At 42.1% G+C, this 115,343-nt stretch carries 103 protein-coding genes, 3 pseudogenes and 1 riboswitch (2 of these 107 cut by a window edge); of the genes and pseudogenes, 29 read left to right on the forward strand and 77 right to left on the reverse strand.

What is annotated here, in order from left to right:
* Positions 1 to 542, reverse strand: partial view of a response regulator transcription factor gene (locus MK409_RS04890; RefSeq protein WP_268705520.1) — the 5' portion only. 136 nt of this gene lie to the left of the window's left edge; the window shows 542 of its 678 coding nt (coding positions 1-542); its start codon is at positions 540 to 542; its stop codon lies off the left edge, out of view.
* A 320-nt stretch (positions 543 to 862) separates the two neighbouring features.
* On the opposite strand from MK409_RS04890, the gene MK409_RS04895 reads away from it, so the two are divergent.
* The 3 genes from MK409_RS04895 (at position 863) to MK409_RS04905 (ending at position 3,482) form a co-directional block, all read left to right on the forward strand.
* Positions 863 to 1,432, forward strand: a complete 570-nt coding sequence (locus tag MK409_RS04895) for a TetR/AcrR family transcriptional regulator (protein WP_268705626.1) — start codon at positions 863 to 865, stop codon at positions 1,430 to 1,432.
* A gap of 85 nt (positions 1,433 to 1,517) precedes the next feature.
* Complete coding sequence (locus MK409_RS04900; RefSeq protein ID WP_268705521.1) at positions 1,518 to 2,294, forward strand: ferredoxin reductase; 777 nt, start codon at positions 1,518 to 1,520, stop codon at positions 2,292 to 2,294.
* Positions 2,295 to 2,405: 111 nt separating this feature from the next.
* Positions 2,406 to 3,482 carry a DUF2974 domain-containing protein gene (locus tag MK409_RS04905; RefSeq protein ID WP_001273844.1) on the forward strand — a complete coding sequence of 359 codons (1,077 nt, stop codon included), beginning with the start codon at positions 2,406 to 2,408 and terminating at the stop codon, positions 3,480 to 3,482.
* An 81-nt stretch (positions 3,483 to 3,563) separates the two neighbouring features.
* Here the strand turns inward: MK409_RS04905 and MK409_RS04910 are convergent, their stop codons facing one another.
* Positions 3,564 to 10,121 (reverse strand): YSIRK-type signal peptide-containing protein, encoded by a 6,558-nt coding sequence (locus tag MK409_RS04910; protein ID WP_268705522.1) that lies wholly within the window; start codon positions 10,119 to 10,121, stop codon positions 3,564 to 3,566.
* Positions 10,122 to 10,676: 555 nt separating this feature from the next.
* On the opposite strand from MK409_RS04910, the gene MK409_RS04915 reads away from it, so the two are divergent.
* Together MK409_RS04915 and MK409_RS04920 are read left to right on the forward strand one after the other, a co-directional pair.
* Complete coding sequence (locus MK409_RS04915; protein WP_004239874.1) at positions 10,677 to 11,870, forward strand: ferric reductase-like transmembrane domain-containing protein; 1,194 nt, start codon at positions 10,677 to 10,679, stop codon at positions 11,868 to 11,870.
* A gap of 101 nt (positions 11,871 to 11,971) precedes the next feature.
* Entirely contained in the window at positions 11,972 to 12,601 is a 630-nt protein-coding gene (locus MK409_RS04920; protein ID WP_000690834.1) for an MBL fold metallo-hydrolase, read from the forward strand.
* A gap of 104 nt (positions 12,602 to 12,705) precedes the next feature.
* Here the strand turns inward: MK409_RS04920 and MK409_RS04925 are convergent, their stop codons facing one another.
* Complete coding sequence (locus MK409_RS04925; RefSeq protein ID WP_025172625.1) at positions 12,706 to 13,470, reverse strand: hypothetical protein; 765 nt, start codon at positions 13,468 to 13,470, stop codon at positions 12,706 to 12,708.
* A gap of 88 nt (positions 13,471 to 13,558) precedes the next feature.
* Positions 13,559 to 15,451, reverse strand: coding sequence for a M13 family metallopeptidase (locus MK409_RS04930; protein ID WP_268705523.1), 1,893 nt, complete (start codon positions 15,449 to 15,451; stop codon positions 13,559 to 13,561).
* Between the two features lie 179 nt (positions 15,452 to 15,630).
* On the opposite strand from MK409_RS04930, the gene MK409_RS04935 reads away from it, so the two are divergent.
* The 6 genes from MK409_RS04935 (at position 15,631) to MK409_RS04960 (ending at position 20,021) form a co-directional block, all read left to right on the forward strand.
* Positions 15,631 to 16,353, forward strand: a complete 723-nt coding sequence (locus MK409_RS04935) for a metal ABC transporter ATP-binding protein (protein ID WP_000619158.1) — start codon at positions 15,631 to 15,633, stop codon at positions 16,351 to 16,353.
* Positions 16,350 to 17,198: a metal ABC transporter permease gene (locus MK409_RS04940; protein WP_000634601.1), complete on the forward strand. Its 849-nt coding sequence runs from the start codon at positions 16,350 to 16,352 to the stop codon at positions 17,196 to 17,198. The genes MK409_RS04935 and MK409_RS04940 overlap by 4 nt, the downstream gene beginning before the upstream one ends.
* 25 nt (positions 17,199 to 17,223) lie before the next feature.
* Positions 17,224 to 18,156 (forward strand): metal ABC transporter substrate-binding protein, encoded by a 933-nt coding sequence (locus MK409_RS04945; RefSeq protein ID WP_000733064.1) that lies wholly within the window; start codon positions 17,224 to 17,226, stop codon positions 18,154 to 18,156.
* A gap of 115 nt (positions 18,157 to 18,271) precedes the next feature.
* Positions 18,272 to 18,766 carry a thiol peroxidase gene (tpx, locus tag MK409_RS04950; RefSeq protein ID WP_070837982.1) on the forward strand — a complete coding sequence of 165 codons (495 nt, stop codon included), beginning with the start codon at positions 18,272 to 18,274 and terminating at the stop codon, positions 18,764 to 18,766.
* 83 nt (positions 18,767 to 18,849) lie between these two features.
* The gene (locus MK409_RS04955; RefSeq protein ID WP_049538620.1) at positions 18,850 to 19,500 is read left to right on the forward strand and encodes a metal-dependent transcriptional regulator; all 651 of its coding nucleotides are present in this window, start codon (positions 18,850 to 18,852) and stop codon (positions 19,498 to 19,500) included.
* 107 nt (positions 19,501 to 19,607) lie between these two features.
* A complete protein-coding gene (locus MK409_RS04960; protein ID WP_268705524.1) occupies positions 19,608 to 20,021 on the forward strand; it encodes a hypothetical protein in 414 nt (137 codons plus the stop codon).
* Between the two features lie 30 nt (positions 20,022 to 20,051).
* Here the strand turns inward: MK409_RS04960 and dtd are convergent, their stop codons facing one another.
* The 22 genes and pseudogenes from dtd to MK409_RS05070 form a co-directional block, all read right to left on the reverse strand.
* A complete protein-coding gene (dtd, locus tag MK409_RS04965; RefSeq protein ID WP_268705525.1) occupies positions 20,052 to 20,495 on the reverse strand; it encodes a D-aminoacyl-tRNA deacylase in 444 nt (147 codons plus the stop codon).
* Positions 20,496 to 20,513: 18 nt separating this feature from the next.
* Complete coding sequence (locus tag MK409_RS04970) at positions 20,514 to 22,730, reverse strand: RelA/SpoT family protein (protein WP_268705526.1); 2,217 nt, start codon at positions 22,728 to 22,730, stop codon at positions 20,514 to 20,516.
* A gap of 148 nt (positions 22,731 to 22,878) precedes the next feature.
* Positions 22,879 to 24,009 carry an ABC transporter ATP-binding protein gene (locus MK409_RS04975; protein WP_049538615.1) on the reverse strand — a complete coding sequence of 377 codons (1,131 nt, stop codon included), beginning with the start codon at positions 24,007 to 24,009 and terminating at the stop codon, positions 22,879 to 22,881.
* A gap of 114 nt (positions 24,010 to 24,123) precedes the next feature.
* Complete coding sequence (locus tag MK409_RS04980) at positions 24,124 to 24,993, reverse strand: PucR family transcriptional regulator (RefSeq protein WP_268705527.1); 870 nt, start codon at positions 24,991 to 24,993, stop codon at positions 24,124 to 24,126.
* A 2-nt stretch (positions 24,994 to 24,995) separates the two neighbouring features.
* Positions 24,996 to 25,382: a Mini-ribonuclease 3 gene (locus MK409_RS04985; protein WP_268705528.1), complete on the reverse strand. Its 387-nt coding sequence runs from the start codon at positions 25,380 to 25,382 to the stop codon at positions 24,996 to 24,998.
* Positions 25,375 to 26,718 (reverse strand): cysteine--tRNA ligase, encoded by a 1,344-nt coding sequence (gene cysS / locus MK409_RS04990; protein ID WP_268705529.1) that lies wholly within the window; start codon positions 26,716 to 26,718, stop codon positions 25,375 to 25,377. The genes MK409_RS04985 and cysS overlap by 8 nt, the downstream gene beginning before the upstream one ends.
* Positions 26,719 to 26,735: 17 nt before the next feature.
* Positions 26,736 to 27,257, reverse strand: coding sequence for a dihydrofolate reductase family protein (locus MK409_RS04995; RefSeq protein WP_000301983.1), 522 nt, complete (start codon positions 27,255 to 27,257; stop codon positions 26,736 to 26,738).
* 22 nt (positions 27,258 to 27,279) lie between these two features.
* A complete protein-coding gene (locus MK409_RS05000; RefSeq protein ID WP_000613640.1) occupies positions 27,280 to 28,146 on the reverse strand; it encodes a GNAT family N-acetyltransferase in 867 nt (288 codons plus the stop codon).
* Positions 28,147 to 28,157: 11 nt separating this feature from the next.
* Positions 28,158 to 28,775, reverse strand: coding sequence for a serine O-acetyltransferase (gene cysE, locus MK409_RS05005; RefSeq protein WP_000539989.1), 618 nt, complete (start codon positions 28,773 to 28,775; stop codon positions 28,158 to 28,160).
* Positions 28,776 to 28,789: 14 nt separating this feature from the next.
* Positions 28,790 to 31,003, reverse strand: coding sequence for a polyribonucleotide nucleotidyltransferase (pnp, locus tag MK409_RS05010; RefSeq protein WP_268705530.1), 2,214 nt, complete (start codon positions 31,001 to 31,003; stop codon positions 28,790 to 28,792).
* A 789-nt stretch (positions 31,004 to 31,792) separates the two neighbouring features.
* On the reverse strand, positions 31,793 to 32,659 hold the full coding sequence (gene metF, locus MK409_RS05015) for a methylenetetrahydrofolate reductase [NAD(P)H] (RefSeq protein ID WP_000089957.1): 867 nt from the start codon (positions 32,657 to 32,659) through the stop codon (positions 31,793 to 31,795).
* 92 nt (positions 32,660 to 32,751) lie between these two features.
* Complete coding sequence (gene metE, locus MK409_RS05020) at positions 32,752 to 35,001, reverse strand: 5-methyltetrahydropteroyltriglutamate--homocysteine S-methyltransferase (protein WP_268705531.1); 2,250 nt, start codon at positions 34,999 to 35,001, stop codon at positions 32,752 to 32,754.
* A 351-nt stretch (positions 35,002 to 35,352) separates the two neighbouring features.
* On the reverse strand, positions 35,353 to 35,646 hold the full coding sequence (locus tag MK409_RS05025) for a helix-turn-helix domain-containing protein (protein ID WP_268705532.1): 294 nt from the start codon (positions 35,644 to 35,646) through the stop codon (positions 35,353 to 35,355).
* Between the two features lie 188 nt (positions 35,647 to 35,834).
* Positions 35,835 to 36,200, reverse strand: coding sequence for a TIGR02328 family protein (locus MK409_RS05030; protein ID WP_268705533.1), 366 nt, complete (start codon positions 36,198 to 36,200; stop codon positions 35,835 to 35,837).
* A complete protein-coding gene (locus MK409_RS05035; protein ID WP_268705534.1) occupies positions 36,184 to 36,588 on the reverse strand; it encodes a YbgA family protein in 405 nt (134 codons plus the stop codon). Before MK409_RS05035 ends, MK409_RS05030 begins: the two co-directional genes overlap by 17 nt.
* 124 nt (positions 36,589 to 36,712) lie before the next feature.
* The gene (locus tag MK409_RS05040; RefSeq protein WP_268705535.1) at positions 36,713 to 39,757 is read right to left on the reverse strand and encodes a type I restriction endonuclease subunit R; all 3,045 of its coding nucleotides are present in this window, start codon (positions 39,755 to 39,757) and stop codon (positions 36,713 to 36,715) included.
* 56 nt (positions 39,758 to 39,813) lie between these two features.
* On the reverse strand, positions 39,814 to 40,326 hold the full coding sequence (locus tag MK409_RS05045; protein ID WP_268705536.1) for a restriction endonuclease subunit S: 513 nt from the start codon (positions 40,324 to 40,326) through the stop codon (positions 39,814 to 39,816).
* Positions 40,327 to 40,391: 65 nt separating this feature from the next.
* Complete coding sequence (locus MK409_RS05050) at positions 40,392 to 41,573, reverse strand: restriction endonuclease subunit S (protein WP_268705537.1); 1,182 nt, start codon at positions 41,571 to 41,573, stop codon at positions 40,392 to 40,394.
* Positions 41,574 to 41,584: 11 nt separating this feature from the next.
* Positions 41,585 to 42,460, reverse strand: a complete 876-nt coding sequence (locus MK409_RS05055; RefSeq protein ID WP_268705538.1) for an Abi family protein — start codon at positions 42,458 to 42,460, stop codon at positions 41,585 to 41,587.
* Positions 42,461 to 42,595: 135 nt separating this feature from the next.
* Positions 42,596 to 42,892 (reverse strand): annotated as a pseudogene (locus MK409_RS05060) (cell filamentation protein Fic); the annotation flags it as partial.
* Positions 42,882 to 44,453 (reverse strand): type I restriction-modification system subunit M, encoded by a 1,572-nt coding sequence (locus tag MK409_RS05065; RefSeq protein ID WP_268705539.1) that lies wholly within the window; start codon positions 44,451 to 44,453, stop codon positions 42,882 to 42,884. The pseudogene MK409_RS05060 and the gene MK409_RS05065, both read right to left, overlap by 11 nt.
* A gap of 107 nt (positions 44,454 to 44,560) precedes the next feature.
* A complete protein-coding gene (locus tag MK409_RS05070; protein WP_268705540.1) occupies positions 44,561 to 45,937 on the reverse strand; it encodes a reverse transcriptase domain-containing protein in 1,377 nt (458 codons plus the stop codon).
* A gap of 822 nt (positions 45,938 to 46,759) precedes the next feature.
* On the opposite strand from MK409_RS05070, the gene MK409_RS05075 reads away from it, so the two are divergent.
* Positions 46,760 to 47,377, forward strand: a complete 618-nt coding sequence (locus MK409_RS05075) for a TVP38/TMEM64 family protein (RefSeq protein WP_000076177.1) — start codon at positions 46,760 to 46,762, stop codon at positions 47,375 to 47,377.
* 44 nt (positions 47,378 to 47,421) lie between these two features.
* Here the strand turns inward: MK409_RS05075 and scrK are convergent, their stop codons facing one another.
* Both scrK and MK409_RS05085 read right to left on the reverse strand, forming a co-directional pair.
* Entirely contained in the window at positions 47,422 to 48,309 is an 888-nt protein-coding gene (gene scrK / locus MK409_RS05080) for a fructokinase ScrK (protein ID WP_084877741.1), read from the reverse strand.
* 141 nt (positions 48,310 to 48,450) lie between these two features.
* A complete protein-coding gene (locus MK409_RS05085; RefSeq protein ID WP_084877739.1) occupies positions 48,451 to 50,346 on the reverse strand; it encodes a sucrose-specific PTS transporter subunit IIBC in 1,896 nt (631 codons plus the stop codon).
* A 378-nt stretch (positions 50,347 to 50,724) separates the two neighbouring features.
* On the opposite strand from MK409_RS05085, the gene MK409_RS05090 reads away from it, so the two are divergent.
* On the forward strand, positions 50,725 to 52,179 hold the full coding sequence (locus MK409_RS05090) for a sucrose-6-phosphate hydrolase (protein WP_084877738.1): 1,455 nt from the start codon (positions 50,725 to 50,727) through the stop codon (positions 52,177 to 52,179).
* The gene (locus tag MK409_RS05095) at positions 52,160 to 53,125 is read left to right on the forward strand and encodes a LacI family DNA-binding transcriptional regulator (protein WP_268705541.1); all 966 of its coding nucleotides are present in this window, start codon (positions 52,160 to 52,162) and stop codon (positions 53,123 to 53,125) included. Before MK409_RS05090 ends, MK409_RS05095 begins: the two co-directional genes overlap by 20 nt.
* A gap of 35 nt (positions 53,126 to 53,160) precedes the next feature.
* Here the strand turns inward: MK409_RS05095 and MK409_RS05100 are convergent, their stop codons facing one another.
* The 22 genes from MK409_RS05100 to MK409_RS05205 form a co-directional block, all read right to left on the reverse strand.
* Positions 53,161 to 54,435: a hydroxymethylglutaryl-CoA reductase, degradative gene (locus MK409_RS05100; RefSeq protein WP_096408135.1), complete on the reverse strand. Its 1,275-nt coding sequence runs from the start codon at positions 54,433 to 54,435 to the stop codon at positions 53,161 to 53,163.
* Entirely contained in the window at positions 54,435 to 55,607 is a 1,173-nt protein-coding gene (locus tag MK409_RS05105) for a hydroxymethylglutaryl-CoA synthase (protein ID WP_268705627.1), read from the reverse strand. Before MK409_RS05105 ends, MK409_RS05100 begins: the two co-directional genes overlap by 1 nt.
* A gap of 118 nt (positions 55,608 to 55,725) precedes the next feature.
* A complete protein-coding gene (locus MK409_RS05110; protein WP_000176906.1) occupies positions 55,726 to 56,181 on the reverse strand; it encodes a threonine/serine exporter family protein in 456 nt (151 codons plus the stop codon).
* A gap of 1 nt (position 56,182) precedes the next feature.
* Positions 56,183 to 56,941 (reverse strand): threonine/serine exporter family protein, encoded by a 759-nt coding sequence (locus tag MK409_RS05115; RefSeq protein WP_070696594.1) that lies wholly within the window; start codon positions 56,939 to 56,941, stop codon positions 56,183 to 56,185.
* 87 nt (positions 56,942 to 57,028) lie between these two features.
* Positions 57,029 to 58,930 carry a Stk1 family PASTA domain-containing Ser/Thr kinase gene (gene pknB / locus MK409_RS05120; RefSeq protein ID WP_268705542.1) on the reverse strand — a complete coding sequence of 634 codons (1,902 nt, stop codon included), beginning with the start codon at positions 58,928 to 58,930 and terminating at the stop codon, positions 57,029 to 57,031.
* Entirely contained in the window at positions 58,927 to 59,667 is a 741-nt protein-coding gene (locus MK409_RS05125; protein ID WP_000401534.1) for a Stp1/IreP family PP2C-type Ser/Thr phosphatase, read from the reverse strand. Before MK409_RS05125 ends, pknB begins: the two co-directional genes overlap by 4 nt.
* 15 nt (positions 59,668 to 59,682) lie before the next feature.
* The gene (gene rsmB / locus MK409_RS05130; RefSeq protein WP_268705543.1) at positions 59,683 to 60,996 is read right to left on the reverse strand and encodes a 16S rRNA (cytosine(967)-C(5))-methyltransferase RsmB; all 1,314 of its coding nucleotides are present in this window, start codon (positions 60,994 to 60,996) and stop codon (positions 59,683 to 59,685) included.
* Positions 60,989 to 61,924, reverse strand: coding sequence for a methionyl-tRNA formyltransferase (fmt, locus tag MK409_RS05135; RefSeq protein WP_096408147.1), 936 nt, complete (start codon positions 61,922 to 61,924; stop codon positions 60,989 to 60,991). The genes rsmB and fmt overlap by 8 nt, the downstream gene beginning before the upstream one ends.
* 12 nt (positions 61,925 to 61,936) lie before the next feature.
* The gene (locus MK409_RS05140) at positions 61,937 to 64,333 is read right to left on the reverse strand and encodes a primosomal protein N' (protein ID WP_268705544.1); all 2,397 of its coding nucleotides are present in this window, start codon (positions 64,331 to 64,333) and stop codon (positions 61,937 to 61,939) included.
* A gap of 65 nt (positions 64,334 to 64,398) precedes the next feature.
* On the reverse strand, positions 64,399 to 64,713 hold the full coding sequence (gene rpoZ, locus MK409_RS05145) for a DNA-directed RNA polymerase subunit omega (RefSeq protein ID WP_002874282.1): 315 nt from the start codon (positions 64,711 to 64,713) through the stop codon (positions 64,399 to 64,401).
* 24 nt (positions 64,714 to 64,737) lie between these two features.
* The gene (gene gmk, locus MK409_RS05150) at positions 64,738 to 65,364 is read right to left on the reverse strand and encodes a guanylate kinase (RefSeq protein WP_000775041.1); all 627 of its coding nucleotides are present in this window, start codon (positions 65,362 to 65,364) and stop codon (positions 64,738 to 64,740) included.
* Positions 65,365 to 65,498: 134 nt separating this feature from the next.
* On the reverse strand, positions 65,499 to 67,112 hold the full coding sequence (locus MK409_RS05155) for a ribonuclease Y (protein ID WP_033606008.1): 1,614 nt from the start codon (positions 67,110 to 67,112) through the stop codon (positions 65,499 to 65,501).
* A gap of 203 nt (positions 67,113 to 67,315) precedes the next feature.
* On the reverse strand, positions 67,316 to 68,413 hold the full coding sequence (locus MK409_RS05160; protein WP_268705545.1) for a nucleotidyltransferase: 1,098 nt from the start codon (positions 68,411 to 68,413) through the stop codon (positions 67,316 to 67,318).
* Between the two features lie 9 nt (positions 68,414 to 68,422).
* The gene (locus tag MK409_RS05165; RefSeq protein WP_268705546.1) at positions 68,423 to 69,163 is read right to left on the reverse strand and encodes a class I SAM-dependent DNA methyltransferase; all 741 of its coding nucleotides are present in this window, start codon (positions 69,161 to 69,163) and stop codon (positions 68,423 to 68,425) included.
* A 205-nt stretch (positions 69,164 to 69,368) separates the two neighbouring features.
* The gene (gene rsfS, locus MK409_RS05170) at positions 69,369 to 69,722 is read right to left on the reverse strand and encodes a ribosome silencing factor (protein ID WP_001003009.1); all 354 of its coding nucleotides are present in this window, start codon (positions 69,720 to 69,722) and stop codon (positions 69,369 to 69,371) included.
* Positions 69,723 to 70,316, reverse strand: coding sequence for a bis(5'-nucleosyl)-tetraphosphatase (symmetrical) YqeK (gene yqeK, locus MK409_RS05175; RefSeq protein ID WP_268705547.1), 594 nt, complete (start codon positions 70,314 to 70,316; stop codon positions 69,723 to 69,725).
* Positions 70,316 to 70,945, reverse strand: a complete 630-nt coding sequence (locus MK409_RS05180; protein ID WP_000963696.1) for a nicotinate-nucleotide adenylyltransferase — start codon at positions 70,943 to 70,945, stop codon at positions 70,316 to 70,318. Before MK409_RS05180 ends, yqeK begins: the two co-directional genes overlap by 1 nt.
* Positions 70,946 to 70,996: 51 nt before the next feature.
* The gene (gene yhbY, locus MK409_RS05185; RefSeq protein ID WP_000060169.1) at positions 70,997 to 71,308 is read right to left on the reverse strand and encodes a ribosome assembly RNA-binding protein YhbY; all 312 of its coding nucleotides are present in this window, start codon (positions 71,306 to 71,308) and stop codon (positions 70,997 to 70,999) included.
* Positions 71,309 to 71,522: 214 nt separating this feature from the next.
* Positions 71,523 to 72,629, reverse strand: coding sequence for a ribosome biogenesis GTPase YqeH (gene yqeH / locus MK409_RS05190; protein ID WP_268705548.1), 1,107 nt, complete (start codon positions 72,627 to 72,629; stop codon positions 71,523 to 71,525).
* 2 nt (positions 72,630 to 72,631) lie between these two features.
* Positions 72,632 to 73,159 (reverse strand): YqeG family HAD IIIA-type phosphatase, encoded by a 528-nt coding sequence (locus MK409_RS05195; RefSeq protein ID WP_268705549.1) that lies wholly within the window; start codon positions 73,157 to 73,159, stop codon positions 72,632 to 72,634.
* A gap of 14 nt (positions 73,160 to 73,173) precedes the next feature.
* Positions 73,174 to 74,082 carry a magnesium transporter CorA family protein gene (locus MK409_RS05200; protein ID WP_049477879.1) on the reverse strand — a complete coding sequence of 303 codons (909 nt, stop codon included), beginning with the start codon at positions 74,080 to 74,082 and terminating at the stop codon, positions 73,174 to 73,176.
* Positions 74,083 to 74,139: 57 nt separating this feature from the next.
* Positions 74,140 to 74,700, reverse strand: coding sequence for a mechanosensitive ion channel family protein (locus MK409_RS05205; protein ID WP_268705550.1), 561 nt, complete (start codon positions 74,698 to 74,700; stop codon positions 74,140 to 74,142).
* A 179-nt stretch (positions 74,701 to 74,879) separates the two neighbouring features.
* On the opposite strand from MK409_RS05205, the gene MK409_RS05210 reads away from it, so the two are divergent.
* Positions 74,880 to 75,833 carry an aromatic acid exporter family protein gene (locus tag MK409_RS05210; protein WP_268705551.1) on the forward strand — a complete coding sequence of 318 codons (954 nt, stop codon included), beginning with the start codon at positions 74,880 to 74,882 and terminating at the stop codon, positions 75,831 to 75,833.
* 380 nt (positions 75,834 to 76,213) lie between these two features.
* Here the strand turns inward: MK409_RS05210 and MK409_RS05215 are convergent, their stop codons facing one another.
* Together MK409_RS05215 and MK409_RS05220 are read right to left on the reverse strand one after the other, a co-directional pair.
* Entirely contained in the window at positions 76,214 to 77,758 is a 1,545-nt protein-coding gene (locus tag MK409_RS05215) for a peptide chain release factor 3 (RefSeq protein ID WP_268705552.1), read from the reverse strand.
* Between the two features lie 144 nt (positions 77,759 to 77,902).
* On the reverse strand, positions 77,903 to 78,595 hold the full coding sequence (locus MK409_RS05220) for a TIGR02206 family membrane protein (RefSeq protein WP_268705553.1): 693 nt from the start codon (positions 78,593 to 78,595) through the stop codon (positions 77,903 to 77,905).
* Between the two features lie 165 nt (positions 78,596 to 78,760).
* On the opposite strand from MK409_RS05220, the gene gatC reads away from it, so the two are divergent.
* From gatC to nusB, 8 genes are all read left to right on the forward strand, one after another.
* Positions 78,761 to 79,063: an Asp-tRNA(Asn)/Glu-tRNA(Gln) amidotransferase subunit GatC gene (gene gatC / locus MK409_RS05225; protein ID WP_000705419.1), complete on the forward strand. Its 303-nt coding sequence runs from the start codon at positions 78,761 to 78,763 to the stop codon at positions 79,061 to 79,063.
* The gene (gene gatA / locus MK409_RS05230; RefSeq protein WP_268705554.1) at positions 79,063 to 80,529 is read left to right on the forward strand and encodes an Asp-tRNA(Asn)/Glu-tRNA(Gln) amidotransferase subunit GatA; all 1,467 of its coding nucleotides are present in this window, start codon (positions 79,063 to 79,065) and stop codon (positions 80,527 to 80,529) included. Before gatC ends, gatA begins: the two co-directional genes overlap by 1 nt.
* A complete protein-coding gene (gatB, locus tag MK409_RS05235) occupies positions 80,529 to 81,974 on the forward strand; it encodes an Asp-tRNA(Asn)/Glu-tRNA(Gln) amidotransferase subunit GatB (RefSeq protein ID WP_268705555.1) in 1,446 nt (481 codons plus the stop codon). The genes gatA and gatB overlap by 1 nt, the downstream gene beginning before the upstream one ends.
* A 73-nt stretch (positions 81,975 to 82,047) precedes the next feature.
* Positions 82,048 to 83,004 (forward strand): zinc-ribbon domain-containing transport protein, encoded by a 957-nt coding sequence (locus MK409_RS05240; RefSeq protein ID WP_268705556.1) that lies wholly within the window; start codon positions 82,048 to 82,050, stop codon positions 83,002 to 83,004.
* 8 nt (positions 83,005 to 83,012) lie between these two features.
* Complete coding sequence (locus MK409_RS05245; protein ID WP_268705557.1) at positions 83,013 to 84,140, forward strand: SPFH domain-containing protein; 1,128 nt, start codon at positions 83,013 to 83,015, stop codon at positions 84,138 to 84,140.
* 81 nt (positions 84,141 to 84,221) lie between these two features.
* Positions 84,222 to 84,782, forward strand: a complete 561-nt coding sequence (efp, locus tag MK409_RS05250; RefSeq protein ID WP_000568640.1) for an elongation factor P — start codon at positions 84,222 to 84,224, stop codon at positions 84,780 to 84,782.
* Positions 84,783 to 84,803: 21 nt separating this feature from the next.
* Positions 84,804 to 85,193 (forward strand): Asp23/Gls24 family envelope stress response protein, encoded by a 390-nt coding sequence (locus tag MK409_RS05255; RefSeq protein ID WP_000510587.1) that lies wholly within the window; start codon positions 84,804 to 84,806, stop codon positions 85,191 to 85,193.
* Positions 85,186 to 85,608 (forward strand): transcription antitermination factor NusB, encoded by a 423-nt coding sequence (nusB, locus tag MK409_RS05260; protein ID WP_000203659.1) that lies wholly within the window; start codon positions 85,186 to 85,188, stop codon positions 85,606 to 85,608. The genes MK409_RS05255 and nusB overlap by 8 nt, the downstream gene beginning before the upstream one ends.
* Before the next feature lie 49 nt (positions 85,609 to 85,657).
* Here nusB and MK409_RS05265 read toward each other — a convergent pair whose 3' ends face one another.
* The 17 genes and pseudogenes from MK409_RS05265 to MK409_RS05345 all read right to left on the reverse strand — a co-directional run bounded on the left by MK409_RS05265 (position 85,658) and on the right by MK409_RS05345 (position 99,218).
* On the reverse strand, positions 85,658 to 86,383 hold the full coding sequence (locus tag MK409_RS05265; RefSeq protein ID WP_268705558.1) for a CPBP family intramembrane glutamic endopeptidase: 726 nt from the start codon (positions 86,381 to 86,383) through the stop codon (positions 85,658 to 85,660).
* A 196-nt stretch (positions 86,384 to 86,579) separates the two neighbouring features.
* On the reverse strand, positions 86,580 to 87,302 hold the full coding sequence (locus tag MK409_RS05270) for a CPBP family intramembrane glutamic endopeptidase (protein ID WP_268705559.1): 723 nt from the start codon (positions 87,300 to 87,302) through the stop codon (positions 86,580 to 86,582).
* Between the two features lie 17 nt (positions 87,303 to 87,319).
* Positions 87,320 to 87,504, reverse strand: a pseudogene (gene briC, locus MK409_RS05275) (biofilm-regulating peptide BriC).
* Positions 87,505 to 87,698: 194 nt separating this feature from the next.
* A pseudogene (locus MK409_RS05280) lies at positions 87,699 to 88,425 on the reverse strand (lysostaphin resistance A-like protein).
* Between the two features lie 230 nt (positions 88,426 to 88,655).
* Entirely contained in the window at positions 88,656 to 89,423 is a 768-nt protein-coding gene (locus tag MK409_RS05285) for an acetyl-CoA carboxylase carboxyl transferase subunit alpha (protein WP_268705560.1), read from the reverse strand.
* Entirely contained in the window at positions 89,420 to 90,286 is an 867-nt protein-coding gene (accD, locus tag MK409_RS05290) for an acetyl-CoA carboxylase, carboxyltransferase subunit beta (RefSeq protein ID WP_096408198.1), read from the reverse strand. The genes MK409_RS05285 and accD overlap by 4 nt, the downstream gene beginning before the upstream one ends.
* A gap of 35 nt (positions 90,287 to 90,321) precedes the next feature.
* The gene (gene accC / locus MK409_RS05295; protein WP_268705561.1) at positions 90,322 to 91,689 is read right to left on the reverse strand and encodes an acetyl-CoA carboxylase biotin carboxylase subunit; all 1,368 of its coding nucleotides are present in this window, start codon (positions 91,687 to 91,689) and stop codon (positions 90,322 to 90,324) included.
* An 11-nt stretch (positions 91,690 to 91,700) separates the two neighbouring features.
* Positions 91,701 to 92,123: a 3-hydroxyacyl-ACP dehydratase FabZ gene (gene fabZ / locus MK409_RS05300; RefSeq protein WP_000565515.1), complete on the reverse strand. Its 423-nt coding sequence runs from the start codon at positions 92,121 to 92,123 to the stop codon at positions 91,701 to 91,703.
* Positions 92,120 to 92,608, reverse strand: coding sequence for an acetyl-CoA carboxylase biotin carboxyl carrier protein (gene accB, locus MK409_RS05305; RefSeq protein ID WP_268705562.1), 489 nt, complete (start codon positions 92,606 to 92,608; stop codon positions 92,120 to 92,122). The genes fabZ and accB overlap by 4 nt, the downstream gene beginning before the upstream one ends.
* A gap of 2 nt (positions 92,609 to 92,610) precedes the next feature.
* Positions 92,611 to 93,846, reverse strand: a complete 1,236-nt coding sequence (gene fabF / locus MK409_RS05310; RefSeq protein WP_268705563.1) for a beta-ketoacyl-ACP synthase II — start codon at positions 93,844 to 93,846, stop codon at positions 92,611 to 92,613.
* A 25-nt stretch (positions 93,847 to 93,871) separates the two neighbouring features.
* A complete protein-coding gene (gene fabG, locus MK409_RS05315) occupies positions 93,872 to 94,603 on the reverse strand; it encodes a 3-oxoacyl-[acyl-carrier-protein] reductase (protein ID WP_268705564.1) in 732 nt (243 codons plus the stop codon).
* 43 nt (positions 94,604 to 94,646) lie between these two features.
* Positions 94,647 to 95,567 (reverse strand): ACP S-malonyltransferase, encoded by a 921-nt coding sequence (gene fabD / locus MK409_RS05320; RefSeq protein ID WP_268705565.1) that lies wholly within the window; start codon positions 95,565 to 95,567, stop codon positions 94,647 to 94,649.
* A complete protein-coding gene (gene fabK, locus MK409_RS05325) occupies positions 95,560 to 96,534 on the reverse strand; it encodes an enoyl-[acyl-carrier-protein] reductase FabK (protein WP_061408195.1) in 975 nt (324 codons plus the stop codon). Before fabK ends, fabD begins: the two co-directional genes overlap by 8 nt.
* Positions 96,535 to 96,653: 119 nt before the next feature.
* Positions 96,654 to 96,878: an acyl carrier protein gene (locus tag MK409_RS05330; protein ID WP_000257839.1), complete on the reverse strand. Its 225-nt coding sequence runs from the start codon at positions 96,876 to 96,878 to the stop codon at positions 96,654 to 96,656.
* A 56-nt stretch (positions 96,879 to 96,934) separates the two neighbouring features.
* A complete protein-coding gene (locus tag MK409_RS05335) occupies positions 96,935 to 97,909 on the reverse strand; it encodes a beta-ketoacyl-ACP synthase III (protein ID WP_096408216.1) in 975 nt (324 codons plus the stop codon).
* On the reverse strand, positions 97,909 to 98,343 hold the full coding sequence (locus MK409_RS05340) for a MarR family winged helix-turn-helix transcriptional regulator (protein WP_096408218.1): 435 nt from the start codon (positions 98,341 to 98,343) through the stop codon (positions 97,909 to 97,911). The genes MK409_RS05335 and MK409_RS05340 overlap by 1 nt, the downstream gene beginning before the upstream one ends.
* Before the next feature lie 89 nt (positions 98,344 to 98,432).
* Positions 98,433 to 99,218, reverse strand: a complete 786-nt coding sequence (locus tag MK409_RS05345) for an enoyl-CoA hydratase (protein WP_268705566.1) — start codon at positions 99,216 to 99,218, stop codon at positions 98,433 to 98,435.
* Between the two features lie 276 nt (positions 99,219 to 99,494).
* On the opposite strand from MK409_RS05345, the gene MK409_RS05350 reads away from it, so the two are divergent.
* From MK409_RS05350 to serS, 3 genes are all read left to right on the forward strand, one after another.
* Complete coding sequence (locus MK409_RS05350; protein WP_268705567.1) at positions 99,495 to 100,859, forward strand: aspartate kinase; 1,365 nt, start codon at positions 99,495 to 99,497, stop codon at positions 100,857 to 100,859.
* A 2-nt stretch (positions 100,860 to 100,861) separates the two neighbouring features.
* A complete protein-coding gene (locus MK409_RS05355) occupies positions 100,862 to 101,233 on the forward strand; it encodes a DUF956 family protein (RefSeq protein ID WP_000079374.1) in 372 nt (123 codons plus the stop codon).
* A 214-nt stretch (positions 101,234 to 101,447) separates the two neighbouring features.
* Entirely contained in the window at positions 101,448 to 102,722 is a 1,275-nt protein-coding gene (gene serS / locus MK409_RS05360) for a serine--tRNA ligase (protein ID WP_268705568.1), read from the forward strand.
* Between the two features lie 25 nt (positions 102,723 to 102,747).
* On the opposite strand, the gene MK409_RS05365 is transcribed toward serS, so the two are convergent.
* From MK409_RS05365 to zapA, 6 genes are all read right to left on the reverse strand, one after another.
* Positions 102,748 to 103,647, reverse strand: a complete 900-nt coding sequence (locus tag MK409_RS05365) for a TDT family transporter (RefSeq protein WP_268705569.1) — start codon at positions 103,645 to 103,647, stop codon at positions 102,748 to 102,750.
* A 110-nt stretch (positions 103,648 to 103,757) separates the two neighbouring features.
* Positions 103,758 to 104,306, reverse strand: coding sequence for a carboxymuconolactone decarboxylase family protein (locus tag MK409_RS05370; RefSeq protein WP_268705570.1), 549 nt, complete (start codon positions 104,304 to 104,306; stop codon positions 103,758 to 103,760).
* A 131-nt stretch (positions 104,307 to 104,437) separates the two neighbouring features.
* Positions 104,438 to 105,760: an alanine/glycine:cation symporter family protein gene (locus tag MK409_RS05375; RefSeq protein WP_268705571.1), complete on the reverse strand. Its 1,323-nt coding sequence runs from the start codon at positions 105,758 to 105,760 to the stop codon at positions 104,438 to 104,440.
* Between the two features lie 89 nt (positions 105,761 to 105,849).
* Positions 105,850 to 105,938, reverse strand: a riboswitch (glycine riboswitch).
* A gap of 168 nt (positions 105,939 to 106,106) precedes the next feature.
* Positions 106,107 to 108,443 (reverse strand): endonuclease MutS2, encoded by a 2,337-nt coding sequence (locus tag MK409_RS05380; protein ID WP_268705572.1) that lies wholly within the window; start codon positions 108,441 to 108,443, stop codon positions 106,107 to 106,109.
* Between the two features lie 100 nt (positions 108,444 to 108,543).
* Positions 108,544 to 109,092, reverse strand: coding sequence for a CvpA family protein (locus MK409_RS05385; protein WP_000623535.1), 549 nt, complete (start codon positions 109,090 to 109,092; stop codon positions 108,544 to 108,546).
* Complete coding sequence (gene zapA / locus MK409_RS05390; protein WP_000002028.1) at positions 109,089 to 109,391, reverse strand: cell division protein ZapA; 303 nt, start codon at positions 109,389 to 109,391, stop codon at positions 109,089 to 109,091. The genes MK409_RS05385 and zapA overlap by 4 nt, the downstream gene beginning before the upstream one ends.
* An 86-nt stretch (positions 109,392 to 109,477) precedes the next feature.
* Between zapA and rnhC the strand changes: the two genes are divergently transcribed.
* The 3 genes from rnhC to MK409_RS05405 all read left to right on the forward strand — a co-directional run bounded on the left by rnhC (position 109,478) and on the right by MK409_RS05405 (position 113,474).
* Positions 109,478 to 110,359: a ribonuclease HIII gene (gene rnhC, locus MK409_RS05395; RefSeq protein WP_268705573.1), complete on the forward strand. Its 882-nt coding sequence runs from the start codon at positions 109,478 to 109,480 to the stop codon at positions 110,357 to 110,359.
* Positions 110,360 to 110,362: 3 nt separating this feature from the next.
* Complete coding sequence (lepB, locus tag MK409_RS05400; protein ID WP_001083993.1) at positions 110,363 to 110,977, forward strand: signal peptidase I; 615 nt, start codon at positions 110,363 to 110,365, stop codon at positions 110,975 to 110,977.
* Positions 110,978 to 111,104: 127 nt separating this feature from the next.
* Positions 111,105 to 113,474: an ATP-dependent RecD-like DNA helicase gene (locus MK409_RS05405; protein ID WP_268705574.1), complete on the forward strand. Its 2,370-nt coding sequence runs from the start codon at positions 111,105 to 111,107 to the stop codon at positions 113,472 to 113,474.
* 47 nt (positions 113,475 to 113,521) lie between these two features.
* Here the strand turns inward: MK409_RS05405 and tig are convergent, their stop codons facing one another.
* Both tig and MK409_RS05415 read right to left on the reverse strand, forming a co-directional pair.
* Complete coding sequence (gene tig, locus MK409_RS05410) at positions 113,522 to 114,805, reverse strand: trigger factor (protein WP_268705575.1); 1,284 nt, start codon at positions 114,803 to 114,805, stop codon at positions 113,522 to 113,524.
* Between the two features lie 92 nt (positions 114,806 to 114,897).
* Positions 114,898 to 115,343, reverse strand: the 3' portion of a protein-coding gene (locus MK409_RS05415) for a DNA alkylation repair protein (protein ID WP_268705576.1). The gene runs 211 nt beyond the window's last position; 446 of the gene's 657 nt are visible here — the last part of the coding sequence; the start codon falls outside the window, past its right edge — the gene reads right to left on this strand; it ends in the stop codon at positions 114,898 to 114,900.

Below are 115,343 nucleotides of genomic sequence, written 5' to 3' on the forward strand. Positions count from 1 at the left end.
CAGAGTTCCCGCATCAGGTCATCACGGGCTACGATATTACCCGCATGTTCAAACAAAACACGCAAAATTTGAAATTCATTCTTGGTTAAGCTCAGGACTTTCCTCTGATAGTGCAGGTCCATAGACTTGGTATTGAGGATCACACCCGCATACTCCAGCAGACTTTCATCTCGCCCAAATTCATAGGAACGGCGCAACAAGCCCTGAACCTTGGCAAGTAGCACCTGCTGGTCAAAAGGCTTGGTCACAAAATCGTCTGCTCCCATGTTGATAGCCATGACAATATCCATAGCCTGGTCTCTTGAAGACAGAAACATAATAGGAACTTTGGAAATCTTGCGAATCTCCTGGCACCAGTGATAGCCATTAAAAAGAGGCAAGCCGATATCCATGAGAACCAGATGAGGCTCAGACTGAACAAATAAGCTCAGCACTTCCATAAAGTCTTCTACCAAAACGACTTGAAATCCCCACTCAGAGAGCAGTTTTCCCAATTGTTGTCGAATAACTTGGTCATCTTCTACTAGTAAAATCTTGTGCATGCGCTCCTCCTTTGCTCTTGTTCAAACTATCAAAAACCTTAATAAAAAATCTATGAATTAGTAACTCAATTATTTGGCTATTTATCTTTCAAATCCAGATTCGGAAACGAAAGCTAAATAGAGAATAATCCCATTGATATCATACCTTATTTTTAACTATAGTTCCAGCCTTATCCTATATTTTCTTTTTTGTGCTCATTTAGTTAGCGTTTCTTTAACTTATTTAATAGATTTAGCCTTCTTATTGACAAGCTGGCAATGATTTGTTAGAATATGAATGAACAAATCAATCTATTCATTCATAAAGCAAAGGAGTTTAAATCATATTGGACAAAAAACAAGCTCTAAAAACAGCGGCTTATGACGTTTTTTCGAAAAAAGGTTACAAGGCGACAGGAATTTCAGAAATTGCTAGACAAGCTGATATGGCAGTAGGCTCTTTTTATAACTATTACGAGAGTAAAGAAGCCATTTTTCTAGACATCTATATAGTTGAAAACAACCGTGTTCGCCAAGCTATGATTGAAGAACTGGATTGGGAAATTGATATGATTGATCTTATTAGTCAACTCTTTGCTCAGTCCAGAGCACTCGTTTCTTCCAATAAAATCCTTGCAGAATGGTACAATCCTGCCATAGCCGATGAGTTGCATAGCTACTATTCCTCAGAAGAAGGCAAAGTCACAAATCCATTTCATCAGTTTCTAGTAAAAACTTTTACAAATCGTATGCAGGATGAAGGGTACTCGCCAGAAAAGATTCAAGATATTTTACAGGTTTATAATCTGTTTTACTATATGGATATGCATATCACGGAAAAAGATTTTCCAGACATTGGCAAAACTGTCGAAATACTTGCAACCAACTTCATTAAAGGAGTTCTAAAATAAAGAATGGATTTCTTTATTTTTTGAAAAGATATGAATGAATTATTTTTTAGTTCATTCATAAAATTAAGAACAGGAGTCATAAAAAATGAAAAGAGGTAAAAAAATGTTTATTATCATTCTATCAACACTTGGAGCGCTATGTATTATAACTTGGGGTACCATCGCTTATCTTGGACGAAGCCAGGCATTATCGATAAAATCCATCGAAAACCCCAGCGGAGATCTATATTTAATTCATATCACAAAACCGAGTCATCAAATCTGGAAAGCTGGGGCTTATGCTAAGTTTACACTCCCTGATACCTCGTCTACTGCTAAAAAATATGAAGCTAAGGGAGAGCAAACCAGTCGATGGCTAACCATTGCCTCCACACCTGATGAAGATGAAATTCTCATTTTGACTCATAATAGTGGTAGCAACTTTAAGAACACCTTGACACATTTACCAGCTGGCAGTGAGATTGAGATGAGTTGGCTGGATTCCTCTTTGACTGTTAAAGATACGAATAAGCCACTAGTTTTCTTTGCATCTGATGTTGGTATTTCTGCTCTACGCCCCCTTATCAAAGAATGGTCTGGTAAATGTCCGATTATTCTCAACCATTTTGACAAAGGAGTTACTATTTTCGATAATGAGATGAAGGAACTGGCTCAAAAAACATCGAATTTTACTTATAAAACTAGCGATGAACTTTCTCAAAGTCAAGCATTTTTAAAACATGCTATTGATGAATACGGCAATCAAGCCAGCTATCTCATCACAGGTCAGCCTGATGATGTAAATGAGATGAAGAAGTTTTTAAAGGAAAATGGGATTGATAGCAAAAACATACAAGTAAGCTCGTTTAGAGGTTTGAAATAGGAGCAATCTATCTTCTATGTATTTCAATTAAACCCTACTAGGTCATTCGAACAAGCCTACTAGCCAATTCTATGTAAATGTGGTAGGATAAACATAGAGAAAGGAGCTTTTATGGCCAATATTTTTGACTACTTGAATGATGTAGCATACGATTCCTTTTATGACCTCCCCGTGAATGAGTTAGATGTTCTTGCCTTGACCGAATTAACCTACCTTGCTTTTGATGGTGTAGTCACCCAAAAAAACCAGCGCCTCATAGATCTTGCACCCCAAATTCCTAGAGACACGACGATGTTGACCAATAAGAACCGCCTCCAGTTGTTGGATCAACTCTCTCAACACAAACGGTTTAAAAATTGCAAGCTATCAAATTTTATCAATGATATTGATCCTGAATTGCAAAAACAGTTTGCGGCTATGACTTATCGTATCAGTCTCGATACTTTTTTGCTTGTTTTTCGTGGAACGGATGATAGTATCATCGGTTGGAAAGAAGATTTCCATATGACCTATATGAAAGAAATCCCAGCTCAAAAACACGCCCTCCAGTATTTACAGGATTTTTTTGCTCAACATCCTAACCAAAAAGTTGTCATAGCAGGACACTCAAAAGGGGGCAATCTAGCTGTCTATGCTGCTAGTCAACTCGATCCACTTTTACAAAAAAACATTGTCGCTGTCTATACTTTTGATGCGCCTGGACTTCACAAGGAACTAACCGAAACAGCTGGCTATCAAAACATGATGGAAAGAACGAAAGTGTTTGTCCCACAAGGTTCTATCATCGGAATGATGCTAGAAATCCCTGATAAGAAAATCGTTGTTCGAAGCACTGCCTTGGGTGGTCTTGCCCAGCATGACACCTTTAGTTGGCAGGTTGAAGACAAACACTTTGTCCAACTAGACGAGACCAATAGTGACAGCCAGCAAGTCGATACAACCTTTAAGGAATGGGTTGAGACGGTCCCTGATACGGAACTGCAGCTCTACTTTGACCTCTTTTTTGGAATCATTCTCGATGCAGGCATCTCTTCTATCAACGACCTCTCTTCCTTCAAGGTCATTGAACACGTTCACCATCTCTTTGTCCAAGCTCAATCCCTCACTCCCGAAGAAAGAGAAACCATGGGGCGCCTAACCCAACTCTTGATTGACACTCGATACCAAGCTTGGAAAAATCGAGAATAGACAAAAACCAACTAATCATTAGATTAGTTGGTTTTTTGTTTAAGAAACTAAAGGAAACTACTTAGAATCTAGAGTATAGAATTAGTCTTCTTTTTTCTTACGAGACACAAGTCCAAATCCGCTCATCAAACCTAGTACTCCTAGAGCCGCCAAAGCTGCATGATCTTCCGTACCAGTATTAGGTAATTCTTTGGTTGCTTTAGTAGTTGGAGATTGCTCAGTCGGTTTTTGTTGAGGGGCAGTAACAACTTTTTCGTAGACATGTTCTGTGTCACCGTTTGGAAGTTTCTTGGTCTCTACGAAGCGGTAACCTGGAATATCCTTCTTAGGTTGTTCACCATCTTCGCTTGGATAACCTGGAATTTCATTGCCTTCCTTATCCTTATGACTTGTCTTCACTTTTTCGTAGACATGTTCTGTGTCGCCGTTTGGAAGTTTCTTAGTCTCTACGAAGCGGTAACCTGGAATATCCTTCTTAGGTTGTTCACCGTCTTCGGTTGAATAGCCTGGAATTTCATTGCCTTCCTTATCCTTATGACTTGTCTTCACTTTTTCGTAGACATGTTCTGTGTCGCCGTTTGGAAGCTTCTTAGTCTCTACGAAGCGGTAACCTGGAATATCCTTCTTAGGTTGTTCTCCATCTTCGGTTGGATAACCTGGAATTTCATTGCCTTCCTTATCCTTATGACTAGTCTTAACCTTCTCATAAACGTGTTCTGTATCGCCGTTTGGAAGTTTCTTAGTCTCTACGAAGCGGTAACCTGGAATATCCTTCTTAGGTTGTTCACCATCTTCGCTTGGATAACCTGGAATTTCATTCCCTTCCTTATCCTTATGACTAGTCTTAACCTTCTCATAAACGTGTTCTGTGTCCCCGTTTGGAAGTTTCTTAGTCTCTACGAAGCGGTAGCCTGGAATATCTTTCTTCGGTTGTTCACCGTCTTCGCTTGGATATCCTGGAATTTCATTCCCTTCCTTATCCTTATGACTAGTCTTAACCTTCTCATAAACGTGTTCTGTGTCGCCGTTTGGAAGTTTCTTGGTCTCTACGAAGCGGTAACCTGGAATGTCTTTCTTAGGTTGTTCACCGTCTTCGCTTGGATATCCTGGAATTTCATTCCCTTCCTTATCCTTATGACTAGTCTTAACCTTCTCATAAACGTGCTCTGTATCGCCGTTTGGAAGTTTCTTAGTCTCTACGAAACGGTAACCTGGAATATCTTTCTTAGGTTGTTCACCGTCTTCGGTTGGATATCCTGGAATTTCATTCCCTTCCTTATCCTTATGACTCGTCTTAACCTTCTCATAAACGTGCTCTGTGTCGCCGTTTGGAAGTTTCTTAGTCTCTACGAAGCGGTAACCTGGAATATCTTTCTTAGGTTGTTCACCGTCTTCGCTTGGATAACCTGGAATTTCATTGCCTTCCTTATCCTTATGACTAGTCTTAACCTTCTCATAAACGTGTTCTGTGTCGCCGTTTGGAAGCTTCTTAGTCTCTACGAAGCGGTAACCTGGGATATCCTTCTTAGGTTGTTCTCCATCTTCGCTTGGATAACCTGGAATTTCATTCCCTTCCTTATCCTTATGACTAGTCTTAACCTTCTCATAAACGTGTTCTGTGTCGCCGTTTGGAAGCTTCTTAGTCTCTACGAAGCGGTAACCTGGAATATCTTTCTTAGGTTGTTCACCGTCTTCGCTTGGATATCCTGGAATTTCATTCCCTTCCTTATCCTTGTGACTGGTCTTAACCTTCTCATAAACGTGCTCTGTGTCACCGTTTGGAAGTTTCTTGGTCTCTACGAAGCGGTAACCTGGGATATCTTTCTTAGGTTGTTCACCGTCTTCGCTTGGATAACCTGGAATTTCATTGCCTTCCTTATCCTTATGACTGGTCTTAACCTTCTCATAAACGTGCTCTGTGTCACCGTTTGGAAGTTTCTTGGTCTCTACGAAGCGGTAACCTGGGATATCTTTCTTAGGTTGTTCTCCATCTTCGCTTGGATAACCTGGAATTTCATTGCCTTCCTTATCCTTGTGACTGGTCTTAACCTTCTCATAAACGTGCTCTGTGTCACCGTTTGGAAGTTTCTTAGTCTCTACGAAGCGGTAACCTGGAATGTCTTTCTTCGGTTGTTCACCGTCTTCGGTTGGATATCCTGGAATTTCATTGCCTTCCTTATCCTTATGACTGGTCTTAACCTTCTCATAAACGTGCTCTGTGTCACCGTTTGGAAGTTTCTTAGTCTCTACGAAGCGGTAACCTGGAATATCTTTCTTCGGTTGTTCACCGTCTTCGGTTGGGTGGCCTGGAATTTCGTTCCCTTCCTTATCCTTGTGACTGGTCTTCACTTTTTCGTAGACATGTTCTGTGTCGCCGTTTGGAAGTTTCTTAGTCTCTACGAAGCGGTAACCTGGAATATCTTTCTTAGGTTGTTCGCCGTCTTCGGTTGGGTGGCCTGGAATTTCATTCCCTTCCTTATCCTTATGACTAGTCTTAACCTTCTCATAAACGTGTTCTGTGTCGCCGTTTGGAAGTTTCTTAGTCTCTACGAAGCGGTAACCTGGAATATCTTTCTTAGGTTGTTCACCGTCTTCGGTTGGATAACCTGGAATTTCATTCCCTTCCTTATCCTTGTGACTAGTCTTCACTTTTTCGTAGACATGTTCTGTGTCACCGTTTGGAAGTTTCTTAGTCTCTACGAAGCGGTAACCTGGAATATCTTTCTTAGGTTGTTCACCGTCTTCGGTTGGAATTAATGTATTCCCCTCAGTATCTACAAATGAAGTAATTGGACGTACAGTTGGTGTGTATTTTGCAGTTATTTCTGTTCCGTTCTTATCAACTCGTTTGACTGTAACTCCTGAAGCCTTCCCAACAAAGTCTTTTTCTGGTGTGAAAGTTACCACACCATTTTCATCAATGGTATAAGTTCCTTCTCCCGGAACAACTTTCTTAGTTGTGCCATCATCAAAGGTTGGTTTAACATTTTCATCAATTTCAACAGTCTTCTCCACACCGTTTACTTCAACTTTACCACCAGTAAAAGTTGGTGTACCGTTTTGTGTTTGTCCTTTAGGTCCTTCAGACTCATCATCTGTAGAAGTTGGTTTAACAGGTATTACAGTTGGAGTATACGTTGCTGTAGCAGTTGCTGTAATATCCGTATAATTAGCATCTTTTCCTAATTTTGCAGTAAGTGAAACTGTGACAGGTGTAGCTGTACCGGTAAATGTCTTCAATGGAACAAAAGTTACTTCACCTGTTTCATTATTAATTGAGTAGGTACCCTGACCATCAATTGTTAGAGTATCAACAAATCCACCTGTTTTTGGATCTACTAACTTAGCAGGCGAAGAAGCACTTGGTTTTACTGGTGATCCATCTCCAACAGATGTAAAGGTTGGAGTTTCTTTTTGAGTAGCACCTTGAATATCAGTCGAAGTCACATTATGTCCTTCAATCGTATCAGTTACTGTAATATGGTAGGTTGTTGTAGCGGTTGATGAATCAACTCCATGATCAACTCCCGACTCAGTTCCACTGATTGTTGCTTCAGTAGTATAATTTCCATTACTATCAATAACATCAATCTTAACAGTATATACTCCTACTTCATTTAAGCTATATCCACTAGCAATATTATAGTTATTTGCATCTTGTTTGGTATCAAATACTTTTTGAACTCCTGAAGGCGATGTTACTGTGATTCTAGTGATATAGGTAGTTTTTCCATATTTAGTATCTTCAGAGTCTGAGATGCTTACTGCAGCTTTTGCTTCATTACGAAGGTCAACAGCTGTACCTTTTGTTGAAGTATAATCTTGTGAAGTTGCTGTTGGTTTTGTATTTACTACAGTTGCCACATCAGTATTTGTTGCAATCGTCCCTCTAATAATACCACCAAATCCTGACTTAGTATGAACTTCCCAAGAGTCATTTTCAAGCTTAGTAGCAGTCACTTCAGTTCCATCAGATGACGCCCAGGTATTTGAATGTTTATCGTAAGTGACAGTTACTGACATTCCATCTCCTACCTGATTAGTATTCTTAGAAACATAAATCGTTTCTGGACGAGTTGGCGTTTCTACACTTGTCACTTTCCCAGTGCTATCAAGCTGTCGAATGTACTCATAGATATAAAATTTCATACCACCGTCTTGCTGAGCTTCTGTGTACACTTGACGTTTAGTCCATCTTGTCGTACCATCACCATTCAGTGTTTTACTTTCAGCATAGTCGCCAGGTAACTCCCAGTGTCCGGTAGCCTTATTAAAAGTAGCAGTATGTTTTTGCCCATCTGTTCCATTTAATTCAACTTGTTCACGTAAGAAAGTTCCCTTAACATTTTCAGCAGATGCTTCTACTCTAATATTGTCCACACCAACTTTGGCAGTCGCCTCTGATGTCACAGGAATATTAAAGACTGTATCGGAATCTACAATACCTAATTCTTGATTTTCAGAAACAGCTGTGTTGGTTGAACCACTGTCTACGAGCCATTTGCCATTAACTGCTTTTAGATTGGTTACAGTACCATCCGGCATTGTTACCTTAGCACTTGATGCACCTTTAGAAATTTTAACTGGTACAACTGTTGAGTAAGTTTCAACGTTTTGAACCTCAATCTTTGGTTTCACGACTAATGTTACAGTAGCATGCGCTTCTTGTCCAGATTGGTTCCAAACATTATTATTAGCCAACTTATCATAATCTTTTGCAAATACGGAGACTGTGTAAATTCCTGCTTCAGTTAATTTTCCAGAAATGATTCCTTTCCCCATATTCGTTTGATCAGCAGCTTGCTCTTCAGAAGTACTATTAGCAACACTATATTTAGTTCCTGGAATTAATACTTTAGAATCATCTAATTGTTCACTAATAGTGTTATATCCTGAAATTCCTGTCACTGCTCTAGAGAATCTTTGAGGTACTCTTACAACTTTGCCTTCAACCGTCGTATAGTTATAAGTTCCTCGACTATTGGCTGGTGTTGCACTTGCACCTGACTCATCATAGAATTGAATATTTACATTAGCATCGTCACCAACAATACGATCATAACGCTCAGAATCTGATTTTATTTTAGGAGGCGTACTATCTTGCCACCCGACCCAGCCAGCACGAAGATTCTGAATTTGGAAAGTTACCGTTCGACCATCTGTATTGGTCGCAGTAATATTAAATCGTAAATCATAAACTCCATTTTCAATATCCGCTATAACTTTTCCTTGAATTGTGTCTGTTTCTGAATCGTATGTCAATCCCGGCACAAGGTTAGTTGGTGTTACAGAAGTTAAACTCCAACCAGCTTGCTTGGCTTTTTCTGTAACTGCAATACGATCTTTCAAACCTTTAATATAAACTCTGTCAACTCCTTGTTCATACCCATAGCCATAAATTTCTGTAGCTAGGTATTCATAACCACCGTTAGCAGAGTAAATCGATGTTGCAGCGTTTAAAATTCTTGACCCATCCGCACGGAGTTTATTTCTCCAAAGTGGTGCTTCTTCAGCTAACTTTTTAGCAGCATCAGGGGTTAATGGATAGTCTACACGTCCTTTGTTGTTATGACCAGTTTTTCCACCTTGTTCTGTATGCATCCCATTTCCAGCATTTGTATCATTACCAACCCGCTGATTAGAATAGACTTCAATCTCTAGACCTGTAGCATCAGTACCCGTAATTAATTTAATTTCTTGTACTGGAATTGTATAGGTATCTTTACCAGTATGATTTGCAGCGTTTGTTTCCGATGCATGAGTTGTGTTAGAACCCTCTTCGGCATAGAAATCTTGAGCAGCCAAAGCGACTCCAAAGTTTCCATCTTTTCCGATTCCTGCTTTTTTTAGCTCATTATATACTGCAAGAATTGACTCGTTCAAACGTGACAATTGTTCATTGCCTTGTTTAGCTGTAACGCTATCCGTAGCTAACACTTTTTTAGCTTCCGCAATAACTTCCTTATTATTAGCTATCGCCGCCTCAATTGCCGCTTTGTTTTCAGCCTCAAGCTTATTTTTCCGGACTGCTTCAGTTGCTAAAACATTGGTTACCTCAGCTTCAGAGGTAACTTGTTCTAAAACTTTTTTACCTTCTTGGACTGGTTCGACAGTTTCTTTTATTTCTTCTACTTTTTCTGCTTTTTCTGTAGATTCCGTTATTTTCCCAACTTCGACAGACTCAGCAAATACCGTAATTAAATCCTTAATCTTAGCAAGTTCAGTATCCACTTCCTCTTGCTCAACTATCTCTTTTGAGATGACAGATTTCGCAGAATCTAATTGTTCTTTAGCAGATGTTAGTACCAAGTCATCTATATTCTTTGCTGTTTTTACTTTCTCTTCAAGTTCTGTAATTTTTTTAACTAAATCCGTTTTATCAACCGTCTTAAGGACAACTTCTTTTTCTTTTTTTATCGAAGTTTCTGGTTTTTCTGTTTCCGTAGAAGATTCCGCATTCAATGTCGATGTTGAAACAAGCGTAGTATCTGCTCCTTGAAGTTCCATCGCTGATACTGCTCCATTGCCTAAAAACATCAAACCTGCTGAAATTGCTACTGATGCCGCTCCAAAACTATACTTTCGAATCCCATATCGAATGTATTTCTCCGTTCTAAAACCCTGTTGCTTACTCTTCATAAGAAAAACAACCTCCCTATTTTTATTATATCGATATTGAAATATAGAAAAAAAACGAAATTTCTTCCCTACTCAAAAGATGGTCTTTAAATTTCATTATTCTAAAAGGATTATATCCTCGTATTCAATATGCATATTCATACTAACACTTTTTTATATCTTTTTCAACATTTTTAATAAATTTATTTGAGAAAAATACAAAAATAATTTAACATCAAATACTTTAAAATGCCAACATTCACATAGGTTTACATCATGTAAATTTCAGATATTATTTATCTTATAATTAAATAAAATACACTTTTATGTATTAATTTGTTTTTTAGGGTTTTGTAGAAGTTGAATTTTTCCCACCCTTATATTGTTATAACAAAAAAATTTCTATAAGAAGTACACAAATCAAACAGTATATTTCTTAACCGTTATTTATAGATTATCATGAAAATTTGACTTAGAGGCCGAAACTCTAAACCTTGACTACAGATTCATTTTTTGTTAAAATGTAACAAATTTTATTACATCTATCATAAGATAATCCGTGAAAGGACTTCAACTATGAAATCATTAAAAGGTATTTTATTTATCGGGCTTAGTATGTTTCTGACTATCCTAGCTTGGCTCAGTTCAGGTGTTAGTCAGTTTCTAATCCCTGGTTTAGCTCTCACTACTCTTTCACTTACTTTTATACTAGCTAGCCGTTTACCCCTGCTTGAAGCTTGGTTTAACGGACTTGAAAAGATGTATCTAGCTCATAAATTCACCGCTTTTCTATCCATTCTCCTACTAACCCTACACAACTTTAGCATGGGCGGTCTCTGGGGTTCGCATTTGGCCGCCCAGTTTGGAAATATCGCTATCTATATCTTTATCAGCATCGTTCTGGTTGCCTATCTGGGACAATACATCCAGTATGAAGCATGGAGATGGATTCATCGATTGGTTTATCTAGCTTATATCTTTGGCCTCTTTCATGTTTTGATGATCATGGGAAATCGCCTTCTCTCCTTTAGTTTCCTAGGTCTTATCTTTGGAATCTATGCTATTTTAGGCTTGCTTGCAGGTTTTTATATTATTTTCCTTTATCAAAAGATCGGTTTCACCTATCTTGGAAAAATCGTAGGAATCAAACGCCTCAATCACGACACGACTGAAATTGAAATAGAACTCAGTCATCCTTTCACTTACGAATATGGACAATTTGCCTTTCTAAAAATTTTCCAAAAAGGTTTTGAGACTGCTCCACACCCTTTCTCCATCTCAGGAGGACAAGGACGAACTCTTTATTTTACGATAAAAAACTCTGGTGACCACACCAAGAATATCTATGACAATCTTCAAGTTGGTAGCAAGGTTGCGGTTGATCGCGCCTATGGGCATATGACTATGGAACATGGTCCAAAGCAGCAAATCTGGATTGCAGGTGGAATTGGAATGACACCTTTCATCTCTTATATCCGGGAGCATCCTATCCTAGACAAGAGCGTCCGCTTCTACTATAGTTTCCGTGGAGAGGAAAATGCTGTCTACCTAGATCTACTTCGAGACTACGCCCGTCAAAATGCTAACTTTGACCTGCAGCTGGTCGATAGCAATGAAAAAGGATACCTGACTTTGGATCAAGAAGAAATCCCTGACCAAACTACAGTCTATATGTGTGGACCTCTTCCTATGATGAAGGCCCTTGCCAAGCAAATCAAGAAAAAGAATCCCAAAGCAAAACTCATTTACGAAGGTTTCAAGTTTAAATAAGATCATTGTCCCTCTAACACAAAAGAGGGACTTTCTTTTCACTTTATTTCCCTCTTCTGTGCTATACTTAGTTTAGTACATTCTTTGAGATTGGAGCCAGTATGAAAATCCATAAAACCGTGAATCCCGTTGCTTATGAAAACACTTATTATCTAGAAGGGGACCAACACCTGATTGTGGTTGACCCAGGTAGCCATTGGGAAGCTATTCGCAAGACCATCGAGAAAATCAACAAACCAGTCTGTGCGATTCTCCTGACCCACACCCACTACGACCATATTATGAGTCTGGACTTGGTTAGAGATACTTTTGGAAATCCCCCCGTTTATGTAGCAGAAAGTGAAGCCAGCTGGCTTTACACTCCAGTCGACAATCTCTCTGGCCTACCTCGTCATGATGATATGGCTGATGTCGTCTGCAAACCAGCTGAACACACCTATGTCTTTCATGAGGAATACCAGATCGAAGAGTTTCGTTTTACGGTATTGCCAACACCTGGCCATTCTATCGGAGGTGTTTCTCTGGTTTTTCCTGATGCCCATCTAGTCTTAACCGGAGATGTTCTATTCCGCGAAACCATCGGACGGACAGACCTTCCTACAGGTAGCATGGAACAACTTCTCCATAGTGTCCAGACTCAACTCTTCACTCTTCCTAACTACGATGTCTATCCTGGGCACGGCCCGGCTACGACCATCGCTCACGAAAAGACCTTTAATCCCTTTTTCTAGCAAACAAAAAACCAAGGATAATTTCCTCGGTTTTTTTGTAGCTTCTATTTTTATGTTAATATTTTCTCAGAAGAATCAATATTGACTAGAAAAATAATTCAAAACTAATTAGCCGGATTCAATTCTTTCCAACTAATGTTAGACAAATCAAGCTTTTCAGAAGAGATATCTAAAACTTGCTCTGCTTTTTCATTGCCACCGATTTGAATAGTTGCTTCTTTAATCTTCTGGACTCCATTTTTATCAAACGAATATAAAGCCAAGTTCATTTCTGGACGGGTTGACTGCCAGTCTGCATAAGAGACTAGACCATTTTCGTAAATAACAAAGCCTGAGCGAAAACCACCTGCAGAAGCTACATAAGCTGTGTGAAGTAAGTTAGGCTTTTGATTTTCCAAATAATAAATGGCTGAAACAAATTTTTCATCACCAATAAGCAACTCGTCTTGCCCATCCTTATTCAAATCAACAATTGCGTATTTCCAATCGGGTGCATTATGATAATCCATTCGAGAGAAAACTAGGCCATATTCTTCTGAAGCAATCTTATCTTGTTTATTTTCCTTGTATAAATCTTCTCTATTACCTTGTTTTAAAAGGTCTGTAAAGTGGTTATAGCGTTCAATCACTTCTTTATATAAATCTTGTCTAGTTTCTTTCTTATTTTCAGCAGTCGATTGCGATTCCTTGGTTGACGAGTCACTAGTATTTTCAGACTTTGCTTCTGTTGATACACTAGTCTTATCGTCTTTGGAGACAGATGATAGTGCAGATGAAGATTCTGTATTACTCTTGTTTTTAATGAAACCACAAGATGCTAGAACTGAAATTGAAAAAATAGCTGATAGCATCATTAAAAATTTCTTCATGTTAACCTCGATAGCATTGCATTTTCAGATTGATAAACTTCAAAAATGAATCATTAATTCCAAGATGATACTTGGTTAGGGACTTACTTTACCAAATAATCACACGATCCTCTGGTGAACGCCACATACCGTCGCCTTCTTTGACATCATAAGTTGTAAAGAAGTCATCGAAGTTTGGCACCTGGATGTTAACACGGAGTTTGGCTGGCGCGTGCACATCGACACTAGCCATGAGTTTCATCAACTCTGGACGACCTTTCATGCGCCAGATACGAGCAAAGTTGTGGAAGAATTCTTCAGCAGAAAAGTCTGGCTCTCTCTTGGCAGCTTCAAGGGCTGCAGCAATTCCTCCAAGGTCGGCAACATTTTCTGATACGGTTAGTTTCCCATTAATCGTTGCTCCGTAAGATTCTTGTCCATCAAACTGGTCGATAACTTTCTGCGTTTTTTCTTTAAAGGCAGCATAGTCACTCTCTGTCCACCAATCCTTGAGGCTACCATTTTCATCAAAAGAAGCGCCATTTGTGTCGAAGGCATGAGAAATCTCGTGGGCAATAACAGCACCAATACCACCGTAGTTAGCAGAAGATGACTGATGCAAGTCATAGAATGGAGCCTGTAAAATGGCCGCTGGGAAGACAATCAAGTTCTTCTGAGGATTGTAGTAGGCGTTGACCATATGAGCTGGCATACCCCACTCCTTGTAGTCAACCGGTTGGTTCCACTTGCTCCAGCTGTGCTTGATTTCCACACGCGCAAAGGCTAGGGCATTCTCAAAGAGACTGACAGTTTCGTCCACTACTTTGTCCTTGTAGCGTTCTGGCAATTCCTCTGGATAACCAATATAAGGCTTAATGACATTGAGTTTGACAATGGCCTTATCTCGCGTTTCAGGCGTGAGCCAGTCGTTCTTAGCCAAACGTTCCTTATAAACGTCAATCATAGTCGCTACTTTTTTCTCTACGTCTGCCTTAGCTTCTGGGGAGAATTTTTCATGCGCGTACCAGAGACCAAGGGCTTGCTTAAAGGGACCTTGGGCCAAGTGATAGGCTGCCTTGACCTTGTCCTGAGCTTCTGGAACACCTGAAAGGGCACGTCCATAGGCACCTGATAGGACACGAATCTCGTCTGTGAGATAGCTGGTTGAAAGATTGACCACAGCCAAAATCAAGGTTGCCTTAAGCAAAGGCCACGCTTCTTCACTATAAAATTGGTCTGCTGCTTGCCAGAAACGTTCCTCATCTACGATAACCTTATCTGGAGTTTGTCCAAGAACTGCTTGGAAGAAATCATCCAAAGGTAGGGCAGGGGCAAATTTCTTGAAATCTTCATAAGCGTATGGATGGTAGAGTTTGGCATATTCTGAACTTTCTTCGTTTGAAAGAACCACTGCTGCGATACGACGGTCCAATTCCAATCTCTTCTCTAGTAAGTCTTCGATTTCCTCATCTGAAAAATCATAGGCTTTGAGGAGATTAGAAGTACTTTCTTTCCAAAGGTTCAACAATTCCTCACGCTGAGGATGGTCTTCCGCATAGTAGGCTGTATCAGGCAAGATAGTTCCTGGAGCACTAGCCCAGAGAACATTGGTTCTAGCATCCATAAAGTCTGGTGATACTCCAAATGGAAGGAAGTTTGGCTTACCAGCTAATTCAAACTCTGCTAATTTGCTTGCGAAGTCCGCAAAACTTTCTAAATCTTGGTATTCCTTCAATAAAGGAAGGACTGGCTCAATTCCATCTGCTTCTCGCTTATCGAAATCTCTGACCATAGAGTGGTACTTGACAAAGTTTGCTAAGATAGAATCTTCTGACGCATCTTCTCCTGCCAGCCACTTGTCCGTCGTTGCCAGCATTAACTCTTCAATTTCCTCATCAAGGTCAATAAAGCCACCTGTTCGAGATTTATCAGCTGGAATAACAGCTGTTTTTTCCCATTCTCCATTGATTGCATCATAAAAATCGTCTTGATAACGTGTCATCTTGTTCTCGCTTTCATTTTTTCACTTATTCTTAGCTTAGCAAAAAACACTTGGGAATGCAATTAAAAATGGTCTCTCTTTTTTCTTCATTTTTCAGTTATTATTTTAAATTTTTTAAAAATTAACTTGACTTAATTTTTTTTTTAATGTATATTAAAAGACAGGAGGAAAATAACTGTATGATACGTATCGAAAACCTCAGTGTCTCCTACAAAGAAACGTTGGCACTAAAGGATATTTCACTAGTGCTCCACGGACCAACTATTACCGGAATTATTGGTCCAAACGGTGCTGGAAAATCAACTTTATTAAAAAGTATGTTGGGAATTATCCCACACGAAGGTCAGGCCTTTCTCGATGACAAAGAAGTCAAGAAATCTTTACATCGAGTTGCCTATGTCGAGCAAAAAATCCATATCGACTACAATTTCCCTATCAAGGTCAAGGAATGTGTCTCACTGGGACTCTATCCATCTATCCCGCTCTTCCACACTTTAAAGGCCAGCCACTGGAAAAAAGTGGCGGATGCACTTGAAATCGTTGGACTCTCAGACTATGCTGATCGCCAAATCAGTCAGCTCTCTGGAGGACAATTCCAACGTGTTTTGATTGCCCGCTGCTTAGTGCAGGAAGCTGACTACATCTTTTTAGATGAGCCTTTTGTCGGGATTGACTCGATCAGTGAAGAGATTATCATGAATACACTGAGAGACCTTAAAAAAGCTGGTAAAACAGTTCTCATCGTCCATCATGACCTCAGCAAAGTCCCTCATTATTTCGACCAAGTTATGCTTCTCAATCGAGAATTGGTTGCTATTGGTTCAACTGAAGAAACCTTTACCGAAGTCAATCTCAAAAAAGCTTATGGTAGTAAGCTCTTCTTTAATGGAGGTGACCTATGATAGTAGAATTTATCGATGGATTGCAACATTTCCATTTCCTACAAAATGCCCTGATAACAGCTATAGTCATCGGGGTGGTTGCTGGAGCCGTGGGATGTTTTATCATCTTACGTGGAATGTCTCTCATGGGGGATGCCATCTCTCACGCAGTTTTGCCCGGCGTAGCCCTTTCCTTTATCCTGGGAATTGATTTCTTTATTGGAGCGATCATCTTTGGCTTGATGGCTTCCATCATCATTACCTACATCAAGGGCAACTCTATCATCAAGAGTGACACTGCCATTGGTATTACCTTTTCATCTTTCTTAGCCTTAGGTGTCATCTTGATTAGTGTTGCCAAGAGTTCGACAGACCTCTTCCATATCCTTTTTGGGAATATCCTCGCTGTCCAAGATACGGACATGTGGATCACCATTGGTGTGGGGGCATTGATTCTCTTGATTATCGGGATTTTCTTTAAACAACTATTGATTACATCCTTTGACGAGCTTTTGGCTAAAGCCATGGGAATGCCCGTCAATTTCTATCACTATCTACTCATGGTGCTCTTGACCCTTGTGTCAGTCACTGCCATGCAAAGTGTTGGAACGATTCTTATCGTGGCCATGTTGATCACCCCAGCTGCGACGGCTTACCTTTATGCTAATAGCCTAAAGAGCATGATTTTTCTTTCATCAACCCTAGGGGCAACCGCTTCTGTTTTGGGACTCTTTATCGGCTATAGCTTCAACCTCGCAGCAGGATCCAGCATCGTGCTCACATCTGCCAGCTTCTTCTTAATCAGTTTCTTTATCTCTCCAAAGCAACGATACTTGAAACTAAAAAATAAAAAAATCAATAAATAAGGGGAAACCCTTCTGGAGGAATCTAATGAAAAAATTAGGTACATTGCTCGTTCTTTTTCTTTCTATCATTGGATTAGCTGCCTGTGCTAGTGGGAAAAAAGATACAGCATCTACAAACCAAAAACTAAAGGTTGTAGCGACTAACTCTATCATTGCTGATATTACTAAAAATATCGCTGGTGACAAGATTGATCTTCATAGTATCGTTCCTGTTGGTCAAGACCCACACGAGTACGAACCACTTCCTGAAGACGTAAAGAAAACTTCTGAGGCTGACCTCATTTTCTATAACGGTATCAACCTTGAAACAGGTGGCAATGCTTGGTTTACCAAATTGGTCGAAAATGCCAAGAAAACTGAAAACAAAGACTACTATGCAGTTAGTGACGGCGTAGATATCATCTACCTTGAAGGTCAAAACGAGAAAGGCAAAGAAGACCCACACGCTTGGCTCAACCTTGAAAATGGGATAATTTATGCTAAAAATATCGCTAAACAGTTGATTGCAAAAGACCCTAGCAACAAGGAATTCTACGAAAAAAATCTCAAAGACTATACTGAAAAGCTAGACAAACTGGACAAGGAAGCCAAAGAGAAATTTAACAATATCCCTGCTGAAAAGAAACTCATCGTAACCAGCGAAGGATGCTTCAAATACTTCTCTAAAGCTTACGGAGTTCCAAGTGCCTACATCTGGGAAATCAACACAGAAGAAGAAGGAACACCGGAACAAATCAAGACCTTGGTTGAAAAACTTCGCCAAACAAAAGTTCCATCACTCTTTGTTGAATCAAGTGTCGATGACCGTCCAATGAAGACTGTTTCACAAGACACAAATATCCCAATTTACGCACAAATCTTTACTGACTCAATCGCTGAAGAAGGTAAAGAAGGTGACAGCTACTACAACATGATGAAATACAACCTTGACAAGATTGCTGAAGGTTTGTCAAAATAATCCATTAAAAACGTCATTCTCACCGAATTGGCGTTTTTTTACACTTTCCGGTCAAATCATTGGAAAAATCTGATAATTCTCGGTAAAATGAAAGAAAAAAGAATGGAGTAGTTTCATGACCACTTTTCTCGGAAATCCTGTAACTTTTACAGGTAAACAACTGCAAGTCGGAGACAAGGCACTTGACTTTTCTCTTACAACAACCGATCTCTCTAAAAAAACGCTAGCTGACTTTGATGGAAAGAAAAAAGTCTTGAGTGTTGTCCCTTCTATCGATACTGGTGTCTGCTCAACGCAAACACGTCGCTTCAACCAAGAACTTGCCAACCTTGACAACACCGTCGTTCTTACCGTTTCTATGGACCTACCATTTGCCCAAGGACGCTGGTGCGGGGCTGAAGGTCTTGACAATGCCATCATGCTTTCAGACTACTTTGACCATTCTTTCGGGCGCGATTATGCCCTCTTGATCAACGAATGGCATCTCCTTGCACGTGCCGTCTTTGTTCTCGATACTGACAATGTCATCCGTTATGTAGAATACGTTGACAATATCAACACGGAGCCAAACTTTGAAGCTGCTATTGCTGCAGTTAAAGAACTAGACTAAAATCACAAGCATTATGACAGAAAGCTAGAGAAATCTAGCTTTTTTTGGTATACTAGATGGAGAGAATATACAAGAGGAAACGAATGACTCCAAATAAAGAAGATTATTTAAAATGTATTTATGAAATCGGTACGGACATGCAAAAAATCACCAACAAAGAAATTGCTGCCCGTATGCAGGTCTCTCCGCCTGCTGTAACAGAGATGATCAAACGCATGAAAAGTGAAAATCTCATCCTCAAGGATAAGGAGAACGGCTATCTATTGACAGATATTGGCCTCAAACTGGTCTCTGAGCTCTATCGTAAACACCGTTTGATTGAAGTCTTTCTAGTTCACCATCTAGACTATACTAGCGATCAAATCCACGAAGAAGCTGAGGTCCTAGAGCACACTGTCTCTGACCTATTTGTAAAGAGACTGGATAAACTGCTCGGTTTCCCTCAAACCTGCCCCCACGGTGGAACCATACCTGCCGAGGGAGAACTTTTGGTTGAAATTAATAACCTGCCACTAGCGGCCGTCCAGGAAGCTGGAACCTATCTCCTGACTCGGGTTCATGATAGCTTTGAACTACTCAAATATCTAGAAAAGCACGCAATTCATATCGGTGACCAACTCCAAGTCAAGCAGTTTGATGGCTTTTCCAATAGCTTTACTCTGGTCAACAAAGACGAAGACCTCCAAGTTAGTATGGATATCGCCAAACAACTCTATGTCGAAAAAATCAACTAAGCCCTTATTCCTGAAAGAAATTCCTTTTAGGGATTTTTTATTATGTTAGTTGCAACTCCCATTCGTTTGGTGTAGAATGAAGGTAGATAAAAGAGGGAGGTCTTCCTATGAAAAGGCTCTTTAGAATCCATTTTGCAGCCATTGCAGTCAGCGATTTGCTACTATTAGCAATTTTTATCTCCAAAACCGATCTCTCTGTAGACTGGCTCCTGCTGTCTGGTTTTATTTTCATCCTTGCTCAAGGACTACTGCTATTTCGCTTGGTCAACCGACTCCAAAAACATTTCTCTGAGATTTATGCTCAAATCAATAAAAAATTTCGCTTCTACTATTTAGGGGTGCTCATTAGCGATTTTCTATTATTTGTCCTTTTAGCCTTCACTAGTTCTCAGCGATTTTCATCTCTTATGCCAATCGTCACTGGTTGTCATTCTACTTTTTATTATATGACGGCTGCCCACCTAAGGGAAAACTATCCCGACTTTTACAACAAACACATTTCTTTATGGGAGTGTTTCTAAACAAAAACCAAGCCAGCTGGCTTGGTTTTCTTATCTATTTTTAGAATCAAGAATGATGGTGACTGGTCCGTCATTGACCAGCTCCACCTGCATATCCGCTCCAAAGATACCTGTCTGAACGGGCACTTCCTGAGCTAGCTTTTGGTTGAAAGTGTCATAGAAGGCAGCTGCCCTATCAGGCTTGGCTGCACCTGTAAAGGCTGGACGATTGCCCTTCTTAGTATCTGCAAAGAGGGTAAACTGAGAAATAGAAAGGATTTCGCCCCCAATATCCTTAACAGACAGATTCATCTTGCCTTCTGCATCTGAAAAAATCCGCATGTTGACCAGTTTTCTCACAGCATAATCCAGATCTTCCTCTTGGTCCTCTGGGCCTACACCGACCAACAATAAGAGACCCTGATTGATTTTTCCCTGAACCTGACCTTCGATACTCACTTGGGCTTTTTTAACCCGTTGAATGATGATTTTCATAAGCGCCTTTCTATTCAATTATCCGTTGGTTCGTTTGACTGAGTATACCTCTGGCACACTCTTGATTTTGTCAACGACCGTTGTCAGCGTAGAAAGGTTTGAAATTCCAAAGGACACATGGATATTAGCAAATTTCATATCCTTGGTTGGTTGGGCGTTAACGGTTGAGATATTCTTAGTGGTGTTGGAAAGAACTTGCAGAACATCATTTAAGAGTCCTGTACGGTTGAGGCCATAGATATCGATATGGGCGATGTATTCCTTGCTTGAGTATTGATCTTCCCATTCCACATCAAGGAGACGTTGCTCGTAGTTTTCTTGGGCGCGAAGGTTCATACAGTCCACACGGTGAATGGCCACTCCACGGCCCTTGGTGATATAGCCAACAATATCGTCACCCGGAACGGGATTGCAACACTTAGCAATCCGAACGAGGAGTCCTGAGGCACCTTCAATGACCACACCACCCTCATGCTTGACCTTGAGGGTTTCTTTGTTTTCAACCTTTACCTCGCCACCTTTGACAAGCTCTTCTGCTTCCGCCTTGGCCTTGGCACGCTCTTCCTCACGGCGTTCCTTTTCAGTCAGACGATTAAAGACCGTAATAGCACCGATTTCTCCAAAACCAATGGCCGCAAAGAGAGACTCTTCTGTCTTGTAACTGGTCTTTTGAAGGACTTGGTCCATGTGACGCTTGTCCATGAATTTATTGGCTACATAGCCGTTTTCTTGGAACTGAGCTATCAGCATTTCACGGCCCTTGTTAACAGACAATTCCTTGTCTTGGTTTTTAAAGAACTGACGAATCTTGTTGCGTGCCTTGCTAGTCTTGACCATGTTGAGCCAGTCACGACTCGGGCCAAAGGAGTTAGGGTTGGTGACAATTTCGACCTGATCCCCAGTTTTGAGCTTGGTTGTCAAAGGAACCATACGGCCATTGACCTTGGCACCAGTTGCTTTTTCACCGACTTTGGTATGAATTTCATAGGCAAAGTCAATCGGGCCTGAATCTTTTGGAAGGGAACGTACAGCCCCATCTGGGGTAAAGACGTAAATCTCCTCAGCTAGGTAGTTTTCCTTAACAGAATCCACAAATTCCTTGGCATCATCAGCCTGGTCTTGCAACTCAATCATTTCCTTGATCCAGTTCATTCCGATAGCTGATTCTTTGCTGTTGACCTGCCCCTTGATTCCTTTCTTATAGGCCCAGTGAGCTGCTACCCCGTACTCAGCCACCTCGTGCATTTCCTTGGTACGAATTTGGAATTCAATCGGACCTTTTGGTCCATAGACAGTCGTATGGATAGACTGGTAACCATTGGCCTTACGGTTAGCGATATAATCTTTAAAACGCCCAGGCATTGGTTTCCAAAGCTCATGCACATAGCCCAGCATGGCATAGACATCACTATGAGTCTCTAGGATACAGCGAATGGCAATCAGGTCATAGATTTCCTCGAAGCGTTTCTTCTTATCCTGCATCTTGCGATAGATAGAGTAGATATGCTTGGGACGACCATAGATTTTCCCTTTTAGATTGCGTTCGGAAGTGTAGTCCTCTAACTTTGTCACGACTTCATCGACCAAAGCCTCACGCTCTCTACGTTTTTCCTTCATCATATGAGTGATCTTGTAAAACTCAGTTGGATTAAGATAGCGGAAGGACAAGTCTTCTAACTCCCACTTGACGCTAGAAATACCCAGACGATGAGCAAGTGGTGCATAGATTTCCATGGTCTCTCTGGAAATACGTTCCTGCTTGTCTTTTCGTAGGTGGTTAAGCGTTCTCATGTTATGCAAGCGGTCAGATAGTTTAACCAAGATAACGCGGATATCCTCAGACATGGCCATGAGCATCTTGCGGTGGTTTTCCGCTAATTGCTCCTCGATCGATTTGTACTCCACCTTACCAAGCTTAGTCACTCCATCAACAATAATGCGAACATCATGACCAAACTCTTGCTCTAAATCATCCAGTGTCGCATCCGTATCCTCAACCACGTCATGCAAAAAACCGCAGGCAACCGTCACGGCATCTAGCTTGAGTTTAGCTAAAATCCCTGCCACCTGAATGGGATGAATAATATAGGGCTCGCCAGATTTACGGTATTGACCACTATGGCATTCAACGGCGTAAACCAAGGCTTTATGTACAAAAGCAACATCTTCTTTCGATAAATATTTTTGCGTTAAAGCGACAACCTCATCGCCCGTCAAATTCACTTCTTTCGGCATCTATTCTCTCCAATTCTTCCTACCATTTTATCACTTTTTTAAGAATATTAAAACTAGAAAAGCCTGTTTTCATGCCTAGCCTATGCATTTAAAAGAAAAAGCACTGCAAGAGAAACTCTGCAGTGCTTTGCTATTCTATTTATTTATCTTAGTAGATTGTTTTCTCAGTTTCTACGTCGAAGAAGTGCGCTTTGTTCAAGTCGAATCCAAGTTCAACCGTTGCACCTGTTTGCAAGTAGTCACGAGCATCCACTTTTGCAACAAATTCATCTTTACCAACTTGGCAGTAAAGGTGAGATTCTGAACCAAGCAATTCTGATACAGAGATAGTTGCTTTAACAACTGATTCTGGGAATGTTTCAAGGAAAGCAGGTTCTGCATTCACATCTTCTGGACGAATACCGAAGATCAATTCTTTACCTTCGTAGCCTTTATCACGAAGAACTTTCAAAGCTCCTTCTGGAACTTTCAAGCGGAAACCGTCAGAAACAATTTCACCACCAACCAATTTCACATTGATGAAGTTCATAGCTGGGCTTCCGATAAATCCTGCAACGAACTTGTTAACTGGATTTTTGTAAACTTCTTGAGGAGTACCGATTTGTTCTACACGTCCGATAGTACCTGTACCAGCAGGGTTCTTAGTAGCTGACATGATAACGATACGGTCTGCCAATGTCATCGCTTCTGTTTGGTCGTGCGTTACGTAGATAGTTGTAGCACCGATACGACGGTGAATCTTCGCAATTTCAGCACGCATAGATACACGAAGTTTGGCATCCAAGTTTGACAAAGGTTCGTCCATCAAGAACACTTTTGCATCACGGACGATTGCACGACCCATGGCAACACGTTGACGTTGACCACCGGAAAGGTCAGCTGGTTTACGATCCAAGAACTCTTTCAAGCCAAGGATTGCTGCAGCTTCTTGCACACGTTTGTCGATGTCTTCTTTGCTGTACTTACGCAATTTCAAACCAAAAGCCATGTTGTCATATACAGTCATGTGTGGGTAAAGAGCGTAGTTTTGGAATACCATGGCGATGTCACGGTCTTTTGGAGCTACGTCGTTGACAACCACGCCATCGATAGATGCAGTACCTTCTGTAATGTCTTCAAGACCAGCGATCATACGAAGAGTTGTTGATTTACCACACCCTGAAGGACCTACGAAAACGATAAATTCCTTGTCTTTGATGTCCAAGTTGAAGTCTTCAACTGAGTAGTGTTCGCTGTTTGGATATTTTTTGTAAATGTTTTTAAGATTTAATTCTACCATGGAAGGTGAACTCCTTTTATTTTTTGATAGTTATATTATAAATGAAAACGCTTTATATTTCTATGGCAAGGTGACCAAAAAAATAAAAAAGTTCTGTGCAACTTGCACAAAACTTTAGAGAATATCTGGTAAAATCAACTGATAGCACAAGGTGAGATCCGTCAACTCCTTCAACTGAAGCCCTGTTAATTCTTCCCATTTATCAATCTTGTATTGAAGAGAATTGCGATGCAGATAGAGTTGCTGGGCAGTTTTCGTTAAGACAGCACTGTTTTCCCAAAGAGAAAGAATAATTTCCTGTATCTGGTCTTGTTCTAAAATCATCTGGTGTAGGTATTCTTTGATAACTTTAAGATTTGCACTCCTTTCTCCCATACTCCAGAGATAGAGTTGTGAAAAAGTATGAACACCTTGATGCCCTTGACGCCACCAAGCCTTAAACAAGTCCCGCTCTGCTTGGATTAAATCTGACAAAGCCTGATACCCAGTCTGTGACCAAACCTGCCCCAACATGATAGACAGACGAAGACCAAAGTCATACTCTACTGCCTCAATCGTATCGGATAAGATTGAGCGAACAGAGCTGTATTTATCTTGCTGGAGAACAAAAACATAGTCCTGAACTCCGACCTGCAACACTGTCTGGCAGTTAGGAAAGAGGGTCTGCATCATATCCAGCCAAGAGGCTAGATTTTCCTGTTGATAATAGGATAGATGGCAATAAACCAGTTGTATCTTTTTAAAAGTTTGAGGCGCCTGCCCCTTTCCCTCAATCAGATAGGAATACCAAGGATTGAGCGAACGAGCCTGCTCCTGCTGGGTTAAAAGGGTAATTAACTGCTTTTCACGTTCAGTGAGATTGGTCTCCTCCAGTAAAATCCACTGTTGAGAAGTCAGAGGAAGTGTAAGATATCCTAGCTTCTCTATCGGCTGATCTGAAATCTGAGCCTCAGGAAACCAGTCTAGTAATTCTTTTGCAAGCATTTCTACGCCTCCACTTTTTGGATACACCACGAAATCAAGGTCTCTAGACGCTCCATATTATCAGTCAGATGAAGATAACCCATGACAGCTTCAAAGCCAGTCGACATCCGATAAGTTACGACATCTGCATTTTTAGCCTTTGTGTGGCTATTGGTATTGCGCCCACGTTTATAGATTTCTTCTTCTTTTTCCGTTAAAACTTGCTCCTCCAACATGAGGGAAATCAGGCTAGCCTGAGCCTTGGCCGAGACATACTTGGTCGCCTCTTGGTGAAGTTTATTGGGCTTGGTCATGCCTTTTAGGATGAGGTGACGGCGAATATACATAGAATACACCGCATCTCCTTCAAAAGCTAGCGCAATCCCGTTAATGAGATTGACATCAATCACGTGTCCACCTCACTCCATCCTTGGTATCAAGGAGCTTAATCCCTTGAGCAGCCAGTTGATCACGGATTTGGTCTGCTGTCGCAAAGTCACGATTAGCACGCGCTTCTTGACGTTTTTGGATCAAGGTTTCGATCTCTGCATCCAAAACTTCCTCAACAAAGACAATTCCGAAGACTTCTAACATAGCCGCAAGAGCTTCCTTGACACTTGCATCATAGTTGCCTGAATTGATCCATTTGGCCATTTCAAAGACAACTGTGATACCATTGGCAGCGTTAAAGTCCTCATCCATAGCCGCTACAAACTTATCTTTAAAAGCTTGTAACTCCCCCGCATCTACAGTTCCGGTAAATGGTTGCTCGTAAGTGTTCTTTAGATACTTAAGATTGGTCTCGGCATCACGCACTGCCTTTTCTGTAAAGTTGATTGGCTTGCGGTAATGCTGAGTGGCAAAGAAGAAACGAAGGACTTGGCCATCGATGGTTTTGAGGGCATCATGTACAGTTATAAAGTTGCCCAAGGACTTGGACATCTTGACATTGTCGATATTAACAAAGCCATTGTGCATCCAGTAGTTAGCAAAAGTCTTGCCTGTTTTAGCTTCTGACTGGGCAATTTCATTGGTATGATGCGGAAACTCCAGATCGGCTCCACCACCGTGAATATCAATGGTATCTCCCAAAATCTCTGTCGACATAACCGAACACTCGATATGCCAGCCCGGACGACCAGGTTCCCAAGGACTATCCCAAGAAATCTCGCCTGGCTTGGCAGCTTTCCAGAGAGCAAAGTCCACAGGATTTTCCTTACGTGCCGTTTCTTCATCTGTTCGACCTGAAGCACCCAACTCCAAATCTTCTAGGGTTTTATTAGCCAACTTGGCATAGTTGTGGGATTTTTCCACACGGAAGTAAACATCCCCTTGACTCTCGTAGGCAAAGCCTTTTTCAATCAAGTCAGCGACAAAACGAATGATGTCCTCCATAAACTCTACTACACGTGGATGGCGAGTCGCAGGCTTGACACCCAAGGCCGTCACATCCTCACGAAAGGCCGCGATGTACTTGTCCGCAACCTCCTGAGGTGTGATGCCTTCTTCCTTGGCGCGATTGATAATCTTATCATCTACATCTGTAAAATTGGAAATATAATTGACCTCAAATCCCCGATACTCAAAATAGCGGCGAACAGTGTCAAAAGCTACTGTTGAGCGGGCATTGCCGACGTGGATATAGTTGTAGACCGTAGGCCCACAGACATACATCTTAACCTTACCGTTCTCGATTGGGACAAATTCTCGCAAATCACGAGACATGGTGTCGTAAATTTTAATCATGCGGTCCACTCCCTTCTCTATTTCTGACTTTTTCGGCTGAAAACCAGCTCTGCAAAAGGGCCAAATTGTCTGAGGCTATCCAGTTGGTAAAAGCGCTGCCCTTCCTCTTGGGTAAAGAGGGGAACCCCCTTTCCTAGGATAAGGGGCGCTATCTGAATAATGAGGTGGTCGAAAAGATCCGCATCCAAGAGCGGTCCTACCAAGGAATTACCACCAATCACAAAGACATTTTTGCCTTTGTCAATCTGGTGAACAAAGTCCACCACATCCCCAGCTACTGGCTGGTAATTGCTGACAGGCAGGTGCCTATCATGCGTAAAGACATAGTTTTCCGTAGCTTGATAAAAACTTTCTACATCTTGCAAATCTTGGATTTCCTCAAAGGTCCGCTTGCCCATGATGGTGATATCCATTTGCCTGTAAAAGTCATCATATCCTGTATCCTCTACAGAACTAAGCTGATGCAGCCAGTCTATCCTGTGCTGGCTGTCTGCCAAGTAGCCATCCATGGTGATACAGCCGTAAAAATATACTGCCATTCTTGTAGTTACCTTTCTAGTTCTACACTTTTGCTTTCAGATAAACCACCTGGGTCTGTTTGACAAAGCCAATTTTTTCATACAAACGTTTGGCACCTACATTGCTATCTTCCACGGCAATCTGAAACTCCTTGTCATTTTGCTCAATCAGTTTATTGACAAGGGATTTTGCTAGATAGCTTCCGTAGCCTTGCCCGCGTTCAAGCTCAGCTATTGCTAAGCCATAGAAGTAATTCGTATGACTCGATAAATCAACTGTACAAGTTCCAATAACCTGACCGTCTTTTAATAAAACATATAGGCGACTTTCTGGATCCTTCAGAGCTTCGGCGACATATCGATCCACAACTTCTCTCGATTCATGTTCCTCTGAAAATACCTGAAACTTCAACTGACTAATTTGATTCTGAAATGAACTATCTGCTAACAAAACTTCAAGATTAGAAACAGTTACTAACGGATAAGGTCTTCTATCCTTACCTAACCAAGTTTCTGTCTCTTCATCCTCGATTAGTCCCCAGTTACTGGCAAAGTCAGGATGATTCTCTAAAAAAATACGTTCTGTCTGAAAGGTGACTGACCGAATGGGGAAAGAAGCCGTTCCTTTCTCAAAACTAGTAAACAAAGCACGCGCAATTCTCTGTCGGCGATGTTCTGGATGAACCAGTATCGTCACTTCCACATCTTGATCATCAGCATAGACAGTTAAGAGACCAACAAGTTCGCCTTTTTCATAATAAAGGAAAAAGGCCGGCATATTTGGGTCAAAATTAAGCATGTTAGAAAGATAGGGATCACGATAAGTTCCATCATAGGCTTGGCAACAGTTAATTAGTTTTTTCGCTTCAAATAACTCTTCTTGGCTCAACTTATTTCTTGCTTGAATCATATAGGTATCCTCTACAACCCCGACGATCTGTGGCTGGCTTCACGGGCATGCTCGAGTTTATTGACGTAGTACTCCCGTTTTTCTTCGACTTCGTGGATAGTCGGCTCATCCTTCTGTCCATGAACTCGGACAATTTTAGCAGGAATTCCGACAACCGTCACATCACTAGGAACATCTGCCACAACAACTGCTGCAGCACCGACCTTAGCATTTTCGCCGATTTCCACTGGTCCAATAACTTGGGCATGAGCCGATATGAGGGCTCCCTTGCGAACGGTCGGATGGCGTTTCCCACAGTCTTTTCCAGTTCCCCCAAGAGTTACTCCGTGATAGAGAAGAACGCCCTTCTCAACAATCGCTGTCTCTCCAATCACCAAGCCAGAACCATGGTCGATAAAGACACCTGATTCTATCTGAGCCCCCGGATGGATCTCAATCTGAGTCCAAAAGCGCCAAAACTGACTGTGCATACGAGCCAAGAGTTTAAAGCCATGCTTCCAGAGAAAATGCGAGAGACGGTGGGCAGCCAAGGCCTTGACACCCGGATAGGTCAGTAGAACCTCCAAAGTGGTGCGCGCCGCTGGATCATTTTCTTTTACAATATCAATGGTTTCGCGCCACCATCCCATACATTTCTCCTTTCTTATTCTGAGTCTTTTGGTTTGTGTGTAAATTCTTTCTTCGGTTTGTGATCCTTGTGATGACGTGGACGGTGAGGACGTTCAGACTTTTCACCTTTTTCATCACGCTCAGGTTTTGGTGGACGTGGAAGAAGAGCCTTCATAGAAGCATCAACACGTCCTTTTTCATCAATCTTGATAACTTTGACATCGACTTCGTCTCCAATAGCCACCAAGTCTTCGACATTATTGGTACGCGTCCAAGCCATTTCCGAAATGTGAACAAGGGCGTCTGTCTTGTCAAAGAGGTTGACAAAGGCACCAAATTTCTCGATACGAACAACCTTGGCATGGTAAACTTCATCGACTTTAGCCTCACGCACCAAACCAGCAATAATTTCTTTAGCACGATTGATAGCATCTTGGTCGCTAGAGTAGATAGACACATTTCCTTCTTCGTCGATATCAATCTTAACGGCTGTTTCAGCGATAATCTTGTCGATGGTTTCTCCACCCTTACCGATGACAATCTTAATCTTGTCCACATCAATCTTGATGGTATCAATCTTCGGAGCAGTTGGAGCCAATTCTGGACGAACTTCTGGAATCGTTTCTTCAATCACATCAAGGATTTCAAAACGCGCTTTCTTAGCTTGAGCAAGAGCTTCTGTCAAGATTTCTGCAGTAATCCCTTGGATCTTGATATCCATTTGAAGGGCTGTAATCCCCTCACGAGTACCTGCTACCTTAAAGTCCATGTCTCCAAAGTGGTCTTCCAAACCTTGGATATCTGTCAATACAGTGTAGTTATTTCCATCAGAGATGAGACCCATGGCAATACCAGCTACTGGCGCCTTGATTGGCACACCACCAGCCATAAGGGCAAGAGTTCCCGCACAGATAGAAGCCTGAGATGAAGAACCATTTGATTCCAAGACTTCTGCTACCAGACGGATAGCGTATGGGAATTCTTCCAAACTTGGCAAGACTTGGGCAAGAGCACGCTCACCAAGAGCACCGTGACCAATTTCACGACGACCTGGTGCACCGTAACGACCAGTTTCCCCTACAGAGTATTGAGGGAAGTTATAGTGGTGCATAAAGCGTTTCTTGTACTCTGGGTCCAAACCATCGATGATTTGAGTTTCTCCCATCGGAGCCAAGGTCAAGACAGAAAGGGCTTGAGTTTGACCACGAGTGAAGAGACCGGAACCATGTACACGAGGAAGGAAGTCAACAACCGCATCCAAAGGACGAATTTCATCGACCTTACGTCCGTCAGGACGAACCTTGTCTTCTGTGATCAAACGGCGCACTTCAGCGTGTTCCATTTGTTCCAAGATTTCAGCCACATCACGCATGATACGGTCAAATTCTTCGTGGTCTGCATATTTTTCTTGGTAAACTGCAGTCACTTGGTCTTTAACAGCTTGAGTAGCAACTTCACGCGCTAATTTTTCTTCTACTTGAACCGCTTTTTGGAGGTCACTGTTGTAGGCTGCGATGATTTCAGTCTGTAATTCAGCATCCACATGAAGCAGTTCCACTTCTGCTTTTTCCTTACCAACCGCAGCAACGATCTCTTCTTGGAAAGCAATCAATTCTTTGACTGCTTCGTGCCCTTTGAGAAGAGCTTCCAACATGATTTCTTCTGACAATTCTTTGGCACCAGACTCAACCATGTTAATAGCGTGTTTGGTACCAGCTACTGTCAATTCAAGAAGCGAACGCTCTGCTTGTTCTTGACTAGGGTTGATGATGATTTGACCATCGACATAGCCCACTTGTACCCCAGCGATTGGTCCGTCAAATGGAATATCTGATATAGAAAGCGCCAAGGATGAACCAAACATAGCTGCCATTGGTGCAGAGGCATTTTCATCATAAGAAAGAACCGTATTGATCACTTGCACTTCATTACGGAAACCTTCCGCAAACATTGGACGGATTGGACGGTCAATCAAACGCGCTGTCAAAGTCGCATCAGTTGAAGGACGTCCTTCACGTTTCATAAAGCCACCAGGAAACTTCCCAGCTGCATACATTTTTTCTTCGTAGTTGACTTGAAGTGGGAAGAAATCCCCAGTTGCCATTTTCTTAGACATCACGGCTGCAGTCAAGACAGTTGACTCACCGTAACGCACGACAACAGAGCCATTTGCTTGCTTAGCAACCTTACCAGTCTCTACAACCAACTCACGACCCGCAAAAGTCGTTTGAAATACTTGTTTTGTCATGTTAATCCCCTTTGGATTGATAATATTATACGCCTTGCCTACAAAAATCAGGATACTAAGCCGTTAAGCAACTCAAAGGAAAATAGGAGTCGAACGACGGAGCGACTGCTCCTAGGTAGATTTATCTTTTTCCACAGAGTTGTAGGCGTGTTCAATTAATCAAGATATTTTGGACGGTTCGGCTTGCCGAACATTTCTGTAGAAAAATAGGAAGCTTGTCTTTTTTCCTAAGAAATGAGGCCAAAATTCAATTAAGTAGTTTTTTTGATATTTCACTGGAATAGTGCGGACGGAAGGTAAAATTATCCAGTGGATGATTTTAGAAATCCAGGGAATTTCATTCCTAATTTTTGAACACTTCGCCTTTTTATTTCTATGCTCAGGCTAAAATAGTTCCCCGAACTATTTTACTCTCAAAAATTCCGTCCTAGAAAATAACAGAGTTATTCTCTAGGATACCACTATAGCGTGAAATATCTTTTAAATACTCACTCCGTTCGCGTTTTTTGAGACACCTATTATCATATTCTGTTTAAAAAATAATCCACTTTAAACAAACTTCTACAACCTAAATACCCTCATCTTTGTATCAAGTACGTACAGAGTCTATTTTATCATATTTTTCTTAAAAAGTGCGGGCTTTTCTATTAAAAAGGAACCATTCCCCCATGAAAAGAGGAATGGTTTGTTGTTTATTTTATTTAGCAAACTCTTTGGCTTTCGCAACTGTCATTTTTCATTTAAAAGCATGTAAATGACAAGCTGTCGTCTCAGTGGTTAAAGAATCAATTACCCTAAAGACTGATGATTAAACAAGGCATGGGTTGCTTGGTGGATGTATTTTGCTGTTTCAGCATTGTTCATGGTGTAGAGATGGACACCTGCAACATCCTGGGTCACCAAGTCCACTATCTGGTCCACGGCATAGGCAAGTCCTGCTGCTCTGAGCGACTCAGGGTCATGCTCATACTTGTCTAAGATGGCCTTAAATTTACGTGGAAGGTGGATATTCTCACAAGTCTTCAAGAGACGAAGGGCTTGATTACGGTTCAGAATGGGCATAATCCCCGCATGAATAGGAACATCAATCCCTGCCAAGGTACACTTGTCTTGGAAATCATAGAAACGCTCATTGTCAAAGAAAAGCTGCGTTACAAGGCTTGAACAACCTGCATCCACTTTCTTCTTGAGATTTTGGATATCCGAGATCTGGTTTGGCGAGTCAGGGTGCCCTTCTGGGTAACAAGCTCCGACAATCTCAAAGTGAGGGGCTTGTTCCTTGATGAACTCGATCAAGTCCGTTGCGTAGCGGAAATCCTTTTGTGGTTCCACATCAGGGATAATATCCCCACGCAAGGCCAAGATTTTCTGTACCCCAACCTTATCCAAGTCTGCAATGGTTTCAGCAACCTTTTCCTTGGTCAGATAGATAGCTGGCAAGTGGGCAATAGTTGGAATCGCCAAATCATTCTGGATAAAGTCAGCCAAACGAACCGTCGTTTCCTTGATATTAAATTTATTATTGCTGGCAGTCACACTGATAAAGTGAGGTGCTAGCTCCTGCATATCTTGAAGAGCAGAAATAATCTTATCATTACCCACAGCTGGGTTGGGAGGGAACACTTCAAATGAGAGTGACGGTGTTTGGCGTGACATAGTTTTTGTCCTTTTCTTTGATTTCGATATTGCTTAGCTAGATAGGGCTAAGCAGTCCCTTGATCAAACAGTGTCAAGCGAGAAATCGAATCTTACAATTTCTCACGCGCAGCTTTAGCTGCTTCGACAAGGCGGATCAAGCTTTCTTTTGTTTCTGGGATACCACGTGTTTTCAAACCACAGTCAGGGTTGATCCAAACTTTTCTGCTTGGAACTTTAGCAAGAATAGCATCGATTGTGTGGTCGATTTCGCCTTCGTTTGGCACACGAGGAGAGTGGATATCGTAAACCCCAGGTCCCACTTCTGTTTGGAAGTTTTTCGCTTTGAGTTCGTCCAAAATTTCAAGGTTTGAACGGCTTGCTTCAAAAGAAATAACGTCCGCATCCATGTTGTCGATAGCTGGGATGATATCTGTAAATTCTGAGTAACACATGTGAGTGTGGATTTGAGTATCTGGTGCAACTGTAGAGTGGACCAAGCGGAAGGCTGGAATAGCCCAGTCAAGGTAGTCTTCGTACCAGTCGCTACGACGAAGTGGCAATTTCTCACGAAGAGCAGCCTCATCGATTTGGATAATCTTCACGCCTGCAGCTTCAAGGTCAAGAACTTCATCCTTGATAGCAAGGGCGATTTGAAGAGTTGAGTCCTTGATAGAGATGTCTTCACGTGGGAATGACCAGTTGAGGATGGTAACAGGTCCAGTCAACATACCTTTAACAGGTTTGTCAGTACGGCTTTGAGCATAGCTAGACCATTTTACAGTGATAGGGTTAAGACGAGTGACATCGCCCCAGATGATTGGTGGTTTAACCCCACGCATACCGTATGATTGTACCCAACCATTCTTAGAGAAGAGGTAACCTGACAAGTTTTGACCGAAGTACTCAACCATGTCGTTACGCTCGAACTCACCGTGTACAAGCACGTCAAATCCAACTTCTTCTTGCCATTTGATCCATTCGTCGATGGTTTCAGCAAGGAAGGCATCGTATTCTTCTTGTGACAATTCACCCTTACGGAAGGCCAAACGTTTCGCACGAACTTCTTTAGTTTGAGGGAATGAACCGATGGTTGTTGTTGGAAGTGCTGGAAGTTTGAAGGTTTCTTCTTGGATCGCTTCACGTTCTGCAAAGGCTGGCAAACGAATGTAGTCTGCATCTGTCAATCCAGCAATACGGGCACGAAGTTCAGTATTTTCACCCACACGCTCAGTCGCAAAGAGTTCTTTGTTAGCTGCAAGAGCTTGTTCACCTTGACCATTGCGGATAGCATCCAAGTCACGGATCTCATCCAATTTTTCAACTGCAAATGCAAAGTGGTTCAAGATAGCTGGTTCAAATTCTTCGTTAGCTGTTGTAAATGGCACATGAAGAAGTGAACATGAGCTTGTCAAGACAATGTTTTCAGCTGGGATTTGCTCAAGAACAGCCAAGCTCTTTTCGTAGTTGTTTCGCCAGATGTTTTTACCATTGACAATCCCTGCATAGAGAGTCTTGTCAGATGGGAAACCACCTTTAACGAGTTCAAGAGTTTTCTTACCTTCAACGAAGTCCAAACCAATGGCATCTACTGGCAAGTTCACAAGATCAGAGTAGACGTCACGAACGTCACCGAAGTATGTTTGAAGCAAGACTTCAAGACCTTTTTTGTCAGACAAGAGTTTGTTGTAGAGGTTCAAGAAGAGAGCTTTTTCTTCAGCTGTCAAGTCTTTTACAAGAGCCGCTTCGTCCAATTGGATACGAGTCGCACCAAGTTCAGACAATTTTGCAAAAACTTCTTGGTAAGCAGCGACAAAGCTATCTACGAAGTCTTCTGCTTTCACCCCTTCTTCAAAGTCTGACAATTGAAGGAAAGTGAATGGTCCTACAAGGACTGGACGAGTGTTCAATCCAAGTTCTTTGGCTTCTTGGAACTCATCAAAGATCTTGTGACCAGCCAATTTTACTTGAGTGTCTTTTTCAAATTTAGGCACGATGTAGTGGTAGTTGGTGTTGAACCATTTCTTCATCGGAAGGGCACGAACATCCCCTTTTTCTCCTTGGTAACCACGCGCCAAAGCAAAGTAGCGCTCAAGGTCAGACAAGTCCAAGTTTTGAACAGAAGCTGGCACCACGTTGAAGAGGAAAGCAGCATCTAGGAAGTTGTCATAGTGAGAAAAGTCGTTTGATGGGATTTCAGTGATGCCTTTTTCTTTGACGATGTTCCAGTGTTTTGCACGCAATTCTTTAGCCGCAGCCAAGAGTTCTTCTTCTGAGATTTCTTTTCTAAAGTATTTTTCAGTTGTAAATTTTAATTCGCGGAATTCGCCCAAACGTGGGAAACCGATAATCGTAGTTGACATGATGTGTCCTCCAAAATTTGTTGTTGAAACTATCTTAACAGAAAAGAAAGCGCCTGTATAATTGTAAAAAATTAGGCTTTGATATAGTTTGAAACTATATCACTCTTTTGATCAAAAGAAAAAGACTTGAGACCAATGTCTCAAATCCTTTGTATTGCTTGCTTTATGTTGTCTTTTAGTTAAAATTCTCAAACGAGCTATTGATGATTCTCATCAGTGACTATGGCATGCTATTAGAAAAGACTATAGGTTGGTTTTCTTTTGTAATTCTGATATTTCCCTGAAAAAGTGCGGACGGGAGGTAAAATTGTTCTGTGGATGATTTTAGCCAACCAAGTAATCTCATCTCTATCAACTTTTTTCCTGTTCAAGTGGGACGACTGCTAGTGTCTTGCCTAAACTGGCTAAAACTTTCAAAACCGTATCCAACTGAGGACTAGTCTTTCCTGTCTCCATCCTAGCTATGACGGGCTGACTTACTCCACTAAGTTCTTCTAGCTTTTTTTGACTGATTCCTTGCTCATGTCTAGCCTCAATCAACTTACTCATGATAGCCACTCGCATATCACTTTCAAGGATTTCCTCCTTAGTAAAAAGTTCTGACCGGACATCCTTCCAATTACTTCCAATGGCACTATTCTTCATCACTTAACCCTCTTTCTTTTAAGTCCTTCAGTTCACGCTTGGCTTTTTAAACAAATTATAACTCAAAAGTTATTAAAAGTAAATTCTAATACCCATAAAAAGAAGACCTTAGAATCATTCTAAAGGTCTCATTTTTATTATTCGAAAAAATTACGAGAAGAGTTATAATGTGGAGCCAATCCTGACTCTTACTCCAGCTCAATCCCTTTCTCACGAAGATTAGCCAGACAATCTTCATAGTATTCTGCGTCATGCTCACTATAGATGGGATTGTCCAACTTTTCCTCAGGCAAGTCTTCATAGGGAGGGCAGGTTTTGCCACGGTAGTTCTTATCCAGCCACTCTGGACTGACATTGTAGCCACGGTCAGCCATTTCCTCCATGATCAAGCGATGATAAGCATAGAGATGATAGGGCGAGTGGGTAAAGACATAGTCCACCGTCGCATGCTTTCTTCCCCAGCCATTGCCACGTAGGGCACAGCACTCTCGATGTTGGCCCAAAAGTTGCGGACGGGGAAGTTGTGAAATCAAAGCCTCATGCCAAAGTCTCATGGGTGTCTCCTTTCAGTATGGTCGAATGTTGCAAGTAGGTGTTTGGATAGCGATTAAGCAACTCTCGAGTCTTAGCAATCAAGTCTTCCTTGGAAGCTTGACCAAAGCGGTAGCGATCTAGTAAGAGCATATAGTCCTTACGCTCGGCATCTGTCGCTTTCTTTTTGAAATAGCCCCAAACATGCTGGAAGGCATTGCAGACTTGACCTCTATGCTCTGGGATTTGACAGGCACGGTCAATCATCTCTTGAACCTGACTCAGCTCCACCTGTTCATTCTTCAAGTATTGGCGAATCTCATTATAAATATTGCTAGAATGGCTCAAAACGAGGTATTTGTTTCTAGCCCAGAGTTGTTGGCACTGGGATTTTTGATTAGTTTGTTCCATGTTTCTCCTTGTTTTCTATCCGTTTCCAGGAAGTATGGAAACAAAGTTGTATCTAAAAAATGAGCGAATAAAGAGTGTTTTTTGTAGTTCCTGATTTTTCTAATAAACCTTGTTCGACAACCCCTTAAATACCTGAATAAGTCTCTACTAACAACTGAATCTTACGTAAAACTTCTTGTTTTTTCCGTTCACGCGCTCCCTGTCTACGAGAAGTTGGTGGAATAATCGAATCCAAATCAGTACCACTATTTTCAGCATAACCTCGTTGAATTGATTTGTCGATAAACAATTGATAGTCATCTACAAGTTTCTCAGCCTCAGCTAGGTCTTGAATCGCGATTTTCTTGCGCTCCTTGCCATATTCGTAGAAAGCATGGATAATCCCATCATGGTCTTTCAATTTTTGCAAATCGGTGTCATTGATAAATCCAATAACCAACTCTTCTTTGGCACGGATATCAATACTAGAACGAATCACACGACTAACTTCTGCTTTCATTACTTCTTTAGACTCAGAATTCTTCGATTTTTCAACAATCAATGCCAAGATATAGTCTAGGTTAATCTCATCAGTTTTTAGTAACTCAATTTCAAATTCGACATCTGAAAGGTCAACATCCAAATCCTTAGTCTTTTCATAGTTTTTAAGATTCAAAAATTCATCTCGAATTTCCACATAGGCACTTCTTAAATCTTGAAGATAACCTTCAGAAATAGGTTTGTCGATTTCTTGGAATTCGTCATAATTTCTAAGAACATTATCAAGTTTCAATAACTCACCAAATAACTTAACAAACTCTTTTTTATCGTGCTCTGTTTCAATCTCTTGCGGATTTGGGAATTTTTCCAGAATTTCCTGACAAACCGCAGTATAGCCTTTGACCTCAATACCTGTTACTTGGTCAACGAAACCATCCATGTATTCACTAAAACTTTTTTCTAAGATGATTTCAAGCTTATTTGTATCTCCAAAAGTCTTAATAGCTTCTTGCGTAGCCTTTTCTAAATCACGGAAACAAACGATATTGCCAAAAGGTTTAACCTCGTTAAAAATTCGATTAGTTCTAGAGAATGCCTGAATCAATCCATGATAACGAAGATTTTTATCGACAAAGAGAGTATTCATTGTTGGAGCATCAAATCCCGTCAAGAACATTCCCACTACAATCAGTAAATCCACTTCCTTAGACTTAACTCGTTTTGAAAGGTCTCGATAATAATTTTGAAACTCTTTCCCATCAGTCGAAAAGTTGGTCTTGAACATTTGATTATAGTCATAGATTGCTTTAGAAAGAAACTCTTTAGATGAAAGAGACATGGCTGTATCTTGAGGGTCTAGCTCTTCATCTTGAATCTCTCCATAAGCTGACTGTTCTTCGTTTGGCGCAAAGCTAAAGATAGTAGCGACCTTCAAACGCTTAACTTCTGGTAGAGTTGCCTGTTGCTGCTGGAGTTCTTCATAGTATAGTTTTGCTGCTTCAATACTTTGTACAGCCAACATAGCATTAAAACCTTGCATCTTTTTTTGTTTATGAGTGTAATATTTACTCCGATGCGTCTTGTCATTATAAACTCTCAACAGGTACTCTGTAATGGTTGCTATCCGTTCTGGATGCAATAGGAGCTCCTTCTCCATCTTTTTGAGTTTCTTCTCATCAAGCTCTCGACCAACTACTTTTTCTGCTTCTCTATATTTATTGATTTCAGGTTTGATATAGTTATAGTCAACCTTGAACTTCAACACTTTTTTATCTCGAATAGCATCCGTGATAACATAGTTATGAAGTTGTTCTCCAAAAACTTCCTGTGTCGTTTCACCCGTTAAACTATTTTCTGGGAAAATCGGTGTCCCTGTAAATCCAAATAAGGCGTACTGTTTAAAGGATTTTTTAATGCGCTTCTGTGCCTTCCCAAACTGAGATCGATGACACTCATCAAAAATCAAAACACATTTTTTACCATAGATTTCATGATTTGGATTTGCTGTTATAAATTTGTTTAACTTTTGAATGGTTGTGACAACAATTTTCCCATCATTTTCTTCAATACTACGTTGGAGTTCTTTTGTATTGTTACTACCATTGACTGAATTTGGTTGGAATTTTTGATATTCCTTCATGGTTTGATAGTCTAAGTCTTTTCTGTCTACGACGAATATCACTTTATCAATATAGTCCAACTCTGTTGCCAAACGAGCAGTTTTAAAGCTGGTCAAGGTTTTCCCTGAACCCGTCGTATGCCAGATATAGCCACAGGCATTGATAGTACCAAAGTTCTTCATCTCATTAGATGAATGAATCTTGCGTATGATACTCTCAGTAGCTGCTATCTGATAAGGGCGCATGATGAGCAAGGTATTATCAGCGTCAAAAACACAATACTTGGTCAATACCTCCAAAAGGACTCGCTTGCTCAAGAAAGTGACAGTAAAGTCTTCCAGATCGTGGATTGTTTTATTCTTACGGTCTGCCCATTCACAGGTGAACTCATAGTGATTTTTATTTTGAGCAGTCGTATTAGCAAAGTAGCGTGTATAAGTCCCATTGGAAATCACAAAAATCTGAATATATTTGTATAAAGAATTTTCGCTATTGAAACTTTCCTTACTATATCTATGGATTTGTTCAAAAGCTTGTTTGAGACTAACCCCTCGTCTCTTTAATTCAATCTGAACTAACGGAAGACCATTCACTAAAATAGTAACATCATAACGGTTGGTATGGCTCCCCACCTGAGTCACTTGATTAATGACCTGCATGCTGTTGTTATGAATGTTTTTCTTATCAAGGATGAAAATATTTTTAATTCGTCCATCATCAAAAACAAAGTCATAGATATGATTCTCTTGGATTTTTCGTGTTTTTTCAACCAAACCTTCATTGGGACAGTCCAAATACTCGACTATAAAACGTTGCCACTCCGCATCAGTAAAGACCACCTTATTAAGCTTTTCAATTTGAACCTTGGCATTTGCTAAGAGCTCTTCAGGCGTATGGATATCTAGTCGCTCGTAGTTAAGATAATTAACCAAATCAGAAATCAACTGATTTTCTAGGTCAGCCTCTGACTGATACTCTCTATCCGTGCGATACTCTGGTTGGTACTCAGCCAAGAGAATCCCTTCATTTGTTTCCGCAATTACTTCATGTACTTTTGAATAATCAACCATAGTATGCTTCCTTTTATTGTATTAATTGAGAATCTTTCTCAAAATGATTCAAGAATTTATCTAGTAAAGTTTAATAATTGTTCTCGCCAGTATTCATACTGTTTCTGTCTCTGTTCGATTTCTTTTGGAAGACCTTCAGAAAGAGAGTTGGTTAAAGTATTGAAATTGTCAAGAGTAGAGACGATTCTTTCTTGTTCTGTAATGGATGGTAAGTAAAAAGTAATTTTATCAATAGCATCCTTCGATAATCTAGGAATACTAGCCTTTCGAACCTGTGATTTAAGTCTATCTTGCTTACTTAACAAGACATAGTACATAAATTTATCAGAAATATTATCTGACGTCTCTAATGTGTAGACATCATCTGCTGCCCAAAAGTCCACAGCGCCATACCCAATTTCACCAGCCGCCCCTGCACAAATTACAAAACTAGTATTTTTCACTCTGTTTGATTCGGTATAATATCCCAAGGGCGCCAAACTATTTTGATAAACTGGAATACTTCCTGAAGTAGTTAGTTGCTTTCTAACAAGACGTTTCCCACGTTGCAAATTGACAACTTTTCCCACCTTCACTCGAATTGGGCCAAATACCCACTGTAAAAGTTTGATAATCGCAGAGTTGTCCCACTCCTCTACTCTACTCTACTCTCAGTGTACTCGCCTTCGGCGACGAATGTCAAGAGTTTTTCTCTAAAATATTCGTACTGTTTTTGACGTAGTTCAATCTCCTTGGGCAGTCCAATGTTCAAGTCATGACAAACCGTATCAAAGTTGTCTAAAACTTCAACAATACGAGACTGGATTTCGAGAGATGGAACTGGGATTTTGAATGATTTTATCACCCCCGCATTAATATTAGCTTGCGATCCTTGTCCCATTGATTTTAATGCTTCGTAATTATAAGTCAACCAGTGGTAAACATAACGATAATTTGCTATATATTCATCTACCTCAATGTTACAACAGGCTTGATTTGTTGTTAATGGAATTTTGGTAATACCTACTTTCGCAGCAGTTGCTCCATACATAGCCACTATAACCGCATTTTTTTCAATCCATTTAGCTGATGAATTCGCTAGACCTTCTTCTGTTATACTTAATTCTGTACCATAAATCTCCCGAAAATCTACCTCTTGAGTTCTAAGCCAAGGAATTGAACCTCCATAATATAAGCTATTTGATCTATCTGGTGTCCCTCCAGACGTTACCTTTTTAGAAACATCTAGGATTGTCTTCCACTCAACCTGATAGAGCTCATCCTCAAATGATAAGAGTTTATCTCTATAATAAGAATATTGCTTTTTACGTGAGGTCAATTCTGAGGTCAATTCTGAGGTCAATTCTGTAACATACTCAGTCATTTTGTCAAGTTTCTGCACGATTTTTTCTTGAATTTCTAGAGGAGGGATTGGAATTAGGAGTTTTGCAACATCCTTAGGATATACATGCGGCACACCTGAACCTTTTTTCAAACTAAAAATAATTTCTTGTTTTTCAAGAAGACAATGATATAAATACTTCGTACTTAACATTTCCTCCAATGGTTTAATGGAAAAAGCATCCGATACAAAGATAGGTTCTTTCCAATACATCACAAAACCTGCATATGCTCCACTACCTGCAACAGTTATTGTTTCGCCTTCTCTGTTAAATTCTCCATGGAAGTATGCAGGTTTCTGACCTCCAGAAATAACTGGATAAGGTCCATCAGTAGCTGTTTTATAGGTAATTGTTTTCCCACGTTTTAAAAATGCCACTTCCCCCAACTCTTTCCACTCAACGGAATAGTTTTGGATTTCTTCTAGGATGTTCATATCATACTCCCTCATTTCTTTAGTATTTCTTCCCATTTCTCCACAAATCCAATATGATGCAGATGAATCACTGCTTGATAGCGTTTAATGAGTTCTGACAATTCACATAAAAATCCTTCATTCCATTTTTTCTTATTTGGATAGAGGTTTTTAACTGCATAAAGTTGTGCCATTAATCTATTTTTTAATTTACTATTTTCATTCATAAAAGCAGGTAGTTGACCAGGGATCTTTGTAAAGCTTGTGTAGTATAATCGATTATAATGAGCACAGTAATTTCTTAAAACCACGGCAACTTCTAGATAGGTTCTAACTTGAGTGGACTTTATGCCAACATTTTTAGCTATATCTTGCTGGATATCTATAGGAGAATCTGCAAAAAATTTAGAAGTCATTCCAAAAGTAAAAAATTCTACTAAAACCCAAATAGGGAACTCCCCATCATATTTTAGCTGATGATGCTTATAAATCGGGCTTTTCTGCCTATGAACCAACTCTTTTTCAATATCTTCTAAAAATTCATTATGTTTATGAAATTTATTAAAGGCAGTCGCTTCTTTATAAGCTAAAGCACCGTAATTGTTTCCATGATGATAGGCAACTTGAGTCCTAAAGTACAACTCAATATCTTCTAAATACTTGAAAATAAGTAAACGCAATTCTGCATCAAAACAAGAAATTCCATAAATTTTCTCCAAAGAAACCTTGCTGGAATCATACTTCTGCGTCTCTTTATCACGAAAAGGTAAAAAATAAGCAGTTAGCCGATAATAATTAACCTTTTGTAAGATATCAATCGCATACTCGTTTGATTTAATATCTTTACAACCGTGTTCAATTAATTTGGCTACCTGCTCATCCCAAGTTTTAAATTCTTTAATTTTCATAATAACTTCCGTATAAAAAAATGTCCGCCTTGTCACATCAAAGAGAGGTGGGCGGTCCTATTAACTCTATTATACCGTTTTTAACAGATAATTCAAGGATTTTTTACTTTTTTTGAAATTATTTTCAATATAGTATATACGATAGCCAATCGCCAAAATCACGTCGAGATTATAATAGGCGACTTTTTTTGACTGGGTTTTACCTGCTATTGCACCGTGACGAGTGGTTGTCAACTGATAGTTGACAACCACTGTTTCATCTAATTCACCATCCTCAAATATTGCCTTGATATGTTTACTAATGTTTTGCTTGGAAGTTTGAAAGAGCTCAGCTAGTTCTTGTTGGAGCAGCCAGACCGTTCCATTATCCAAGTGAAGCTCAATAGCGGACTTGCCATCATCTGTTCTATAGAGAATCACATCATTTGCCATGGCTCAATTCCTCTACAATCTTGTCTATCTCTGCACGCAAGTGGTCAATCTTGTCAACAGTCTCAGCGATTTCTTTATTGAGCTCATCAATATCAATCTTCTCACGTGTATCTTCTTGTTCGACATAGGTTGAAACAGATAGGTTATAATCCTGCTCTGAACCAATCACTTCATTATCAACGAGAGCCGCTTTATAGTCTACGCTTTGATAATTAGTAAATAATTCAATAATGTGCTTAATATTGTCATCCGTCAAGACATTGTTATTGGTCTCTTTCTTAAATTCTTTACTCGCATCAATAAAGAGTGTTTTGTTTTCAAGTTTATTCTTCGCCAGAACTAAGATCGTAGTCGCAATAGAAGTTCCAAAGAAGAGATTGTCTGGAAGGGCAATGACTGCTTCAACAAAGTTATTATCTACCAGATACTGACGAATGGTCTTTTCAGCTCCTCCACGATAGAAAATTCCTGGGAAACAAACGATAGCTGCCCGACCTTTATTGGACAAATGATTGAGACTATGCATAATAAAAGCAAAATCAGCTTTTGACTTAGGCGCTAGCTTTCCTGCTGGCGCAAAACGGTCATCGTTTATCAGAGTTGGGTCTCCATCTCCTACCCATTTGACAGAATAAGGAGGATTAGATACGATGGCATCAAAAGGCTTTTCTTCCAAATGTTGAGGATTTAAAAGGGTGTCCCCTCGCTTAATGTCAAAGTTATTGTAATTGATATTATGCAAGAACATATTCATACGAGCCAAGTTATAGTTGGTCATGTTAATTTCTTGACCAAAGAAACCATCTTCTAGGATATGCTCTTCATATTGTTTTTTCATCTGGAGGAGGAGTGAACCCGAACCACATGTTGGGTCATAGACCTTGTTAATTTTGTCCTTACCAACCATGACTAGTCGAGCCAACAGTTTAGAGACTGTCTGAGGAGTGAAAAATTCACCACCACTTTTTCCTGCATTACTAGCATAGTTAGAAATCAAGAATTCATAGGCATCCCCAAAGGCATCGATGTCATTTTCCTCAAAGTTGCCAAAATTAATACTATTGATACCATTAAGAATATCAGAAAGGCGCTTATTTTTTTCTGGAACAGTTCCACCAAGGATATTGCTTCGTGTATCCAAGTTATCAAACAAACCTTTGATATCATCCTCTGATTTGAACCCAATCGCTGACTTTTCAATAGCTTGAAAAATGTTAGCCAAGTCTTCGTTTAAATTTTCATTTTGCGAAGCATTCTCGACAACATTTTCAAATAGTTGACTCGGAAGGATAAAGAATCCCTTATCCTCAACTGTCCCTGGTTTAAAATCTTGCTCAGCTTCTTGGTCACTCAATTCAGCATAACGGAATTCTAAGTCACCAGCTTCATGCTCAGCACGGTCAAAATAGTCTGCCATGTGTTCGGAAATAAAGCGATAGAACAGAATCCCTAGGATATATTGCTTAAAATCCCAACCGTCTACAGCTCCACGAACATCGTCCGCGATTCCCCAAATTTTACGATGCAGCTCCTTGCGTTCTGCATTTTCTTTACTTGCCATTTTCACTTCCCTAATTCAATGCATTATCCTTTTTATTTTATCATATTTTAAGAAAAAGCACTTAAACCAAGAATAAAAGTGCATCCTAAAAGTTAGACAGAAAAAATCTAACTTTTGGGATGCAGTACAGAAGAGCGAGGGGTGTTCATTTTAGAGTGAATCCTATATCCTAATGCTTTTTCAATTTTTTTCTTTCTATTTTTTAATTGTGATAACATTAGATTAGAAGTATTTGGACTAATTTTATCAAATATTTCCTGGGATCTCTGAGCATATTTTATAAAATTGCTAGGATATTTTTTTGATTTTCCAAAATCAGTATACAATGAGTAAATTTTGTGACGATTTGGTAGCTTCTTTAATCCTTTCTTTCTTTGAATATATTTAGATTTATATATCAATTTTCTACCTTCACGGTAAAATTTATAGATACTCTTTTCACGAATTTTGACATTATTACCATCAAATCGAAACCCTAAATAATCTATACCATTTACTTTGTTGTGTTCATCCAATACCACATTATCATTAATAAAAAATTTTTTATTTTTATCAGTCTGTAAATGAATTTTATTCTCATCTGATAGTTCTTTTAATAAATTTGTAATCTCCTCTACAAAATTATTTCCATACCTAAAATACAGTTTTTCAACATCTAATACAATTATAAAATCATCAGAATATCTTTGATAAAAACCATCAAATTCTTTTGAAAGTTCAGCTAAGCTCCTATCAAAATCAACAGCATAGATATTAGCAAGAACTCCACTTAATGAATTTCCTTGAGGAATTCCAAAAATATTTTTGTTTAATTTACATTTATTATATTTTTGAAATTTTCTAAAATCACCTATACTTCGAAAATAACTAACATCATTTTTCAGTACTAAAGAATCATCAGAAAAATCTAAAGTACTTTTTTCAATAAAGGCAAATTTAGTTAGTGATTTATATATATTATACCAATCACTGGGTAATTGTTGAACTTTTAATACTCTCTGCAATCTATCCTTTAATAATTTGTGATCCAATGTATCAAAAAACTTTTCAAAATCACCAATAATTACCAAAGCATTGTCTTGCTTCTCTATAAAAGAAATCGCCTCCGCAGCAAAATTTATACTACTTTGATGTTGTTTATTCGTACGATATGCCACCGAGAAGAAATTTAAATCATTATCCTCCATCCACTCATTGTAGCAAATATTTAATAAGTCAGAGTAATATTTATATATCAAACCATCTAAATGGCCCGCATACATTAGAGGGCGAATCTTAAACTTCACAGGTCTACCATCAATATCACTAAACTCATAACCAACGTACTTAGAACTTTTCCGATTATAACGCAAAAAAGGAAGAAAGCTATGACGAGCAACTTTCTCTGGATCTGTAATATAATCTATTACCCTATCGATCATCATCCTTTTATCAATATGACGATATTTCTTACACTTATACGATTTGAAATTTATTTTTTCCATAAAACAAAAGGAGCAATATTAGCAATAGGTCGGTATTCCTATATAGAGAAGCTAATATTGCACACTTATATTAATTATTTTCTTATACCGAATGCCAAATCAGTCACAAACATTAGAATAATTTCTTGTAAGAAGTTCATTAGTATCTCCTCAAATCCTTCATGTTGGTGGTATTGGTAGCTTTGACTACGAGTCGAACGTAGACGAAGACGTTGTCGAAGTTCGAATCCAAACTGCCGATGGAGGCAGATTGCAACGATAATCAAAATTAACATCTTCGCGTCTATATTAATTATAGCACAATTTGTAGCTTGTGAGCAAGCGTCTATCATTGTGACAGATAAATTCGACTTCCCATACGGCTAAACCTATGGACAACTTTATTTTACCATTTAAAACAATGAAGTCAAGTAATAATTAATTCATTATCCAACTATATTTAGTAATTATTTCAGAACTGATTAATATTAAAATTAACTAACGATTCAAAAGATTCATACTAAACATACATTCCGTCCATCAGATAGAGACTCTTACTATTTTTGGATTTTACCTTTTCGAGCTTTATAATACATATAAACTTTAGGGAAGATAACTATTCGAAAGCTAGAAGACCTCAAAATTTTCTCAGATAAGCTATTCGAAGCTTAGAATACCCATAAATTTATGTATTTCTTATCATTCTAAGTTTAGAATACATATAACCTTTAGGTAGTCAACTGATCCGATACTTAGAATAAGGTCTAAAATATCTCGAACTCAGATTAGTTTTTATTATCAAAATATGGTATAGTAGAATCATACTATCTATGAGGAGTTTACATGTCACAGGATAAGCAAATGAAAGCTGTTTCTCCCCTTCTACAGCAAGTTATCAATATTTCATCTATCGTCGGGGGAGTCGGCACCTTGATTTTCTGTATTTGGGCCTATCAGGCAGGAGTGTTACAGTCCAAGGAAACCCTATCGGCCTTTATCCAGCAAGCTGGGGTTTGGGGGCCACCACTCTTTATCTTTTTACAGATCCTACAAACCGTCGTTCCGATCATTCCGGGAGCTTTGACCTCAGTGGCTGGGGTCTTTATTTACGGCCACATCATCGGGACTATCTATAACTATATCGGCATCGTGATTGGCTGTGCCATTATCTTTTACTTGGTGCGTCTCTATGGAGCTGCCTTTGTCCAGTCCGTCGTCAGCAAGCGCACCTATGACAAGTACATCGGTTGGCTAGATAAGGGTAATCGTTTCGAGCGTTTCTTTATCTTTATGATGATCTGGCCAGTTAGCCCAGCTGACTTTCTCTGTATGCTGGCTGCCCTGACAAAGATGACCTTCAAGCGCTATATGATTATCATCGTTTTGACCAAGCCCTTTACCCTAGTGGTTTACACTTATGGTTTGACTTATATTATTGATTTCTTCTGGCAGATGTTTTGAGAATAGAAAAATCCGTTTGGTTTCCCAAGCGGATGTTTTTTGTTTTATTTTGCGACACTCTTAGCAAGGACAAAGTTCCCAAGTGTAGCCGAACCATTGCCTGCAACTGCTGGAGTCACGATATAGTCACGCACGTCTGGTACTGGTAGGTAACCATTTAGAAGAGCAGTGAATTTCTCACGTACACGGTCCAGCATGTGTTGTTGGGCCATAACGCCACCACCAAAGACGATGACGTCTGGACGGAAAGTCACTGTAGCATTGACCGCAGCCTGAGCGATGTAGTAGGCTTGAACATCCCAGACAGAACTGTTGAGTTCGATGTTTTCACCACGAATACCTGTACGAGCTTCTAGACTTGGTCCAGCCGCAAAGCCTTCCAAACAACCCTTATGGAAAGGACAGACGCCGTTAAATTCTTTTTCTACATCCATTGGGTGTTTAGCCACATAGTAGTGACCCATCTCAGGGTGACCGACACCTCCGATAAACTCACCACGTTGGATAACACCTGCACCAATCCCTGTACCGATCGTGTAGTAAACCAAGTTTTCGATACGACCGCCGGCATTATTACGAGCAACCACTTCACCATATGCAGAACTGTTTACGTCTGTCGTGAAATACATAGGCACGTTTAGAGCGCGACGAAGTGCACCAAGCAAGTCAACATTTGCCCAGTTAGGTTTTGGAGTTGTTGTGATAAATCCGTAAGTTTTTGAGTTTTTATCGATATCTATTGGACCAAATGAACCAATGGCAAGTCCTTCAAGATTGTCGAATTTTGAGAAGAACTCGATGGTTTTATCGATTGTTTCAATAGGTGTTGTTGTAGGAAATTGTACCTTTTCTACAACGTTATAGTTTTCATCTCCGACAGCACAGACAAATTTTGTACCGCCCGCTTCCAAGCTTCCGTATAGTTTTGTCATGATTAACCTCTTGTATTTATTTTCTTTATTATAGCATATTTCTAGACTGAAAATTGCTCAATATTTTAGATTTTCCTCTGTAAATTTTACCATTCAAGCAAAAACGAACAAACATGACATTTGTTCGTTTTTATGAATCTATTAAGCTTTAACTTCGATGATTGCATCACCCTTAGCAACTAATCCAGAAGCAACTGGATTTACTGAAGCAAATTCCGCAGTGTTTGTTACGATAACCATAGTTGTGTTATCCAGACCTGCAGCAGCAATCTTAGCTGAGTCAAATGTTCCAAGAACATCTCCAGCTTTAACCTTGTCACCTTGGGCAACTTTATGGTTGAATCCTTCACCGTTCATTGAAACAGTATCGATACCAACGTGGATCAAGATTTCAGCTCCGTTAGCTGTTCTTAGGCCATAAGCATGTCCTGTTGGGAAGACAATTGTCACTTCAGCATCAGCTGGTGCGTAAACAACATCTTCACTTGGTTTTACAGCGATACCTTGTCCCATAGCTCCACTTGAGAAGACTGGATCATTCACATTTGAAAGAGCAACGACATCACCAACGATTGGTGTTTGGATAACACCTTCGCTAGGTGAAACCACAGTACCAGTTACTGCTTCTTCTGTTAAACGGTCAGTTTCAGCTTCAGAAATTGCTCCTGAAACTTCTTCTACTTCATCTTCGTAACCAAACATGTAAGTAAGAGCAAAACCAAGTACAAATGATACAGCTACCATAAGAAGGTATTGTAGAAGTTGTCCGTTACCAATGTAAAGCATTGTACCAGGGATGATTGTGATACCATTACCAGTACCAGCAAGTCCAAGGATAGATGCCAATCCACCACCGATTGCACCAGCAATCAATGAAAGGAAGAATGGTTTACGGAAACGCAAGTTAACCCCGAAGATAGCAGGCTCAGTAATACCTAGGAAGGCAGAAAGAGCAGCTGGGAAGGCAAGTGTTTTAAGTTTAGGATTTTTAGTTTTCACACCAACGGCTACTGTCGCAGCACCTTGAGCAGTCATGGCAGCTGTGATGATAGCGTTGAATGGGTTAGCATGGTCAGCAGCAAGCAATTGAACTTCAAGCAAGTTGAAGATGTGATGAACACCTGATACGACGATTAATTGGTGAACTCCACCAATCAAGAAACCACCAAGTCCGAATGGCAAGTTAAGAATAGCTTTTGTTCCAATGAGGATGTAACTTTCAACAACGTGGAAGACTGGTCCGATAACAAACAATCCAAGGATTGACATTACAAGGAGTGTTACGAACGGTGTTACCAAGAGGTCAAGTACATCTGGAACAACTTTACGAACAGCTTTTTCAAATTTAGCTCCGACAACCCCGATAATGAAGGCTGGAAGAACGGAACCTTGCAAACCTACAACTGGGATAAATCCGAAGAACTGCATTGCAGTTACTTCACCACCAGACGCAACAGCCCAGGCATTTGGAAGTGAACCAGAAACGAGCATCATACCAAGAACGATACCAACAGCTGGGTTACCACCGAATACACGGAAGGTTGACCATACAACCAAACCTGGCAAGATGATGAAGGCTGTATCTGTAAGGATTTCTGAGTAAATCTTCACATCATCTGGAAGTGTAATTCCAAGAGCAGTCAAGAGACCACGAACACCCATGAAGAGACCAGTTGCTACGATAACTGGAATGATTGGAACAAAAACGTCACCGAAAGTACGGATAGCACGTTGGAACCAGTTTCCTTGTTTAGCAGCTTCTGCTTTCATATCTTCTTTAGAAGATGTTGGCAAACCAAGTGCAACGACTTCGTCGTACATCTTGTTTACTGTACCAGTACCAAAGATGATTTGGTATTGGCCTGAGTTAAAGAAAGCTCCTTGAACTTTATCCAAGTTCTCAATCACTTCCTTATTGATTTTTCCTTCATCTTTGACCATGACACGTAGACGAGTCGCACAGTGGGCAACACTGTTGACATTTTCACGTCCGCCAAGGGCTTCGATGACCTTTTTTGCAATATCCTGATTGTTCATTTGCAAAAATCTCCTTATAAAATTTTGTTCTTGTTTGAAAGCGATTTTATTCGCCCTACGACTATTATTTTATCACGTTTCTAAAATATGTCAAGCGTTTTGCAGAATTTTTTAAACCCTTTCTTTTTTCTCTGATTATTTTTGCTCGTTTTTGAGGGTTATTCTCTTTTTCCTCAAAAAAATATCTTTATACTTGAGGAATCAAGGCTTTTATTTACATTTTCTTTCATTTTTTCGTGAAAATTTGCCAGATTTCCTTTACTCGATTTATGGCAATCGTTTGACATGTTTTTCTTTTTTTTAACATAAAAGACTTGCTTTTTTTGCCGAAAACGTTTACTATTAATAATAGAATAGAACTTATGGAGGAAAGATAAAATGGAATGGACAACCGAGCGCCGTTACAGACGCTATGAAGACTGGTCTAATGATGAAATCAAACAAATCAAGGAAACGATGGCACAATCTCCTTGGCATACTCGTTACCATGTCGAGCCTAAAATGGGCCTTCTCAATGATCCAAATGGTTTTTCTTATTTTGATGGCAAATGGATTCTCTTTTACCAGAACTTCCCCTTTGGTGCAGCCCATGGGTTGAAGTCTTGGGTGCAGCTTGAAAGTGATGATTTAGTGCACTTTACAGAAACTGGAGTCAAAGTTTTGCCAGATACTCCATTTGATAGCCACGGTGCCTACTCTGGTTCTGCCATGCAGTTCGGCGATCAGTTGTTCCTATTTTATACTGGAAATGTCCGTGATGAAAATTGGATTCGTCACCCTTACCAGATTGGTGCTCTGATGGATAAGGATGGCAAGATTACAAAGATTGACAAGATCTTGATTGACCAGCCATCAGACTCTACTGATCACTTCCGTGACCCACAAATTTTTAACTTCAAGGGTCAATATTATGCCATCGTCGGTGGACAGGACTTGGAGAAAAAAGGCTTCGTCCGTCTCTACAAGGCTGTGGACAATGATTATACAAACTGGCAAGCAGTTGGCGACCTTGACTTTGCTAACGACCGTACTGCCTACATGATGGAATGCCCAAATCTGGTCTTTGTAGGGGAGCACCCTGTCCTTCTCTACTGCCCACAAGGATTGGATAAGGGTGTCCTAGACTATGATAATATCTATCCAAACATGTACAAAATCGGGGCTTCCTTTGATTCTGAAAATGCCAAAATGGTAGATGTGTCTCCACTGCAAAATCTAGACTATGGTTTCGAAGCCTATGCAACGCAAGCCTTCAACGCTCCAGATGGACGTGCACTAGCAGTAAGTTGGCTTGGGTTACCAGATGTTTCTTACCCATCTGACCGTTTTGACCACCAAGGAACTTTCTCCTTGGTCAAAGAACTCACTATCAAAGATGGCAAACTCCACCAATATCCTGTCTCAGCTGTCAAAGAACTTCGTTCTTCTGAAGAGGTCTTCTCAAATCGTACTCAAACCAATAACACCTATGAACTGGAGCTCAACTTGGAGGCCAATAGCCAAAGCGAGATTGTCTTGCTCGCTGATAAAGAAGGCAAGGGACTTTCAATCAACTTTGACCTTGTAAATGGTCAAGTGACAGTGGATCGTAGCCAGGCTGGTGAGCAGTACGCCCAAGAATTTGGAAGCACTCGTTCTTGCCCAATCGACAAGCAAACTACTACTGCTAACATCTTCATCGACAATTCTGTTTTTGAAATTTTTATCAATAAAGGAGAAAAAGTATTTTCTGGTCGCGTCTTTCCGAATGCCGATCAAAATGGTATCCTGATCAAATCTGGAAACCCAACCGGAACCTACTATGAATTAGATTATGGTCGCAAAACTAACTGATGTCGCAAAACTTGCTGGTGTCAGCCCTACTACCGTTTCTCGGGTTATCAATAAAAAAGGTTATCTGTCTGAAAAAACCATTCTCAAGGTCAATGAAGCCATGAGAGAATTGGGCTATAAGCCCAACAATTTAGCTCGTAGCCTCCAAGGAAAATCAGCTAAGTTGATTGGCTTAATTTTCCCAAATATTTCCAATGTTTTCTATGCAGAATTGATTGATAAGTTGGAACACCAACTCTTTAAAAATGGATACAAGACCATCATCTGTAACAGCGAGCACGACTCTGAGAAGGAACGAGAGTACATCGAAATGCTAGAGGCCAATCAGGTCGATGGTATCATTTCTGGAAGTCACAACTTGGGAATCGAAGACTACAATCGTGTGACAGCCCCAATCATTTCCTTTGACCGAAACTTGTCTCCAGACATTCCTGTTGTCTCCTCTGACAACTACGGTGGCGGGGTTCTCGCTGCCCAAACCTTGGTCAAGACAGGTGCCCAGTCTATCATCATGATTACAGGGAATGACAATTCCAACTCGCCTACTGGACTGCGTCATGCTGGCTTTGCTTCTGTTCTCCCAAAAGCTCCTATTATCAATGTTTCGAGTGACTTTTCTCCCGTTAGAAAGGAAATGGAAATCAAGAATATCTTGACTCATCAGAAACCAGATGCTATCTTTGCTTCAGATGATCTGACAGCAATTTTGATTATCAAAATTGCTCAGGAACTGGGAATCTCTGTTCCTGAAGAGCTCAAAGTCATCGGCTATGACGGGACTTACTTTATTGAGAACTACTACCCTCAACTCGCGACCATCAAGCAACCCTTGGAAGAGATTGCCCACCTCACTGTTGATCTTCTCTTGCAGAAGATCGAAGGCAAGGAAGTCGCGACAACTGGTTACTTCTTACCAGTCACATTATTACCAGGAAAAAGTATTTAAGTACAAAAAACTCAGACGAATGCGTCTGAGTTTTTTTATGATCGTAAATTTTCCAGATAGCGCTGGGCTGTCTCTAAGTTAAAGGTTTTATCTGCGATGAGGCGCTCAACGAGGGGAGCAACCTCGGACTCACTAGCACCAGCTAGGAGAGCTAGGGATTTGGCCTGTAGTTTCATGTGACCTTGCTGGATGCCCGTACTTACTAAGGCTTTGAGGGCCGCAAAGTTTTGGGCAAGACCGATGGACACGATAATCTGAGCTAATTCTTTAGCAGAAGGATTTCCTAGTAGTTCATGACTAAGGGCTACACGTGGGTTGAGACCGATAGAGCCACCCTTGGTCGCTACCGGCATGGGTAGGGTCATCTCACCGACCAATTCTTCTCTTTCCATGTCCAGCGTCCATTGACTAAGACCTTGATAGCGTCCGTCTCGACTGGCAAAGGCATGAGCCCCAGCTTCGATGGCACGCCAGTCATTACCCGTGGCAATCAAAATAGCATCAATACCATTAAAAATCCCTTTATTATGGGTAGTCGCTCGGTAGGGATCAGCCTGCGCAAACTGGCTGGCCAAGGCTATTTTCTCCGCAATTTCTCGTCCTTGGTCCCTTTGGGGACTCAAGTAGCGAAAGGCGATACGACAGCTTGCTGTCACCAGAGAATCGGTCGCGTAGTTGGACAAAATTCCCATAAGACTTTGTCCTTGACTGAGTTCTTCTAAGACTGGCTTCAAGGCTTCCAGCATGGTGTTGAGCATATTGGCTCCCATGGCTTCCTGGGTATCGATATGGAGATAGACGACGAGAAAGTCTGTTTCTCCCTTAATCTGTTCCACATGCAAATCACGCGCCCCTCCACCACGTTTAACGATAGAAGGATAGGCTTGATTGGCAAGTTCCAAGAGTTCGGCTTTCTTACTGGCAATCTTCGCTTGCGCTTGTTCAGGATCAGCAACTTGATAAAGGGCTACCTGACCAATCATCTGGCGCTGATGAACCTGAGCAGTAAAACCGCCTGCTCGCTTGATGATTTTGCTGGCATAGCTAGCTGCAGCAACCACTGACGGCTCTTCTGTCACATAAGGAACTGTATAATCCTGACCATTCACCAAAAGTTCTGTAATGATCGAATAAGGCAGAGAAAAAGTTCCTACCACGTTTTCACTCAGCTGGTCTGCAATAGCCAAGCTGACTTGTTCATCCTGCTCTAGACTGGTTTGCTTTTCAGGACTAAGGAGCGCCTGAGCTCGCAACAACTCAAGGCGCTCATGGTATGATTTTTTAGAAAATCCATTCCAACTTATCTTCATTATTTTTCAACCTTGCTATAACGGCGTTGGTGGTCGACAATCTCCACCAAGGCATAGTCTTGATGTTCATAAGCTGCAAATTGGGCTGAACCAGATTCATCCAACTGAACCTCTTCGAAGAAGACTTTTTCATAGTCTGCAACGGATAGGACTGTACGTTGTTGGAGTTTGCTCAAGCGCTCTTTGTCGAGATAAGCTTCATAGCCTTCGACCAATTCACCACTAAAGAACTCTGAAACAGCTCCACTTCCGTAACTGTAGAGGGCAATTTTATCGCCAGCCTTCAAAGTCTCTGCATTTTCTAAAAGGGAGAGGAGACCGAGGAAGAGGGAACCTGTATAGATATTCCCAATCATCTGACTGTAGAGAATGGACTTATCAAAGTTTTCTTGCAGACTATCCTGCTTCTCCTGAGAAAGAGTCTTGTCCATCATCTTGCGCAAGCCTTTTAGGGCCAGCTTAGGATAAGGCAAGTGGAAACAGATGGCCGCAAAGTCACCCATGGTCCAATCGTAACGCTTCTTGTATTCGTCCCAAGTCGTCATGAGACTGTCCAGATATTGCTGGGTTGAATAAACACCATTGACATAAGGAGTGCTTGAATAGTTCGGACGCCAGAAATCCATGATGTCGCGCGTTTGAGCAACGTTATCATTGTTAAAGGCCATGATGCGCGGATTTTGAGTGATCAACATCGCCACACTTCCAGCACCCTGAGTTGGCTCACCCGGAGTCGCCACACCATACTTGGCAATATCACTGGCAATGACCAAGACCTTGGATTCTGGAGAATTTTCCACATGTAACTTGGCATAATGAAGGGCAGCTGTTGCTCCATAGCAGGCTTCTTTGATTTCAAAGCTACGGGCGAAAGGCTGAATGCCTAACAGACCATGAACAAAGACCGCTGCTGCCTTACTCTGGTCAATTCCTGACTCGGTCGCCACGATGACCATGTCGATTTCTTCTTTATCTGTATCTGTGAGGATAGAGTTGCTGGCACTAGCAGCCAAGGTAACAATGTCCTCAGTCAGTGGTGCAATACTAATTTCATTTAACAAGAGTCCCTTGCTAAATTTTTCGGGGTCAACTCCCCTCGCTTCTGCTAGGTCTTGTAATTTCAAGACATATTGACTGGTCGCAAAACCAATCTTATCAATACCGATTGTCATATTTACCTCTGTTTTTTCATTCATTGTAAAAAATCGTTTCATTCTATTTTATCACAAATAGGGGCAAAAGAGAGAAAAAAGACTTGATTCAACAAATCAAGTCTTTGCTTTGACTGCATTAGGAAGAGATTCCTCGTTGTTTTCGGATGTAGTAATAAAGCTTTAAAATCACCGTTCCACTTGCCATCCCGATAGAAATGACCAGAGCCAACATAACCACTAGAGTCGCGCTGGCAAGGGCATGACTGTAATCGCCTGTCACAAAGAAAGCTGTCGTCCGATAGGATAAATAACCTGGCACCAAGGGGGCAAGAATGGCCAAGACAAATACCACCGCTGGTGTCTTATAGACAATACTTAAAATCTGACTGATACAAGATCCAACCACCGCCGCGATAAAGGTCGCAACGATGACATTGGTCGGTTCTTTTAGAACAAGATAGAGGAGCCAAACGCCCATTCCCAAAATACCACCAGGTAGGAGCATGGAGCGTTGGACATTCAGTACGATTAAAAAGGTGATAATGGCGAGTAAACTCGCCACCGCTTGGAGTAAAATACTTGTTAGAGTCATCTTATGTCATCAAAACCAGGGCGACCGAAGTGCCGGCCCCTAAAGCGAGGGTAATGAGCAGAGATTCAAACATCTTGCTCATACCAGAGTTGATATGATTGGTCATGATATCCCGAACCGCATTTGTCAGAGCAATCCCTGGAACAAAGGGCATGACCGCTCCTGCTATAATCAGGTCTGCTGTGGAAGGAAATCCAGTGTAGCGGGCCCAGAACTGGGCAATCAAGCCAAAAACAAAGGCACCCGCAAAGGCTGTTACAAAAGGAATTCGGATAAACTTCTCGACGTAGAGAGAGAAGGCAAATCCAAATAAAGTCGCAATAGCCGCACCAAAAGCGTCATAGACATTGCCCCCAAACATAATCGAGAAGAAAGGGGCACTGAGGGTCGCTGCTACGGTCACTTGGAACTTGGTATAAGGAAGGGCTTGATTGCCGATTTCTTTCAGCTTTTTAAAGGCTGTCGAGAGATCAATCTGCCCTCCGACAAGCTCCCGTGATACTTGGTTGACATCACAGACTTTTTCAATGTTATAAGAGGATGAGGTTACCCGTTTCATCCGAGAAATATTGGTATTTTCGATAGAAAAGAAAATAGCTGCGGGCATGGCAAGTACATTGCAATCCATAATCCCTTGTGAATGGGCAATACGAATCATGGTATCCTCAACCCGATGAATCTCCGAACCACTTTTCAAGAGAATGGTTCCAGCTAACATAATGACATCAATGACGGCATTCAACTCTCTCGATTCGTCCATTTTCTCCTCCTTTTTTCTACTCCCTATATTTTATCACAAAATCTTGTTAAAAAAAATCTTTGTCATGATTTCATGACAAAGATTCGTTTAATCTCGAGAACTTTCGCGGTTTCCTTCATTGTTTGGTTGATTCGTTGGAGGATTATTACCTTGTTGATTTCCTTGCTGGTTCCCTTGATTTGGTGTTGTTGTAGAACCCTGGTTCCCTCGTTGAGCAGGGTTAGAGGATGAAGTTGACGGCGGTGTTTTCGGTTTGTAAATCGAAATCTTGATACGCGTGCTAGCAAGGTCAACCTTTTCACCAGCTTTTGGCGTTTGATCTACAACCGTACCCTCTGCTGTTCCTTCAGGAGCAGTCGATACTTCAATAACCTCGATATTAGCCTCTTTTACTCCGACAATCTGAGTCAGATTATTCTTAGTAAATTCGAGACTTGAACCGATGTAGCTAGGCATGCTGACACTGGTCACCTTCTTGGCAACTGTTAAGGTAATCGTGGTGGCTTTTGAAAGGTCATAAGTCGAACCCGAAGCAGGAGTCTGTCTGAGGATAGTTCCAGGTTCGCTTTCGCTGGATTCTTCCTCTTCCATCTTGATTAGATTTTCAGGAACCTTCTTCTCCTTGAGTTCAGCTACGACATCCGTATACTTACGTCCGACATAATTGCTCAATTGGAAGGATTGCTTACCAGAAGAAACAATCAAATTGACCTTGGTTCCTTCTTTTCGGCCACTACCAGCTTCTGGATCCGTTCGAATAACACGTCCTTCTGCTACTGTATCGCTGGCTTCTGACTTTTCTTCACCGGCTTCAAACTTGGATTTTTTAAGAGTTTCCTTAGCCTCTGCAACGGTTTGTCCAGCTACGTTAGGAATAGCAATCGTTGCTGGTGTCCTTGACAAAATCCAGACCAAAGAGGCTGCAACCAATAGAAGACTAGCCAAAAGAATCATATAGCGAGCCTTAAACTTCCGTTTCTTGGCTGGCTTTGGTGCAGGTGCTGGCTCAGCGACTGGTTGAGTTGCTTTCTTTGGCTGAGGACGCTCTTCCTGCGCAGGCGCTTTAGGAATAGACGTCAGTGTACTTTGTGGAACTTTAGGCAAGGTCTTGGTATCTGCCTTGCTGGCATCATCAAAGACCAATTTTGGTTCATTTCGGCGATTGTAGGACAAACTACTCGATAAATCTACATACATCTCCGAAACAGACTGATAGCGATCCGTCAATTTCTTGGCCGTTGCCTTGATGACAACATTTTCTAAAGCCTGAGGGACAGATGGATTTTCAGCAATGACTGATGGAAGTGGCTTCTGGAAATGCTGGAGAGCAATCGTAACTGCACTATCCCCATCGTAAGGAATGTGACCAGTCAGCATCTCATAGAAGATAATCCCCATTGCATAGATATCACTCTGAAAAGTCGCTTTAGAACCACGCGCTTGCTCAGGTGACAAATAATGAACGGAACCCAGCATCGAGTTTGTCTGAGTCAGACTGGTCTCCGCAAAGGCTACTGCAATCCCAAAGTCCGTGACCTTGGCTGTTCCATCAGGTGTCAGTAGGATATTTTGAGGTTTCAAATCGCGGTGAACAATACCTCTAGTATGGGCTAAGCGCATCGCCAAGAGGATTTGTCCCATGATTCGAACCGCTTCTTCATTTGAAAGAGGATGGTGTTCTTTGATATAACGCTTGAGGTCAAGCCCTGCTACGTACTCCATAGCTAGGTACTGTTGACCTTCTTCCTCACCAATATCTGTTATCCGAACGATATGAGGATGGTCCAGATCTGCCATAGCCTTCGCTTCACGCTGGAAACGTGCTACAGCAATCGGGTCTGTCTGGTAGTTGGTCCTCAGGACCTTGACCGCCACTTCTTCCCCGTCTAGGATCAAATCCTTGGCCAGGTAAACATCTGCCATGCCCCCTCGACCAATCTGTTTGATAATCCGATACCGCCCGGCAAAAATCTTGCCGATTTGGATCATTCTGCTTCCTCCTCGTTCATGTAAACAAGGGCAACCGTAATGTTGTCTAAACCTCCTGCATTGTTAGCGAAACGAATGAGGGTTGCCGCCTTGTCTGCTAAGGAAATATCGCTGGTTACGATATCATAAATCTCGCTGGCCGAAATCATATTGGTTAGGCCGTCACTGTTGAGCAGGAGATAATCCCCTGACTCCAGTGTAATCATTCCAAAATCTGGTTGAATCTCATCTTTTTGTCCGATGGACTGAGTGATGATATTTTTTTGGGGATGCGCTTCAGCTTCTTCTGGAGTCAACTGGCCAGCCTTGAGCAATTCATTGACCAAGGAATGGTCACTGGTCAACTGGTGGTACTCTTCTCCACGAATCAAACCAATACGAGAATCTCCAATATGAGCATAGATAGCTTGGTTGTCAATAATAGCCATAGCTTCTAGCGTAGTTCCCATACCTTTGTAATCTTCGTCCTGACCTAGTTGATGAATTTTTTGATTTTCAATCTCTAGGTAGTGGGCAAACCACTCACGAACTTCATTGACTGAGTCGATTTGGGTATCCACCCAAGCCACGCCGAGGTCTGTTACCGCCATTTCACTAGCGATATTTCCTGCACGGTGCCCTCCCATCCCGTCAGCCAAGAGGATCATAGTGCGTCCTGCTCGGTTGACAAAGTGATTGACATAGTCTTGGTTATTTGTTCGTTTCTGACCAACATCTGTTAATAATGCTATTTCCATTGTGTCAGTTCCTTCCTAATCTGATATCTTACGAAATTGGCTAATGAAGAATCCATCACTTCCATACAATTCTGGAGTAATCAGGATACAGCCATCTTTCAGGATATCCTTGCATTCGTGTTCTAGTTTAACCTGCTCGAACTCGGGATGACTTTCTAAAAACGCCTCAACGACTTGAAAGTTCTCCTCAGAGACAATAGTACAGGTACTATACGTTATTATACCACCTTTTCGTAGTGTTTGACAAACACTACCTAATATTTCCAGCTGAATTTCCTGCAATGACGTGAAATCTGCCGTTTCTTTATTGTATTTGATATCTGGTTTGCGGCGCAAGAGGCCGATTCCAGAACAAGGGGCATCTACTAAAATCTTATCAAAAGAGTCTTTTTCAAAAAACTCATGCACTTTTCTGGCGTCCAATTTTTGCGTTTGCACCCGATCTGCGACCCCCAAACGTTGGGCGTTTTCTTGGATCAAGTCCAACTTATGATCATACAAGTCCAGAGCAGTAACCTGACCTGTCATGAGATAAGAAGCCATATGGGCTGTTTTCCCACCCGGAGCTGCACAGGCATCTAGGACCTGCTCATGGCCTTGCAGATCAAGAGTGGGAGCAACCAATTGACTGGACTCGTCTTGGATGGTAATAGCACCCTCTGAAAACAAATCATGTCCCGCAAAGTGTCCCTGCTCCTTGACCAAACCAGAAGCAGCCAAAGGTGAATCACTCGCCTCTAACACGGCTTTGATTTCCTCCTTTCGACTCAAGTCGGTCACTCGGATGCTGGCTTTGTTGCGCACCAAGAGGCTTTCAAAGATGGCTTGGGCTCGCTCTTCGCCGTATTCTTCCTTAAGTTTAGACACGAGCCAAACTGGGATAGAATAGGCAATGGAATCACGCTTATTTTTGCGTTTGATGCTGTCAATATCTGGCCAGCCTTCTCGCAAAATACGACGAAGGACGGCGTTGACCAATTTTTCACTGCCTTTTTTACGGGCTTTGGCTAGCTCTACCGCTTCATTGACTACAGCGTGATTAGGAATCTTATCCAGATACCGAAGTTGGTAGGCACTCATGAGAAGAAGAACATAGAGCCAGTTATCTAGCTTGTCTCGATCTTGGATAAAGTGGGACAGGTACCATTCTAAGGTGAGTTTGCGGGCTACCGTTCCGTAGACAATCTCAGTCACCAAACCCTTGTCTGCTGCTGAAAGTTGACTGCCCTTGAGGTGTTTATTTAAGGCAATATTTGAATATGCTTGGTTGACAAAAACATCCTCTAACACTGCTAGAGCTAGATTTCTAGCCGTTTCTACTTTAGTCACCAAATCGTTCTCCTACAGTCAATGTCCGTCCAACTCCGTTGAGGAAGGAAGCAATGTCCATCTTAGGCTTACCTGCTGGCTGGACTTGCTTGAGAGACAGAGCTCCTTCAGCCGTTGCGACGATCAAGTCCTTCTTGCCAATTGAGAGGATCTCACCTGGATTTCCCTGACCTTCTACTGGTAGGGCTTCATAAATCTTAAAGCGGTCACCCTTGAGAAAAGTGTGGGCAACAGGCCATGGGTTCATCCCTCTGATTTGGTTGAAGAGTTGGCGATTGGTTTTAGTCCAATCAAGTTTCTCTTCTTCTGGCTTAATATTTGGCGAGAAAGTGACTTGACTAGAATCTTGTGGTTCAGGTTGTATTTCTCCTGCTAGGTAGCCAGGTAGTGTATCCAAGAGTAAATCACGGCCAACGATTGCCAATTTCTCAAACAAGGTGCCGACATTGTCCTCATCTGTGATGGGAATACTGCGACGGGAAATCATATCACCTGCGTCCATCTCCTTGACCATTTCCATGATAGTCACACCAGCTTCCTCATCCCCTTGAATCAAGGCATAATGAATGGGGGCGCCACCACGGTGTTTGGGAAGAAGGGAGGCGTGAACATTGACCGCAAAGTCCATGCTATCAAGGAGTTTGCTTGGGAGAAACTGCCCAAAAGCAGCGGTCACAATCCCATCCGCTCCTAAATTCATAATAGCTTCCAGCTCTAAGCTTCCAGATAATTTTTCAGGTTGGTAGATAGGAAGATTTGCTTCTTTGGCAGCCTGCTTGACTGGGGTTTCTTGGATTACTTTTTTACGGCCGACAGCACGGTCTGGCTGGGTTACAACAGCTAGAATCTCGTAACGATCATCTGATAACAACCCCTTCAAAACTGTCGCTGAAAAATCGGGAGTTCCCATAAAGATTAGTTTTGTCATTTCTTCTCCTTCTTATAAAAATTGCTGCGGTTCGTGGTCAATGCTGAGACGAAGCTTGCTATTTTCCCGTTCTTGAGTCAAGGCCAAGACCTGGTTGAGGGTTGGTCCCAGCTCATCTTCTAAACGGTATTTAATCAAAATCTGGTAATGGTAAAGGTTGTGGGTGCGAGCAATGGGTTTTGGTGTCGGTCCAAGGATTTTACTAGTTTCCGATAAACCTGAGCGCAAAATTCCCATGACTTCATAGGCACGTTTGACAACCTCTTCTTCTTTCTTGTGAGAGAGGGTAATCCCAATAGTGAAATAATAAGGCGGATAGCCGAGTTGGCGCCTGATACTCATTTCATAGGCGTAAAAGCCTTCGTAGTCTTGGTCTTTGGCAAATCGAATGGCATAGTGATCAGGATTGTAAGACTGGATCAAGACCTGCCCAGCTTTTTCCGCACGACCTGCCCGACCAGCCACCTGAGTTAAGAGTTGGAAGGTTCTCTCGGAAGAACGAAAATCAGGCAGATTCAAGGCCGTATCCGCATTGAGCACTCCAACCAAAGTCACATTTGGAAAATCCAAGCCCTTGGCAATCATCTGAGTTCCCAACAAGATGTCTGCTTCCCCTCGGCCAAACTGGTCAAGAAGAGCTTGGTGACTCCCCTTCCTGCGGGTCGTATCCACATCCATCCGCAGAATGCGAGCCTGAGGAAAGAGCTCTGCTAGCTCATCATAGGCTTTCTGAGTCCCCGTCCCATAGTAACGAATACTGCGGCTCTGACAGTTGGGACAGACATGAGGAATTCCCTTGGAAAAGCCACAGTAATGGCAGTTCATGGTCTTGGTATCCATGTGGAGAGTCAGAGAAATATCACAGTTGGGGCAGCTATCTACCGTCCCACACTCCCGACACATAACAAAGCTAGAATAACCCCGACGATTGAGCATGAGGACTACCTGCTCTTTTTTATCCAGACGTTCTTTGATGGCCTCTAGCAAAGGGGGCGTAAAGTTTGATGTCTCATTCTGCCCGATATAGTCCCGAAAGTCAATCACTTGAACCTCAGGAATAGTGGCTAAAGGATTGGCCCGTTGGGTTAGACGTAAGTGGTGATAGACACCTTTTCCAGCTCGCGCACGACTCTCTAAGCTCGGTGTAGCCGAACCAAGGACCAGGGCCGCTTGATTGTACTGGGCCCGTAGAATAGCGACTTCTCTCGCATGATAACGAGGATTGCTGTCTTGCTTGTAGCTGGCTTCATGCTCTTCATCGATAATGATGACACCCAGATTTTTCAGAGGAGCAAAGATTGCTGATCTAGCGCCAACGACAACTTGAGCATCTCCACGCTCGACCTTGCGCCATTCATCGTACTTCTCACCATTAGACAAGCCTGAGTGAAGGATGGCTACTTTCTCGCCGAAACGAGCAATAAAACGTTCCGTCATCTGTGGCGTCAGGGAAATCTCAGGCACCAGCAAAATGGCTGTCTTGCCCTTGTCCAGGGCTCCTTGGATAATCTGCAAGTAAACCTCTGTCTTCCCACTTCCTGTAATCCCTTGAAGTAGGAAAGGAGGTTGCTGACTGCCAATAGCACTGATAACAGCATCGCGAGCTTGTCTTTGCTCTTGGTTCAGCTCCAAAGGTCTACTTGATTCAATGCCTTCGAAATAAGCAGCTGAACGTTGCACTTCCTTTTGGACTAGGGTTAGAGCTCCTTGATCCACAAAAAAGTTGACTTGCTCCCTCGAATAAGACTCTAACAAGCTAGCCAGAGGAGCACTTTCAGGATGAGACAGCAGATAGTCTCTCAGCTCTGCCTTTTTCTTAGCACGCGCAGAAATCTCAATCTTCTCTAGTCGAGTAGCATCAACCTCATACCAAGACTGGGTCTTGACCTTCTTCTGATCGACAGCCTGGTATTCTAGGCGGAGCAGCCCTTTTCTGGTCAAGCGCATCATTTCTGCCTGTTTGGCCAAATCTAGAGATGAAAAGGCTAGCGAATCTTCTGAACCAAACAAGCGCTCTTTGTCTGCCTGACTCAGGCCTTCTAGAGGATAGAGAATCTTATCATAGCTGGAGTTTAAAAATCCTGGAAGCATGGCTTTTAGAATGGAGATCTTGTAAGAAAAGACTGACTTACGAAGCTCCTCAGCCAGCCAGAGTTGCTCCTGGGTCAAGACGGGCGAAAAGTCTAGGACTTCTGCAATCTCTTTCAAATCCTGATCTGCCACTTCTTCATCCAACTGGGACTCCAAGCCTAGCACAATCCCTTGGATCAAACGATTGCCTTTGCCGAAGGGGACATGGACCCGCATACCGACTTCCAGCATCTCTACAAATTCCTCTGGAACCTTATAACTATAGGACTGGTCCGTTTGCATCAGCGGAACATCCACGATAATCTTTGCGATCGCCATCTTCTCACCTCCTCCTTGTCAGTAAATTCTTGCAATAGAAAAAATAAGATTGAGTCCCCCCAACCTTAAATTTTTTCACCATCTTCTTTTTCTTTAGCGATTTGCTCTTTGATTTTCTTTTCTTCTTCTTCTTTGCGGCGTTTTTCTTCTTCGATACGGAGACGAACCGCTTCACGTTTTCCTTCTGGATCTGGGTGAATCGTAACGTTTCCAGACTCGATTTCTTCTAAAGCACGAAGAGTTGATTTTTCAGACTTAAACTCTTGAGTTGCTGGCGCGCCTGCTTCTAGTTCGTGGGCACGCTTTGCTTCCAAGATTACGAGTGAATATTTTGATGGTACCTTGTCCAGCAAGGTATCGATAGAGGGTTTTAACATCATTTGCTTGTACCTATTTCCTATAGTTTATCGAGTGGTTGGAGATTTTGGCAACATCTCCTGATAGTGACCAATGACACGGTCCACACGGAAGTGTTCTGCTTCGATCACACGCTTGACACGTTCAGCAGCGAGGGGCACCTGATCGTTGACAATGGCATAATCATACTCACGCATGAGAGCAATTTCTTCCTTGGCTTTTTCGATTCGTTGGGCAATCACTTCCGCACTATCTGTTCCACGACCTACCAAACGATCTTGCAATTCATCCAAATCTGGTGGCGTTAGAAAGATAAAGACAGCATCTGGAACCTTTTTCTTAACCTGAAGAGCTCCCTGGACTTCAATCTCAAGAAAGACATCGATTCCCTTATCTAGGGTTTCATTGACATAGGTTAGAGGAGTTCCATAGTAGTTACCGACATATTCTGCATATTCCAACATCTGACCTTGACGGATTAGCTCTTCAAACTCTTCACGAGTACGGAAGAAATAGTCCACTCCATCCACTTCACCAGGACGTTGTGCACGCGTCGTCATCGATACAGAGTATTGAAATTGATTCTCAGAACTCTCAAAAATCTCTCTTCTAACCGTTCCTTTCCCAACTCCTGAAGGACCAGAAAAAACGATTAGCAAGCCTCGGTCTGCCATTATGTCTCCTTTAGTTAGTCTGTGAAATAAAGTGAAATTTCTCTCGGATACTGATGATAAGGTCAGTTATCCTTCTACAGTCTTTCTATCTAGTGTAACAAAAAAGCAGTAATATTTCAACTGCTCTTTCTTATTTATTTAGCATAATCTACTGCACGAAGTTCGCGGATCACGGTTACCTTGATATTTCCTGGGTAATCGAGATTGTTTTCAATTTTCTCACGAACTTTGTGAGCCAAGATTGTGACTTTGTCGTCTTTGATTTGTCCTGGATTAACCATGATACGGATTTCACGTCCTGCTTGAAGGGCAAAGCTATTTTGCACCCCTTCAAAGCCATTGGCGATTTCTTCCAAGTCATGGAGACGCTTGATATAGCTTTCAAGAGATTCACTACGAGCACCTGGACGCGCTGCACTCAAGGCATCTGCTGCAGCAACGATCACCGCAATGACGCTTTCGGCTTCGACATCGCCGTGGTGGCTAGCAATCGTATTCACCACAACTGGATGTTCCTTGTACTTACGAGCCAACTCCGTACCAATCTCAACGTGGCTACCTTCAACCTCGCGGTCAATAGCTTTCCCGATGTCGTGAAGGAATCCAGCACGACGGGCAAGAGCTGCATTTTCACCAAGTTCACTCGCGATGATACCAGATAACTTAGCAACCTCAATCGAATGACGCAAGACATTTTGTCCATAAGAAGTACGGAACTGCAAACGTCCCATAATCTTCATCAAGTCTGGATGAAGGTTTGGCGCACCAATCTCATAGGCAGCAGCCTCACCATATTCACGGATTTTATTGTCAATCTCTTGACGGTTTTTCTCCACCAACTCCTCGATACGAGCTGGGTGGATACGGCCATCCTTGAGCAACATTTCCATGGTCATACGAGCAATTTCACGACGAATCGGATCAAATCCTGACAAGGTCACCACTTCCGGTGTATCGTCGATAATTACATCAACCCCTGTCAAACTTTCAAAGGTACGAATATTTCGACCTTCGCGTCCGATAATGCGTCCCTTCATGGTATCGTCTGGTAGGTGAACTGTCGAGTTTGTTGACTCCGCTACATACTCACCAGCGATACGCTGCATAGCCTGAACCAAGATATCTTTGGCAATCTTGTCTGAACGCTCCTTCACTTCTTGCTCAGCCTCACGAATGCGGCTAGCAATTTCCTTGGTCAAGTTTTCCTCTGTTTGAGCCAAGATAATATCTCGAGCCTCAGTTTGGGAAAGGGAACCGATACGTTCAAGTTCAGCTTCTTTTTGTCTTTCGACTTCCTCTAATTGCTCTTCACGTGCATCAAGGTTTTTTGCTCTATCAGAAATACTTTGTTCTTTTTGTTCAAGTGTTTTTTCTTTGTTCGTCAAATTGTCGTCTTTGCGGTCAAGGCTCGTAGCTCTCTCCGTCAAACGACTTTCAATTTGCTTGAGCTCCTGACGTTCTGACTTAAATTCAGCGTCCACTTCTTCACGGTATTTTCTGGCTTCCTCTTTGGCCTCCAATAGTGCTTCTTTTTTAAGAGACTTGCTTTCGCTCTTGGCTTCATTTAGCAATAAATCCGCTTCGCGCTCAGCTTGTCCTCGTAAATTAGTTGCTTCTTGTTCAGCATTTAGAAGCATCAACTCTGCAGCCTCTTGAGATGATTTCATCTTAGCTGAGATGCTGACATATCCAATGACTAAACCAATGATGACGGCAAAAACAGCAATCGCAAGTGTCATGATTTCCATGTTTTTACCTCATTAAATTTGTTTATCGAATGACATACATTCCTTAATATTCTATCATAAAAAACCGATTTTCACAAACCCAAATTGAAGAGTTTTGTGTGAATTTTGGAAGAAAGCTCTGAAATCGCCAAACAAACTTTCTAACACTTAAAAATGACATTTTCATTAAAAAATACAATAAAAAAGCCCACCTTTCAGTAGACTTAGTTTGTTTCTATTCTAATCGGAACCCTGCCAAAACTCTGGTCTGCGATGCTTGGGTGTCCTAGTTGGTAAATCTGGTCTGCTTTTTGGGTCATATCATCCCAAGGTTCTTTGCCAATTCGGCTGACTAGATGGACCTGCTCTTTCAGAGACTTGAGATGTTGTCTGCCTTTTTCTGTAAATCCTAGGACATGGATGGCTTCTGGCAAGTCGCTTTCTCTGGCCTGCACCAGGATATAGGTCAAAAGGCGTCTGACACGCGCTTTGGTGTATCGCTTGGTGGCAACCGCCTCGACCAATTCGTCAACAGACTGAGCCTTCTTGATAGCTTCCTTGATGCGCACAGCCATTTCTTGATTGACCTGATAGATGGTCGTTAGGTCTGGATTTGACAAGATTTGATAGCGGAGCAAGGGAAAATAGTCATCCCAACTCACCTTACTGGACTGCTCAAAGAGAGCAACAGAAGGCATAAAGCGTTCTAAGAAATCTTTGTCCCTCTGGTGCTGACGGAGGGCTGTCGCCGAGGCGAAGTCCACATCCTTGTCCACAGAATGATACCCCGCTCCCTGACGCTGAATCGGCTCAAGCTTGATGTTGCGTCCTGCAACCGCCTTGGCATAGGCCAGAGCAAGGACATGATTGGGCGTGTTGCCTGAAAAATCAAGACCTGCAAATTCCTTCCACATGGCTTGGGTTTTCTGGGGATAGGAGAGAGAGTCAGGAAGATTTTCCACAAATTTCTCCATCTCAGTACCTTGCTCTGTGTATAAGTCAGCGATTTTTTGATAATCCAGAACTTCTTCTGTCCCAAAAGCCAGCCTATCAATGCCCAACCAAGTCAAGATATCCACAGCCCCTTGACCAAAGAAATCCGCCGCCTGAACACTGACTAAAAAGGGCAATTCCACTACCAAGTCTGCGCCATTTTCCAGAGCCATCTGGGCCCGAGTCCACTTATCTACAATAGCAGGCTCTCCGCGTTGCATGAAATTCCCAGACATGGCCACAATTTTCAGTCCCTCTGCCTGATCCAGCAGGTATTTGTGCCCATTATGAAAAGGATTGAACTCCGCAATAATACCTGTGATGGTCATGATAATCTCCTACTTCCGCGCGACAAAAAACCAACGGGTGCTAGTTTCTGTAGGCTCCTTGTCCTCAAAGTCCGCATAGAGTTTGAAGGACTTAAATCCAGCCTGTTCCAGCAAAACATCATAGGTCAGGACCTCATAGGTCCGTTCCTCATGCACTTCATCATGGCGACTAAAAGAGCCGTCTGCTTCCTTGACGAAAAAGGTCAACTCATGCACTATAGAGTGAGGTGCTGCGTCCTCGTAGGTATCCCAGAGCATGGCAAAATCTTCTGCATTTTCATGGTAAGAATAGCCTGGAAAAACCTCATCTGTCTGGTAGGTCGAATGCACATCAAAAATAAACACCCCATCTTCGTTAAGGGCATTATAGACTTCTTTGAAAACGTCCCCTACTTCCACCTCATCCTGCATGTAGCAGATTGAGTCCGAATAACATGTGACAAAATCATATTTACCCGCCTTGGATAAATCCAGCATGTTGCCTTCAATAAAATCAATCTTTTGCTTAGCTGAAGCAGCTCTCTTTCCCGCAATCTTCAGCATATCTGCACTCAAATCAAGTCCTGTCACATCAAAGCCAGCCTGAGAAAAGCGGACAGACTGGATACCTGTTCCACAAGCCAATTCCAAGAGTTTCTTTCTCTCCTTGGTCTTAGGCAAATGACGCAGGGAAAAATCCGTCCATTTGTCGTATAAACTATCATCCATCACAGCATCGTAAACAGCCGCAAAGGTTTCATATGTCGCCATAATTAAGATACAAAGAGCGTTAAAAGCAAAGAGAAAATAGGAATCTTACCGATGTAGCGTCAGATACAAGGGGAGTTAATCTTTTTCTCACTGCTTTTAGCTCGTGTTCAGTTTCGAGATGAACAAAACACGACGCCCTCACCTTTCCATCAATTTCTTTTAAAATAAGCAAAGAAACCCAGTTGACTACAACTGATTTCATCTCCTATGCCAAGGCTTCTGAAATGTCTACTGAATCCGCCTCATGCCATAGTTTTTCTAGGTTATAGTGGGCACGCATTTCTTCTGAGAAGATATGCACGACGACACCACCGAGGTCTAGCAAGACCCAGCCTCCAGCTGCATCACCTTCTACATGGCTGCCTTTAACACCAGCTTCGGCTACTTTTTCACGGATATTATCAGCGATAGCGTCCAACTGACGGCTATTCATCGAGCTAGTGATAACAAAGTAGTCCGTCACGCTGGTCAAGTCTTGTACATCAAGTGCAAGGATGTCCTCCGCACGTTTCTCATCTGCCGCTTTCACGACTAGTTCTAGTAATTCTTTTTCGTTCATTTAGTCCTCTTTCAAATAGTGCACAAAGGCGTTATAGGTTTCAAGGGTTTGGGGATAGATGGGAAATCCCTTATAAGCTAGATGCTCCACAGTGCGAGCTGTCTCATAGGCCACTGCCTTATTGAGCGATGAACTTGCAATCTCACGCGCCTGGTCCACTCCAGGGAAGGCACGATTGTGCTCGATGTAGTCTGCTACATAGATGACCTTGTCTAAGTCTGTCATCTGACCAGCCCCGACTGTATGGATTTCAATAGCTCGCAGGATTTCAGAATCTTGTAAATTCAAATCTTCTTTGATTTTATAAATTCCGACCATACCATGCCAGACATTATTGCCCCAGTTTTTGAGGTCAGGGTCTAGCTGATAACGGTCAATCAAGTTTAGAAATTCCTGATCTGACAATTTTTTAGCATAGTCGTGGAGAAGTCCTGCTAGGCCTGCTTTCTCACTATCCACACCAAAGCGCTGAGCCAGCTCTATGGCTGCACGCTCCACACCCAAGCAATGAGTTAAGCGTTTTGCAGGTAGAAGCTCTGCCATTCTTTCCAACAAAGCCTCACGGGAACAGTTGATATAGTCTTGATAGGCCATCAGTAGAGCCCCTCCTTCTCGATGTAGTCTAGCACTGGCTGAGGTAGGAGAAAGTTAGGTTTCCGACCTTGGGCAAGGAAGTCACGCACCATGCTCGACGAGATGTCCATGAGAGGCACATCCACCCAGATAACTGGATAAGAAGTTCCTGCCTTGTAGCGTGGGCGCTGGACTCCCACAAACTGAACCATGTCGACTAGCTCATCAATTCGGTACCACTTAGGCAGATAGTCCACCATGTCCGCACCGATAATGAAGTAATAATCCGTATCTGGATGTTGCTCTGTCAAAATCTTCATGGTGTCGTAGGTGTAGGAAATGCCCTTGCGCTCTAACTCAATGGTTTCAATGGCTAGGCCTTCAATCCCCTCAATCGCCAACTCAAGCATCTTAAGACGGTGGTGTTCAGGGATGGTTTCTTTTTTGTCTACATGAGGTGGCTGGTATTCAGGCATGAGCAGGACCTGATCCAGTCCTAACTGTTGTCGTACTTGATCCGCTACAACAAGATGGGCATGGTGAACAGGGTTAAAATTCCCTCCTAAAATCCCAACTTGTTTGCGTTTTTTCTCCTTGATTTCTGGCTCCAACTCTACCTTGGTAAAGGGAGTCAATAATTCAATTGCCATAGGCTCGTCTTCCTTTAATTCTCTGTAAAAACAGTTGTTTGGAGTAGGTGTTTAGATTTCTTTAACTTTCTTGGAAATCTTGCGATTTTCTTTCTTGCTGGATTGTTTAAACAAGATCAAGATGCGTCCGATTTTTTGGACAGTATCCACACCGATTTCTTCTTCCAAGATTTCAGCTACTTCGTGGATGTTTTCATCTGTGTTTTGCAAGAGAGTAACCTTGATCAATTCGCGGGCGTCTAGAGCTTGACGAACACTGGTTTTGATTTGGTCGTTGAGACCATTTTTTCCAATTTGGATGATGGGTTTGAGGGTGTGTGCCTGGCTGTTGAGGAAGGCACGTTGTTTTGATGTTAATGACATAATTCATTTAAAAGAGTTTCTTTTTATACTTTTCTGAAGTGGTGACGGACGTCAGCAAAGTCCTTCGGACTTTCATGACTAAAATTTGAGTCTAAGGTCTCAAATTTTCCGCAATTGGTACAATCACTTGTACCAACTGACACCACGGCGAAAAGTATTATCCATGGGGCTCGCAATGCTCGCCTTAATAAAGACAACCCTTTCCTTTCTGTGTTTAAATAATTGCTTTTCGTGTGACGACTGCGACGCCTTCTGGTGCCCAGACAGCGACTTTTGCACTTCCTGTTACACGAATCCAGCCGAGTCCTGAGATGACTAGGTCTGTTTTGTCCTTGATAGTAAATACATGCTGGACTAGTTTTGGAAAGTCTTCTTTTTCCTTGCTATTTGGTGGCGTTAAAAAGGTTCCGAGGTGCTTGTCGTAAAAGGCACTCGCTCCTTCGAGCTTGGTACGGTGGAGTTTTAGTTCATTGTCAAAGAAGGCTGTAAAACCTTGCTTTTCTCCTGCAATAAAGTCAAAGCGTCCGAGACCACCTAGAAACAGGGTTTGTTCAGGATTGAGCTGATAGGTTTTGGGCTTGATTTCCTTTTTAGGACTGACATACTTGAGGTTTTTAGCCGTCAAGTAGTGGGCCATCTGGTGGCGGTGGATAATCCCCGGTGTGTCGTAAATATAAGATCCGTCATCAAGTGGGATCTCAATCTTGTCCAAGGTTGTCCCTGGGAAGCGCGAAGTCGTGATGACATTCTGGTCACCCGTGATTTCTTGGATAATGGCATTGATAAGGGTTGATTTTCCTACGTTGGTCACACCGACTACATAGACATCACGGCCCTTTCGGTAGTGCTCGATTTTGTCAATGACTTCCTTAATGGCATGCTTGTTTTGGGCTGAAGTCAGGACGACATCCACAGGGCGAAGACCTTCTTCGTGGGCACGTTCCATGAGCCATTGGCTAATCTTGCCCGGTTTAACAGACTTGGGCAGGATATCTTTTTTATTTCCGACCAAGAGGACATCATTACCCGATACAAAGCGTGGCAAGCCTGGGATGACAGAACCATTAAAGTCAAAAATATCAATGACATTGACCACCAAGGCATCACTGTCCCCCACCTCGTGCAAGAGTTTGAGGAAATCATCGTCCGTCAACTGGACATCTGTAATTTCATTGTAATGACGGAGACGGAAACAGCGTTGGCAATAGACTTCGCCTGTCTCCAACCCTTTTTCGAGTGCCGACTGGGGCGTAAATCCAAGACCAGCCTTGTCTGTCGTCTGAATGGTTGCTCCACAACCAATACAGAGAATTTCTTCCATAGTTAGATTCCTTTTTTATATGTAATCGGTCCGTACTTTTCAGTAATTTGCTTCATGACACGGCGCTCGCGAGCTCGGTTGATCTGCGTTTTGATGGAGTCGTGTTGGACCAAGGGTTTGACCAAGATTGAGCGAATGCCTGCACGGTGGGCTGCTCGTATATCCGTCATGAGTTGGTCGCCGACCATGACCACTTCATTTTTCTCATAGTGGAATTCCTTCATGGCACGGTCAATCCCAAATGTGAAAGGCTTTAAAGCCCAATAAACGTAATCAATACCAAATTTCTCAACTGCTCGTTGGACCCGTTTTTTGGTATTATTTGATACCACGATGATGCGAATACCTGCATCCCGAAGGTCATGTAGCCATTGTTTCATCTCTGGCGTCCCATCAGGGTTGTTCCAAGCAATGAGGGTATTATCCAAATCGACCAAAACAGCCTTGATACCCTGCGCTTGCAGGCTTGGGACTGTCAGATCATAGACTGCTTCCACAGCAAAATTTGGCATATAGTTTTCAATCGCCATCCTGACTCCTTTTCTTAACTTTTTTTCGCAATTTTTCTCAAAATCAATGACAAAACCAGCCATAAGACTGCACTAGCCAAGCTGATATAGACCCAAGCATAGGGCTCATCTGTGAAGGGGAGGGGAACATTCATCCCGAAAAAACCCGTCACTACTGCCAAGACTGCTAGTAAAACTGAAATAATGGTCAAGGTTGTCAAGTTATCATTCAGGTTATTATTCAAAATGTTGTTGTAAGAGGCTGATAGTTGTTGCAGAACTTGAGAAATCAAATCGGTCATCGAAACCAGCTGGTGAGCCTCAATCATGGCATCATCAAACTGTTCTCTCTCAACTTCGTTAAATCTGCGATAAAGGGCATGTCCTTGGATATGTTCTAGCAACATGCGATTTTGCTTGGCAGCCGCTGTCAGATAAACCATACCAGTCTCCAAGTCGGAAAGGGCAAAGAGGTTTTTCTTAGTCGTTCGCTGACGCAAGAGGCCGTTGACCTCATCCTTACTCTTATCCATCTGTTCGATGACAGGATAGTAGGCATTGCTGATGATTTCCAGACTAGCAAAGAGAAATTTGTAAATAGAAAGCATATCATGACTCTCTAAATAACGTGTCATCTGTTCAATCACATAGGCATTTTTCTTATTGCTAATCGTAATCAAGCGATGATGTTCAACGATAAAGGTCATGGGAAAGGCTTCATAGTATTCCTTGTCCTTTTTCAAATCCAATACATTGTAGATAAAGGTGACGGTTCCACTTTCGCGGTGGTAGTCCATGTGGGCGCGCTCGTTTCTATCCAGTGCGTATTCGATGGTTTCCTTGTCCAATCCATAGATTTCAGAGAGATCTTCTAGTTTTTTCAATTTTCCCAAATCTAGGTTAATCCAAGTGCATCCATTGCCCAACTGCTTTTCTACAAACATATTTTCTCCTTTACCAAACTCTTTCTATTGTACCACAAATCTACCAAAATAGCAGACCTACTCTGTGCGGGAAAAGTTGCTGACAACAGTGATATTTCGGTTGGGAACAAAGTGAAGGGCTTGGTCTTCACTTCGAAGTTGGGTCGTACGGATTCCGACACTGACAACCTTGCCAGATACGGTAATCGGTCCATTTGTCAGAACCACCTCGTCGCCCACATCAAGCTGGCGTTCAAAGAGGATGAAAAAGCCATTGATGACATCGGATAGAAAGCCTTGAGCTCCCATCCCAATGGCAACCCCAGCAATTCCTGCCCCAGCAAGGAGGCTGGAAACTGGCAAACCTAAAATGGACAGGATACAGTAGATTAAAAAGAAATAAAGGGTATAGTTAAAGATATTCTCAAGCAAACGAGAAATAGTCTTCTGTCTACCTGCATCTCGATTTGACAACTTGAGCGAGGGCTTGACAATCTTTCGGACAGTCGCATGGAGGATCTTTTTGGCTATATAAAATAGAAGGATAAGAATCAAAAGAGAGATCAACTTGGTCAAAAGATTCTCTAATAAGCCTGTGAGATCCAATTTGTCAAGATAACGTTGAAAAAATTCTTGCATACAAAACTCCTTTTTCCTATTATACCATAACTTATCTGAAGACTATTCCCTATAAATATTCAAATTTCATTTGATTATTTAGTCAAATCTTGATTTTATGGCATATTTATACTATAATCAACAAAAGCGTGGGATTTGCTCCTTTCCGCTCTCTATTATCAACTTTTTAGGAAATTCTCATGTCTATCACCCAACGTACGACAAAACTGATCTTGGCGACCTGCCTTGCTTGTTTTCTCGCTTATTTTTTAGATTTATCATCAGCGGTTTCAGCTGGCATTATCGCCCTCTTAAGCCTTTCTGACACGCGCAGAAGTACGCTAAAATTGGCCCGTAACCGCCTCTTTTCCATGCTCCTAGCGCTCGCTATCGGCGTTCTAGCCTTTCAGCTGACCGGCTTTCACATCTGGAGTCTAGGCCTCTATCTGGCTCTCTACGTGCCTCTTGCTTACAAAATGGGCTGGGAAATCGGCATCACACCTAGCAGTGTCTTGGTCGGTCATCTCTTGGTACAGGAGTCTACTTCTCCAGCTCTCTTGCTCAATGAAGTGCTCTTCTTTCTCATCGGGACAAGCTTTGCTCTGTTGGTCAACCTTTACATGCCCTCTCGGGAAAAGGCCATTCACAGCTATCACCTTCAGGTCGAAGAAAAGTTAAAAGACATCCTGCTTCGCTTTAAATACTATCTGTCGAGGGGAGACGGGCGCAATCAAGCCCAACTCGTTGACGAATTAGATAGCCTTCTTGAGGAAGCCCTCAAGCTGGTCTATTTGGACCACTCGGACCACCTCTTTCACCAGACGGACTACCACATCCACTACTTTGAGATGAGACAGCGACAAAGTCGTATCCTGCGAAATATGGCCCAGCAGATCAATACCTGTCATCTGGCTGCAAGTGAGAGTTTGATTTTGGCCCAGCTCTTTTCTAAGATCGCTGCCCAGCTAAGCCAGACCAATCCTGCTCATGACCTACTTGATGACATCGAACGCTATCTGCAAGTCTTCCGCAATCGGAGTCTCCCTAAAACACGCGAGGAGTTTGAGACCCGAGCCACCCTCCTGCAGCTACTACGCGAAGCTGAAACCTTTATCCAGGTCAAGGTCGATTTTTACCGAAAATATAAAATCTAACAAAAAGCAACGGAGAGATTATTCCGTTGCTTTTTCTATTAAAATCTATAATTAAATTATCTTATCTTATGATTCAAACTATATTGTGTACTCTATCTATTATGTATTCAATTTGGTTGATTGTAATACTAGAGGATTTATGCAATCCGCTATAGCGATTTCTGTCACTTTACACTACGACACGGAGTTTGGCAAATCGATTCTATTTGCCAAACGTAGGTAGTAAGGCAGGTTGCTAGCCCTCTCACTACCCGTTACGACGTAAAGTTTTACGAATCGATAATATTCGTAAAACTTTACTAGTGGAGCGCCTAGCCAAGTTCCATAGAAACTTGGCGTTAGTTACTTAGATTGTTACACAATCAAGTAACTTTGGCGATTTACATCTTTTCTTCCAACTCTACGTCTGGGTACTTATCCGCAAACCAGCGGAGGGCAAAGTCATTTTCAAAGAGGAAGACAGGTTGGTCGAAGCGGTCTTTTGCCAAGATATTGCGGCTTGATGACATGCGCTCGTCTAGGTCCTCTGGCTTGATCCAACGGACTGTCTTCTTACCCATTGGAGTCATGACAACTTCAGCATTGTACTCACCTTCCATACGGTGCTTAAACACTTCGAACTGGAGTTGGCCGACAGCACCCAACATGTACTCGCCAGTTTGGTAATTCTTATAAAGCTGGATGGCTCCCTCTTGTACCAACTGTTCCATTCCTTTGTGGAAGGATTTTTGTTTCATGACATTCTTAGCAGAAACTTTCATGAAAATCTCTGGAGTAAAGGTTGGCAGTGGTTCAAACTCAAACTTGTTTTTCCCAACAGTTAGCGTATCTCCAACTTGATAGGTACCCGTATCATAAACCCCGATAATATCTCCAGCCACGGCATTGGTCACATTCTCACGACTTTCCGCCATAAACTGGGTAACATTAGACAGTTTAGCACCCTTACCAGTACGAGGCAGATTGACACTCATACCTCGCTCAAATTCACCTGAAACGATACGGACAAAGGCAATGCGGTCACGGTGTCGAGGGTCCATATTAGCTTGGATTTTAAAGACAAATCCAGAGAAATCCTTGTCATAAGGATCCACAATTTCGCCATCTGTTTTCTTGTGTCCATGTGGCTCTGGAGCAAATTTCAAGAAAGTCTCAAGGAAGGTCTGCACACCAAAGTTAGTGAGGGCTGACCCAAAGAATACCGGAGTCAAATCACCTGCAAGAATAGCTTCCTCCGAGAATTCATTTCCTGCTTCATTTAAAAGTTCAATATCCTCTTTGACTTGTTCATAGAATGGGTTGCTAGCAAAGAGTTTGTCGCCATCTTCTAGGCTGGCAAAACGCTCATCTCCTTTATAGAGTTCCATGCGTTGGTTATAGAGGTCGTACAAGCCTTCAAAGGCTTTCCCCATCCCGATTGGCCAGTTCATTGGATAACTTGCAATACCTAAAACTTCTTCTAGTTCTTGTAAGAGGTCCAGTGGCTCACGACCATCACGGTCCAGCTTGTTCATAAAGGTAAAGACTGGAATACCACGGTGCTTCACAACCTCAAACAATTTCTTGGTTTGAGCCTCGATACCCTTGGCAGAGTCCACGACCATGACCGCAGCATCCACCGCCATCAAGGTACGATAGGTATCTTCTGAGAAGTCCTCGTGCCCTGGAGTGTCTAGGATGTTGACGCGTTTGCCGTCGTAGTCAAATTGCATCACAGATGAAGTGACCGAAATCCCACGTTGTTTCTCGATATCCATCCAGTCAGACTTGGCAAAAGTCCCTGTTTTCTTCCCTTTTACAGTACCAGCCTCACGAATCTCGCCCCCAAAGTAGAGCAACTGCTCAGTAATGGTTGTTTTCCCCGCGTCCGGGTGGGAGATGATGGCAAAGGTACGGCGTTTCTTAATTTCTTCTTGAATAGTCATATCTTCTCTTTCTTTGATTTTCTATTTTTAGTTGTTTCAGTAGTTAAGAATAATTTTTACATTGGATTTTACTATTCCTTTCAACTTACCTATTATAGCGAATTTCAGGGAGTTTTTCAATTGCTCATCCGATGAAAAGGCAAGCTAGAGCACAGATTGAGCCTGATTTCTCTTTTTCCACCGTTTTTTAAACAAGATATCAAAAAGAACCAGTGCCAGTGAGAGGATGACGGACACAAGAAGGTATTTTAGCCACAAGGGAGCATCTGGAATAAAAGGTGTCTTGTTTAAGAGACCATAATTTCCACCCGTCACCTGATTAACCCCAACTAGAAAGAGATTGAGGATAAAGGTATAGGCTACAATCATATATTTCTTGAGCAGACTCTTGTCATAGTGATTCATCAAATAGACCAAGGAGTTGACCAAGAGAGCATAGTGCCCAATCAAAAATGAAAAACTGGTAATATGGGGGAAATCATAGGGGTCAAAAACCGGGTAAACCAAGGCAAAGACAGCTCCACTTGCTCCTAAGAGGGCAAAATATTGCTTGCTCCGCCATTTATCTGGCAAGAAAACCACCGCAAACATAGCTAAACGGCAATGATAAAAAGGGAGACTATTAGAAAAGGGAATCCCAAAACCAACATACCAGCTATATAGGGCTAGTAACTGGAGGATCTGAATCCCCTTAAACAAGCGGACAAATTTCGGATTTTTGTGATAAGCAAGTGCTCCATAAATACAAAGCACTAATAGGAGCATCATAATCCCATACCAAAAGAGCGAAATGGGAGGAGGAACCGTTTGAGATCTAGTGATAAATTGATGGAACATATTTCTATCCTAATTCTTATTTTTTCTTTTCTCTAGTTTAACCATTATAGCGAATTAAAAGCGATTTTTCAATTTCTATTTCTTTTCAGTTTGGCTCCCTTATTTATAGGAAAATATGGTAAAATAGAACAGACTAAAAATCATCATTTCACGAAAGGATGCAAGATGAAAATTACGCAAGAAGAGGTAACACACGTTGCCAATCTTTCAAAATTAAGATTCTCTGAAGAAGAAACTGCTGCCTTTGCGACAACCTTGTCTAAAATTGTTGATATGGTTGAATTGCTGGGCGAAGTCGACACAACTGGTGTCGCACCTACTACAACCATGGCTGACCGCAAGACCGTACTCCGCCCTGATGTGGCCGAAGAAGGAACTGATCGTGATCGCTTGTTTAAAAACGTACCTGAAAAAGATAACTACTATATCAAGGTACCAGCTATCCTAGACGATGGAGGAGATGCCTAATGACTTTTAATAACAAAACGATTGAAGACTTGCACAATCTCCTTGTCTCTAAGGAGATTTCAGCAACTGAATTGACCCAAGCTACACTTGAAGATATCCAGTCTCGTGAGGAAGCCCTCAATTCATTTGTCACCATCGCTGAGGAGCAAGCCATTGCTCAAGCTAAAGCCATTGACGAAGCTGGAATTGACGCTGACAATGTTCTTTCAGGAATTCCACTGGCTGTTAAGGATAATATCTCTACCGACGGTATCCTTACAACTGCTGCCTCAAAAATGCTCTACAACTACGAGCCTATCTTTGATGCGACAGCCGTTGCCAATGCAAAATCTAAGGGCATGATCGTTGTTGGGAAAACCAACATGGACGAGTTTGCCATGGGTGGATCAGGTGAGACTTCTTACTACGGCGCAACAAAAAATGCTTGGGACCAGACCAAGGTTCCTGGTGGTTCATCAAGCGGTTCTGCTGTAGCTGCAGCTTCAGGACAAGTCCGCTTGTCACTTGGTTCTGATACTGGTGGTTCCATCCGCCAACCTGCTGCCTTCAACGGGATCGTTGGTCTCAAGCCAACCTACGGAACGGTTTCACGTTTCGGTCTCATTGCCTTTGGTAGCTCATTAGACCAGATCGGACCTTTTGCACCAACTGTTAAAGAAAATGCCCTCTTGCTCAATGCGATTGCCAGCGAAGATGCCAAAGATTCTACTTCTGCTCCTGTCCGTATTGCCGACTTTACTTCAAAAATTGGGCAAGACATCAAGGGCATGAAAATTGCTTTGCCTAAGGAATACCTCGGTGAAGGAATTGACCCAGAAGTTAAAGAAACCATTATCAAGGCAGCCAAACACTTTGAGAAACTTGGCGCTATCGTCGAAGAAGTCAGCCTTCCTCACTCAAAATACGGTGTTGCCGTTTACTATATCATCGCTTCATCAGAAGCCTCCTCAAACTTGCAACGCTTTGACGGTATCCGTTACGGCTATCGTGCAGAGGATGCGACTAATCTTGATGAAATCTATGTAAACAGCCGTAGCCAAGGTTTCGGTGAAGAAGTAAAACGCCGTATCATGCTGGGTACTTTCAGTCTTTCATCAGGGTACTACGATGCCTACTACAAGAAGGCTGGACAAGTCCGTACCCTCATCATCCAAGATTTCGAAAAAGTCTTTGCGGATTACGACTTGATTTTGGGACCAACTGCTCCAAGTGTTGCTTATGATTTGGACTCACTCAACCACGACCCAGTTGCCATGTACTTGGCTGACCTTTTGACAATTCCTGTCAACTTGGCAGGTCTCCCAGGAATTTCGATTCCTGCTGGATTTGCTCAAGGTCTACCTGTTGGCCTCCAATTGATCGGTCCTAAATACTCAGAAGAAACCATTTACCAAGCTGCTGCTGCCTTTGAAGCAACAACAAACTACCACAAACAACAACCCGTGATTTTTGGAGGTGATAACTAATGAACTTTGAAACAGTCATTGGACTTGAAGTCCACGTAGAGCTCAACACCAATTCAAAAATCTTCTCACCTACATCTGCCCACTTTGGAAATGACCAAAACGCCAACACTAACGTGATTGACTGGTCTTTCCCAGGAGTTCTGCCAGTTCTCAATAAAGGGGTTGTCGATGCTGGTATCAAGGCAGCTCTTGCTCTTAACATGGACATCCACAAAAAGATGCACTTCGACCGCAAGAATTACTTCTATCCTGACAATCCAAAAGCCTACCAAATTTCTCAGTTTGATGAGCCAATCGGTTATAACGGCTGGATTGAAGTCGAGCTAGAAGACGGTACGACCAAGAAAATCGGTATCGAACGTGCTCACCTAGAGGAAGACGCTGGTAAAAACACCCATGGTACAGATGGTTACTCTTATGTTGACCTCAACCGCCAAGGTGTTCCCTTGATTGAGATTGTATCTGAGGCTGATATGCGTTCTCCTGAAGAAGCCTATGCTTACCTAACTGCCCTCAAGGAAGTTATCCAGTACGCTGGCATTTCTGACGTTAAGATGGAAGAAGGTTCTATGCGTGTGGATGCCAATATCTCGCTTCGTCCTTATGGTCAAGAAAAATTCGGTACCAAGACAGAGTTGAAAAACCTCAACTCCTTCTCAAACGTGCGTAAGGGTCTTGAATACGAAGTCCAACGTCAAGCTGAAATCCTTCGCTCAGGTGGTCAAATTCGACAAGAAACTCGCCGTTACGATGAAGCTAACAAGGCAACCATCCTCATGCGTGTCAAAGAAGGTGCTGCAGACTACCGCTACTTCCCAGAACCTGACCTACCACTCTTTGAAATCTCAGATGAGTGGATTGAGGAAATGCGTACAGAGTTACCAGAGTTTCCAAAAGAACGCCGTGCGCGCTACGTATCTGACCTTGGCTTGTCAGACTACGATGCTAGCCAGTTGACTGCCAACAAAGTCACTTCTGACTTCTTTGAAAAAGCTGTTGCTCTCGGTGGGGATGCTAAACAAGTCTCTAACTGGCTCCAAGGGGAAGTTGCTCAATTCTTGAACGCTGAAGGCAAGACACTGGAACTAATCGAATTAACACCAGAAAACTTGGTAGAAATGATTGCCATCATCGAAGACGGCACTATCTCTTCTAAAATTGCCAAAAAAGTCTTTGTTCATCTAGCTAAAAATGGCGGTGGCGCGCGTGACTACGTGGAAAAAGCAGGAATGGTCCAAATCTCAGATCCAGCTATCTTGATTCCAATCATCCACCAAGTCTTCGCAGATAATGAAGCAGCCGTTGCCGACTTCAAGTCAGGCAAACGCAACGCAGACAAGGCCTTCACAGGATTCCTCATGAAAGCAACCAAAGGACAAGCCAACCCACAAGTCGCCCTTAAACTACTTGCCCAGGAATTGGCCAAGTTGAAAGAAAGTGAATAATTCGCTACTAGTCACCCAGTAGTCTACTCAGCAAGAGAGAAACTACCTTTTCAATCATATAGTTAGGAGACACATGAAAAAGTTTTACGCTCTTTTAATGACCTGTTTATTACTTGTTTTTCTATCCGTGCCTCAAATCGTTGATGCGGGTGTCGGACATTCCAGAAGTGGTAGCAGCAGTCGCAGTAGCTCCAGAAGTAGTAGTCGTTCAAGTGGAGGAGGAAGTCGCTCTGGCGGCTCATCCTATCACTACTACCGCTCTGGATACGGGTCATCCTCTAGTAGTTCTGCTAGCTCACCCTATCTAGGATTTATGGTAATATTTGTGGGTGCCATTGTTTTAGTTGTTATCGTTGAATCCTTGAAAAGTAAAGCAAAGAATTCAAGCACAAGCCACAGTAATACCAACTATCAACCAATCCACCGGCGAATTGAACATAACACTTTGGCCATTAATCGTGTGAAATATGGGGATCCAAACTTTGACGCTGATACCTTCACATCTTGGGTTAAGGAAGTCTACCTTAAATTGCAGGTTGCCTGGACTGAGAAAAACTGGAATTCAGTCCGTGCGCTAGAAAGTACTAGTCTCTATTCACAGCACAGCACGCAATTAGAAGATCACATCCGAGCTAAGACAACCAATGTTTTAGAGAAAGTTTGTATCGAAAATGTTCGCATCAAGGAGTTCATTGAAAATCCTGACGGAAACGATACCTTAGTCGTAATCCTATCGTCTACCTTGCGGGACTATGTCATTGACGATGAGACTCGCCGTGTCCTTGAAGGAGATCCTAAAAAAGATCTCTTCACCGTATATCAATTAAACTTTATCCGTCAACACGGTAGCCAAACGCAAGCAGTCAATCCAGACCAAGTTGTGAGCGACCACTGTCCTAACTGTGGCGCCCCATTGAAAATCTCTGCAGTTAGCGAGTGCGACTACTGTGGTGCCAATCTCTCTCGCAGTCCAAACCAATGGGTACTCGATACCTATGATGTTGTGGATGAAGACGAGCTTTATAATTAGGAGGAATTATGGGATTTATACGTGCAGCCTTATCAGCAGGCTTAAATAGTTTTAATGATAGTAAATTCAAGGAAGCCATTGTCCTTCCAGACAATGTCTCTGGCGATGCCTTGGCCATCAAGGGGCAATTGCTTACAAAAGATCCAGATGGACGTTCTCGTCACAGCAATCAAAACACAGGCCTCTTGTCGGACGGCAGTGTGGTTATCGTTCCTCAAGGTTATACCGCTGTTTTGGTAAACAACGGTACCTTCCTTGGTGAGGTCCTTGAATCTGGTAGCCACGAATGGCAAGCTGGTGATAACGCCTGGCTCCTTGAAAAAGGTGGTATAAAAGGCACTTGGGAAAACTTTAAAAACCGCTTCTCTTTTGGTGGACAAGTCATCACCCAACAAGAAATCATCTTTATCCGCATACAACCCATCGCGGGCAATAAGTTCGGCACACAAAATGCGGTCGAATACTTCAGCGAACGTTACCAACAACTGCTTAACATCCGTTTCTATGGCTTGTTTGATGTAAAAATAGCAGATCCAGTCCTCTTCTACGTGAGTTCTGTTAGCCGTCAAATTACTGAGGGACAGCCATTCACTCTCCAAGATGTAGCTCAAGGAACGCTCCGTCAAAATATTGCACCAAAAATTGCGATTGCCATTGCCAAATACACCAACGAAAACAAGGTTGATATCTATAGCCTCAATGCCAATCAAGATACCTTTAACGAACTCGCTAAACAAGAAGTCAACAAGGTTTGGACAGGTCTCTACGGGATTGAAGCAACTAATATTTTGCTTGAAGACCTCAGCTACGACCAAGAAAGTCTTGATATCGTTCGCAAGCTTGATAGTGAGCTCGTGGCAATGAAGTACAACACGATTGAAATCGAAGAACGCCGTGCTCGTAACGAAGCGCTCATTGCTGCAGCTGCCAACGAAGGAAATGGCAATGGGATGAACATGTTTATGGGTATGAATCTTGGCCAAACTCTCGGTGGTCAACTAAGCCAACAAGCCCAAACGCAAACACCGGCTCAAAACACTGGGCAAACTGCCAGCAAGAATTTTTATATCGAAGTTGATGGGAAATACGTTCTCGTCACCAAAGACGAAGATGGAAATATCGTACCAGTCAACTAATCAAGCACCTTCTGACATTTGAGTAATGTCGTCTTTTATGGTACAATAAAGAGTAAATTATTTTATTAAAGAGGTAAAAACATGATTGAAGCAAGTAAATTAAAGGCTGGTATGACCTTTGAAACAGCTGACGGAAAATTGATCCGCGTTTTGGAAGCTAGCCACCACAAACCAGGTAAAGGAAACACAATCATGCGTATGAAATTGCGTGATGTCCGTACTGGTTCTACATTTGACACAAGCTACCGTCCAGAGGAAAAATTTGAACAAGCCATCATCGAGACTGTCCCAGCTCAATACTTGTACAAAATGGATGACACAGCCTACTTCATGAACACAGAAACTTACGACCAATACGAAATTCCTGTAGTCAATGTTGAAAACGAATTGCTTTACATCCTTGAAAACTCTGATGTGAAGATCCAATTCTACGGAACTGAAGTGATTGGTGTTACCGTTCCTACTACTGTCGAATTGACAGTTGCAGAAACTCAACCATCTATCAAAGGTGCTACTGTTACAGGTTCTGGTAAACCAGCAACGATGGAAACTGGACTTGTCGTAAACGTTCCAGACTTCATCGAAGCAGGACAAAAACTCGTTATCAACACTGCTGAAGGAACTTACGTTTCTCGTGCCTAATCTCTAGAAAGAGGTCATTCTATGGGAATTGAAGAACAACTTGGCGAAATCGTTATCGCCCCACGTGTACTTGAAAAAATCATTGCTATTGCTACTGCAAAAGTAGAGGGTGTTCACTCTTTTTCAAACAAATCAGTATCTGACACCCTTTCAAAACTTTCTCTCGGCCGCGGCGTTTATCTTAAAAACGTGAACGAAGAACTCACAGCTGATATCTATCTCTACCTTGAGTACGGAGTAAAAGTTCCTAAGGTAGCTGTTGCTATCCAAAAAGCTGTCAAAGATGCTGTCCGCAACATGGCTGATGTAGAACTAACTGCTATCAATATCCACGTTGCAGGTATCGTTCCAGATAAAACACCAAAACCAGAATTGAAAGATTTATTTGACGAGGACTTCCTCAATGACTAGTCCACTATTAGAATCTAGACGCCAACTCCGTAAATGCGCTTTTCAAGCTCTCATGAGTCTTGAGTTCGGTACGGATGTCGAAACTGCTTGTCGTTTCGCCTATACTCATGATCGTGAAGATACTGATGTGCAACTTCCAGCCTTTTTGACAGAGCTAGTTTCTGGTGTTCAAGCTAAAAAGGAAGAACTAGACAAGCAAATCACACAGCATTTAAAAGCAGGTTGGACCATCGAGCGTTTAACGCTCGTGGAGAGAAACCTTCTTCGCTTGGGAGTCTTTGAAATCACTTCATTTGACACCCCTCAGTTGGTTGCTGTTAACGAAGCTATCGAGCTTGCAAAGGATTTCTCAGATCAAAAATCTGCCCGTTTTATCAATGGACTGCTCAGCCAGTTTGTGACAGAAGAACAGTAAACAAAAAAAGTGTTTGACAATTATCAAACACTTTTTTCTTTGCCTTCCACTATCTAAAAAAACGATAATAGATTAAATTAGAAAGAAATAACCAGATGAAGTCTGCATGGATGAGAAAGTTTATAAAACTATGGCACAGAATGGTGATTTTTAGACTTTTTGTCCAACGGTAAACTAAAGCAAAAAAAAGACCGGAAAAACTATAAACCATCAAACTGATAAGGTCACGATGGGACAATACCAAATGACTGAGCCCAAAAATAAGAGCAGATAAGATGACATCCAGATAGTACTTGGACTGGGAGAAAAAGGTATTCATAAAGTACCCTCTATGAACTAGTTCCTCCAATATAGGACCCAAAATGACAACTGAGATAAAAGAGAAGCAAGTCGTTAAAATAGTAGATTGCTCACTGAAGGATAGGACCGAAAGAAGGTCTTCAAAGATATAGTGATTATTAATGAAGCGACTAAACTGTAAGTAAAAAGCACTTAACAACTGACGGACAAAATAAGCAGCCACTAAACTAACTAAAAGGTAAAAGAATCTGGATTTCTTTGAGCCCTTTTTTTCAAAAATATAGAGCATTTTTTTCTTTTTTAGCCAATAGATAAATAGTCCTAAAAGAGCTAGTTGCTCTACTGCTACAATAATAGAATAGCCATCCATACCCCAGACAAACATCTTAGCCAGATAAAGACTACTGAAATCTAGTAGATAAATTGATAGAAATACCAGTAATGTATAGATTCCCAAATGACCTAGTTTTTTCATACTTACTCCAAAAAATCTTTGTTGACTTATTTTTATAGCATAAATATCTTTTATTATATTAACAACTATTTTTAAAAAAGTCAATTTTTCATCCTGAATGGTACGACTATCAATAACATAAAAGCCTCTCTCAATCTTACTATCAAATTAGAAAAAGTGTTTGACAATTATCAAACACTTTTTTCTTTGCACTCCACTATCTAAAAAAATGATAATAGACATAATTAGAAACAAAAATCCAAATGGGCTTTGCATAAATGAGAAAGTTAAAAAAACTATGGCACAGGATGGTAATTTTTAAGTTCTTTGTCCAACGGTAGACAAGAGCGAAAAAGAAACCAATCAGACTATAATATAATAAACTAATTGGGTCTCGGTGAGATAGTATCAAATGACTAAGTCCAAAGATAAGGCCTGATAAGATGACATCTAAATAGTACTTTGACTTAGTAAAGAAGGTGTTCATAAGATACCCACGATCGAGCGTCTCTTCCAAAATAGGACCAATAACGACAGTTAAGATAAAACTAAGAACTGTAGATAGAAAAGTTGGTTGACCATTTGAAAGAATCAACGCAAAATAGACATCATGAATATTCCTATGATTAATCAAATGAGCAAAACGTTCCCAAAAATTACCGAGCACCTGATGAACCACATAAGTTGCAAATAAGTAGAAGACAAATGACCAGTTCCAGCTCTTTTTCTCAAAGATGAAGAGCATCTTTTGCTTTTTTAACCACCAAATTAATAGAAGGAAACTTCCTACTAATCCCATTGTTAAAATAAGAGAGTAGACATCAGCGCCTAACCCTAAAATGATCGCTACATACAAACCAATTGTTTGTGGTAAATAGGTAGATAGTAAAATAATAAGAAAAAATATTCCAAATTGTCTTAGTTTCTTTGTGTTTCTCATCGTACTTTTTTGAAAGATTATCCTGCTCGGAAGCCGTACTTCCAAGCATTCCTATAAGAATTCAGTGCCCTTGCCCCATATAGGGAGCAAATTCTCTATAATATAACCATCTACCATAACCATCTTCCCAAATAGCAAGACCGCCTGAAACTTGGTCTAAGCCTTCTGACGAAAGAACTGTAAATGTTTCTGTACCTGCCATTGCAAGTACATCCTTAAAACTAATTTTTGTAAGCTTACATCTACAGTATACATCTTTTTTGTCTATTTTATTGTCCATCTCTTCAACTGTCAATTTTTCAGCCTGAATGGTTGCTTTACCCATTGAAAAACAAGAAATTGATAAAAAAGATTTCTCTATCTTCCTAGCAAATTAGAAAAAGTGTTTGACTTCCACTATCTAAAAAAGTGGTAATAGATATAATTGTAAACAAAAATCCAGATGGGTTTTGCATAAATGAGAAAGTTGAAAAAACTATGGCACAGGATGGTGATTTTTAGATTCTTTGTCCAACGGTAGACAAGGGCATAGAAGAGACCGCCTAGACTATAAACAATCAAACTGATAGGATCTCGGTGAGTTAGGATCAAATGACTAAGTCCAAAGATAAGAGCAGATAGGATAACATCCAGATAGTACTTGGACTGGGGGGAAAAAGGTATTCATAAAATACCCTCTATGAATTAGTTCCTCCAATATAGGTCCGACGACTACTGTTAAACTAAAACTGAGAACAGTTGATAAAAAAGTTGGTTGCCCATTGGAGTATAGAATCGAAAGAAGGTCTTGAAAGATATACTTATTATCAATTAGGTGATGAAACTGTAACTGAAAAGCATCCACCAGTTGACGATTAAAATAAGTAGCCACTAGGCAAACTACAAGGGAAAAGAATCTTGACTTCTTCGAGCCCTTTTTTTCAAAAATATAGAGCATCTCTTTCTTTTTGAGCCAGTAGATAAATAATAGCAAAAGAGCTATTACTTCAACTGTTGAAAAGATAAAATAGCCATCTATCCCCCATCCTAAAAACTTAGTCAGATACATAATCCCTAACTCTGGTAAATAAACCGATAAAAATACCAGTAAGATAAAGACTCCTAAATGCCCTAGTTTTTTCATTTTTACAAACTTCCTTAACTTCTTGTTCCTCTATTCAACTTTTTCCCGTAATTTAGATTTCTAATTTCCTTTCGAGTTTGAAAATCATTTAAACAGTACAAACTTCTATATCTAGTATAAATCATTTTTGACCAGTGTGCCATCCATCTCCTAAAATGTCAATTTTTCATCCTGAAATGTATGTTCTCTAGAAAAAATGCTAGAACCTTTACTCAGTTCTAGCTTTCTTTTTAATATTTTCTAAAACGTTGGTAACGTTCTTCGAGGAGCTGTTCCAAGGCTAAACCTCCCAAGCGGTCAAGCTCTGCACGCAATTCATTTTTAACACGAGCTTGCAGTTCCTTACTGGAAAGACCTGCCTCTGAGATTACCTTATCTACGATTCCCATTTCTAGGAGTTCGTGTGAAGTGATCTTCATCAACTCTGCTGCCTCCATGGCACGGCTTCCATCCTTCCAAAGGATAGAGGCAAAGCCTTCTGGACTGAGCACGGCATAGATCGAATTTTCCAGCATCCAGACACGGTCAGCAACGGCTAGTGCTAATGCACCTCCAGACCCTCCTTCACCAATAATAATCGCGATGATTGGAACCTTGAGGTCGCTCATTTCCATCAGGTTTCGAGCGATTGCTTCCCCTTGTCCACGTTCCTCAGCTCCAACACCTGGGTAAGCTCCAGCAGTGTTGATGAAGGTTACAACTGGACGACCAAATTTTTCTGCCTGTTTCATCAAGCGAAGAGCCTTGCGATAGCCTTCTGGATGGGGTTGCCCAAAGTTCCGTTTGAGGTTGTCATGTAGACTCTTCCCCTTTTGGATACCGACGACTGTGACTGCTTTGTCACCTAACCAGCCAATTCCACCAATGACCGCACCATCGTCTCGGAAAGAGCGGTCTCCATGCAATTCGATAAACTCATCGAAGATGCCATTGACAAAATCAAGGGCTGTCAAGCGACTTTGCTCGCGTGCCTCTCTGACTATTTTTGCAATATTCATCCGCGACTTCCTCCATGCAATCTCACTAATTTAGCAATTGTATCTGGTAGTTCTCTACGTTTGACAATTGCATCAACAAATCCATGTTCAAGCAGGAACTCTGCCTTTTGGAAGTCATCCGGCAAGGTCTCACGAACTGTATTTTCGATAACACGACGCCCTGCAAAACCAACCAAACTCTGGGGTTCTGCTAGGATAATGTCACCCTCCATGGCAAAGGAAGCAGTTACTCCACCCGTTGTCGGATCCGTCAAAATCGTCAGGTAAAAAAGTCCTGCCTTGGAATGGCGTTGAACTGCCGCAGAAATCTTAGCCATCTGCATCAAGCTCATAATCCCTTCTTGCATACGGGCACCGCCAGAAGCCGTAAAAAGTACAACTGGCAACTTTTCAACTGTCGCATATTCAAACAAGCGCGTGATTTTTTCACCCACAACGGTTCCCATAGAAGCCATGATAAAGTTAGAATCCATGATCCCAAGGGCAACTTTTTGTCCCTTGATGCTAGCTGTACCAGTCAGGACAGCTTCATCCAGTCCTGTTTTTTCACGCATGCTAGCCAGTTTTTTCTGATAACCAGGAAAGTTCAAGGGATCTTGAGTTTCAATTCCTGTAAACATCTCCACAAAGCTGTCAGAATCAACTGTTAGAGCCAAGCGCTCTTGGGCTGAAATACGGAAAGTATAGCTACAATGGGGACAAATGCGCTCACTCCCAAGGTCCTTTTGATAAATGGTGTGCTTACATCCAGGACACTTGGAGAAGAGTTCATCAGGCACCTCCGGCTTGGCTTGTGGTGCCTGCCTTACGGATCGATTAGGATTGATCCGAATATACTTATCCTTTTTACTAAATAGAGCCATAAATCCCCCTTTTAGTTCTCATACTCTTTGAAAGTCTATTCTTTTTCTTGGTAATGTGGCAAGAAAGTTTCCATCAGGAAGGAAGTATCGTAGTCCCCAGCGATAACCCGACGGTCTGAAATTAGATCCAGCTGGAAATCCGCATTGGTTTGTACTCCTTCAATCTCAAGCTCATAAAGTGCCCGTTGCATCTTCATAAGAGCGTCAAAACGATTCTCCCCATGAACAATGATTTTGGCAATCATACTATCATAGTATGGAGGAATGGTATAACCTGGATAGACTGCTGAGTCCACGCGCAAACCAACTCCTCCACTTGGAAGGTAGAGGTTGGTGATTTTTCCTGGACTTGGAGCAAAGTTAAAAGCAGGATTTTCCGCATTGATCCGACACTCGATAGCATGACCACGTAGGACAATGTCTTCTTGTTTGAAAGGCAAGGGTTGTCCAGCCGCAATGCGAATCTGTTCCTTCACGATATCAACACCTGAAACAAATTCTGTGACTGGGTGCTCCACTTGCACACGAGTATTCATTTCCATGAAGTAGAAATTGCCACTGGCTTCATCGAGAAGAAATTCAATCGTTCCTGCATTTTCATAACCTACAGACTCTGCTGCACGAACGGCCGCAGAACCAATTTCATTACGAAGGGTTTTGCCAATCGCGATGGACGGGCTTTCTTCTAAGACCTTTTGGTTATTTCGTTGAAGAGAACAATCCCGTTCTCCTAGGTGGATAACGTGTCCCTCTTGGTCAGCAAGGATTTGGACCTCGATATGACGAGCTGGATAAATCACACGCTCAAGATACATAGCGCCATTTCCAAAATTGGCCTTGGCTTCACTGGATGCTGTCTCAAAAGCTGCGACCAAGTCTTCCGCCTTTTCAACCTTACGAATCCCTTTTCCACCACCACCTGCCGATGCCTTAAGCATGACTGGATATCCAATCTTTTCTGCAACTGCCAGGGCCTCTTCAGCCGTATGAACTTCACCATCAGAGCCTGGAATAACTGGAACCCCCGCCTTGATCATTTGCTCACGCGCATTGATCTTATCTCCCATGGTATCCATTACAGCGCCAGAAGGACCGATGAACTTAATCCCCACTTCATCACACATCGTGGCAAACTTGGAGTTTTCGCTAAGAAATCCAAAACCTGGATGGATGGCTTCTGCCTCTGTTAAGACTGCAGCAGACAAAATTGCATTGATATTAAGATAAGACTCTGTCGCCTTACCAGGTCCGATACAGATAGCTTCATCCGCTAGGAGTGTGTGAAGAGCTTCCTTATCAGTAGTTGAATAAACTGCTACGGTCGCAATGCCCAATTCACGCGCAGCTCGAATAATGCGAACCGCAATCTCACCACGGTTGGCAATCAAAATTTTACGAAACATGGAGAACCTCCTTAGTTTCCAATTGCAAAGGTAAGAGTACCACTCGCTGCAAGCTTGCCATCTACTTCAGCCTTTGCTTCAACCACGGCAATCGTACCACGACGTTTGACAAAAGTAGCCGTCATAACTAATTGGTCACCTGGTACAACTTGTTTCTTGAACTTAACCTTGTCCATGCCAGCGTAAAAGACCAGCTTTCCTTTGTTTTCAGGCTTAGACAATTCCAAGACACCAGCAGTCTGTGCCAAGGCTTCCATGATAAGAACACCTGGCATAACTGGATATTGAGGAAAATGACCATTAAAGAAAGGTTCGTTTATCGTGACATTTTTAATGGCAACAATAGTATCTTCACTCACTTCCAAGACACGGTCCACTAGGAGCATAGGGTAGCGATGGGGTAGAGCTTCTTTAATTCCTTGAATATCGATCATTTGATACGTACCAATCCTTTACCAAACTCAACCATTTCTTCATTTGAAACGAGAATTTCTGTTACCACTCCATCCTTAGGCGCAGGAATCTCATTCATGACTTTCATGGCTTCGATGATTACCAAAGTCTGACCTTTCTTGACACTTTCACCAACCGTCACAAAGGCAGGTTTATCTGGTCCAGCAGCCAAGTAAGCCACACCAACAAGTGGGCTTTCAACAACATCTCCCTCTGGGGCAACAGTCGATTCAGCTGGTGCTGGTGCTTCTGCTACTGGACTCTCTACTGGAGTCGAAGGAGCTGAAACCGCTGAACTAGCAACCACTGCAGCTGGCGCTGGTACAGCTTGAGCTGGTGCTTCAGAAACTATTCTTGCTTCATTCTTGCTGAACTGCAATTCGTCCTGTCCGTTTTTATAAGAAAATTCTCTCAAACTTGATTGGTCGAATTGAGCCATCAAGTCCTTGATCTCATTTAAATTCATAATTATTTATTCTCCCAACGTTTGAAAGCAAGAACCGCGTTGTGTCCGCCAAAACCAAATGTATTTGAAATAGCATAAGGAATTTCTTGTTCCAATCCTTGTCCATAAACGACATTGGCTTCGATATAGTCTGACAACTCGCTTGTTCCAGCTGTCATTGGAACAAAGTTATGACGCATAGCTTCGATGGTAGCAATGGCTTCTACTGCTCCTGCAGCTCCAAGCAAGTGTCCTGTAAAGGACTTGGTTGAAGATACAGGTACTTCTTTACCAAAAACAGCTACGATTGCACCACTTTCTCCTTTTTCATTAGCAGGAGTTGACGTTCCATGGGCATTGACATATGCTACTTGCTCTGGAGAAATTTCTGCCTCTTCCAAAGCCAGTTTCATAGCCTTGATTGCACCTTGACCTTCTGGATGAGGTGAAGTCATATGATAAGCATCACAGGTATTACCATAGCCAACTACTTCAGCCAAGATAGTTGCCCCACGTTTTTCAGCGTGTTCAAGGCTTTCAAGAACCAGCATCCCTGAACCTTCTCCCATGACAAAACCATTACGGTCTTTGTCAAACGGAATAGAAGCACGAGCTGGATCTTCTGTTGTTGATAGGGCTGTCAAAGCTTGGAATCCAGCAATGGCAAAAGGGGTGATTGATGATTCTGATCCACCAACTAGCATGACATCTTGGAAACCAAACTTGATTGAACGGAAGGCATCTCCGATAGCATCATTTGATGAAGCGCAGGCTGTATTGATTGATTTACAGATACCGTTTGCTCCGAAACGCATCGCAACATTTCCTGATGCCATATTTGGCAAGGCTTTTGGAAGTGTCATTGGTTTAACACGTTTTGGGCCTTTGTCATGAAGACGGATAATCTGATCTTCGATTTCTTTAATTCCCCCAATACCGGAAGCAACGATGACACCAAAACGATCTTTATCTACCGTTTCTACATCAAGGTTGGCATGTGTCACTGCCTCTTGCGCTGCATACAAGGCATACAAAGAATAATCATCAAAACGGTTGGTATCTTTTTTGACAAAGTATTTATCAAATGGGAAATCTTGAATTTCAGCCGCATTGTGTACGGCAAATTCACTATGATCAAACTTAGTGATTTCACCAATTCCGATTTTTCCAGTTTGCAAACTGTTCCAAAATTCTTCTGGAGTATTTCCGATAGGAGAGGTCAATCCGTAACCTGTTACTACAACTCGATTTAGTTTCATCTGTCTTACCTATATCTTTCTTTTTTTACATGCTAAGTCCGCCATCAACAGCGAGAACTTGTCCAGTCAAATAATCTTGTTGAGCTAAGAAGACCGTGGCATCCGCGATATGGTCCGCCAGGCCAAACTGTTTCATAGGGATTTGCGCTAGTGTTGCTTCCTTGACCTTATCAGATAAAACAGCAGTCATATCTGACTCAATCATTCCTGGTGCAAGAGCATTTACACGCACATTGCGATTGGCAACCTCACGCGCTACTGACTTGGTAAAACCAATCAAACCAGCCTTGGAAGCCGCATAGTTGGCTTGTCCGATATTTCCCATCAGACCAACCACACTGGACATATTGATAATCGCACCTTCACGCGCCTTAATCATCTGTTTCAAGACAGCTTGGGTCATGTTAAAGGCACCTGTCAGATTAATCTTAAGCACTTTTTCAAAGTCTTCTTCGGTCATCTTGAGCATAAGCATATCTTGAGTGATCCCAGCATTGTTGACCAAGACATCGACCGAACCGAGTTCTGCAATCGCTTGTTCCACCATGCGTTTTGCATCTGCAAAGTCTGAAACATCACCTGAGATTGGCACCACCTTGACACCGTAGTTTGAAAACTCAGCCAGCAATTCTTCTGAGATTTCTCCACGACTATTCAAAACCACATTGGCTCCTAGTTGAGCAAATTTGTGAGCAATAGCAAGTCCGATACCCCGACTTGAACCTGTAACAAAGATATTTTTATTTTTTAGTTGCATTCTGTTCTCCTGTTTCCTGTTGTATTTGTGGGAGAAGGGATTACTAGTTTCCTAGCAAAGCATCCAAACTTGCCAAATCTTCAACATTGGCTAGCTGAGCTGTTTTATCAATCTTTTTGACAAAGCCTGACAAGACTTTTCCTGGACCAATTTCAATGAAGTTGGTCACACCAGCATCCTGCATGACTGCGATACTTTCGTAGAAACGAACCGGTTCCTTCACCTGACGCGTCAAAAGCTCTTGGATTCGATCTTTTTCCATGATTGCAGCTTCTGTATTGCCGACTAGAGGGCAAATAAAGTCTGAGAAACTAATCCCCTCAAGAGCCCCAGCTAGCTGTTGGCTAGCTGGCTCTAGAAGGGCTGTGTGGAAAGGACCCGACACATTTAGGGGGATCAATCGTTTAGCTCCTGCTTCTTGCAAGAGTTGGACCACTCGGTCAACTGCAGCTACTTCACCACCAATGACGATTTGGCTTGGAGTATTGTAGTTAGCTGGAGTGACTATACCGACTTCAGAAGCAGTTTTGCAAGCTTCCTCAATCACATCTACTGGAGTATTAAGAACGGCTACCATCTTTCCAGAGCCTGCAGGTGCCGCCTCTTCCATATAAGCACCACGCTTGGCAACCAAGGCAACTGCCTCTTCAAAGTCCAAGGCTCCGCTAGCTACTAAAGCAGAATATTCCCCGAGGGACAGTCCTGCTACCATATCCGGCTGATAACCCTTTTCTTTCAATAGTCGGTAAATAGCAACCGAAGTCGCTAAAATAGCTGGCTGCGTATAGCGAGTCTGGTTTAACTTGGTTTCTTCCTTATCAATCAAATCACGAAGGTCATAACCCAAAACCTGACTGGCTTGGTCAATGGTTTCCTTGACGATAGGATAGTGGTCATAGAGGTCTCGTCCCATCCCTAGATACTGAGCACCTTGACCGGCAAATAGAAAGGCTGTTTTAGTCATTTCTTACAACTCCTGCCCAACGAGAGGCTTCTTCTTGAATTTTCTTGGCTGCGCCATAGTATAGATCTTTTAGGATTTCTTCGACGGTTTCTTCTTTAGAGACCAAACCCGCAATCTGACCCGCCATGACAGAACCGCCTTCTACATCTCCATGAACAACGGCTTTGGCAAGAGCACCAGCTCCCATTTGCTCAAAGATTTCTAAATCTGGGTTTTCTTGTTTGAAGGCGTCTTTTTCAGCTTGCTCAAAGTCACGTGTCAACTGGTTTTTAATGGCACGAACGGCATGACCAAAATGCTGAGCTGAAATGGTTGTATCAATATCGCGCGCTTTGAGGATTTTTTCCTTGTAGTTTGGATGAGCGTTTGATTCCTTAGCTACTACAAATCTTGTACCAACCTGAATAGCATCCGCGCCTAACATAAAGGCTGCTGCCGCACCTTCACCATCAGCAATTCCTCCAGCAACAATAACTGGAATCGAAACAGCTGCAGCAACTTGACGAGCTAAGGTCATGGTTGTCAACTTTCCGATATGTCCACCAGCTTCCATTCCTTCTGCAATGACCGCATCCGCACCGATTTTTTCCATCCGTTTTGCCAAAGCAACACTTGGAACAACAGGGATGACTGTAATACCTGCTTCGTGGAAACGAGACATATATTTACTTGGGTTTCCAGCTCCTGTTGTCACTACCTTGACTCCTTCTTCGATCACAAGATCAACAATGTCATCTACAAATGGAGACAGGAGCATGATGTTGACACCAAAAGGTTTATCAGTCAGCGCTTTAATCTTATCAATATTTGCCTTCACGACCTCTTTCGGTGCATTTCCACCACCGATAATTCCTAAACCGCCAGCTTTAGAAACAGCTCCGGCCAAGTCGCCATCAGCGACCCAGGCCATCCCTCCTTGGAAAATTGGATATTTAATGTTTAATAATTCTGTAATACGTGTTTTCATAGTGCCTCCATCAGTCCTTGCTTACGTAATAGTTCGATTAGTATATTATTTGAGTCTCAAACTATTACCTAAACAAGAGGGAGTGGGTTTCCCCTACTCCTTCTATATCTTATTCGCTCTTATTTTGTTTTCTCTTCAACGTAGGCAACCAAGTCACCAACAGTCTTCAAGTTATCTTCTGCTTCGATTTGGATATCAAAAGCATCTTCAATTTCAGAGATTACTTGGAACAAGTCCAATGAATCTGCATCCAAATCATCAAAAGTAGATTCAAGTGTTACTTCTGATGCATCTTTCCCAAGTTCTTCAACGATAATTTCTTGTACTTTTTCAAATACTGCCATGATAGGACTCCTTTAAAATATAAAAATTTATAACAATGTGTTCACCACATGATTACCTAGATTGTAAGAATGAGCGTGCCCCAGGTCAAGCCTCCACCGAAGCCTGATAAAAGAATCGTTTGGCTGCCGTCTACACGGATCAACCCCTGATCCACACACTCTGATAGTAAAATCGGGATGCTAGCCGCACTGGTATTCCCATACTCCATCATATTGGCTGGAAGTTTGTCTCGGTCAACACCGATTTTTTTAGCCATCTTATCCAATATGCGGATATTGGCCTGATGAAGCAAGAGATAGTCCAAATCAGATGCCCCTACTGGACCTTCGTCAATGGTCTGCTTGATTGACCTAGCAACATCTCGAATCGCAAAATCAAAAACTGCTCGCCCGTCCATCTTCAAAAATGCAGGAACTGCTTCTTGATTAGAGAAGGGGGAAGTCAAGGTCGTTTGCCCATAAGTTAAGCACTCGCTTCGAGTACCATCACTGTGTATACTCTCTGCAAGGAAGTGGCGGTTGTCACTTATTTCCAAGAGAACTCCACCAGCACCGTCTCCAAAGAGTACAGCAGTCGATCGATCTGACCAGTCAACCGCCTTGGACAAGGTTTCAGCACCGATAACAATCCCTTTTTTGAACTGTCCAGATGTCAGAAACTTCTCAGCAGTTGAAAGTGCAAAAATAAAGCCACTGCAGGCAGCTGTGAGATCAAAAGCAAAGGCTCTGTTAGCACCAATATTGGCCTGAACTCGCGCTGCTGTAGAGGGCATCATTGAGTCAGGTGTGATCGTTGCTACAATGATAAAATCAATCTGCTCAGCTTTTATGCTCGCCTTAGCCAGTAAGCTTTTGGCAACTTCTGTCGCCAAATCACTCGTTGACTCCGTTTTTGAAATATGTCTTTGTTTAATTCCTGTACGACTTGAAATCCACTCATCGCTTGTATCCATGATTTGAGCCAAGTCTTGATTGGTGACCACTTGCTCTGGTACATAATGAGCAACCTGGCTTATTTTAGCAAAAGCCATTATTTCAAATCCTCCAAAAATTGGTAAAGGTTAGTCAATCCTTTGCCCATAACATCCATCTCCTCAGGACTCATCCCGTCGATAATTTTTTCGACCATGGCCTTGTGGAAACGTTTATGAAGGCGGTGGAGCAAACGACCTTTCTTTGTCAAATGTAGATAAACCACACGACGATCCTGTTCGGAACGAATTCGCTCAATATAACCTTTTCTTTCTAGGTTATTCAAGCTCGTTGTAACCGTTCCAAGAGTTACCATCAGTTCCTTTGAAACCTTGCTTGGTGTTGCCTCCGGGAACTTCCCAATCACATCGATCGTGTGCATTTCTTTGATGGAGATGTCTTTGAATCGACTACCTCGTAAGCTAACCTCCTCGATCACAAGGACATTATTAAAAATGGATGTTAAATAATCATTTACTTGTTGGTAATCCAAATCCTTTCCCTCCCTCTAAAAAACTTTCATAATCAAAACATTTGATAGAGAAAGTATATCAAACTTCAAAAGATAGTGCAAGTATTTTTTTACTTTCCTGAAAATTTTGGTCGTCTTCTTTCTGAATGAGCGCGAACTCCTTCTTTGAAATCTTCGGTTTGAGCCAAGGATTCCTGCAACTTCAACTCTAATTCAGCATAATTTTGCCAATCCTTAAATTGGCTTTCCCAAACCAACTTTTTAATCGCTGCATAGGAATTAGCTGAACCGCGTCTGAGTTTTTTTAGAACCTGATCTCGTATTTTTTCCAGCTTATCTGCCTCACAGACTCGATAAACCACGCCCCACTCCAGAGCTTTCTCTGCTGTCAGGGCTTCTCCTGTCATGGCAAGCTGGGCTGCTCGTGTTACTCCTATACTACGACTTAGGAGATGAATACCTCCTGCATCAGGAGCCAAGCCAACCCCGACAAAGGCTTGAATGAACTTAGCCTTGTCTGTTGCTATACAAAAATCAACCGCTACTGCCATATTGGCCGCAGCTCCTGCAACGGCTCCATCTACTTCCATCAAAACTGGTTTGGGTATTTGCTTGATTTTATAGGAAATTGTATTAACTAACTCAGCGATTTTTGTCAGTGAAGGAATATCATCCTCATCCACCGCCCGCTTCATCTCGACCAGGTCTCCCCCCACTGAGAAAACTTTTCCGTTCGCGTTAATCAAGATATACTGTACTGCTTGGTCCTGCTCTGCCAAGTTCAAAGCTTCTAAGATTTCCTCACACATTGGGATGTGAAAACCATTTGCCACTTCAGGACGATTCAGAGTAATAATAGCTAGATCATCTACGATCTGGTATAGGATATGATTCATAGCTTCTCCTTTTGTATGATGATAAAATTATTTCATTATCAAAGTATACCTTTTTTTGGATAAAGGAACAAGAAAAAATCAATTAAAAGTGTCTCAGCCGATTATTTCACCTTCGTTTATGTATTTGAAGGAAATTTGACTATTTTATTTTTATCTTTTATCGATTCCCAGAATAAATTAACATTTGCTTCTATTAAAATAGGAAGATATTTTCTTCATTGAAAAAAGCCCCTCTTTCTGCTATAATCGTATAAAATACTTACTTGAGGAGTCCCTATGAAGGTTGTTAAATTTGGCGGAAGCTCTCTTGCCTCTGCTAGTCAGTTAGAAAAAGTTTTAAACATCGTTAAGAGCGATAAAGAGCGCCGTTTTGTGGTTGTTTCTGCACCGGGTAAACGCAATGCTGAGGATACCAAGGTTACAGATGCCTTGATCAAATACTATCGTGACTATGTGGCTGGAAATGACATCAGCACTAGCCAAAATTGGATTATCGACCGCTATGCGGCTATGGTGAGCGAACTAGGCTTAAAACCAACTGTTTTAGAGAAAATTTCTAAAAGTATCCGCGCCTTAGCGACTCTTCCTATTGAAGAAAATGACTTTCTCTATGACGCCTTCCTAGCAGCTGGAGAAAACAACAACGCCAAATTGATCGCAGCCTACTTTAACCAAAACGGCATTGATGCGCGCTATGTCCATCCTAGAGAAGCGGGAATTATCGTGACAAGCGAACCTGGAAATGCTCGCATCATTCCATCTAGTTATGACAAGATTGAAGGCTTGGCTGACAGCAACCAAGTCCTTGTTATTCCTGGTTTCTTTGGGGTTACTAAGGAAGATCAAATCTGTACCTTCTCACGTGGTGGATCCGACATAACAGGTTCCATCATTGCTGCAGGTGTCAAAGCTGATCTCTACGAAAACTTTACGGATGTTGACGGTATCTTTGCTGCCCATCCAGGTATCATTCACCAACCGCACTCTATCCCTGAATTGACCTACCGTGAGATGCGTGAATTGGCCTATGCAGGTTTCTCAGTCCTTCACGATGAAGCTCTGCTCCCTGCCTACCGTGGAAAAATTCCTCTGGTTATCAAAAATACCAATAATCCTGACCACCCAGGAACACGCATTGTTTTAGAACACAGTAGTGATAAATTCCCAGTAGTAGGGATTGCGGGTGACTCAGGATTCGTCAGCATCAACATGTCAAAATATCTCATGAACCGTGAAGTAGGATTTGGTCGCAAGGCTCTACAAATCCTAGAAGATCTTAACATCGGATGGGAACACATGCCAACTGGTATCGATGATCTTTCAATCATTCTCCGCGGTCGTGAACTCACTCCTATCAAGGAAGAAGAAATTCTTCGTCAATTGGTCCAAAAAGCTGAAGTGGATCATGTAGAGATCGAACATGACCTTTCCATCATTATGATTGTCGGAGAAAAGATGAAGAGTCACATCGGTGTAACAGCTACCGCAACACGTGCTTTGTCTGAGAATAAAATCAACATCCAGATGATGTCACAAGGTTCAAGTGAAGTTTCCATCATGTTTGTTGTCAATAAAGACCAAGAAAAGGCAGCTATCAAGGCTCTCTACCATGCCTTTTTCGATGAAAGTAAGGAAGACTAATCATGGCCCAATCTCTCAATAAAGTCATTGACCTGCAAACCACTGGAACATCTTACCTCTCTATCTCTGGAAAGGTTGGAAAATTTCTAGTCGGGGACCAAGCCTTGGAGTTTTATCCTGATGTCAATGTCGAACAATATATCCAAATCCCCTGGTCTAGCGTCAATCAAATCGGAGCCAACGTAAGTGGACGCAAAATCAGCCGTCACTTTGAAGTCTTTACTGACCAAGGAAAATTCCTCTTTGCTTCAAAAGACTCTGGAGCTATCCTCAAAATCGCTCGGGAAAAATTAGGAAATGACAAGGTTGTGAAACTTCCGACTCTACTCCAGACCATTGGACAAAAACTTAAAAATCTATTTGCAAAAAAGTAAAAACTTTAGTATAATCATAGCAACGGATAAGTAGGTTATCTCCTTCTTTCAGAAAGTCTGCGGATGCTGCGAGCAGATAGAAGGGATAGGTGAAATTCTACCGTTATCAACAATTACATACTCAATCAAGTGCACACCTGTGAAGTTGGATGGAACCGTGGCCCTGCCACTCCAACGCTTTGTCAGGTGTGCTTCTTCATATAAAGGAGGACTTATGTTAGATATCAAACGAATTCGTACAGATTTTGATGCTGTCGCTGAAAAATTGGCTACACGTGGTGTAGATGCTGCTGTCTTAAACGAGATGAAAGAAATCGATGCTAAACGTCGTGACATCTTGGTTAAGGTTGAAACTCTCAAAGCAGAACGTAACACAGTTTCTGCTGAGATTGCCCAAGCCAAGCGCAACAAGGAAAACGCCGATGACAAGATTGCTGCGATGCAAACCCTATCTGCTGAAGTCAAAGCCTTGGATGCTGAATTGGCGGACATTGATTCTAAATTGACAGAATTTACCACTACTCTTCCAAACATCCCTGCCGACAGCGTTCCTGTTGGGGCTGACGAAGATGATAATGTGGAAGTTCGCCGTTGGGGGACTCCGCGAGAGTTTGACTTTGAACCAAAAGCTCACTGGGATCTTGGTGAAGACTTGGGTATTCTTGACTGGGAACGTGGCGGTAAAGTAACAGGCGCTCGCTTCCTCTTCTATAAAGGACTTGGAGCTCGTTTGGAACGCGCTATCTACAACTTCATGTTGGATGAGCATGGTAAAGAGGGCTATACGGAAGTCATCACGCCTTACATAGTTAACCATGACTCAATGTTTGGTACTGGTCAATATCCAAAATTTAAGGAAGACACTTTTGAATTGAAAGACACTAATTATGTCCTCATTCCTACAGCTGAAGTGCCCCTCACAAACTACTACCGTGATGAAATCCTTGACGGTAAAGACCTACCAATCTACTTTACTGCTATGAGTCCATCATTCCGTTCTGAAGCGGGTTCTGCTGGTCGTGATACACGTGGCTTGATCCGTCTGCACCAATTCCACAAGGTTGAAATGGTCAAATTTGCCAAACCAGAAGAATCTTATGAAGAATTAGAAAAAATGACAGCTAACGCTGAAAATATTCTTCAAAAACTCAACCTTCCATACCGTGTCGTTGCCCTCTCTACTGGGGACATGGGCTTCTCAGCAGCTAAGACTTACGACTTGGAAGTTTGGATTCCAGCCCAAAATACCTATCGTGAAATCTCAAGCTGTTCAAATACAGAAGATTTCCAAGCGCGTCGTGCGCAAATCCGTTACCGTGACGAAGCCGATGGTAAAGTTAAACTCCTTCACACCTTGAACGGTTCTGGACTTGCAGTTGGACGTACAGTGGCTGCTATTCTTGAAAACTACCAAAATGCAGATGGTTCTGTGACTATTCCAGAAGCTCTTCGTCCATACATGGGTGGAGCTGAAGTTATCAAACCATAAAAAACAAGGCCTAGCTAGAAAATAGCTAGACCTTTTTTCGTAACCAAATCAGATAAGCGCCCAATACGAAGAATAAAATAGTAAGGCAAATAACAGTTTCAGCCAAGACCAGATAATCCAGAAATGGAAGTTTCAAAATTCCCTGAGCCATCTTGAGCGAAGTAGCTGTGATAATGGTTGGGAAGGTGAGGGCTGAGAAGGCTGGTTGAAAGCCTTGTTTTAAAATATTGGGCAAGCGAGTCAAAACGAAGATGAAAAATGACTGAGAGACAAGCATCAACAGTAGCAAGGCCCAGGTCGGAAGAGCAAGTCCACCGATACGTACTAAAGCAGCTAAGAGCAAAGAAAAAGGCGCACAGTAGATTCCTTCCTGCCCTAGTAGGGCTGGAGGCAATGGGTTTTTCTTTAAATCACTGTAAATCAACGGATAGAGAAAACAAGTAGCTAGAAAGCCGAAAGTCATCGTTAGGTAGGCAATCTGAATCAGACCAACGACTGGATAGGTCAAGGCTGCCACTGCTATTCCCACATAAAGTACTGTCCAGCTTGGTGTTGCAGCAGCTCTTTCCTCCACTCCAAGAAAACGATGAGAAAAATAAGCAATCAAAGCAAGATCCAAGATAAAGGAAAACCACCAGATTCCTTGTGCTAGCAAAGGAAGAGCAGGGAATACGCGAAAGACATAGGTCGACAAAATCATCCCAGCCATGGGAAAGGTAGCCATCCCAGACAAAAGAGGGGGCTTGGTCAATTCTTGCTTGGTTTCTCCCCAATTAAAAAGATGAAGAATCAGAAAGAAAAGCCACAAAACTAATCCAGTCAGACTCAATAAATGCGACAGAACTGGCCAAGTATCTGCAATCAGATTTCCTGCACCTGCTAAACCTAATAAACAGCCAGAAAATACCAAGGGGAGCTTTTTCATCCGAGCCTCCAATAATCATGTTATTATTAGTATAGCATAAAAGCGCTTAAAATAGCATAGAAAAATGAAGACTGGATTGCTCAGTCTTCATTTTTTCTTTCTGATTCGAACTAGGCATAAGGTTGCAATTCTGGATTAATAGGCGTATTGGCTAGGTTGTTGGCATAGTTGCAAAGGCTGGCAAGACTAACACCTAGAACCACGTCCAAGGCATTTTGTTGCGTATAGCCAGCTTCCAAAAATTCAGCCAAGGCTTCATCTCCTACACGACCCTTGGTATTGATGACCGCCAAGGTAAACTTAGCTAGAGTATCTAGCTTAGAATCTGACTCGATTGGAGTTCGGTTGCGGAGGGCTTGGAGAAGATCATCATTCATTTGGATCTGTTTGATCGAAAAGGCAGTGTGACCTGCGACACAGAAGGCACATCCATTGGTTACCGCAGCTGTGATTTGCACCACTTCTCTCTCAACTGGGGTTAGGCTATTACGGCGGTTGATGGCTCCGACAGTTCGGTAGGCTTCTAGAGCAGTAGGAGCATTGGCCAAGAGACCAATCAGATTGGGAATATAGCCATTGTTGTCTTTTTGTACTGTTTCCAGAACTTCTTTTACTTCTGCTGGAGCAGATTCTACTGTGTGGATGGTAAATCTTGTCATAAGAAACCTCTTTTCATTTTATTGTCATTTAGTCTATCATAGAATTTTCCACTTGGATAATATATATTTTCAATTGCCATGATAGGAAATGTCTATGAAATGAAAAAAATCACACTAAAAGTGTGATTGGGTTAGTGTTTAAAATACTGTTTAGTCTCAGCAATGACGACTGGCGACAAGACTAAGAGGGCAATCAAGTTAGGTAGAGCCATCAAGGCATTGACAATATCAGCAATAATCCAGACCATGTCCAACTCGATAAAACCTCCCAACAAGACCATGAGCACAAAGACCACTCGATAGAGCCAGATAAAGCGAACACCAAACAGAAACTCGAAACAGCGCTCTCCGTAGTAATTCCAGCCGAGAATTGTCGTAAAGGCAAAGAGAACCAAAAATATGGTCAAAAGAGCAGGGCCAAAATGCGAAAAAATTGTTGAGAAGGCTGACTGGGTAAGCGCTACTCCATTCAAATCACCGCTCCAAACCCCAGTTACCAAGATTGTCAGACCTGTCAGAGTACAGATAATCAACGTATCAATAAAGGTCCCTGTCATAGAAATCAAGCCTTGCTCAACAGGCTCATTTGTCTTAGCCGCAGCAGCTGCGATCGGAGCTGAACCAAGACCAGATTCGTTAGAGAAGACTCCTCTCGCCACACCATTTTGGATTGCAGTACGGATAGTCGCACCTGCAAATCCTCCTACTGCAGCTACAGGGCTAAAAGCAGAGGTAAAGATGAGGGCAAGTGTGGCTGGGATTTTCTCGATATTAAAGAAAATCACAATCAAGGTTCCTAGAATATAGACAATAGCCATAAATGGAACAACTGCTGTCGAAACTTTTGATATGGATTTGAGTCCACCAAAGACTGCAATCGCGACAAAAACAGATAAAACGAGAGCTGTGATAGCTGGATCAATTTGAGCTGTATTTTGGATAGATTCTGTAATTGAATTGACTTGGGTAAAGGTACCAATTCCTAGAAGGGCTACCAATACACCCGCTAGGGCAAAGAAGATAGCAAGTGGACGCCACTTTTCTCCCATTCCCAAAAGGATGTAGTGCATGGGGCCTCCAGCTACAGCTCCATTTGCATCCTTGGTGCGGTACTTGATAGCCAGCAAGCCTTCAGCATACTTGGTTGCCATCCCAAAGAAGGCTGCCATCCACATCCAAAAGAGAGCACCTGGCCCCCCAACCTTAATAGCTGTCGCAACTCCAATGATATTTCCCGTACCAACGGTGGCAGCTAGAGCTGTACAAAGAGCTGCAAAGCTCGACACATCGCCATGTCCCTTGTCCTTGGTAAAAATCAACTGAAAGGCCTTAGGGAGACGAGTTACCTGCAAAAGGCCTAGTCGGATGGTCAAATAGATACCCGTTCCGACCAATAAGATTAAGAGGGGAGGTCCCCAAACGAAAGCATCAAGCGCTTTTAGCAATTCTAACATGTCCTACTCCTATCTTTCAACCCCAAAAGAAAGAGCACATGCAAGATACATGTACTCTGGAATGCTTAGATAAATGCCAAAAAGCGGTCTATCCTAGCTCTGTCCTTTTACCTGAGAGTTTGAGCAGTTTTCTGCCTTGCCCCTTCGGTGCCTTTACGGTCTCTCCAGAGTTCCGTCCATTTACAGTCATGGAAAACAAACCTTTCTCCACTTCTATTAAACTTCATTCGGTGTTGGTATTTAATTTTTTATTATTTTACAAGAAAAGTTAGCTTTTGTCAATATATTATTTGAAAAAAGATGGATTTTCACTTCTTTTTTCAGAAAGAATGAATCCTTCTTCTCTCTATCCTTTAAAGGTCACAATGGTGGCGCCACTGCCGCCAGCATTCTGTGGAGCATAGCCAAAACTCTTGACATGCTTGTTTCTTTGCAGGTATTTGGTGACGCCCTCACGGATGACACCCGTTCCGATACCATGGATGATGTCGACTTGCGCCATGTTATTAAGCAGGGCTTGGTCGATAAAGACGTCCAGCTCATTCATGGCCTCTTCGTACCGTTTGCCACGAAGATCCAGTCTGGCTTGTGGGCCACGACCAGATGCACGTTTCACGACATTGACTTGTTTTTTCTTGACTGGGGCTTCTTGCTGAGCCTGAACAAGGTCAAATTCTTTCTCTTCCAAGGTCATCTTGATTAAACCGACTTGGGCTTCCCAACGGCCGTCCTTAAGCTGATTGGTCAAGGTTCCACGTTGACCATAACTGAGGACCACAATGTCATCTCCCACCTTTGGAGCTCGTTTTTTCTTGGCCTTTTGAAGGACCTTGTTTTTAGACAAGTCAACTTTTTCAGGAGCCAGTTTTTTCAGCTCAGCCTTGGCTTCAATGATTTCGTGGGGTTTGAGTTGAGACTTGCTATGAAGATTCTTGAGAATCTGGTCACTCTCACTTAGAGCAAGTTCCACAATTTCAGCAGCTTGTTCACGCGCCTTGTTGAGCTCAGTTTCCTTTTCCCGATTAAGCTCATTGTAAAGTTTTTTGAGTGCTCGGTTCATCTTGAGGTTTTCTTGCTCCACCTCACGGATATTGTCCAAGCGTTTGCGACTTTCAAGCGTTTGCTCTTCCAATTGTTCAATGATGCGGTTGACATCATTATCTTGGTTGACCTGCTGGCTGGCATCCCCGACAATGACATCTGACAAGCCAAGGCGTTTAGCAATTTCAAAGGCATTGCTTCGGCCAGGAACTCCCTGCATAAAGCGATAGGTCGGACGCAGAGTGGCTGTATCAAACTCCATGCTGGCATTTTGCACAAAGGCTGTCTCAATACCATAAGCCTTGAGTTCTGGATAGTGGGTCGTCGCCATAGTCTTGACCTGACGCAGACGAAGATCCTCCAGAATAGCCATAGCAAGGGCTGCACCTTCCTGCGGATCGGTCCCCGCCCCAAGCTCATCTAGCAATAAGAGCGAGTGCTGATTGACCTTGCCAAGAATATCTACGATATTGGTCATGTGGCTGGAGAAGGTAGACAAACTCTGCTCAATAGACTGTTCATCGCCAATGTCGGCGAAGATTTCCTCGAAAATACCGACACGGCTCCCCTTATCAGCTAAAATGGGCAAGCCAGATTGGGCCATGAGTTGAGTCAAGCCCAGGGTTTTGAGCATGATGGTCTTCCCACCAGTATTGGGACCTGTAATGACAATGGCCGTTAATTCCTTACCAAAGTGTACATCGTTTGCAACAGCATTTTTGACCAAAGGATGGCGAACATGAAGGAGTTGAATCTCTTGGTTCTCTGAAAGCTGAGGAACAACTGCTTGTCTTTCTTGGATGAAACGCACCTTGGCACGAATCAAGTCTAAATGACCGATGATCCAAGCGTCATTAGCAATTTCTGCAGCATGAGGACGGACCCGTTCCGATAATTCCTGCAGGATGCGAATCATCTCATAGCGCTCATCAGCTCGCAGACTCGCGATTTCTTCGCTCAGTTTCACGACCTCACGGGGTTCGATATAGACTGTATTCCCACTGGCAGAGATGTCATGAACAACACCCGCAATCTTGTTGCGGTAGGTATTCTTGACGGGTAAGACTTGACGCCCATTTCTACTAGCAATAATCCCTTCCGTCAACATCTGAGCTTTATGCTTGAGCAGGTCGTGTAAAACATCTCGGACCTGACTCTCGCTATCATGGATTTTCCGACGAATGTGTGCTAGTTCTTCGCTGGCAAAATTCTCGATAAATCCTGCGTCATTTAGGGCTTGAAGATTCCCCTGCAAGTGTGGAAAATCATGCAGTTTTTCAAACCATCTCGCCAACTGTGCCAAGCGTACGTTTTCGAGATTGGCATAAAAACTTTGCAACTCTCTGCTAGCAAGCAAGACCCGTTTGATGAGTAAAAATTCCTCGATATTGAGGTCCGCCCCCATCTCCAGACGCTTGCAAACAGCTGATATCTCACGCGTCGCTAGGATGGTAAAGTGAGGTTGCTCCACAAATAGGGCTTGCATTTCCTCCATCTCTGTAAAGGCTTGTTTGATTTTATCCACCTTGGCAGTTGGAGCTAAGCCTTTTAGCTCCTCTAAGCCTTGTTCAGTCAGGAGATGGGGTTCAAACAAGGCTTTGATTTTATTAAATTCTAAGGTTTCTAGTATTTTTGTATTCATATTCTTTCCTTGTATGCTTGTTTATAAGATTATAGCAACTAGAGGTTTTGACCTAGTCCCCAAATCTGTAAACAAAGGGCTAGGAAAAATCCCGCCCTTTTTATCCGATTAAATTTGTCACCCAGAGTTGTTTGATAAAGTTTGTCGTAAAAGGGACACTTTGGATGATGTTTTTGGCTACTATACTTTTTTCGAGTGAATTTTGAATGACTGCCAGAGGCACTGTTGCGAGAATGGTCAGAGCCATTTGTAAGACAAATAAGGTTACCAATAGAGACAAAACGCCTGCTCCGATACGCAACCATTTGACATCGAGCTTTTTAGTTGGAATCAAGTGCAGGAACAAACCGATAAAACGTCCGATACTGTAACAAATTCCGAAAACTAAAAGGTAGGCTAGACCCGCATAAAAGACCTTGTCTAGGTGAAACAGCTGGTCTGAAGGGAAGAAAAAGGTGCCCTGTCCTTCCTGAGGATTGGCATAAGGGACAAGCAAGTGGAAGTGGTCACCCAGTGATTTATAAAACTGTCCCGCAACAAAGGCTGAAATCACTGCCACGAGGAAATAATAAACTTGCAGGACCAAACCTCTACGGTAGCCGATGTAAAAGCCCCAAGCCAGAACCAATAAGAGTAGGATTGAAATCATAGGGAGTCCTCAATCTTGCTCTGTTCTTGTTTGACAGCAATCAACTTGTGACGGAGTTCTAACAACTCTTGCTCCTTGTCATCAAATTCAATTTCACGATTGAGCTGTGTAGACAGACAGTTGACCGCCAAAAGAAGCGCAATGGTCTCATCATCCGCCCCAGGCATTTGTTCTTTAATTGCTTGGTATTTTTCAGTCGCAACCTTGGCAATTTCCTCCATAAAGAGGTTGTCATGCTCGGTTGTCAAGGTTAATGTCTTTTTCCCGAATGTAAACTTATATCGATTTAGATTTGCCATAAAATTCACCTCACGATATTATACCAAATTTCGCTAACTTTGTCAGTTTTTACCAATTCTCCTGCTTTTGTGGTACAATAGAGACTATGGCAAGTATCACACTCACACCCAGTGAACAGGAAATTCAGAGCTTTTTAAGTCAGTATCAGAAGGCTCTCAGTCCTAGTAAAAATCCCTATATCCGCTATTTTTTGCGACTGCCTCAGGCAACAGTTTCCATCTATACTTCTGGAAAAGTCCTCCTGCAAGGCGAAGCTGCTGAGCACTACGCTAGTTTCTTTGGTTATCAAGTTCAACAAGAAAACAGTGGACAAGATTTTCCTATGATTGGAACTGATGAGGTGGGAAATGGTTCCTACTTTGGCGGGTTGGCTGTCGTGGCTTCCTTCGTGACACCTGACCAGCACGACTTCTTGCGAAAACTCGACGTGGGGGATTCCAAGACTCTGACAGACCAAAAGATTCGTCAGATTGCCCCTATCCTCAAGGAGAAGATTCCACACCAAGCGCTCCTCCTTTCACCGAGCAAGTACAACGAAGTTATCGGAGAGCGTTACAATGCTGTTTCTGTAAAGGTTGCCCTTCACAATCAGGCTATCTTTCTCCTGCTTCAAAACGGAGTCCAGCCAGAGAAAATCGTGATTGATGCCTTTACTAGTCCAAAAAACTATGATAAGTACTTAGCGCAAGAAGCCAACCGTTTCCCAAACAAGGTTAGTTTGGAAGAAAAAGCCGAGGGCAAATACCTGGCTGTTGCGGTTAGCTCCATCATCGCTCGTGATCTCTTCCTTGAAAACTTGGAAAATCTGGGACGAGAACTGGGCTATCAACTGCCAAGTGGCGCTGGAACTGCATCTGATAAGGTTGCTAGTAAAATCCTTCAGGCCTATGGCATGAAAGGACTTCATTTCTGCGCCAAACTTCACTTTAAAAACACTGAAAAAGCCAAAGCACTTCTAGAAAGGTAAATTATGAATTCGTTTAAAACATTTCTAAAAGAATGGGGAGTTTTCTTCCTGATTATCGCACTGGTAGGTCTTAGTCGTATCTTTCTTTGGAGCAATGTCCGTGTAGAAGGACACTCGATGGACCCTACCCTAGCCGACGGAGAGGTTCTCTTCGTTGTCAAACACCTCCCAATTGACCGCTTCGACATCGTGGTTGCGCATGAGGAAGACGGAAATAAAGACATTGTCAAAAGGGTTATCGGCATGCCTGGAGATACCATCCGCTACGAAAATGATAAACTTTTTATCAACGGTGAAGAAACGAATGAACCCTACCTAGCTGAATACCTCAACTTGTTCAAAACAGAAAAGTTGCAAAACACCTATACTGGAAAGGGATTCGAAGGAAACAAAGGAGTTTACTTTAGAGAACTTGCTCAAAAAGCACAAGCCTTTACGGTCGATGTCAATTCCAATACCAGCTTCAGCTTTACTGTCCCTCAAGGTGAGTACCTTCTCCTTGGTGACGATCGTCTAGTCTCTAGCGACAGCCGCCATGTTGGTACCTTCAAGGCCAGCGAAATCAAAGGCGAAGCAAAATTCCGTTTCTGGCCACTTAACCGTATCGGAACATTTTAAGATAAGGAAGAGGCCGAGAATGCTAAGTCTCAGTCTCTTTTTCTATTGTGAGAATAAACCGTTTAGTCATCTAGTTTTTTCAAAATTGCTAAGAACCAACTCTCACGAACTTATGTAAAGGAAACCTATGGAAGTTTATTTTTCAGGCACCATTGAACGCATTATTTTTGAAAATGTCAGTAATTTCTATCGCATCCTCCTCCTAGATATCGAAGATACCAATGCGGAGGACTTTGACGATTTTGAAATCATCGTTACAGGAACCATGGCTGACGTGATTGAGGGCGAAGACTATACTTTTTGGGGGCAAATCGTTCAGCACTCCAAGTATGGGGAACAGCTACAAATCAGTCGTTATGAGAGAGCAAAACCCACTAGTAAGGGCTTGGTCAAATATTTCTCTAGCAGCCATTTTAAGGGAATCGGTCTCAAGACTGCCCAGAAAATTGTTGATACCTATGGTGAAAACACTATCGACGAAATTCTGGAGCATCCTGAAAAGCTAGAAGGCATCTCAGGACTCTCTGCCAAAAACCGTGAGGCTTTTGTTTCCACCCTCCGTCTCAACTATGGGACAGAGATGGTTTTGGCCAAGCTTGCCAACTACGGAATCCCTAATAAATTAGCTATTCAAATTCAGGATACCTACAAAGAGGAAACTATCGATATCGTTGAAAATTATCCCTACCAGTTGGTTGAGGATATCAAGGGTTTGGGCTTTACCATTGCTGACCAACTAGCAGCCGAACTAGGTATCGAAAGCCAAGCTCCCGAGCGCTTCCGCGCTGGCCTTGTCCACAGTCTCTTTCAAGGCTGTATGGATACGGGTGATACCTATATGGAAGCCCGTGATTTGCTGGAGCAGACCCTGACTCTCCTCGAGTCTTCTCGTCCTGTGGAACTGAACCCCAGCCAAGTCGCTCAGGAACTCTCCCATCTCATCGAAGAAGACAAGGTTCAGCAGATTGATACCAAAATCTTTGATAATAGCCTCTTTTTCGCCGAAGAAGGAATTCGCAGTCACTTGGTTCGTATCCTTGAAAAAGGAAAGCAGAAAAGTCAGTATTTGGAAACCATTCAAAAGCATATCGCTAGCGTCGAGAAAGAACTGGGTATCCAATACGATAGTATCCAAAAGCAGGCTATCTGCGACGCCATCCAGAACAAGGTCTTTATCCTAACAGGCGGACCTGGTACTGGTAAGACGACTGTTATCAATGGGATTATCGCTGTTTATGCCCTTTTAGAAGGGCTTGATCTCAAGAAAAAAAGCAATCTGCCTATCCTTCTTGCTGCTCCAACTGGTCGAGCCGCTCGGCGCATGAATGAATTGACAGGTTTGCCTAGCGCGACTATACACCGTCATTTGGGAATGACGGGAGACGATGATACCAGCCATCTAGAAGATTATCTAGATGCCGACTTTATCATTGTAGATGAGTTTTCCATGGTGGATACTTGGTTAGCCAACCAGCTCTTCTCCAACATTTCTTCTAACAGTAAAATTCTCATCGTAGGTGATAGCGACCAGCTACCGTCTGTTAGTCCCGGACAAGTCCTGGCTGACCTGCTCCAGATACCCCTGATTCCTCAGACTCGCTTAGAACGGATTTACCGTCAGAGCGAGGAATCAACCATCGTTACCTTGGCTAGTCAAATTCGACAAGGCATCTTGTCAGCCGACTTTACCCAGAAAAAGGCAGACCGTTCCTACTTTGAAATCGCTAGTGGCCATATCCCAGCTACCATTGAGAAAATCCTCGGTGCTGCCCTCAGAAGTGGCATTCCGGCTCGCGATATTCAGGTGCTAGCGCCTATGTATCGAGGAACTGCTGGTATTGACGCCATCAACCAACTTATGCAAGACCTGCTCAATCCTCAGCAAAAGGGGCAAGTTAGCTTTGAAGCAACTCAGTGTCACTATCGAACAGGGGACAAGGTCATTCACCTAGTCAACGATGCCGAAGTCAATGTCTTTAATGGAGACCTAGGCTACATCACAGATCTGATTCCTGGAAAATACACCGAGTCCAAACAAGATGAGATTGTCATAGATTTTGATGGCAATGAGGTCATCTACCCACGTAACGAATGGTACAAGATTCGACTAGCCTATGCCATGAGTATCCATAAGTCTCAAGGAAGTGAGTTTCCTGTTGTCATCCTGCCCATCACCAGTGCTAGCAAGCGCATGCTGGAGCGGAATCTCATCTACACAGCTATCACACGGGCCAAGAGCAAGCTCATCCTTCTTGGCGAGTTACAGGCCTTTGACTATGCAGTCAAGCATATCGGGACTGCTCGCAAGACCTATCTGATTGAACGCTTCAGTGATCTAATTGAAAATAATATTGAAGAAAGTAAACAAGCCTTCTCTGAAACTGCCACAGCAAGTGACTCTGAACAATCCTACATCCTCACCGAAGAAAACTGGTCTAGTATCCCAGCCATGATTGGAATTACAGATGCAGACTTAAAAGAGATTTTTGGAAAATAGTGCAACAGAAAACCCACCTAGTCAGGTGGGCTTTTTATCTTTTAAGATTATTTTACTGTTGCTGTGCTTGTAATCAATTCAACAGCTTTTTTAATAGTGATATCGTGTTTCAACATGTCAGCTGAAAGCAAGTTTTGAACTTGTGCCACTTCCATGTTGTAGTCTGCTGCCAATTGCTCGATTTCTTTTTGGATTTCTTCTTCTGAAGCGTCAAATCCTTCAGCTTTGGCAACTGCTTCGATAACAAGGTTGGTCTTCGTACGTGACTCAGCTTCTGCTTCGTATTGTTTGTGAAGATCTTCTTGAGTAGTTCCAGTGATTTGGAAGTACATGTCAGGATTGATCCCTTGGCGTTGCAAGTTTCCAAGGAATTCATTTACTGAACGGTGAACTTCTTCGTGGATCATTTCTTCTGGAAGTTCTACGATTTCAGCATTTTCTACAGCTTTATCGATTGCTGCACCTTCTACTGCATCTTTGTATGCTTCTTCTTTCGTAGCAGTCAATTCTTTGCGGTATTTTTCTTTCAATTCAGCAAGTGTTTCCACTTCTTCGTCGATGTCTTTTGCAAGTTCATCGTCAAGAGCTGGAACTTCTTTAGCTTTTACTTCGTGAATAGTTGTCACGAATTTAGCTTCTTTACCTGCAAGGTCTTCTGCTTGGTAGTCTTCTGGGAATGTTACGACAACGTCAACAGTTTCGCCAGCTGAGTGTCCAACCAATTGGTCTTCAAAACCAGGGATAAATTGACCTGATCCAAGTCCAAGTGAGAAGTTTTCACCTTTTCCACCGTCAAATTCAACACCGTCGATCGAACCAACAAAGTCAATAACAACAGTGTCGCCATTTTCAGCAACGCCTTCTTTGATAACCAATTCAGCCAAGTTGTTGCGTTCGCGTTCGATACGTTCTTCAACGTCAGCGTCAGTTACTTCTTTTTCTACACCTACTGATACTTCAAGGTTTTTGTAGTCGCCCAATTTTACTTCAGGTTTTGTCACGACTTCAGCAGTGATAACCCAGTCTTGACCTTTTTCCATTGAAGTTACGTCAATTTTTGGTTGTGCAACGACTTCAAGACCAGCTTCTTTTACTGCAGCTTCATAAGCGTTTGGTAAAAGAGCGTTCATAACGTCTTGGTAAAGTGACTCTTCACCAAATTTTTGGTCGAAGATAGGACGTGGAAGGTGACCTTTACGGAAACCTGGAACGTTAAGAGATTTCTTTACTGAGTTGAAGACACGGTCCAATTCTGGTTTGATTTGGTCTTGAGAGATAGTGAAAGTCAAGACACCACGGTTTGTTTCTTTGTTTTCAAATGATACAGACATTCTGTCATTTCTCCTTAAAATTTTTTAAATACAGTCTATTATAGCATAAACCACGGTTAATTTTCAAGTAATGAATGCGCTTTTCAATGATGCTAAAGGTACTTGCTTGCTTCCCTGATACTGAGTTCAGTCATTCTTTCCCTATTTTTTTCGATGAAGCTTGCTACCCATTCCGGATTGGTTTTGGAGTAGTCTCTTAGAGCCCAACCGATGGCTTTATTGATAAAAAATTCTGTCTGGTCCAGATTGTTGAGCAGGATCTTTTCCATTAGTTGAACATCCGTCTTCTCTTTTCTTAACAACTGGTGATCAATAGCAACTCGTCTCAGCCAGATATTATCTGATAAACTCCATTGGAGGATGATTTCTCCCAATTCTGGCTTGTCATATACCAAACTTCCTACTACTCGGTCTAGAATATCTACCGTATCCCACCAGGACTTGGTCACGACCAGGCGCTCAAGCTTAGGCAAATCATTCTCTGTTAGATAAGACTGCATAGTTTTCAAATAGTTGGCAGCCACATACTGGTATTCTC

Source organism: Streptococcus oralis, from assembly GCF_026782375.1.
GTDB classification, from domain to species: Bacteria; Bacillota; Bacilli; order Lactobacillales; family Streptococcaceae; genus Streptococcus; species Streptococcus oralis_CL.

Bases quoted from the DNA above. Each gene is read 5' to 3' on its own strand.
- MK409_RS04900 (WP_268705521.1), top strand. From the start codon at position 1,518: ATGAAAAGAGGTAAAAAAATGTTTATTATCATTCTATCAACACTTGGA.
- MK409_RS04905 (WP_001273844.1), top strand. From the start codon at position 2,406: ATGGCCAATATTTTTGACTACTTGAATGATGTAGCATACGATTCCTTT.
- MK409_RS04910 (WP_268705522.1), bottom strand. From the start codon at position 10,121: ATGAAGAGTAAGCAACAGGGTTTTAGAACGGAGAAATACATTCGATAT.
- MK409_RS04915 (WP_004239874.1), top strand. From the start codon at position 10,677: ATGAAATCATTAAAAGGTATTTTATTTATCGGGCTTAGTATGTTTCTG.
- MK409_RS04920 (WP_000690834.1), top strand. From the start codon at position 11,972: ATGAAAATCCATAAAACCGTGAATCCCGTTGCTTATGAAAACACTTAT.
- MK409_RS04925 (WP_025172625.1), bottom strand. From the start codon at position 13,470: ATGAAGAAATTTTTAATGATGCTATCAGCTATTTTTTCAATTTCAGTT.
- MK409_RS04930 (WP_268705523.1), bottom strand. From the start codon at position 15,451: ATGACACGTTATCAAGACGATTTTTATGATGCAATCAATGGAGAATGG.
- MK409_RS04935 (WP_000619158.1), top strand. From the start codon at position 15,631: ATGATACGTATCGAAAACCTCAGTGTCTCCTACAAAGAAACGTTGGCA.
- MK409_RS04940 (WP_000634601.1), top strand. From the start codon at position 16,350: ATGATAGTAGAATTTATCGATGGATTGCAACATTTCCATTTCCTACAA.
- MK409_RS04945 (WP_000733064.1), top strand. From the start codon at position 17,224: ATGAAAAAATTAGGTACATTGCTCGTTCTTTTTCTTTCTATCATTGGA.
- tpx (WP_070837982.1), top strand. From the start codon at position 18,272: ATGACCACTTTTCTCGGAAATCCTGTAACTTTTACAGGTAAACAACTG.
- MK409_RS04955 (WP_049538620.1), top strand. From the start codon at position 18,850: ATGACTCCAAATAAAGAAGATTATTTAAAATGTATTTATGAAATCGGT.
- MK409_RS04960 (WP_268705524.1), top strand. From the start codon at position 19,608: ATGAAAAGGCTCTTTAGAATCCATTTTGCAGCCATTGCAGTCAGCGAT.
- dtd (WP_268705525.1), bottom strand. From the start codon at position 20,495: ATGAAAATCATCATTCAACGGGTTAAAAAAGCCCAAGTGAGTATCGAA.
- MK409_RS04970 (WP_268705526.1), bottom strand. From the start codon at position 22,730: ATGCCGAAAGAAGTGAATTTGACGGGCGATGAGGTTGTCGCTTTAACG.
- MK409_RS04975 (WP_049538615.1), bottom strand. From the start codon at position 24,009: ATGGTAGAATTAAATCTTAAAAACATTTACAAAAAATATCCAAACAGC.
- MK409_RS04980 (WP_268705527.1), bottom strand. From the start codon at position 24,993: ATGCTTGCAAAAGAATTACTAGACTGGTTTCCTGAGGCTCAGATTTCA.
- cysS (WP_268705529.1), bottom strand. From the start codon at position 26,718: ATGATTAAAATTTACGACACCATGTCTCGTGATTTGCGAGAATTTGTC.
- MK409_RS04995 (WP_000301983.1), bottom strand. From the start codon at position 27,257: ATGGCAGTATATTTTTACGGCTGTATCACCATGGATGGCTACTTGGCA.
- MK409_RS05000 (WP_000613640.1), bottom strand. From the start codon at position 28,146: ATGATTCAAGCAAGAAATAAGTTGAGCCAAGAAGAGTTATTTGAAGCG.
- cysE (WP_000539989.1), bottom strand. From the start codon at position 28,775: ATGGGATGGTGGCGCGAAACCATTGATATTGTAAAAGAAAATGATCCA.
- pnp (WP_268705530.1), bottom strand. From the start codon at position 31,003: ATGACAAAACAAGTATTTCAAACGACTTTTGCGGGTCGTGAGTTGGTT.
- metF (WP_000089957.1), bottom strand. From the start codon at position 32,659: ATGTCACGCCAAACACCGTCACTCTCATTTGAAGTGTTCCCTCCCAAC.
- metE (WP_268705531.1), bottom strand. From the start codon at position 35,001: ATGTCAACTACGATTATCGGTTTCCCACGTTTGGGCGAATTCCGCGAA.
- MK409_RS05025 (WP_268705532.1), bottom strand. From the start codon at position 35,646: ATGAAGAATAGTGCCATTGGAAGTAATTGGAAGGATGTCCGGTCAGAA.
- MK409_RS05030 (WP_268705533.1), bottom strand. From the start codon at position 36,200: ATGAGACTTTGGCATGAGGCTTTGATTTCACAACTTCCCCGTCCGCAA.
- MK409_RS05035 (WP_268705534.1), bottom strand. From the start codon at position 36,588: ATGGAACAAACTAATCAAAAATCCCAGTGCCAACAACTCTGGGCTAGA.
- MK409_RS05040 (WP_268705535.1), bottom strand. From the start codon at position 39,757: ATGGTTGATTATTCAAAAGTACATGAAGTAATTGCGGAAACAAATGAA.
- MK409_RS05050 (WP_268705537.1), bottom strand. From the start codon at position 41,573: ATGAACATCCTAGAAGAAATCCAAAACTATTCCGTTGAGTGGAAAGAG.
- MK409_RS05055 (WP_268705538.1), bottom strand. From the start codon at position 42,460: ATGAAAATTAAAGAATTTAAAACTTGGGATGAGCAGGTAGCCAAATTA.
- MK409_RS05065 (WP_268705539.1), bottom strand. From the start codon at position 44,453: ATGGCAAGTAAAGAAAATGCAGAACGCAAGGAGCTGCATCGTAAAATT.
- MK409_RS05070 (WP_268705540.1), bottom strand. From the start codon at position 45,937: ATGGAAAAAATAAATTTCAAATCGTATAAGTGTAAGAAATATCGTCAT.
- MK409_RS05075 (WP_000076177.1), top strand. From the start codon at position 46,760: ATGTCACAGGATAAGCAAATGAAAGCTGTTTCTCCCCTTCTACAGCAA.
- scrK (WP_084877741.1), bottom strand. From the start codon at position 48,309: ATGACAAAACTATACGGAAGCTTGGAAGCGGGCGGTACAAAATTTGTC.
- MK409_RS05085 (WP_084877739.1), bottom strand. From the start codon at position 50,346: ATGAACAATCAGGATATTGCAAAAAAGGTCATCGAAGCCCTTGGCGGA.
- MK409_RS05090 (WP_084877738.1), top strand. From the start codon at position 50,725: ATGGAATGGACAACCGAGCGCCGTTACAGACGCTATGAAGACTGGTCT.
- MK409_RS05095 (WP_268705541.1), top strand. From the start codon at position 52,160: ATGGTCGCAAAACTAACTGATGTCGCAAAACTTGCTGGTGTCAGCCCT.
- MK409_RS05100 (WP_096408135.1), bottom strand. From the start codon at position 54,435: ATGAAGATAAGTTGGAATGGATTTTCTAAAAAATCATACCATGAGCGC.
- MK409_RS05105 (WP_268705627.1), bottom strand. From the start codon at position 55,607: ATGACAATCGGTATTGATAAGATTGGTTTTGCGACCAGTCAATATGTC.
- MK409_RS05110 (WP_000176906.1), bottom strand. From the start codon at position 56,181: ATGACTCTAACAAGTATTTTACTCCAAGCGGTGGCGAGTTTACTCGCC.
- MK409_RS05115 (WP_070696594.1), bottom strand. From the start codon at position 56,941: ATGGACGAATCGAGAGAGTTGAATGCCGTCATTGATGTCATTATGTTA.
- pknB (WP_268705542.1), bottom strand. From the start codon at position 58,930: ATGATCCAAATCGGCAAGATTTTTGCCGGGCGGTATCGGATTATCAAA.
- MK409_RS05125 (WP_000401534.1), bottom strand. From the start codon at position 59,667: ATGGAAATAGCATTATTAACAGATGTTGGTCAGAAACGAACAAATAAC.
- fmt (WP_096408147.1), bottom strand. From the start codon at position 61,924: ATGACAAAACTAATCTTTATGGGAACTCCCGATTTTTCAGCGACAGTT.
- MK409_RS05140 (WP_268705544.1), bottom strand. From the start codon at position 64,333: ATGGCGATCGCAAAGATTATCGTGGATGTTCCGCTGATGCAAACGGAC.
- rpoZ (WP_002874282.1), bottom strand. From the start codon at position 64,713: ATGATGTTAAAACCCTCTATCGATACCTTGCTGGACAAGGTACCATCA.
- gmk (WP_000775041.1), bottom strand. From the start codon at position 65,364: ATGGCAGACCGAGGCTTGCTAATCGTTTTTTCTGGTCCTTCAGGAGTT.
- MK409_RS05155 (WP_033606008.1), bottom strand. From the start codon at position 67,112: ATGGAAATCATGACACTTGCGATTGCTGTTTTTGCCGTCATCATTGGT.
- MK409_RS05160 (WP_268705545.1), bottom strand. From the start codon at position 68,413: ATGACCATCACAGGTATTATTGCGGAGTTCAATCCTTTTCATAATGGG.
- MK409_RS05165 (WP_268705546.1), bottom strand. From the start codon at position 69,163: ATGGCGACATATGAAACCTTTGCGGCTGTTTACGATGCTGTGATGGAT.
- rsfS (WP_001003009.1), bottom strand. From the start codon at position 69,722: ATGAACGAAAAAGAATTACTAGAACTAGTCGTGAAAGCGGCAGATGAG.
- yqeK (WP_268705547.1), bottom strand. From the start codon at position 70,316: ATGGCCTATCAAGACTATATCAACTGTTCCCGTGAGGCTTTGTTGGAA.
- MK409_RS05180 (WP_000963696.1), bottom strand. From the start codon at position 70,945: ATGGCAATTGAATTATTGACTCCCTTTACCAAGGTAGAGTTGGAGCCA.
- yhbY (WP_000060169.1), bottom strand. From the start codon at position 71,308: ATGTCATTAACATCAAAACAACGTGCCTTCCTCAACAGCCAGGCACAC.
- yqeH (WP_268705548.1), bottom strand. From the start codon at position 72,629: ATGGAAGAAATTCTCTGTATTGGTTGTGGAGCAACCATTCAGACGACA.
- MK409_RS05195 (WP_268705549.1), bottom strand. From the start codon at position 73,159: ATGGCGATTGAAAACTATATGCCAAATTTTGCTGTGGAAGCAGTCTAT.
- MK409_RS05200 (WP_049477879.1), bottom strand. From the start codon at position 74,082: ATGTTTGTAGAAAAGCAGTTGGGCAATGGATGCACTTGGATTAACCTA.
- MK409_RS05205 (WP_268705550.1), bottom strand. From the start codon at position 74,700: ATGCAAGAATTTTTTCAACGTTATCTTGACAAATTGGATCTCACAGGC.
- MK409_RS05210 (WP_268705551.1), top strand. From the start codon at position 74,880: ATGTCTATCACCCAACGTACGACAAAACTGATCTTGGCGACCTGCCTT.
- MK409_RS05215 (WP_268705552.1), bottom strand. From the start codon at position 77,758: ATGACTATTCAAGAAGAAATTAAGAAACGCCGTACCTTTGCCATCATC.
- MK409_RS05220 (WP_268705553.1), bottom strand. From the start codon at position 78,595: ATGTTCCATCAATTTATCACTAGATCTCAAACGGTTCCTCCTCCCATT.
- gatC (WP_000705419.1), top strand. From the start codon at position 78,761: ATGAAAATTACGCAAGAAGAGGTAACACACGTTGCCAATCTTTCAAAA.
- gatA (WP_268705554.1), top strand. From the start codon at position 79,063: ATGACTTTTAATAACAAAACGATTGAAGACTTGCACAATCTCCTTGTC.
- gatB (WP_268705555.1), top strand. From the start codon at position 80,529: ATGAACTTTGAAACAGTCATTGGACTTGAAGTCCACGTAGAGCTCAAC.
- MK409_RS05240 (WP_268705556.1), top strand. From the start codon at position 82,048: ATGAAAAAGTTTTACGCTCTTTTAATGACCTGTTTATTACTTGTTTTT.
- MK409_RS05245 (WP_268705557.1), top strand. From the start codon at position 83,013: ATGGGATTTATACGTGCAGCCTTATCAGCAGGCTTAAATAGTTTTAAT.
- efp (WP_000568640.1), top strand. From the start codon at position 84,222: ATGATTGAAGCAAGTAAATTAAAGGCTGGTATGACCTTTGAAACAGCT.
- MK409_RS05255 (WP_000510587.1), top strand. From the start codon at position 84,804: ATGGGAATTGAAGAACAACTTGGCGAAATCGTTATCGCCCCACGTGTA.
- nusB (WP_000203659.1), top strand. From the start codon at position 85,186: ATGACTAGTCCACTATTAGAATCTAGACGCCAACTCCGTAAATGCGCT.
- MK409_RS05265 (WP_268705558.1), bottom strand. From the start codon at position 86,383: ATGAAAAAACTAGGTCATTTGGGAATCTATACATTACTGGTATTTCTA.
- MK409_RS05270 (WP_268705559.1), bottom strand. From the start codon at position 87,302: ATGAGAAACACAAAGAAACTAAGACAATTTGGAATATTTTTTCTTATT.
- MK409_RS05285 (WP_268705560.1), bottom strand. From the start codon at position 89,423: ATGAATATTGCAAAAATAGTCAGAGAGGCACGCGAGCAAAGTCGCTTG.
- accD (WP_096408198.1), bottom strand. From the start codon at position 90,286: ATGGCTCTATTTAGTAAAAAGGATAAGTATATTCGGATCAATCCTAAT.
- accC (WP_268705561.1), bottom strand. From the start codon at position 91,689: ATGTTTCGTAAAATTTTGATTGCCAACCGTGGTGAGATTGCGGTTCGC.
- fabZ (WP_000565515.1), bottom strand. From the start codon at position 92,123: ATGATCGATATTCAAGGAATTAAAGAAGCTCTACCCCATCGCTACCCT.
- accB (WP_268705562.1), bottom strand. From the start codon at position 92,608: ATGAATTTAAATGAGATCAAGGACTTGATGGCTCAATTCGACCAATCA.
- fabF (WP_268705563.1), bottom strand. From the start codon at position 93,846: ATGAAACTAAATCGAGTTGTAGTAACAGGTTACGGATTGACCTCTCCT.
- fabG (WP_268705564.1), bottom strand. From the start codon at position 94,603: ATGCAACTAAAAAATAAAAATATCTTTGTTACAGGTTCAAGTCGGGGT.
- fabD (WP_268705565.1), bottom strand. From the start codon at position 95,567: ATGACTAAAACAGCCTTTCTATTTGCCGGTCAAGGTGCTCAGTATCTA.
- fabK (WP_061408195.1), bottom strand. From the start codon at position 96,534: ATGAAAACACGTATTACAGAATTATTAAACATTAAATATCCAATTTTC.
- MK409_RS05330 (WP_000257839.1), bottom strand. From the start codon at position 96,878: ATGGCAGTATTTGAAAAAGTACAAGAAATTATCGTTGAAGAACTTGGG.
- MK409_RS05335 (WP_096408216.1), bottom strand. From the start codon at position 97,909: ATGGCTTTTGCTAAAATAAGCCAGGTTGCTCATTATGTACCAGAGCAA.
- MK409_RS05345 (WP_268705566.1), bottom strand. From the start codon at position 99,218: ATGAATCATATCCTATACCAGATCGTAGATGATCTAGCTATTATTACT.
- MK409_RS05350 (WP_268705567.1), top strand. From the start codon at position 99,495: ATGAAGGTTGTTAAATTTGGCGGAAGCTCTCTTGCCTCTGCTAGTCAG.
- MK409_RS05355 (WP_000079374.1), top strand. From the start codon at position 100,862: ATGGCCCAATCTCTCAATAAAGTCATTGACCTGCAAACCACTGGAACA.
- serS (WP_268705568.1), top strand. From the start codon at position 101,448: ATGTTAGATATCAAACGAATTCGTACAGATTTTGATGCTGTCGCTGAA.
- MK409_RS05365 (WP_268705569.1), bottom strand. From the start codon at position 103,647: ATGAAAAAGCTCCCCTTGGTATTTTCTGGCTGTTTATTAGGTTTAGCA.
- MK409_RS05370 (WP_268705570.1), bottom strand. From the start codon at position 104,306: ATGACAAGATTTACCATCCACACAGTAGAATCTGCTCCAGCAGAAGTA.
- MK409_RS05375 (WP_268705571.1), bottom strand. From the start codon at position 105,760: ATGTTAGAATTGCTAAAAGCGCTTGATGCTTTCGTTTGGGGACCTCCC.
- MK409_RS05380 (WP_268705572.1), bottom strand. From the start codon at position 108,443: ATGAATACAAAAATACTAGAAACCTTAGAATTTAATAAAATCAAAGCC.
- MK409_RS05385 (WP_000623535.1), bottom strand. From the start codon at position 109,092: ATGATTTCAATCCTACTCTTATTGGTTCTGGCTTGGGGCTTTTACATC.
- zapA (WP_000002028.1), bottom strand. From the start codon at position 109,391: ATGGCAAATCTAAATCGATATAAGTTTACATTCGGGAAAAAGACATTA.
- rnhC (WP_268705573.1), top strand. From the start codon at position 109,478: ATGGCAAGTATCACACTCACACCCAGTGAACAGGAAATTCAGAGCTTT.
- lepB (WP_001083993.1), top strand. From the start codon at position 110,363: ATGAATTCGTTTAAAACATTTCTAAAAGAATGGGGAGTTTTCTTCCTG.
- MK409_RS05405 (WP_268705574.1), top strand. From the start codon at position 111,105: ATGGAAGTTTATTTTTCAGGCACCATTGAACGCATTATTTTTGAAAAT.
- tig (WP_268705575.1), bottom strand. From the start codon at position 114,805: ATGTCTGTATCATTTGAAAACAAAGAAACAAACCGTGGTGTCTTGACT.